Source organism: Xanthomonas rydalmerensis, assembly GCF_033170385.1.
GTDB lineage: Bacteria > Pseudomonadota > Gammaproteobacteria > Xanthomonadales > Xanthomonadaceae > Xanthomonas_A > Xanthomonas_A rydalmerensis.
On the sequence record NZ_CP126170.1, the window covers coordinates 3565297 to 3680639 of the forward strand.

Here is a 115343-nt window from a genome sequence, read left to right on the forward strand (position 1 = left end):
TATCGGTCTGTGCGTGGGCCAGGCCGATGCCGAAGACCGACACCAGCGCCAGGGAGAGAACGGAACGGGAAGGACGCATGACGATTTCCTTTGCATGACAGGTGCAGCCATGCTCTGCCGCCTCTCGTGAGCGCTTGGTTGAACGTGGGTGCAGACGATGCGAAATGCTGCAGCCGCAAAAGGGACCAATGCGCACCCAGCATCGCTTGCGGAGATTTATGTGATGCCCGCGACGATTGACGCCACCGCGATCCGTACCTCACACCCCCCAACGCGCCGCGGCCCAGGCTGGGGCTATCCCACTCCGGAGCACAGCACATGGCACAGCGACATCTTCCGCTCGCGCAACAGGTGATCGTGATCACCGGCGCCTCCAGCGGCATCGGCCTATGTACCGCACTACTGGCCGCCGAACGCGGTGCCCGCCTGGTGCTGGTGGCGCGCAGCCAGGGCGTTCTCGACGCGACCGTGCAGACCATCCGCGATGGCGGCGGCGACGCGATCGCCGTCGTCGCCGATGTCGCCGAGCGCACGCAGCTGGACGAAGCCGCGGCGGTGGCGATCCGGCACTTCGGGCGCGTCGACACCTGGGTGAACAACGCCGGCGTGGCGATCTACGGCAAGCTTGCCGATGTGGACGATGGCGACAGCAGGCGCCTGTTCGACGTGAACTTCTGGGGCGTGGTGCATGGATCGATGGCGGCGCTGCCGCATCTGCTCGCCTCGCGCGGCACCCTGATCAATCTGGGCAGTGAGGCCTCCGAGGCGGCCCTTCCGCTACAGGGCATGTATGCGGCATCCAAGCACGCGGTAAAGGGCTTCACCGATACCTTGCGGATCGAACTGGACCAGCTGGACGGCGCACCGATATCGGTGGTGCTGATCCAGCCGACCGCGGTGAACACGCCGTATCCGCAGCATGCGCGCAACTATCTGCGCGAGGAACCGACGCTGCCCAAACCGATGATCGCACCGCTGCGGGTCGCCGAGGCGATCCTGCATGCGGCCGAACACGGCGGTCGCGATGTCAAGGTCGGCATGCTGGCCAGCGCCAACGTGGCGATGACCCACTTGCTGCCGCGCCTGACCGACCGGCTCTCGGCGCTGCGCAGCGAACAGCAGCGGCAGGCGCAGCCGGCGCGCGACCCACAAGGCACGCTGTACCGCGCTGGCGAGAGCGGCCGCATCCACGGCGACTGACCACGAACGCGCCGCGGCGCCCGCGCTTACGGCAACCAGCGCAGCAGCAGCACGCTGAGGCTGGCCAGCGCCAGCAGCGATAGCGTGCCGGCGGCGAGCACGCGGCCGCCGGAGGCGAGCACGCTGCGCAGATTCACCGACAGGCCCAGTGCCGCCATCGCCACCAGGGTGAACAGCAGCGACAGCGTTTGCGCCGCCTCGATCACTGGGGCCGGCAGCACGCCCAGCGCGCGCAGGCCCATCATGCCGACGAAACCGAACACGAACCACGGCACCAGCGCATGCAGTGGGCGCCGCTGCGCCGGCGATCCGCCGCGGATCAAGCCCAGCAGCAGCATCACCGGCCCCAGCATCACCACCCGCATCAGCTTCACCAACGCGCCCACCTGCGCGCTGACCGCCCCCACCGGCACGGTTGCCGCCAGCACCTGCGGCACGGCGTAGACGGTCATGCCGGCGAGGATGCCGTAGTGGCGCTGGTCCAGCCCCAGCAACGGCACCGCCAGCGGCAGCAGCAGCACCACCAGCACGCCCAGGGCGGCGGTGAACGCGATCGAGGCGGCGACGTCGTCGGAGTCGGCATCGATCACCGGCGCGGCGGCGACGATCGCCGAATTGCCGCAGATCGCGTTGCCGCAGGCGACCAGCGTGGCCAGCCGCGACGGCAACCCCAGCGCGCGGCCGATGCCGTAGCCGAGCGCGATCGCCAGCAGCACCACCGCGGCGATGGCGCCCAGCAACAGACCGCCGGCGGCGCCGATGGCGCCGATGCCGACCGAGGCGCCGAGCAGCACGATCGCCAGTTCCAGCGGCAGCTTGGCGGCGAAGGCGATGCCGGCGTGGCTGGACGGCGGCAGCCGCCAGGCGGTGCGCAGCAGCGTGCCGAGCACGATCGCGAACACCAACGCGTCGATCCAGCGCCGACCCAGCCACTGCAGTTGCGCGCGCTCGGCCAGCCAGGCCAGCGCCGCCACCGCGATGGCCAGGGCCAGCCCGGGCAGCAAGGTCGAAGGTCTGTGCAAGTGCGTACGCATGGGAGCGGTCCGGATCGAAGTGGCGGCAGATTGCGCCCGTTGACCATTTCGATCCATCGCATAATGACGCACACTTCATTCGATCCATCCGAACGGTCCTCGCATGACCCTGGAACAACTCGCGCTGTTCGTGGCGGTGGCCGAGCGCCAGCACCTGACCCTGGGCGCACAGGCCGCGCATCGCACGCCCTCGGCCGCCAGCGCCGCGATCAAGGCGCTGGAGCATCGGTACGGGGTGGCGCTGTTCGACCGGGTCGGCCGCGGCCTGGTGCTGACCGCGGCCGGGGCGGCGTTCTGCGAGGACGCCAAGGCGATCCTGGCGCGCAGCCGCGCCGCCGAGCTGGCGCTGAGCGAATGGCGCGGCGTGCTGCGCGGCACGCTCGACCTGCACGCCAGCCAGACCGTGGCCAGCTACTGGTTGCCAACCCGGCTGATGGCGTTCCACGCGCGCTATCCGCAGATCGAGATCCGCCTGAGCGTGGGCAACACCGACAGCGTGGCGCGTGCGGTACGCGAGGGGCGCGCGGAACTGGGCTTCGTCGAGGGGCGCGTGCAGGCCGCGGAACTGCGGAGTTCGCCGCTGGACCACGACCGGCTGAGCGTGGTGGCCGCGCCGGACCACCCGCTGGCCGGGCGCCGCCGCCCCGGGCTGGCACGGCTGGTCGCGGACAGCACCTGGATCATGCGCGAGCCCGGCTCGGGCACCCGTTCGGCGTTCGAGGCGGCGCTGCGCACCGCCGGCATCGCCCCGGACCGCCTGCGCGTGGCGCTGTCCCTGCCCTCCAACGAAGCGGTGCTGTCGGCGGTGCAGGCCGGGCACAGCCTGGCGGCGATCTCGGAGCTGGCCGCGGCGCCTTGGCTGGAGAGCGGCCGCCTGCAGCGCCTCGCCGTGACGCTGAGCGAACGCACCTTCCATGCGCTGCACCACCGCGAACGCAGCCTGGGCGCGGCGGCGGCCGCCCTGCTCGGCTTGCAGACCCCATCCGCCACGGCCTGAGCACAGCGCAGACCGGGTGACGCGCCGCGGCGCGCGACATCCATTCCAAAACGAGATAGCCCTCGGCAAATGCTTCATTGGAATGGAATGCCTTGCGCTTCTATCCTCGCTCCCGGTCTCTCGCGCGCCAAGGCAGCGGAACGGGGATGTCCCCGGCGCCGCCGCAGGACATGCCACGCCCGCCCTGCCGCGCCGACAGACACGCCATCGAGGACAACGACCAGGACAGCCTGCAGTCACGCACGCCGTCCTGTCGATGCCCCCAGGACCGGACCCTTCCGGCCCATGCCAACTTGCTCGGTCACTTTTTGTCCTGGGAGGGAACAAAAATGCCTTTGGAACAGCTCCGTCGCCCGGTCGGCCGGCGCGCGCATCGCCCTGCCGCCCGCACCCTGCTGGGCGCGGCCATCATCTTGGCGCTGTCCGGCAACATCGCCGCGCACGCGCAGAGCGCCACCGCCGATCCGGCGGCCGCGGCCACGCCGCCCTCCACGCCCGACGCCAAGAACGGCCAGCAACCGGTCACCCTGGACAACGTGATGGTGGTCGGCCAGCGCGCCAGCCTGGAACAGGCGGTGCAGGCCAAGCAGCTCGACGACCACGTGGTCGAGGTGATCTCGGCCGACAACATGGGGCAGATGCCCAACGTCACCGTGGCCGAGGCGCTGGTGCGCCTGCCCGGCGTCAACGGCACCCGCGACCGCGGCAACGAAAGTCTGGCCACGGTGCGCGGCCTCGGCCCGCGCATGACCATGGGTACGGTCAACGGCCGCGAGATCGCCTCCTCCGAACCCAACCGCGCGGTGCGCTGGGAGGTATTCCCCACCGAGATCGTCTCCACCGTCAAGGTCTACAAGACCCCTTCGGCGGACCTGATCGCCGGCGGCATCGCCGCCACCGTGGACATCTCCACCATCAACCCGCTCGATCACACCGGCCCGACCTTCGTCGCCACCGCCGGCCCGGTCTACTACGACGAGGCCAAGGACGCACGCGACTACTCGCCGTGGGGCCAGCGCCTGGGCGCGAGCTGGATCCACCGCATCAACGACAACCTGGCGGTCGCGCTCGGCGCCACCTACCAGAAGCAGAAGAACGCCGGCGTCTCGATCGGCACCTGGGGTTACACCGACGCCAGCAGCGCGCGCGACGTCGATGGCGACGGCAAGGTCGACTACACGCCCTGGGGCGCGGCCGACCAGCTCAAGCTGACCGAGCAGACCCGCACCGGCGCGATGGGCACCGTGCAGTGGCGCTCGGGCAACCTGGAACTCAAGCTCGACGGGCTGTACTCGCGCATCCGCATCGACGAGGACCAGCGCCAGAACTGGTTCAACAACCTCGGCTACAGCATCTATTCGACCAGCAACCCGTACACCACGCCCGGCTCGTCCTACACCATCGTCGACGGCGACGTGGTCGCCGGCACCCTGGCCAATTCCAGGCTGCAGGTGGACCACGTCATCGCCAACTACAACGAGGTCAAGACGCTGGCGGCCGGCGGCCTCAACGCCAAGTGGCGCGGCGACGTGTGGACGCTGGGCAGCGACCTGTCGTTCTCGCAGGCCAAGCGCGACAACGACTGGCGCGCGGTGCGCTTCGGCAGCAACCCGGACACGGTATCGTTCGACTTCCGCCATGGCGTCACCCCCACCATCAGCACCAGCTCCGATGCGCCGGAATGGGGCATCAGCGGCCAGACCGAACCGCAGGCGCTGCGCGACCGCATCGCCGCGCTGGCACTGAGCGCCAGCCGCGCGATCGAGGATTCGCCGATCACCGCGCTGGAGTTCGGCGCGCGCGCCGCACGCCGCGAGAAGCAGAACCGCCATTTCACCAGCTTCCAGTCCGGCTACGACCAGCCGATCTCCGCCTACCAGAACCTGATCTACCCGGTAACGATGCCGGATCTGAACGTGCCGACGCTGACCGGCGGCGACCTGGACGCGATCGCCAAGCTCGGCTTCGGCGGCTTCGATCCCGGCCTGGCCGCCGAACAGCGCCTGGACCACTGGAACGTCGAGGAGAACGTGCGCGAGGCCTTCGCCAAGGCGGTGTTCAGTGCGCAGTGGTTCGGCGTGGACGTCACCGGCAATGCCGGCGTACGCGTGGTCCACACCGACACCGACAGCAACGGCTACGACACCGTCGGCGGCGTGGTGCAGCCGAGCAGCGCCGGCAAGACCTACACCGACGTGCTGCCCAGCGCCACGGTCAACTTCCTGATCGACCCCGAGCGCATCCTGCGCGTATCGGTGGCCAAGGTGATGGCGCGGCCGCCGCTGGACGAACTGCGTACCGGACGCGCGCTCGACGATCCCAACACCACCGTCGGCCAGCTCACCGGCAGCGGCGGCAACCCGCAGCTCAACCCGTTCCGCGCCACCCAGCTCGACCTGTCCTACGAGTGGTACTTCCACAAGGAAGCGCTGGCGGCGCTGGCGCTGTACCGCAAATGGGTGGATTCGAGCATCGGCTACAAGACCCAGCACGAGACCATCGACGGCCGCGACTACCTGATCAGCGGGCCGTTCAACGGTGGCGGCGGCTACATCAACGGCGCCGAGCTGACCTTCCAGACCCCGTTCTTCTTCATCCCGCACATGGAGAACTTCGGCATCTACTCGAACTACTCGTACGTGGAGTCCAACCTGCACGAGTTCTCGCCGGCGGACAATCCGCTGCCGCTCAGCGGCCTGGCGCGCAACACCGGCACGCTGGACTTCTGGTACAACAACGGCAGTTTCGAAGCGCGGATCGGCTACAAGTACCACAGCCCCTACACCGTGGTGTACGGCTGGAACGCGGCGCGGCTGGCGCGACTGGAGAGCGAAGGCACGGTGGACCTGAGCCTGGCCTGGCGCTACAGCGAGCACCTGGGCTTCAAGTTCCAGGTCGGCAACCTGACCAACGAACCACTGCGCGCCTACAGCGACAACAAGCGCAACCGGCTCGCCAACCAGGACGATGGCGGCTACCAGTTGTTCGGGCGCCGCTTCGCCCTGGAAGCGACCTACACGTTCTGAGCCGGTGGAGACCCGCATGCGATCCAAACGCACCTGGCTGCCGGCGCTCGCGCTGGCCATGGCCGCCGCCCTCGCCGCGCCCATGGCCGGCGCCGGCCCGCTGTACCTGGGCGCCGACCTGTCCTACGTCAACGAGATGGAGGATTGCGGCGTGCAGTACCGCGAGCAGGGTACGGTGCGCGACCCGTTCGAGCTGTTCCACGCGCACGGCGCCAACCTGGTGCGCGTGCGCCTGTGGAACGATGCGCGCTGGACCCGCTACAGCGACCTGAGCGACGTCAAGAAGACCATCCGTCGCGCGCGTGCGCAGGGCATGCAGGTGCTGCTGGACTTCCACTACTCCGACGACTGGGCAGACGGCGACAAGCAATTGATCCCCAAGGCCTGGGCCTCGATCACCGACCAGGACGAACTGGCGCGCACGCTGTACGGCTTCACCTATGACACGCTGAGCGCGCTGGACCGCGCAGGGCTGATGCCGGAACTGGTGCAGGTGGGCAACGAGAGCAATTCGGACCTGATGGACAGCCAGCCCTGGGACAAGCGCCGGCCGATCGACTGGACCCGCAACGCCAAGCTGTTCAACGCCGGCATCAAGGCAGTGCGCGACGCCGGCGCGCGCTCGACGATCAAACCGAAGGTGATGCTGCATATCGCCCAGCCGGAGAACGTGGAGCCGTGGTTCGCCGACGCGGCCAAGGCCGGCGTGCGCGACTTCGACTTCATCGGCATCAGCTACTACCGCAAGTGGTCGCGCGAGACCATGGACCAGCTCGGCGCCACCATCAAGCGCCTGCGCCAGCGCTATCCGGCCGAAGTGATGGTGGTGGAGACCGCCTATCCATGGACGCTGGAGAGCGGCGATCCCTCGCCCAACCTGCTCGGCGCGGACTCGCTGATTCCGGGCTACCCGGCCACGCCGCAGGGCCAGCTGAAGTACCTGGTCGACCTCACCCAACTGGTGGTCGACAACGGCGGCAGCGGCGTCGTGTACTGGGAGCCGGCGTGGACCAGCAACCAGTGCAAGACCCGCTGGGGCGTCGGCTCCTCGTGGGAGAACGCCAGTTTCTTCGATTTCCGCCACGGCAACGAACTGCTGCCCGGCATCGGCTTCATGCAGCACGCCTACCGGCCGGCTCCGGCCACGGCAGCGAGCAAGGCCGACGCGCCGGCGCAGGACGCGCGGCCATGATCGAACTGAGCCGCCGCGACCTCCTGCGCTCGCTGGTCGCCGGCGGCGTGCAGGTGGCAGTGCCCGGCGCGGCCGCGGCGCTGGCGCCGGCCGCGCTGGCCGCCACGCCCGCCAGCGGTAGCGCCGCGTCACCGCTGTGGCTGGACCTGGACGACGACGCGCCGCGCCGGCGCCTGCTGTGCGATACCGGCTGGCGTTTCCATCTCGGCCACGCCGACGATCCGGCGCGCGACTTCAACTTCGGCACCTTCCAGCGCACCTACGCCAAGGCCGGCAAGGACACCGCCGATGCCGCCCTGCTCGGCTTCGACGACAGCGACTGGGAGCGCATCGACCTGCCGCACGACTGGGCAGTCACGCTGCCGCCACGGAAGGACCCGACCTCCACCCTGGTCAATGGCGAAGACCCGGCCGCCGCGCATGGCTACAAGCCGCTGGGCCGCACCGATCCGCAGACCAGCATCGGCTGGTACCGGCGCGTGCTGGAGATTCCGACCGAGGACCTGGGCAAGCGCATCAGCCTGGAATTCGACGGCGTGTTCCGCGATTGCATCGTGTTCTGCAACGGCCACATCGTCGGCCGCAACGGCAGCGGCTACTGCGGCTTCGAGGTCGACCTCAGCGACGTGCTCGACTACGGCGCCAGGAACATCATCGCCGTACGCGTGGACGCCACCCTCGGCGAAGGCTGGTTCTACGAAGGCGCCGGCATCTACCGCCACGTCTGGCTGCGCACCACCGACGCGCTGCACGTGCCGATGGATGGCGTCTTCGTGCGCAGCGCCTGGGACGGCGGCGACGCACAAGCAATGGTGGAAACCGAACTCGGCAACAACGGCGCGACACCGCGCCAGTGCAGCGTGGTGTCGGTGATCCGCGCCCCCGACGGGCGCATCGTCGCCCAGGCCAGCTCGGCGCCGATTACGGTCGAACCGGGCGTGGTGCAGCGCGTGCAGCAGACCCTGGACCTGGGCACACCCGCGCCGTGGTCGCCGGAAACCCCGCAGCGCTACACCCTGTCCACGCGCCTGCTCGGCGATGGCCGCACCTGCGACGCCACCACCACGCATTTCGGCGTGCGCCGCCTGCAGTTCGATCCGCAGCGCGGCCTGCTGCTCAACGGCGCCGTCTACAAGCTGCACGGCACCAACAACCACCAGGACCATGCCGGCGTCGGCACCGCCATCCCCGACCGCCTGCACGAATGGCGCCTGCGCCAGCTCAAGTCGATGGGCTGCAATGCCTACCGCAGCGCACACAACCCGGCCTCGCCCGCGGTGCTGGAGCTGTGCGATCGGCTGGGCCTGCTGCTGATCGACGAGACCCGGCGCATGTCCTCCGACGAGGAGGCCATGACCGAACTGACCGCGATGGTGCGGCGCGGCCGCAACCATCCCTGCGTGATGCTGTGGTCGCTGGGCAACGAAGAACCGCAGATGGTCACCGCGCGCGGTGCGCGCATCGTCGCGCGCATGCAGCGCCTGGTGCGGCGCCTGGACCCGACCCGGCCCACCACCTTCGCCATGGACAAGGGCTTCGACGACTGCGTCGGCCAGGTCGTGGACGTGGTCGGCTTCAACTACCGCACCACGCAGATGGACGCCTTCCATGCGCGCCATCCGCAGATCCCGGTCTACGGCAGCGAAACCGGCAGCACCGTCGGCGTGCGCGGCAACTACCGCACCGACGACGTGCGCGGCTACGCCCGCGCCTACGACCTCGACTACCCCTGGTGGGCCAGCAGCGCCGAAGCCTGGTGGAGCTATGTCGCGCAGCGCCCGTACATCGCCGGCGGCTTCGTCTGGACCGGCTTCGACTACCGCGGCGAACCGACCCCGTACAACCGCTGGCCGAACGTGGCCTCGCAGTTCGGCATCCTCGACAGCTGCGGCTTTCCCAAGGACAACTACTGGTACTACCGCGCGCAGTGGACCGCCGAGCCGGTGCTGCACCTGTTCCCGCACTGGAACTGGGATGGCCTGCTGGACGAGCGCGACAACGGCATGGTCGACGTGTGGTGCCACAGCAACCTGGACGCGGTGGAACTGTTGGTCAACGGCGTCAGCCAGGGCCTGCAACAGGTGCCGGCCTACGGTCACGTCGAGTGGCGCGTGCGCTACGCCCCCGGTCGCATCGAAGCGCGCGGCTACCGCGGCGGCAAGCAGGTGCTGACGCAACTGCGCGAGACCGTCGGCGCTCCGGCCGCGGTGCGCCTGCGCTGCGAGCGCACCACCCTGCTGGCCGACGCCGAGGACGTGGCCGTGGTCGCGGTGGAAATCGTCGACGCGCAGGGCCGCGTCGTACCCACCGCCAGCGACGCCGTGCGCTTCGCCGTCCGCGGCCCCGGCCGCCTGATCGGCGTGGGCAACGGCGACCCGTCCAGCCACGAGAGCGACAAGGCCGACCATCGCCACGCCTTCAACGGCCTGTGCATGGCCTTGCTGCAGACCACGCGCACGGCGGGCACGCTGACAGTGGAAGCCACGGCGCCCGGGTTGGCATCGGCGCGGTTGGCGTTGCCTGTGGAACGCGCGCGATCGCGTCCGTTCGTGGCGTAAGCGCTGGGCGCCTTCGCTGCTGCGAGGGTGCGGCGATGGACACAGGGCAGCTGCACTTCGGCGGCGGCATCATTGCCGGTCTTCTGCGCCCCAACCTTGATCATTGCCAATCGAGGCACGTGCGGCTTCCGGCTGGATGGCGTCAATGCGCCCAGCATCACGCCCGCGCTTGTCCATGGCGCGATGGCCACCGCGCCGTCACCGCAATGCGTGGCATGCGCAGGCGCGTCCCGCGACATCTCACCGTCATACCTTCAGCATCGTCGCGTCACCAACTCTGAAACAACGCTGCGGGCGTCTCATCAAGTAGACACTTTGAGACAAGTGTCGCAGATCAATTGACGCACTTTGCGCCGACGCCTATATCTCGCATCACACGGCGGGCATGCGGGGGCATGCCGACACCACCGACTCGCATCGTAGCCACTTTTCGCGCGACACCGCTTCGCGCACCCAGCATCCGTACCGACTCAACGCCTCACCCGCACCACCACGTGGAACACGCAGGTGCAGTTGCTCGCGCCTGCTCATCACCCAGCCCAACGCCAGGCCCACCACGGAGAAGGTTTCATGAGCGCATCGCAAGCCCCTGCCGTCCGCGGCATCATCCCCAAGCAGCCCATTCAGATCACCGGACAGCCACTGAGCGAACTGGCCGCCGACACCGCAGCGCTGAAGGCTCTGGTGCAGGCCGCGGTCAACGTGGAGCTCTTCACCATCCCGCTGTACATGTGCACGATGAAGTCGATCCAGGGCACGCACGCGATCAACGCCAGCGGCATTTCCTACTACAAGGGCCGCGTCTGGCCGGGCATGGCGACCGGCGTCGTGGTGCCTGCCGACGACACCTCGCCCGCGACTGCACCACAGCGCGCCTACAACCTGCTGTTCTCGGTCTTCATCGACGAGATGCTGCACCTGCAGATGGCGGCCAACATCTGCAACGCCGTTGGCGGGCAGCCCAATTTCAACAGCCCGCTGCTGCAGGACGCCAACTACAACTGGATCTGCTACGGCCCCACGCAGACCGTCATTCCGCACGTGATCGATCTGCGCGACCTGAAAGATCCCTCGGTCGGCAGCAACCTGACCGTGCAGCTATCCGAACTGAGTGAAGACCAGGTCACGTTGTTCACCCTCATCGAGGAAGACCACGCGGCCGCACTCGCCAGGATCAAGTCCAACCCAGGTAATGCGTATTTCCCCCAGGTCCCGTTCGCGGACTGGACGGCACAAAGCAAGGAAACCGACCTGCCGCTGTTCGGGACGATCGGATGGATGTACTACAGCCTTTACCGGTACATGACCATCAAGTACGAGGACGGACAGCTGCTGTGGGAGAAACTGTTCGTCGGACCCGTCAGGCAGTGGGACCTGTTCAACAGCACGGCCAAGTCCGCGGAAAAGGAGTATCCGCTGATGCCGACGCAGATCACCGCCAAGGCCGCGGTGACCGCCGGCATGCAGGCGATCACCATGATGGCCGCCATCTGCGACCAGGGCGAAGGCGGCATCGACGCATCGACCACCCGCGAGTTCCTGAACATGCTGCACGCGCGTGCGCTGGAGATTGGCATGTCCCTGGCCGAGATCAACAGCGTGGTTCCGACGTTCCAGCCGGACAAGGAGGCGATGGCCAACAACCACCCCTCCTATACCGACACCGGCGCATCGGCCACCTCCACGGATGCCGACGCACGCGCGACCAATGGCGCCCTGGACCACCACCAGCGTTTCGAGAACCTGCTGGGACTGGTCGGACAGGTGCAGACCTGGAGCCAATGGCATGCGATTTCGAGCAACGTCTGGACGGGCGCGATGCTGACCACCTCCGATTTCGATCCCACCACCGCGCCAAGCAACATCCCCAAGCCCGACGACGTGGCCACCGCACTCAACAATCTGAAAAAGGTCGATCCCACCGCGCTGGACAACGTCGCGCAAGGCGCGCTCGCCGGCATCACCACGGTGTTGAGCACGTCGTGGGGCGCCACCGATGTCCAGTTCCCGTATCCGTCGATGGTCGGCTCCGGCGATCGCCTGGGCCTGTACTGGGCGATCTACGGCAGCGCGCCCACCTTGCAGAAGGTGACCAGCAGCACGCAGGCGACAAGCACACTGCTGCACGCCTGCCAGGGACTCGCCCTCGATGGATCCGGCGGCGACTGCGCGGCGCCGGCGATCTATCACAGCTGCAAGGGTTCCAACCACTGCGCCACCCAGGGCGGCTGCGGATTCGTGCAATCGGTGGACGGCGGCGGCAATTGCTCGCAGGCCATCGGCGGCGGTTGCGGTCAGCGCGTCGCGGCGGCGGCACAGGCGGCGGCCAAGGCCGCAGCGGGCGAACAGGTCGGCGGAACCTGCGGCGCGCCCACGCTGTACAGCGCGCCAGCCAACAACAAGTGCGGCGGCTTCGGCGGTTGTGCCGTGCCGATCTCGGCATCGCAACTCTATCCGGCTGCCGGCACCATGCAGGTCTTCGACTTCACCGCCCCGGACAACACCCCGACGCCCTTGACGACGCAGGCGTTCGCCGTCGGCGATGCGGTCTACGACATCGCGTGGGATGCATACAAGAAGGTGATGACCGAGCGCAAACTGCCGGTGGGCGACCAGCCAAAGCCCACCGACCTGCGCGTCGCCCTGCCGCCCTCGACCTGAGGAGGCAAGGCGATGGCGGACATGGCAGACCCGACGCGCGCGCGGCCGCAGCAGGCAGCGCCAAATGCCGCACCACCGCGTCTGGGCCTGCCGAACCTGGGCTTCGGCGTCGGCCTGCGCCCGCAGCATCTCCCGGCCATTCTGGCCGGGGGAGCGCGTGTGGACTGGTTCGAGATCATCTCCGAAAACTACATCGAGGACGCCGGCTACCAGCGCGCGATGTTGAACGCGCTCGCCAAGCAGACGCCCATCGTCATGCATGGGGTCTGTCTTTCGATCGGATCGGACGCACCGCTGGATCACGACTATCTCGGCAAGCTCAAGCGCCTGGCGCGCGACGTCGACGCGGCATGGATCTCGGACCATCTGTGCTGGACCGGACTCGGCTCGCACAATGCGCACGATCTGCTGCCGTTGCCGTTCAATGCGGAATCCTTCGCGCATGTGCGCGATCGCGTGCTGCAGGTCCAGGACATCCTGGGCAGGCCGCTGGTGCTGGAGAACCCCTCCAGCTACGTGCAGTTCCAGACCTCGACCATGCCCGAATGGGAGTTCCTCGGCGGCCTGGCCGATGCCACCGACTGCGGCATTCTGCTCGACGTCAACAACGTCTACGTGAGCGCGCACAACCATCGCTTCGATCCCGAGCGCTACCTGCGCGCCCTGCCCGCCGATCACGTGGTGCAACTGCACCTGGCCGGCCCCACCCGCCACGGCGATTGCCTGATCGACACCCACGACCAACCGGTGCCTGGCCGCGTCTGGGAACTGTATGCGCTCGCGCAGCAACTCACCGGCGGCGTGTCCACCCTGCTGGAATGGGACGCCAGGCTGCCGGACTACGACGGCCTGCTGGAAGAACTGGACAAGGCACGCGCCGTCATGGCCGGCACGATGCCGGCCATGGCCGATCCCGTCTGCGCCGAGCACGCCGTGTCCACGCCGTTGCACTACGCACCAAGGGAACCTGCCGATGCCTGACGCCGCCGTCATCGGAACGGCGCCGGCAGCGCTCGCCCACGTGCAGCGCTGGATGCTGAGCGCCACCACGCATCCTGGCGGACTCGCGGCTGGCCTCCGCTACGCCGGCGACCTGCACGGATTGGATGCCGCCAGGCTGCTGACGTTGCCGGAGGGGGTCGATCCGCAGGCGCGACTGGCGATCTACGCCAACGGCTATTGGCAACGCCTGATCGAGGCGCTGCGTGCCGAATTCCCGGCACTGTGCCGCCTGCTCGGCGACGACCTGTTCGGCTTCTTCGCCCGTGCCTACCTCAGCGCGCGCCCGCCGCGTGCGCCATCGCTGCATACGCTGGGTGCGGGATTTCCCGCCTTCCTGCGCGCTTCCCAGCGCCGCCAGGGCCAGGCGCGTGATCGCTTCCCCGTGCAACTGGCGTGGCTGGAGCGCACCCTGGCCGAGGCCAGCCGTGCCGAGGGCCTGGAAGCCGCAGCGCAGGCGCCAGCCGTCGACGCCTCTGCGCTCGCGCTCGGCTGGCCCTGCCGCATCGGCGTGCCAGCGACCACCCGCTTGGCCATGCTGTCCTATCCATGCGCCGCGTTTCGCGATTGGCTGTCCGGCACCGCGACCTCGGTGCCGGAACCCGCGCAACCCAGCTTCCTGTGCATTGGCCGCCATCGGTTCCGCACCACCATCGCAGCGCTGAGCGATTGGCAGTTCTTCGCGTTGCGCCATGCCGTGCGCGGACGACGTCCACTGCAGGCCTGCGCCCAGGCGGCCGCGCGGCGCACCGGCCGCGATACGGGCGAGGTGTTGGCCCTGCTCGCGCTGTGGCTGCCCGATGCGCAGGCATCGAGCCTGGTGACGCTGACACCGCTCAACACGCCCGCACCGCCGGCTTTGCACCTCCCCAGCGCTTTCATCCACCGCGACAAGGACACCGCACATGACTGACATGAACGAAAGTGCGCTCGACACGCACTACCGGAACAGCTTCGGCTGGCTCGCCGGCTACTTGCCGGAAGATCGCAGCGGCCTGCGGCACTGGCATGCCGCGTTTCGCGAACGCGCCCTGCGACACCGCGACGGCACGGCACCCGGTTATGCGCACGATGCCGTGCAACACCTGGCCGACCTGATCGCGACCGACCCGATCGTGCGGATGTACGCGACCGAGGCCATCGCCCAGATCGTCCAGCAACCGCCAAACATCACCTCCATCGACGACATGCTGGCGCAACTGGACCTGATCTGCACCACCGCGCCCGAGTACAACGCCAACCCGAACAAGCGCGTGCTGTTTCCCATGTCGGCGTTGTTCGTCGACATGATGGCGACCCCGGCCGGCAAGGCGCTGTTCCGTCTCGACGCCTTCAACGAAGGCCTCCGCGCCATCCTCGAGACCTGGGCCGCCTATCTCGACAGCCCGGCGAGTTGCTCGGTACTGAATCCGGACCCGGTGACCGGTTGGCTCGGCACGGCCGCCATCGCTGAATTCAAGCTCGCCGACTTCGTGATCGACTGGGACGCCGAGTACGGCGGCTTCGGCTCCTACAACGCGTTCTTCCATCGCGAGATCCAGTCCAAGGTTCGCCCCATCGCCGGCGTCGGCAACCCCGGCATCGTCACCTCGCCGAACGATGGGACGGTCTACCGCATCGCCACCGGCGTGCAGCAGACCGCGGTGTTCTGGATCAAGGAGAAGGCCTACTCCTTGCAGGACATGCTGGCCAACCCCGACCCGGCGACGCTGCAGCGCTTCGTCGGCGGCACCGTCGTGCAAATCTTCCTGAGCGGTGCCGACTACCACCGCTGGCACGCACCGGTCGACGGCGTAGTGGCGTATCGCAACGTGGACGGACTGCTGTTCAGCGAAAACGAGGACAGCACGTTCGATAAAGATGCCGGCGTGACCTCGCAGGTGTACGGCGCAGCCGTCAACAACCGCGGCATCGTCGCCATCACCGCCGACGACGCGCGGATCGGCACGGTGTTCGTCATGCCGATCGGCATCACCGAGATTTCCTCGCTGACCCAGACCGTGGCCGACGGCCAGCACGTCAGCAAGGGCGAGGAGCTCGGCTATTTCAGCTACGGCGGATCGACGCTGTGCGTGGTGTTCGAGAAGAAGGTGTCGCTGAACTTCGGCGCCCTCAAGCAGGGCGCGACCCTCCAGGTCAACGCGCAACTGGCGACGGTGAACCTCCCGGTCTGAGCTGTCGCCCGCGCTGCGAACGCGCCAGACGCCGCCGCGGACTTGCGGCTGCGTCCGGTCTCGCCTCCACGCGTCCGCCAGTCCATCGTGGCCACGATCACCAGCCATACCGGCGGCCAGTCGAGCGTCATGCGTCGCCACCTTTCTCTTGGTGGCGCACGGCCAAGAAGAGCGCCTACGACGACGAAGCGCACGCCGGCAAGCAGGTGCGGCCGCTGCCGGCGCTACGCAAGTGCTGCGCCTCAGGCCTCCTGCAAGCCGGGCTTGCCGTGGGCGATGGCGTAGCGCCGCCAGCTCTGCAGCGTTCCGTTCGGCAGCATCACCTGATCCAGCGTCTTCATGTCGCCGATCCACGCGTCGCGGCGCACGTCGCACAGCAGATAGCCGCGTTTGTCGGTACTGGCCTTCAGGTGCGGACTGTGTCGCAGCATGTTTTCGGCCACCGCATCCTCGCCGAGGCCATCGGAGCCGGAGGTGATCGAGGTGGCCAGCAGCTCACTGGAGACGATGCCGGAATCGGCGTCGTCCTGCACCAGGTCGCTGGCGAAATGGCGGTGCGCGTCGCCGCAGGTGGTGACCACGTTACCGAAGCCGACCCGCTGGATGTGGTCGAGCAGGCGCCGGCGGCTGGCCAGATAGCCCGACCATTGGTCGTCGGAATACACCACCTCGCCGTTCTTCTCGATCGCGTAGTTGCCCAGCGCGACCTGATGGGCAATGGTGTGCCAGCGCGGCGCCTTGTCGGCCAGGCCGTCGAACAGCCACTGCTCCTGCGCCTCGCCCATGATGCTGCGCGCCGGCGACTGCACCTGGTCGCGCTGCGTCATGTCGACCTGCTTGCTGCGGTACTGGCGGGTATCGAGCAGATGCAGGTCCATCAAGGTGCCGTAGCGGGCGCGCCGGTACAACTGCATGTGGCCGTCGCGTGGAAACGCGGTGCGGCGCAACGGCATGTTCTCGTAATACGCCTGGAACGCCTGCGCGCGCCGCAACAGGAACACCTCGCTGGGGGTGTCGTCCTGGTCTTCGGCGCCGGCCCAGTTGTTGTCCACTTCGTGGTCGTCGAAGGTCACGAACCACGGCGCGGCGGCATGCGCCGCCTGCAGGTCGGCATCGGACTTGTACTGCGCGTAGCGGCGTCGGTAGTCGTCCAACGTGTAGATCTCCGGACCGACATGATTGCGCAGGTTGGTGAACGGACGGCCGTTCATCGTGCGCGGGCCTGGCCGCGCTGCGCCTTCGTAGATGTAGTCGCCGTAGTGGAAGACGAAATCCAGCGGCTCCTCGGCAATGCACCGCCATGCGGTGTAGTGGCCTTCCTCGTAGTGCTGGCAGCCGGCAACGGCGAAACGCACCCGCTCCACCTTGGCGGTGGCCGCCGGCAGCGTGCAGGTGCGGCCGACCGGGCTGGCGTGATCGCCGATCCTGAAGCGATACCAGTACGGCCGGCCCGGCGACAGGCCGTCCAGTTCGACGTGCAGCGCATGGCCCAGTTCCGGATGCGCCAGCGACGATCCGCGTCGCACCAGCGTGGCGAATCCCTCGTCGGCCGCCACCTCCCAGTCGACCACCATCGGCCGCGTCGGCATCCCGCCGCCGTACACCAACGGCTCGGTCGCCAGCCGCGTCCACAGCACCACGCCCTCCGGCGAGGGGTCCCCGGAGGCCACGCCCAGGGTGAACGGCGTGGTCGCGAACCGCGGGGAGGCAAGCAGGTTGCGGGGGAGCAAGGTCTTGGCATCGGTCTGCGTGGCCAGCGCGGAGGCGGTCTGCATCCAGGCGCCGAACGCGGAAAGGCCGGACAGGGCGAGAAAACGCCTGCGATTGAAGGTACTCATGGCGATCGCCTCAGTTGTAGATCACATGGAAGTAGAAGAAACGGCCGTAGTCATCGATCTCGGTGCGGAAGCGCCCGTTCGGGCCGGTGCTGTAGGTCGGCTGCGTGTTGAACAGGTTCTTTGCCTCGTACTTGAGCGTCACGTGCTTGCCGATCCTGTGGCTGAAGGCCAGGTTGAAGGTCATGTACGGGTCGTAGTACGAATCCAGCCACTGCGTATCGCCGAAGTCGACCAGCATGCGGCTGCGGTAGGTGCCGGAAAAGCGCAGTTGCGCGCTTTGCCAGGGCATGCGCCAGATCAGCGAGCCGTTCAACGACCAGTCCGGCTGGTACAGCAGGCGGTCCAGGCGGCGCTGGCTTCCGTCAGTGATGGTGTAGTTGGTCCGCCCTTGCAGGCGGGTAGCATTGAAATACATGTCCAGGTGCTGATTGCCCCAGCGCAGGTTGCGGTTGGCGACGGACAACTCGATGCCGCGCAGGGTGGACTGGTCGGTATTCATCGGCTGGGTCACCCGATAGCGGACGTCGCCGATGGTCTCGTAGGTGGTCAGGGTATAGATGTCGTCCTGGATGACCTTGTCGAACAGCGCCACCGACACCAGGCCGTTGTTGCCGTTGAAGTACAGATCCCAGGCCAGGTCGAGGTTGGTGGCGCGGCGCGGCTTGAGGCCGGCGTTGCCCTGCTGGATGGTGCAGAAGTTGCCGCCCTGCCCATCGTCGCCGCAGTTGGTCTGGGTCGCCTGGGCGATGTTGCTCGGCGTCGGCCGGCCCAGCGTGCGGCTGGCCGACGCGCGCAGGCGCTGGTCGTCGCTGAGCTTGAAGGTGGCGTTCAGCGACGGCAGCACATTGGCGTAGCCGCCCGCGTTCTTGCGCAGGTCGGCGCTGTAGGTGGCGCCGCCATCGGCGCTGAAGGGGCTATACGCGTCGAAGCGCGTGTGGTCGTAGCGCAGGCCGCCGATCAGCAGCAGCCGCTCCCACGCATAATGCGCCGAGACGTAGGCATTGCCGATGTCCTCGACGTACCGGTAGTCGCTGGTGAGGTTGGCGTTCGGGTAGGCGGCGTTGTTGTTGCCCAGCGTCGGCAGCAGCTGCTCGGTCCACAGGCGGTTGTCGATCAGCGGAAAGCCCGGCACGCTGCCGACCAGGGTCGCGCCGGGATACAGATAGCGATTGAGCGTGGCGCCGGTCTTGTAGTAGGTGAAGTCGATGTTCTGCCAGATGTCCAGGCGGCGGTACTCGGCGCCGGTGGCCAGGCCGAAGCCACGCGCGTCGGCGTCGATGTTGTGGGTGAAATCCACGCGCACATCGTCGATGCTTTCCTGCGCGTTGCGCGGAGAGATGTAGGCCTGCGCCGGATTGAGCTTGAACGCCGAGGTGGTCAGCAGGCTCGGATCGGACACGCCGACCGCGTTCGGAAAACCGTTGCCGTCGTTGGCGTAGTCGACGAACAGCCTGCTCGGATATGCGCGCACGCCCCAGTACACCTGGGTGTTGTCGAACGTCTCTTCGGTATGACCGGCGCGCAGGCTGAGCCGCGAGCGCTCGCCCACGTCCCAGTCGAACACGGCGATGGCGCCGCGGTTGCTGCGATCCCAGCGGTCGTGCCGGTTCTTGATGTAGATGCTGTTGATCTGGGTGGTGCCGCCGTCCTCGCTGGCGTTGCGGATCGGGAACTTCGGATTGGAGTACAGATCGGTCTTGTTCATCGTCGAGTTCTCGTAGAACCGGTACGAGTACAGCAGCAACGAGGCGTAGAACGGATCCTGCGACGGCTTCCACTCCAGCTTGGCCGACCCACCGAAGTTGGTGATGTAATTGGTATAGGTGCCGGTACTGAAATTGCCCGGCGCGCGCAGGCCGTTCCAGCCGGCAGCCGCCTCCGGATCGGTGGTGCCGTCGGTCAGGTACTTGCCTGCGGCGTCGAAGTAATAGTTCGATTCCACCCAGCGCTTGATGCTGTTGCGCGAGCGTTGCTCGTAGCGCGCCACCGCCACGACCCCGAATTCCTGATCGGCCCCGAACTGGTTGGAGAACACCGCCTTGGCGCTCTTGCCGAGGTGCCCCAGCGTCTTGTGGTCGCCGCCGGCGCTGCGGCCGACGTCGGTTTCGGCGGTGGAGTAGATGCCGGCGAGATCGGCGAAGACGTAGCGGCCCGAGCGATCGAAGGCGCTGCGGCTGACGATGTCGATCACCCCGCCGATGGCATCCGGCGCCTGCTCTGCACTGAAGCTCTTGTAGATGTCGGTGCGGGTGCCGATGTCGCTGGGAATGAGTTGCAGGTTGTTCATGCGCTCGCCCGAGCCGCTGCCGCCCACGCTGGCGATCGCGATCCCGTCGATGGTGGTGTAGTTGAGGTTGGGCTGCACGCCGCGCACGGTCACGTAGCGCGGCTCGCCCGCGTCCTCCACCGCGCTCACCCCCGGCGCGGCCATCAGGCTCTCGGCCAGCGTCTCGTCGCCGTAGCTGTCCATCTCGTCGTAGATCACCGAGTCCTTGATGCCCGGAGATTGCTTCTTCTGCTCGATCACCTCGTGCGCGGCGATCACGTTCACCGCATCCAGCGTCGGTGCCGCACTTTCCTGCTCGGCGCCCGGCTGCGGCGCGGCCGTCTGCGGCACATCGCGTGGCGGCGGCGCGGAATCGATCGCGATGACGTTGCCGTCCACCACCGAATAGCGCAGGCCGGTGCCTGCCAGCAGTGCCTCCAGCGCCTGCTTGACCGTCGACCCCGCCGCCACCGCGCCGCCCGTGCGCGGGGAGCCGTTGGGCGAGTACAGGAACTGCACGCCTGACTCACGCGACAGCTGCTGCAGCGCGCGGCTCAACGGTTGCGCGGCGATCGGCGTGGTGATCTTCGCGGCCAGCGCATCCGGCGTCGCGGTCTGGGCCTGGCCGAGGAAGGCGTGGGAGAGGACGATGGCCAGGGCGATCGACAGGGAGAGCGGCTTCCGCATCACGGATCCTTGAGGGAGAGAGGATGTCGACGCCGCGTCGCGGAACGACAGCGGCTTCTCCTTAAGAAAGAGCGGGCAAGCGCCGGAATGGAGAACGCGGATTCGATGAATTTTTTCTGACAACGTCCGCGGCATGCTCAGCGGCTGGAGACGCGCACCGTGTCGCCATCGCGCTGCACCACCAAGCGCGGGTCGCGCTGCAGGAAGGCTTGCAGCGCCGAGACCCGGTGCGCGTCCAGGCTGCCGGACAGGCGCGCCGATGCAGCCGCCTGGTCCGCGATCACCACCTGTACCGTGTTGTGGCGATTGAACGCCTGCGCGACCTCGTCCAGGCGTTCGTCGAGAAAGGAGATCTTGCGCTGCTGCCAGTCCAGCAGCATCGAGGCCGGCATGCTCAGCGGCCGCACCACCAGGCTGCCGTGATCGACCGTGGCCACCCGACCGGCATCCAGCCGCGCCAGGCAACGCGCATTCTCGCCATTGCTGCAGACCTCCACTGCACCGGACACCACCCCGATCCGGGTGTCCTGCAACCGGCGCGCGACGTCGAACACGGTGCCGATGTCGCGGATGTGCAGCCCGCCGACCTGCACCTGGAAGGGGCGCCGGTCCGCTGCGATGTCGAAGCTGGCCTCCCCGCGCAGCAATTCGGCGCGCCGGGCCAGCCATCCCAGCCGCACGCGCACCACGCTGTCCGCGTTGAGCCGCACCCGGCTGCCATCGGCCAGGGTGAACGCGCGCAGCTGTCCGTGCCCGGCCTGCAACAGCAGTTCCGGCGATTGCAGATGCGCCAGCAGGACGCCCAGGGCGATCGCCACGCAGGCCGCCGCCGCAATCGCCACCTGCCAGCGTCGACGCGGACGCCGGGCGGCCGGTGCGGCATCACGCGGTCCCGTGCCGGAGAACAGCGGCACGACCTTGGCGCGGGACGGATGCGCGGCGACGGCGGCTTGGCCGGCCGCCGCATCCTGCCGCCGCCGCGGGCTCATGGCCTCGCCCACTTCGCGATGCAGGCGCGAGGCGCGCAGGTATTCGCGCACATGTTCGGGCGAACGCTGCATCCACTCCAGGAACGCCAGACGCTCGGGCTCGCCCAATGGCGCCTCGCGATGACGCAGGAACCAGGCCGCCGCCTGCTCGGCCACGGTGCCGTCCATGGTGGGTGGCGTTTGGTTCATGCCTCACCCCGGATGCGCAACCTCGCCCTGCACGCCTGCAGTCCCCTGCCGATGTGCTTGCGCACCATGTGCACGGACACGTCCATCCGCGCGCTGATCTGCTGGCACTCCAGTCCGTCGCGATAGTGCAGTTCCATCATCTGGCGGGTGGCCGGCGGCAGTTGCGCGATGGTGTTGCGGATGTCGCTCCAACGCTGCCGGCGTTCGAACTCGCCCTCCACGTCCTCTTCGCTTTCGAGCACTTCGGCCAGCAGCTCGACATCCTCCAGCGGCGGCAGCGCAGCGCGCGAGCGCGCATGTTCGCGCGCCAGGTTGGCCGCCACGGTATAGAGATAGGCTTCCGGGTTGGCGACGGCCTCGGCGTTCTCGCCGGTGCTGCGCAACAGGCGCAGATAGACCTCCTGCGCAAGATCCTCGACGTCCTCGGCATGCGAGCCGCGGCGCAGGAAGAAGCCACGCAGCAGGCGCCCCCGCAGCGCATAGCTCTTTTCCCATACCCTCGCGCCACTCACGACCGCTCCAACCGCGTCCAGAGATGGAAACAGGTGATCTTCCAGGGAGAAGATGACGCCACGATTTCATCGCCAGGCCGGGCCCCGTATGACCTGGAATCCGTATGCGATGCAAGCCTCTGCCATCGCTCGGGGTTCGACGAGGCGGCGTTCGCTGTTTGTCAGGGTCCGGCGGTAGCTGGGGTGCGGCAACTGGCGTTGAGTCGCGCAACGAGTTGCATACGCGCGTCGCCGACCGCGGCGCCCAGAATCCCCATTGCATCGGACGTGGATGAGTTCCAGTTGACTCTGGCCGACTGCCCGCGCACGACGAACGCCGAGGCGCCGTGGGGCCGAATCTCGAATGCCGCCACCCCGGTGACGGTTGCGGGCAAGGCGCTCAGATAGAGCTTCTGAATGCTGATCGTCACCGATGACGCATCCGCATCGCGCGACCAGCCTACCGATCCCAGCGCCTCACGGACGCTGGCAGCGATGTCAGGGAAGGCATACGTGCGCTTACCAAGCATTCCCACCTCCGTGGTCGATCGCGCATCGACGATCTGACCCAGCCGGTAGGGGCAGCGCAGACCGGAATCGACCGTCGTCGGCAGATGCAGCACCTCCGCGCGCTCCATGCGGGCTGCGCATGCGCATAGCGACAGCAGCAGGCTGAGCGAAGCGGCGATGCGGATCATCAGGGATGGGCCGCTTGGCCTTGAGGAATCGGTTGATCCTTCGGCCTGTATGTTTCCCAGAAGGTCTTGCGCTTGCCCGGCTCCGTGGATACGGACGTCTCTGCAGGCGCCTGCACTGGGTGGGCAGGTGTGTCGACGGCGGCAGACGCGCCCACGCTCGGAACCGGTTCGCTGTGCGACGCGGCGGCGACCTGCACGATGGACGTGTCAGCGCCCGACGGAGTCGGCGCGACTGCCTGGGATGCGGCTGCTTCGACAGCAACCGCCTGGTTCGGCACGGCCACCGGCAGCGTTGCCGGCTGATAGTCGGAACGCAACCACTGGTACCCGGTGATGGCCTGAAAGCGCGTGTTGCCAGCACGCACCCACACCACGTCCCCTTCGCGCCGCTCGATGCGGCCGGACACGCTACGTCCGGCAATGTCCGATTTCCCCTTGATCTTCTGGTCCCATTGCTGGCGACCTTCTGCGGAAAAGTCGTAGACCATCATGGCAATGGCCTGGTCGATCGATTGATCGATCAGCCCGCCCATCCGCGCTGCTCCCAGATCGAGCCAAGGCCTGCTTTCGCCTGGGGCGGGCAACTGGAAACTGGAGCGAACAGCATAAGGACGCGAGAACAGAAACCTGGTCTTGACCGTTCCGTTCTTTATCTGGCGATCTTCGATCGTCACATTGAGCAGAACATAGGCCGTGCCCATCGCATCGCCCATGGCGTACCGCGGCCTGATGACCAAGACATGCTTCGGCATGCCATCCAGGTCCTGCCGTGCCTCCCAAGGCGCATGAACGACCGTGATCACAGGGCGATCGGCGATTCCCGAGCCAGGCAGCCGGCGTTGCAGGGACCGCATCAACGGCGTTTCGAAATCGTAGCCGACCATCATGTTGCGCAACGGCAGCACGGTAGCTTCGGCAGTCTTGTTCTTCGCGTTCTGCACGGCAGTTCCGATCAGGGCACCGACCAGCCCGAACTGCATCCCCATCTCCATCGCGGTTGACGAGACATCGATCGCCAGTTCCTGCTGGGTGAGTTGCACCTCGACCGGCATGTCGGACGCCAATGGCAACGGCAACGCATTGTCGCGGGCCATCGAAGACGCACAGAAAACGCTCAGCCCTAAGGCCAAGCACAGTCGCTTGAACATCGTTATCCCCCTGAGTCGGCACCGGCCAGCCGGCGGCGTGCCCGCCAGCCTCCCCGATTCGGCAGTCTAGCCACGCCACCTGGGTTGAGTAAAGGCGAGCGATCGCGCACCTCGATGCCCAGCATCCCGTGACAGGCAATGGCGGCGACGGTCGGCGCATGGGTGCGATCAAGTCATGGGCGCTATCAAGAACAGGCGCGACGCGCCGACAACATACGAATGGGCCAACCGATGGCGCATTCCGCGCAACAACGTCGACATCGGCCTTGTAATGATCGCGACACCATTACTCTTTCAGCACTTTAGCAACGGGTCGCCGGCATGGCCGCGGTACGCTCAACCCCGGACGGAACGATGGGCATGCTGGGCCGGTATCTCTTCTATTTTTTCGCCTGCGCGCTGATCAACTATCTCGCGCTGCTGGAACAGAGCGCAGTTGGCCTGATCTTCTTCTGGCCCGGCAATGCCCTGGGCGCGCTGCTCGCGCTGCACTGGCGCAGCCGCGACCGCCGCGGGGCTCCCCTGCGGCATGGCGCATTCTTGCTGCTGTTCTTTGCCGGCCATTATGCGACCTCGCTGCTGGTGCCGCAGCCGATGACGCCGCAGCAGCAATTCTGGGCATGTCTGTTCGATACGCTGCATGTCGCCTCCTACGGTATTGCGATGCGGCTCGTGGTGCGGCACCGGCACTGGTTCGCGCCCTACCGTCGCACCGCCCTGCTGATCGCGCCGGTGCTTCTGTCGGTCCTTGCCTCGGGAGCGTGCGTCGGGCTGCTTCTCAACCGCCTGGTTCCCCTCGGCACGACCGGTTTCGTCGTCATCGACTGGATCAGCGAACAGTTCCTCACCTGCCTGGTGGTCACCCTGATCTTCCATGGCGGCGTGCGGAGCAACTGGAGCGCCGAACGGCGGCGCCACGACCGCCCCGCGATCCTGCTGATCGCCGCGCTGGTGCTGGCGCAACTCATGCTGACCTTCAGCCCCTGGCTGACGATCACCTCGATCGCCGCCATTCCTGCCCTCGTCGCACTGGCACGGTTCGACTTCAAGGGCACCGTGCTGGTGACCGGACTGTGCATGACCCTGCCAACGCTGTCGCGCGTGCACTTCTACGTGGTCACCAACAACTACCAGAAGAGCGCCAACTTCTACCAGGAGATCTTCGCGCACCGGATCGAATTCGCCATCGTGGCGATCCTGGTGGTGTTCATGGCGGAACTGCTGGGTCAGAAGCACCGCCTGCTGGTGAAGACCACCTACCAGGCCGAGACCGATCGCCTGACCCGCCTGTACAACCGCGCCTTCATGGTCAAGGCCATCGATCGACTGCCGCCGGGGAGCAGGCTCGGACTCGCGGTCCTGGATATCGACGATTTCAAGAAGATCAACGACACCTACGGCCATGCCGTCGGCGATCGCATCCTGCTGATGGTATCGGCGGTCCTGCAACGCAGCGCGCACGCCACCGGCATCGCGGCGCGATGGGGCGGCGAGGAGTTCCTGATCGCGCTACCCGACATCTCGATGGACGACTTCCTCGTCGCCTGCGACCGCCTGGTCGCCGATGTCCGCAGCCAGCCGGACGAGCGCAGCAGCGGCCTCCCGCAAGTGACCATCAGCCTCGGCGGTGTCCACATCGAGCGCTTCGAGCGCGCCGCCTTCGAACACGCGTTCTCCGCCGCCGATGCACAACTGTACCAGGCCAAGCGCGAGGGCAAGGACCGCGCCCGCTTGCTGCGCATGCAGCAGGTGCCTGCTCTCGGCGGCTGAACCGGCAGCACGCGCGGCACGACCCGTCGCCCGTCCTGCTCTACGCGCGGTCGCCGCGCATGCAGCGGCTCACATGGGCCGCCAATCGGCGCGACGGCTCCATCGCCCATGCCCACGGTGCCCCGATCGCACGGCACCGGCGCTCCGGCCTCGCGACCCACCCGACCAGCCGCAACCCCAATCCACTAAACTTGCCTCCCCCACGGGCGGCCCGCCGCCCCATGCCCTGTCGCACCGGCGGCGCGCGCCATGCGCCCGCCGCCCCGCACATCCGCACGAAGGCGCCATGACCTCCGAGAAAGTCCCCGAACACACCCCGCTCATGAAGCAGTTCTTCGCCGCCAAGTCCGAGTACCCGGACCTGCTGCTGTTTTTCCGCATGGGCGATTTCTACGAACTGTTCTACGACGACGCGCGCAAGGCCGCGCGGCTGCTGGACATCACCCTGACCCAGCGCGGCAGTTCCGGCGGCGCGCCGATTCCGATGGCCGGGGTGCCGGTGCATGCCTACGAGGGCTATCTGGCGCGGCTGGTGGCGCTGGGCGAGTCGGTGGCGATCTGCGAGCAGATCGGCGATCCGGCGCTGGCCAAGGGCCTGGTCGAGCGCAAGGTGGTGCGCATCGTCACCCCGGGCACGGTGACCGACGAGGCCTTGCTGGACGAGCGCCGCGACACTTTGCTGATGGCCATCGCGCGCACCAAGCAGGGTTACGGCCTGGCCTGGGCCGACCTGGCCGGCGGCCGTTTCCTGGTCAACGAGGTGGACAGCGAGGACGCGCTGGAAGCCGAACTGGCGCGACTGGAGCCGGCCGAGCTGCTGGTGCCCGACGAGGACCAATGGCCGGAATTCCTGCGCGAGCGCCGCGGCGTGCGACGCCGTCCGCCGTGGCTGTTCGACGCCGACAGCGGCCGCCGCCAGTTGCTGGCGTTCTTCCAGCTGCACGATCTGAGCGGCTTCGGCATCGACGACAAGCCGCGCGCCACCGCCGCCGCTGGCGCCCTGCTCGGCTACGTGGAGGAAACCCAGAAGCAACGTCTGCCGCACCTGACCGCGATCGCGATGGAGACCGCCAGCGAGGCGATCGCGATGAACGCGGCCACGCGTCGTCATCTTGAATTGGACACGCGGGTCGACGGCGACACCCGCAACACCCTGCTCGGCGTGCTCGACAGCACGGTCACGCCGATGGGCGGGCGCCTGCTGCGGCGCTGGCTGCACCGTCCGCTGCGCCTGCGCGAGGTGCTGGTGCAGCGTCACCACGCGGTCGGCACGTTGATCGACCGCGGCGCCGATGCCGACCTGCGCGAGGCGTTCCGCGCGCTCGGCGACGTCGAGCGCATCCTCACCCGCGTCGCCCTGCGCTCGGCGCGTCCGCGTGACTTCTCCACCCTGCGCGACGGCCTGGGCCTGCTGCCGAAGGTGCGCGCGATCCTGGCGCCGCTGGATTCGCCGCGGCTGGCGGCACTGGCGGCGGAGCTGGGCCAGCACGACGAGATCGCGCACCTGCTGGCGTCGGCGATCGCCGAACAGCCGCCGCTCAAGCTCAACGACGGCGGCGTCATCGCCGCCGACTACGACGCCGAGCTGGACGAACTGCGCCGGCTCAGCACCCACGCCGACCAGTTCCTGATCGATCTGGAAGCGCGCGAGCGCGCCAGCAGCGGCATCGCCACGCTGAAGGTCGGCTACAACCGCGTGCACGGCTACTACATCGAGATCAGCAAGGGCCAGGCCGACAAGGCGCCGGTGCACTACAGCCGGCGCCAGACGCTGACCAACGCCGAGCGCTACATCACCGAGGAGCTGAAGAACTTCGAGGACAAGGTGCTGTCGGCGCGCGAGCGTGCGCTGTCGCGCGAGAAGCTGCTCTACGAAGGCCTGCTCGACACGCTGGGCGAGCGTCTGGAGCCGCTCAAGCGTGCCGCCGCCGCGCTCAGCGAACTGGACGTGCTGGCCGGCTTCGCCGAACGCGCACAGGCACTGGACTGGACCCAGCCGGAGCTGGACAGCGGTGCCTGCCTGCGCATCGAACGCGGCCGCCACCCGGTGGTGGAAGCGGTGCGCGAGCAACCGTTCGAGCCGAACGATCTGGATCTTCATCCGGACCGACGCATGCTGGTGATCACCGGCCCGAACATGGGCGGTAAATCGACCTACATGCGCCAGAACGCGTTGATCGTGCTGCTCGCGCACATCGGCAGCTATGTGCCGGCGCGGCGTGCGGTGATCGGCCCGATCGACCGCATCCTCACCCGCATCGGCGCCGGCGACGACCTGGCCCGCGGCCAGTCCACCTTCATGGTCGAGATGGCCGAGACCAGCTACATCCTGCACCACGCCACCGCGCAATCGCTGGTGCTGATGGACGAGATCGGCCGCGGCACTTCCACCTACGACGGCCTGGCCCTGGCCGATGCGGTGGCGCGCCATCTCGCCCACCACAACCGCTGCTACACGCTGTTCGCCACGCACTATTTCGAGCTGACCGCATTGGCCGACGAATCGGTCGAAGGCGGCCCCAGCGGCATCGCCAACGTGCACCTGGACGCGGTCGAGCACGGCGACCGCCTGGTGTTCATGCACGCGGTCAAGGACGGTCCGGCCAACCGCAGCTTCGGCCTGCAGGTCGCGGCGCTGGCCGGCCTGCCCAAGACCACCGTGGCGCAGGCGCGGCGGCGCCTGGCGGAGCTGGAGCAACGCGGCGGCGAGAGCCATGCCTCGCAGATGGCGCCGCAGGCCCTGGACGCGCCGCAGCAGTTCGGCCTGTTCGCGGCCACGCCCTCCGCAGCACAGGAAGCGCTGGCCGCGCTGGATCCGGACGAACTCACGCCCAAGCAGGCGCTGGAAGCGCTGTACCGGCTCAAGTCGCTGCTGTAGGGCGGCGTGCGATAGCCCCTCTCACATCGGGAGAGGGGTTGGGGTGAGGGTACGGGGCGCGCAGCGCGTGCACTGATCTGGCAATGCGAGGCTGTGCCCGTACCCTCATCCGCCCCTGCGGGGCACCTTCCCCCGACGGGAGAAGGGAACAGCCGAGCCCCTCTCCCACCGGGAGAGGGGTTGGGGTGAGGGTACGGGGCGCGCAGCGCCTGCACTGATCTGGCAATGCGAGGCTGTGCCCGTACCCTCATCCGCCCCTGCGGGGCACCTTCTCCCGGAGGGAGAAGGGAAGCGCCGAGCCCCTCTCCCACCGGGAGAGGGGTTGCCGCACGGCACACCCAACCGCCAGTCCTCCACATCCCGCTAGGCGCTCGCCGGCACGGCGTTCGGGCGCGGCATGAACGGATTCGGATGCGCGGCCAGCAACGCATCGTCGATGGCCGCGGCACGCTGCGCCGCCGGCCGTGCCATGTGCCGCTGCACGAACGCGACGAACGCCGGCCGCGCCTGCAGCACGCCGATGCGCGTGTAGAAGCCAAGGAACGCGGCGGCATACAGGTCGACCGCACTGAAGCGGTCGCCGGCCAGGTGCTCGCGACCGGCGACGCCCTGCTCCAGCATGTCCAGCAGATCCTCGCCGTGGCCGTAGCCCGCACTGTGCGCCGGCGCCAGGGTGCCGTGCTGCCTGGCGGTGAGAAACGCCTCGGCCGGCCCGGCCAGCAGGAACAGCCAGCGGTAGTACTCGCCCCGCGCCGGCGATCCCAGCGGCGGCGCCAGTTGCCGCTCCGGCACCAGGTCGGCCAGGTAGGCGCAGATCGCCGCGTTCTCGGTGACGGTGGTGGTGCCGTGGACCAGCGCCGGCACCTTGCCCATCGGGTTGATCGCCAGATAGTCGGGCGACTTCATGCCGGTGCCGTAGTCGAGGATCTGCGCGCGGTACGCCAGGCCGGTTTCTTCGAGCATCCAGCGCGCGATGCGACCGCGCGACATGGGGTGGGTGTAGAGCACAAGATCGTGGGACATGGTCGGACTCCGTGGTGGACGCCACGCAGTCTGCGCGCGCCCTGCTGACACCTGCTGTCAGGAGCCGACGCCGTGTCCGGTGGCGGCGCGCCAGCGCCGGATCAGCAGATGCCGCCGCGTCGGATAGCGTTCGCCGTCGTCGTGCAGCGCCAGCACCCGGTCGGCGCGGAAATGACGGAAGTCGCCGCGCAGTTCGCACCACGCCGCAATCATGCCGAAGCCGCCCAGGAAGGCCATCGCGAACGGCCAGATGCGCCGTTGCGAGGCGACGCCGCCGGCATCGGCGTAGTCCATGTGCAACACATGCTCCAGGCGGATGCCACGACGCAGGACCGGCAACCACGGCGCCGCCGGCTGCGCGGGCGGGGCCGCGGGCACCAGCAACCCGCTGGTCTCCAGCGCCAGCCGCAACGGCGCCGGCAGCGACGCCCCGATCCGGGTGATGGCGCGCTGCGCCGCCTGCGCCAGTTCCGGATCGGCCTGGCTCGCCACCCAGCGCGCGCCCAGGGTCAGCGCCTCCAGCTCGTCCTCGCTGAAGTTCAGCTCCGGCAGCAGGAAGCCCGGGCGCAACACGTAGCCCACGCCCGGGTCGCCGAGGATGTCGGCGCCCTGCCCGCGCAGGCTGGCGATGTCGCGATACAGCGTGCGCAGGCTCACCCCCAGGTCGGCGGCGAGCTGCGCCCCGGCCACGGGCCGGCGGCGCCCGCGCAGGGCGTCGAGCAGGCGCAACAGACGGGTGGCGCGTTGGGTCATCGCGACAGGATAGTGGGCAGGCGCCGCCAACGGGAGGCACTGTTGCGTCAGGCATCGCCCGCCTGTCGCTGCATTCCGATCGGTGTCGCACGGCGCAGCGACGCTGTCGCCTGGAGGAAACAGGGACTTCTATACTCGACGGCGAACGCGCCGCCCCGCTCCGTCGCAAACGGAGCCGCGGACACCAGCACACGCCGCACGCGTCCGCGACGGCTACATCCAACGAGGGAACGCATGCAGCCACGCTCGCGAACGTCGTCACGCCCCCCGGTCCGCTGCGCCACCGCAGGTGCCATGCAGGCGCCGCATCCGCGCAGCGGCCGTCGCGGCACCCAGGCCTGAGGCGACGATGATGGAATTCGCCCTTTTTGCCATCGGCGTGGTCGTCGGCGCGGTGCTGTTGCATCTGGCTCGCCCTCTCGGGCGCAGCGCCTCCGCGCAACGGCCTGCACCGGCCACCGACGCTGACGACCACTACCACGCCGCGCCCGAGGTAACGCAGGAGACCCCGGCGCAGCATCTGCAGCGGCTGCGGCAGCAGGTGGAAGCACAGGACGAGCAGATCCACAGCCCGGCCGATCTGGCACAGATTCCGCAGTTCCAGCAAGGCGTGGCGCTGCTGGCGGGCGCGGAGTTCTCCCATGAGGAGCTGGTCGAGGCGCTGGGCAGCCCAGGCTACGTGCTGCCGTGCATGGCAGCGCAGGCCTTGGCGCAACGCCGCCACACGGATGCGGACGCGGTCCTGGACGTGCTCCCGCACCTAGGCTCGTATCCACTGAGCTTCCTGTTCGACTACCTGCAGCGCCTGCCGGATGCCGACCATCTGCACGCGCTGCTGCGCCACGCACGCGACTGGTGGTGGAACGTCGTCCCGTTCCGGCAACGCCTGCGCGCGTATCTGCAGTGGGCCGCGAGCAAAGCCCCGGCGGACCGCCCGGTGGATTTCGACGAACTCGATGATGCAGCGCTGACCGCACTTGGCGACACCCTCGCGCAGTTCAAGGAACCGGTGCTGGAGCCGTTCCTGCAGCGCCTGCACGACGCACGCAAGCAGCGTCGCGAGCAGCGCGTGCTCGGCGCCTTCGGCCGTGTCGTCGCCGCGGTGCCGGCGCGCCTGCGCCTGCGCCACCCGGGGCTGGACGCGGCCTTGCAGCGTGCCTACGAGCACGTGGTGACCACGCCCCCGCAGCCGGTCCTGCTGGTCGGCGAACACGGCGTGGGCAAGAGCGTGCTGATCGACCTGCTCAGCGAACGCCTGCTCGGCGAAGGCTGGCGTGTGTTCGAGGCCTCCGCCGCGGAGATCCTGGCGGGGCAGAGCTACATCGGCGAACTGGAGGGGCGCATCCGCGAGATGCTGGCGGTCCTGCATCGCGAGCGCGCCCTGTGGCGCGCGCCGGACTTCTACGACCTGCTGCACAAGGGCGCGCATTCGCGCGATCCGCGCGGCATCCTCGATCTGGTGCTGCCGGCGCTGGAGCGCGGTGAGCTGCGCCTGATCGGCGAGATCACGCCGCGGCAACTGGCGCAATTGCAGGTGGCGCGGCCGACCACGCGCTCGCGCTTCGAAGTGGTGACGCTGGAACCGGCCGCGTCCACCGCGCTGGCGCAGATCGGCGCACAGTGGGCGCAGGCCCAGGCGCAGGCGCTGCAGACCGAGGTGATCGACGCACGGGCCCTGGCCGAAGCCGAACGCCTGGCCGCGCAGTACTTCCCCGATCAGCACGAACCCGGCCGCCTGCTGCAACTGCTCGACGAGACCCTGCAGTCCGCGAAGGACGGCGACGACGCTCGCCTGCCGCTGGACGACGATGCCCTGCTGCAGGCGGTGGCCAGGCGCAGCGGGCTGCCGCTGGAGGTGATCGATGATCGCCAACGGCTGGAACTGGAGACGCTGCGCCGTTTCTTCCGCAAGCGCGTGCTGGGCCAGGACGAGGCGGTGGAGACCCTGCTCGACCGCATCGCCATGCTCAAGGCCGGGCTGATCGACAGCCGCCGCCCGATCGGCGTGTTCCTGTTCGCCGGTCCGACCGGCACCGGCAAGACCGAATTGGCCAAGGCACTGGGCGAACTGCTGTTCGGCACTCCCGAGCGCCTGCTGCGCCTGGACATGAGCGAGTTCCAGGGCGAGGACGCGCTGTATCGGCTCACCGGCGACGACAGCGCCGGGCAGCGCACGCTGATCGCTCGCATCCGCGAGCAGCCGTTCTCGGTGGTGCTGCTGGACGAGTTCGAAAAGGCCCACCCCAAGGTCTGGGACCTGTTCCTGCAGGTGTTCGACGACGCCCGCCTGAGCGACCGCAACGGCAACACCGCCGACTTCCGCCACAGCATCATCATTCTCACCAGCAACGTCGGCGCCACGCTGGCCCGCGGCGCCGGCCCCGGCTTCGCCACCGTCGCCGGCGGCTACTCGCGCAACGCGGTGGAAAAGGCGGTGTACGAGACGTTCCGCCGCGAGTTCGTCAACCGGCTCGACAAAGTGGTGCTGTTCAACCCGCTGGATCGGGCGCTGATGCGCGAGATCCTGCACAAGGAACTGGATCGCACGCTGACCCGGCGCGGTCTGCGCAATCGCGCCTGGGCGGTGGAATGGGAGCCGTCGGCGATCGAGTTCCTGCTCGACCGCGGCTTCACCCCGGACCTGGGCGCTCGGCCGCTGCGCCGCGCGATCGAACAGCATCTGCTCGCGCCCCTGGCACGGAGCATCGTCGAGCAACGCGCACCCGAGGGCGACCAGTTCCTGTTCGTGCGCGGCGCCAGCGACCGCCTCGACGTGCGCTTCATCGCACCGGACGCGCCGCCGACGCCGGAGCCCCTGCCCGCCGCGGTCGACCCCGCCGCGCCGACGGATCTGCGCGACCTGGTGTATGCGCCCAACGCGGACAACGCGGTCCTGCCGCGCCTGGATGCGGCCTTGCATCGTCTGCAGGAATCGCATGCCACGCCGGCCTGGCGGCAGGCGCGCGAGGCCGACTTCGCCGCCATGGGCGAGCGCGATTTCTGGTCGCAATCCGGCCGCTTCCAGGTGCTGGACCGGATCGAGCGCCGCGACCGCATCGAAAGCGCGCTGGCCACCGCCGTGCGCCTGCGCGCGCGGCTGGACGGCGGCGCCCAACGCGACGGCGAGTTCGTGGCGCGGCTGACGCAGTTGCTGTGGCTGCTGCACCTGGCCAGCACCGCGCTGCAGGAGCAACGCCCGCAGGATGCGCTGCTGGACCTGCGCATCGGTGCCAGCGAGCTGCACCGGCATCCGGCCGAAGCGCGGCAGTGGTGGCAACGTCTGCTGCAGATGTATCTGGCCTGGGCCGAGCAGCGCAACATGCGGGTGGACGTGCTGGCACAGGATCCGCAGCAAGGTCGCGCCTGGCTGGCCATCGCCGGCTTCGGGGCACTGGCGTTGCTGGACGCGGAAGCCGGCCTGCACGTGCAGGAACAGGAGGTCGACGAACCTACCCTGCGCCGGCTCGCGGTGCAGGTGCGGGTCGCCCCGGACCTGCCCGGGCAGGCACGGCGCGCACCCATCGGCGAGGACGAACTGCGGGTGTGCCGACGCTATCGGATCGCGCCTTCGCCGCTGGTGCGCGACAGCGTCCGCGGCTGGCGCAGCGGACGCCTGGAACGGGTGCTGGGCGGCGATTTCGACGTGATGCCGGTGGACTGAGTCCTGTCAGGGACGGGCACAGCATGCGGGCCACTGCAGGGACCGCCGGCCGGCGCGCGACGCGCGCGACCACACCGCGCATCGCCATCGATGCGATAGCCAGCCCCTATCGATTGATTAGAATAATTCGAATTCTATATATCGCCGCTTACGCCTATCGTGTCTCCAGTTTCACCGTATCGCCGCCGTATGATCGCGGCGCCGAGCCACCCCATATCGTCCCTCGAGATCAAGGCAGCCTCCCATGACCAGCGAATCGAAATGCCCGTTCCACCAGGCTGCCAGCGGCAGCGGCACCAGCAATCACGACTGGTGGCCCAAGCAGTTGCGCGTGGACCTGCTCAACCAGCATTCGGCCCGCTCCAACCCGCTGGACCCGCAGTTCGATTACGCCAAGGCGTTCCAGCAACTCGATCTGGAAGCGCTCAAGCGCGACCTGCACGCGCTGATGACCGACTCGCAGGACTGGTGGCCGGCCGACTTCGGCCACTACGGCCCGCTGTTCGTGCGCATGGCCTGGCATAGCGCCGGCACCTACCGCACCGGCGACGGCCGCGGCGGCGGCGGCCGCGGGCAGCAGCGCTTCGCCCCGCTCAACAGCTGGCCGGACAACGTCAGCCTGGACAAGGCGCGGCGCCTGCTGTGGCCGATCAAGCAGAAGTACGGCCAGGCCATCTCCTGGGCCGACCTGCTGATCCTCACCGGCAACGTCGCGCTGGAATCGATGGGCTTCAAGACCTTCGGCTTCGCCGGCGGCCGCGCCGACACCTGGGAGCCGGATCAGGACGTGTACTGGGGCCGCGAGACCAAGTGGCTCGGCGGCGACGACCGCTATGCGCACGGCTCGCCGGGCGTGGACGAAGCGCACGGCGTACTGGTGAAGGACGACGACAGCGAAGTGCGCCACACCCGCGACCTGGAGAACCCGCTGGCCGCAGTGCAGATGGGCCTGATCTACGTCAATCCGGAAGGCCCGGACGGCAATCCCGACCCGCTGCTGGCAGCCAAGGACATTCGCGACACCTTCGGCCGCATGGCCATGAACGACGAAGAGACCGTGGCGCTGATCGCCGGCGGCCACACCTTCGGCAAGACCCACGGCGCCGGCCCGGCCGACCACGTCGGTGCCGAGCCGGAAGCGGCCGACCTGGAAAGCCAGGGCCTGGGCTGGTCCAACAGCTTTGGCAGCGGCAAGGGCGGCGACACCATCACCAGCGGCCTGGAAGTCACCTGGACCACCAAGCCGGCGCAGTGGACCAACGAATTCTTCGAGCACCTGTTCAAGTTCGAGTGGGAACTGAGCAAGAGCCCGGCCGGCGCGCACCAGTGGGTGGCCAAGAACGCCGAGGCGGTGATTCCGGACGCGCACGATCCGTCGAAGAAGCACCTGCCGACCATGCTCACCACCGACCTGGCGCTGCGCTTCGACCCGGCCTACGAGAAGATCTCGCGCCGCTTCCTGGAGAACCCGCAGCAGTTCGCCGACGCCTTCGCCCGCGCCTGGTTCAAGCTGACCCATCGCGACATGGGCCCGCGCGCGCGCTATCTCGGCCCGGACGTGCCGGCCGAAGAACTGCTGTGGCAGGATCCGATCCCGGCCGTGGACCATCCGCTGGTCGACGCGCAGGACATCGCCGCGCTCAAGAAGACCCTGCTCGATTCCGGACTGAGCGTGGCGCAACTGGTGTCCACCGCCTGGGCGTCGGCGTCCACCTTCCGCGGTTCGGACATGCGCGGCGGCGCCAATGGCGCGCGTATCCGCCTGGCCCCGCAGAAGGATTGGGAGGTCAACCAGCCGACGCAACTGGCACAGGTGCTGGCCACGCTGGAGCGCATCCAGGCGCAGTTCAACGGCGCGCAGAGCGGCGGCAAGAAGATCTCGCTGGCCGACCTGATAGTGCTCGGCGGCGCCGCCGCGGTGGAACAGGCGGCCAAGCTGGCCGGGCAGACCGTCGAGGTGCCGTTCGTGCCGGGTCGCATGGATGCCTCGCAGGAACAGACCGACGTGGAATCGTTCGCGGTGCTGGAACCGATCGCCGACGGCTTCCGCAACTATGCCAAGCGCCGTTACGCGCTGTCGGCCGAAGCGCTGCTGATCGACAAGGCACAGTTGCTGACCCTGACCGCGCCGGAGATGGCCGTGCTGGTCGGCGGCCTGCGCGTGCTCGGCGCCACCAGTGGTCAGTCCGCGCATGGCGTGTTCACCGATCGCCCGGGCGTGCTCAGCAACGACTTCTTCGCCAACCTGCTGGACATGGGCACCGAGTGGAAGGCGACCTCGGAGATGAAGGACGTCTACGAAGGCCGCGACCGCAAGAACGGCGCCGTGAAGTGGACCGGCACCCGCGCCGATCTGGTGTTCGGTTCCAACTCGGTGCTGCGCGCAGTGGCCGAGGTCTACGCCAGTGCCGACGCGCAGAAAAAGTTCGTGCGCGACTTCGTGGCCGCCTGGACGAAGGTGATGCAGCTGGACCGCTTCGACCTGGCTGCCTGAAGACCGTAGCGCACGCCACGACAACGCCCCGCTCGCCGGGGCGTTGTCGTGCGTGTGGATGGCAACCGCCATGCGCCGAACGTGTGGCAGAGACGACAGGATGGTCGCGCGACGTCTCAGCGCGACGCGGCTGAAGCCGCTCCGACAGCCAAGCCGACCAGGCCGAGCGCAACCGCTCGGTGTGGCAGGGACTTCGGTCCCGACTGCTGGACGGGCCAGGCAATCTCCCGCCTTCGGTCGTCGCCACTGAAGTCGCTCGCACAGGACGCGCCGACCGCCGTAGGAGCGGCGTCAGCCGCGACTGCAGCACCGAACGCGCGGCCGCATCCATCGAGGCGAGCGGCCTGCAGTCCACAGCCCGTCCGCTGGCCGCGATCGATACCGCGCCGTCGTGCCAATCGCGCGACGACGCACCGCGCTCGGCTACAGCGCGTCCAGATCCCCCAGCGCGCGGATCAGCCGCCGCGCACGCTTGTCCGGCTTGCCCTCCGGCGCCTGGTAGCCGTTGCGCTCGGCGCTGCGTTGCGCGCGCAACTGCGCACGGCGTTCGCGCGAGGCCTCGCTCTCCTGGTACAGCGTCTGCGCCACGCTGGCCGGGCCGCGCGTATCGCTCAGCCCCAGCACCTGGATCTCGAACACCTCGTCGCCGCGCTGCACGCGCACCTGCTCGCCCACGCGCACCGCGCGCGAAGATTTCGGCCGCTGCCCGGCCACGTCCACCTTGCCGGTTTCCACCGCCTGCTTGGCAAGGCTGCGGGTCTTGAAGAAGCGCGCGGCCCACAGCCAGACATCCAGGCGCACCGCGGCAGCTTGCACGACAGATTCATTCATTGCGTTGCTCGACATCCACTTGCGTTGGAGGTTGCAGGCAGCCAGAGGCAATGCCGGAACGGAACACCGCGCCTGCCGGAGACATGGGCCGGCGCACATGTCTCCCCGCACAGATGGCGATGCCGTCGCTTCAATACAAGCACGGCGCCCGTCAGGACCCACCCCTCCAGGATGAATGGGTTGGCAGGGAAGAATGGGGCGATGGGTAGCAACCGGCCACGATGCGGACGCGCCCGGGCGCGGCTTGCCCAGGTCGTTCGTCACGGGCCGCCGGTACACGCCTCGATCCACGCCCGCGCCAAGGCGCGCATGACGCGATCTGTGCCGAACGCGCGCCCATCCTTGCCGGAAGCACACGACCGCACGACTCGGGTAAGACTGACCGCCGCACGCGACGGCACAGGCCGCACGCCGCGCGGCAGCGCAGGCCCGCACCATGCACGACTACCACGCGAACGCTCCAGACCACGACCCCCAACCGCTCATCGCCCCACCGCCATCCGTCGGTGCTAGTGTGGCCGGCTCACGCTCGATCCCGACCCGCGATGCCCAAGCCCGCCGTGCTCACCGAAGGCCCGATCGGCCGCCAGTTGCTGCTGTTCTCGCTGCCGATCATGGCCGGCAACATCGCGCAATCGCTCAACGGCTCGGTCAATGCCGTGTGGATCGGCCGCTATCTCGGCGAAGCCGCGCTCACCGCCGCGGCCAACGCCAACAGCATCATGTTCTTCCTGATCGGCTCGGTGTTCGGCATCGGCATGGCCTCCACCATCCTGATCGGCCAGGCGATGGGCCGCAGCGACGTGGCCCAGGCGCGGCGGGTGATGGGTACCAGCGCCACCTTCTTCATCGGCATCTCGGTGCTGATCGCCGCCAGCGGCTGGTGGCTGGCGCGGCACCTGCTGGCGGCGATGGGCACGCCGGCGGCGTCGCTGCCGCTGGCCGAGGCCTACCTGCGGGTGATCTTCCTGGCGATGCCGCTGCTGTACACGTTCGCGTTCCTGTCGGCGGCGCTACGCGGCACCGGCGATTCGCGCACACCGTTTCGCTTCCTGCTGCTGTCGGTGGTGCTGGACATCGGTTTCAATCCGCTGCTGCTGTTCGGGCTGGGGCCGTTCCCAAAGTTGGGCATCGCCGGTGCGGCCTGGGCCACGCTGATCGCGCAGGCGGTGGCGCTGACCGGCTTGCTGCTGTACCTGCGCCACAAGCGCCACGTGCTATGGCTGGGTCGCCGCGACGCGCGGCTGTTCCGGCTCGACCTGCCGATCCTGCGTGCGCTGATCGTCAAGGGCGTGCCGATGGGCCTGCAGATGGTGCTGATCTCGCTGGCGATGATCGTGATGATCGCGCTGGTCAACGGCTACGGCACCGCCACTTCCGCGGCCTACGGCGCGGCGCTGCAGCTGTGGGCCTACCTGCAGATGCCGGCGATGGCGATCGGCGCGGCCTGCTCGTCGATGGCCGCGCAGAACGTCGGCGCGCAGCGTTGGGACCGGGTCGCGGCGACCGCGCGCAAGGGCGTGCTGTTCAACTTCCTGCTGACCGGCGCGCTGATCGCGCCGCTGATCCTGTTCGATCGCTGGACCCTGGCGCTGTTCCTGCCGCCGCACAGCGCAGCGCTGGAGATCGCGCGCCATCTCAACCACATCGCGGTGTGGTCGTTCCTGTTCTTCGGCGTCACTTTCGTGATTTCCGGCGTGGTCCGCGCCACCGGCGCGGTGATCCCGCCGTTGCTGATCCTGGCGCTGTCGCTGTGGGGCATCCGCGTGCCGTTCGCGCAGTTGCTGCAGCCGCAACTGGGCGTGGATGCGGTGTGGTGGAGTTTCCCGACCAGCGCCACCTGCGCGATGCTGCTGTCGCTGGCGTATTACCGCTGGGGCAACTGGCGCAAGGCGCGCATGCTGGCGCCCTCGCCGCCGGAGACGGTGGCGCATCCGGCGGAAGTGCCGGCGCAGCCGCCGGCACCGGTCGCCGACGTGGCGGTCGCCCAGGACCCGGCGCGCTGAGTGCCTGGCGGCGGCAATGCCTTGCGGCCGAATCCTCCGCCACTTGTAGGAGCGGCTTCAGCCGCGACCAGCCCGCCGACCATCATCGAGACGCAGGCAGGCGCTCGGCGGCGAGCGATTCTGGGAATGCCCGGTCGCGGCTGAAGCCGCTCCTACGAGGGCGTCCCGCGCGTGCGTCGGTTAAACAACAGCGTCGCGAATCATCGCACCGCAGGCCACGGCGCACACCCAGCCCATTCCACAAACGCAAACGGCCGCCCGAAGGCGGCCGTTGCGGCAGCGACCAAAGGTCGCCGGGAGATTACTCGGCCTTGGCGGCAGCAGCAGCGGCCTGGCGCGCGACCTTGGCCTGCGCAGCGGCGGCCAGATCTTCCTTGATGCGGGCAGCCTTGCCTTCCAGGCCACGCAGGTAGTACAGCTTGCCGGCGCGGACCTTACCGCGGCGCTTCACTTCGACCGAGTCGATGGTGGCGCTGTGGGTCTGGAACACGCGCTCGACTCCGTATCCGTGCGAGATCTTGCGCACGGTGAACGAGGAGTTCAGGCCGGCGTTCTTGGTGCCGATCACCACGCCTTCGTAGGCCTGCACGCGCTCGCGGTTGCCTTCCTTCACCTTGACGTTGACGACGACGGTGTCGCCCTGGTTGAACTCCGGCAGCTTGCGCTGGATCTGGGCGGCTTCGAAGTCGGCCAGGATGGTCTTGTTGAGCTTGCTCATGGTGGGCACCGCTTGTGTCTGGTGAGGTGGTCCGGCAGTCGCCGCACGGCGATTGCACGATATCGGATGGGCCAAGCACGGAACGCACTGGCCGGAAAGCCGGGCATTTTAACCCAGCCCGGCGGCCATGGCTAGGGCCTGGGTGGATTTTCCTGTTCGGCGGCCGCGGCCGCTTCCCGTTCCTGGCGAAATTCCTGCAGCAGCCGCCGGTCGGCCACGCTCAGCGCCGCCTCGTCCAGCAGCTCAGGGCGCCGCAGCCAGGTGCGCCCCAACGCCTGCATGCGCCGCCAACGGGCGATCGCGGCGTGGTTGCCGGAACGCAGCACCGCCGGCACCTCGCCCAGGGCGTGCTCGCGCGGGTGCGTGTAGTGCGGGCAGTCGAGCAGACCGTCCGGGCCTTCGAAACTGTCCTGGGCCGCGGATTCGGCGTCGTTCAGCGCGCCCTCCTGCAGCCGGGTCACCGCATCCACCAGCACCGCCGCGGCCAGTTCGCCGCCGGACAGCACGTAGTCGCCGATCGAGATTTCCTCGTCCACCGCGGCGGCGACGAAGCGCTCGTCCACGCCCTCGTAGCGCCCGCACAGCAGCAGCAGCCGCGGCAGCGCGGCCAGTTCGCGAGCCTTGGCCTGGGTCAGCGGCCGCCCCTGCGGGCTCAGGTAGATCAGCGGCGCCGGCTGCGGATCGGCCGCGCGCACCGCCTCAAGGCAGGCCTGCAGCGGCTCGATCATCATCACCATGCCCGGGCCGCCGCCGAACGGACGGTCGTCGACCTTGCGGTAGCCGCCCGTGGCGTAGTCGCGCGGGTTCCAACCATGCAGGTCCAGCAGCGCGCGCTCCTGCGCGCGCCCGACCACGCCGAACCCGGCGCACTGGGCGACGAACTCGGGGAACAGGCTGATGACGTCGATGCGCATGGGGCGGGGATTGGGGAGTCGGGATTGGGGATTCGGCAAAGCGACAGCGGGGCCGGCGTGCGCGCGGGCATCGCTCAGAACTCGGGGTCCCAGTCGACCACGACCAGGTTGGCCTCGAAATCCACCGACTTGACGTAGTCCGGTTGCACGAACGGCACCAGCCGTTCGCGGTCGCCACGCACCACCATCACGTCATTGGCACCGGTGGAAAACAGATGCGATACCTGCCCCAGCGCCACGCCGTCGACGGTGCGCACGTCCAGGCCTTCCAGGTCCACCCAGTAGTACTCGTCCGGGCGCGGCGGCGGTAGGCTGCTGCGCGCCACGTAGATCTCGGTCCCGCGCAGCGCCTCGACCGCGTCACGGTCGGTGACCTCGGGCAGTGTGGCGATCAGGGACTTGCCGGACTCGCGGCCGCGCACGCCGTTGAGGCTGCTTTCGCTGCCGTCGGGCTTGCGCACGATCCAGGGCTGATAACGGAAAATGGCGAGGCGCGGCTCGGTCCAGGACTCGAGCTTCGCCTCGCCACGAATGCCGAACGCGCCGAGGACCCGACCAAGCAGGATGCGGCGCTGGCTGTCTTTCATCGGAGCAAACGCAAGGGCCGCGCGCGGGGCGCGGCCCGCAGGATCAGGCCGCGACGGCCTGGGCCTTGGTGGCTTCCTTGTACAGGTTGCGCACCTTGTCGGTCAGCTGCGCGCCATTGGACACCCAATGGTCGACGCGGGCCAGGTCCAGCACCACGCGCGGCTCGGCGCCCTGGGCAACCGGGTTGTAGTAACCCAGGCGCTCGATGTTGCGGCCGTCGCGCGCGCTGCGCACGTCGGACACGATGATGTGATAGAAGGGGCGCTTCTTGGCGCCGCCACGGGTAAGGCGGATCTTGACCATGGTGAGTTTCCGGTGTTGCCCAGTCGCCAGGATGGCGCGGTGAACCGACGATTATAGCGGCCGGCCCCGCCGCTGCCAAGTCGTTGCCGCTGATGCGGCAAGGGGATTGGGGATTCGCTAGAAGCGGCGCCAATGGTGGCGGGAGGTCCCCAGGTTACTCAGATCGCCTGCCAGGGCTGGGTGTGCAGCGCGGCCTCCAGCATGGCCAATAGATCCGCGGCCGGGCGCAGCGTGCACCCGTCCACCGCCGCGACCGCCTGTTGCCCGCGGGCATTGCAAGTGAAGGCGGCCACGTCCGCGCCGAGTTCGTGGAGCGACAGCGGCCGCACGGCCTGCGCCACGCCCAGCGCGGCGAGCCCGGCCTGCAGCAACCGCTCCTGGGTGCCGCGCAGCGCCGACGCCTGCGGCCAGTACAGGCAGGCCCCATCCCACAGTCCCAGGTTCCAGGTCGGCCCCTCGGCCACCTGCCCCTGCGAGTCCACGAAAAGCGCATCGTCGCTGCCCGCCTGCAGCGCCAGGCGGCGCTGGTGGAATGCGCCGAAGGTGCCGACATGCTTGAACTGCGGCGCCTCGCGCGCGAACACGGTGCTGCGCAGGCGCAGCGGCGCCAGGTCGGCCTGCGCCGGCTCCGCCAGCGATACCAGCAGTTCCACCGCGCAGTCGGCATCGGCCCGGCGCAGCGAGAAACCCGGCGCGAACACGGTGACGCGCAGCGAGGCGTCGCCACTGCCGAACGCGGCCAGCGCCGCGCGCAGCGCGTCGCGCACGCGCGCAGCCGGCAAGTCGCTGCCGAACAGCGCCGCGTTGGCCTGCTGCAGCCGCTGCAGATGCAGATCGAACCCGCGCACCGCGCCATCGCGGACCTGCATGGTGCTGAAATGCCCGTAGTTCACCAGCGCGGCCGCGGCCAGCAGTTCTGCGCCCGCAGGCTGCCCGTGGTGGAAGACCTGCGTGCTCACGGCAGGTCCTGCGCCTGCGCCCACCAGCGTGCCAGCAGGTCAGCGGCAGGCTCGGCCGGCGCCATCCATGCCGACTGCCCCGCCCAGGCCTGCATCGTCGCCAGGTGGTCGTCGCGCTGCGCGGCCTGGCGCATCGGCGCGGTCAGCCCGCGCTGCACCGGGTACGGCCGCGGCGGCGGCGCCTCCGGCGCGGCGGCCGCGCGCACGTAGTCGGTGACCAGCGCCCGGCCGAGGCGGCCCGAGAAGGCGCGGGTCAGCGCGGTCTGCTCGGGTTCGGCCTGGGCCAGCGCGGCCGCCCAGGCCGGCGCCAGTGCTGCCTCGGGGCTGCGCAGCAAGGCGGTGCCGATCTGTACCGCACTCGCACCCAGGGCCAGCGCGGCGGCGATGCCGCGCCCGTCGCCGATGCCGCCTGCGGCGATCACCGGGATCTGCAGATGATCGACCAGCCGCGGCAGCAGGGCGAACAGCCCGGTCGCCTGCCGCTCGGCGCTGCCGGCCTCGAACGCACCGCGATGGCCGCCAGCCTCGGCGCCCTGCGCGACCACCGCATCGGCGCCGGCGGCCTGCGCGGCCAGCGCCTCGTCCAGGGTCGTGGCGCAGGCGAACCAGGCGATTCCGGCCTGCTGCAGGCGCTGCACCTGGTCCGGCCGGAACAGGCCCATGATCGACGAGGCCACCGCCGGCCGCGCCGCGAGCAGGGCCTCGAACTGGGCATCGAAATCGGCCGGCGCCGCATCGCCGGCGGCCGCATCGACCGACGGGCCCCAGGCGCCGAGAAAAGCACGCACCTCGGCCTCGGCGGCGGCATCGCGCGCGGGCGGCGGATCCGGTACCCACAGGTTGATCTGCGCCGGCCCGCCGCCAGCGGCGCGGAATGCGTCCATCCACGTCACGATGTCCTGCGGCGCGGACAGCACCGCGCCCATCGCGCCCATGCCCCCGGCCGCGGCGACCGCGGCCGACAGCGGCACCGGGCAGGCACCGGCCATCGGGCTGAGCAGGATCGGCAGGCGCAGGCCGAAGCGGGCGCAGAAGGTGGTGGCGCGAGTCTGAAGCGAAGGATGCATTGCCCTCTCACCGTGCACGGAAGGCGTCAGTATGCGGGACGCACCCCGCCCTCTGCCGGTCGGGAGCATCAGCAGCAAAGAGCTTCCTATCGTGGTGGGCGGCGCATCCAGCGCGATGTCGTGGGCTGCCGTGCGCGCCACGGCATGTCTTGCCGGGATTTCGAGCGCCCCTCTCGCACATCCGATGACGTCACGAGCGCAACGAAGTAGAAGCGGGTCCGTGCATCACGGACCCGCCAAGCGCAGTCAGGCGCCGAAGTGGATGCTGCCACGCAAGGGAGCGGGATTGGCATCGCAGTACTGCTCGAAGTCCGCATAGAACCGGACCACATTGCCCTGCGCATCCTGTTCAATCTTGCGCACGTTCAAGGTGCCACGGGTCGCGTTGCACCCGCGCCCGTTGCCATAGAAATCGAAACCGGCGTTGACGCTATCGGCGAACCGGCTGATGGAATAACGCCCCGGTGCCAAGGTCTTGCCAGCGGGCGCCGCAATGGTCGCAGTCCAATCGTCGCGCAGGCCCGAGGCGGCATAGCGAAGCCGTGACGGCGTCCCGTCCAACGCAAACACGCTCGTGTCGTTGTAGTACGTCTTGTCCACGCCACCCCCGACATAGTCGCCATCGCCGCTGTTCAATTTCAGAAACAGCGGCGCCGCGTTATAGCTGACCACGCCCGCAAGCGCCGGCGCCTTGTTGGTCTCGCATTGCTGAACGAACGACGCTTCCAGCTGATCCACGTTCCCGGCAGAGTCGAACGAGACCTGCCGGATCGACACCTTCCCCCAGATCCGGTTGCAGCCCCGTCCGGTGCTTGAGACGTCGAGCCCGGGCGAGCGGCCGGTCTTGAACGACGAGCGCTCTGCATTGGCATAAACACCGGGAGCGAGCCCAGTCCCGACGGGAGGCGCGATCGTGATCGACCAGTACTCGCCCGTCGTACTGGTGATGGATAGCGCGACCCGATCCTTGTTGCCACGCACGCCGAAGGTCGCGTTCGCGTCGGTCAGGACGGCCTTCTTGCCCTGGCCGATGTAGTCGCCCGCGTTGCTGGAGTAAGAAAATATCGAGGCTGCGTCACACGCGAACGCCAATCCGGCACCCGCCAACACCGCCGCGAACCTGCACACGTGTCCATTGAGTCCTTGCATACATCCTCCGATGATTAGGGTTGCCCGGTCCGGAGCAAGCCGCGTCCGTCCGCGGACGCGTCATCCTAAACATCGGCAGTGTCATGGGCTGCGACAGGCGTCGCCGCCGCGGACTCAGCGGAACGGCAGGCCGCCGCGGCCTCCCATGCCACCCATCATGCCCTTCATGCCGCGCATCAGGCCCTTCATGCCGCCGCCTGCCATCTTGCTCATCATCTTTTCCATCTGCTGATACTGCTTCATCAGCTTGTTGACGTCGGCCGGCTGGGTGCCGGAGCCGCGGGCGATGCGCGCGCGGCGCGAGCCGTTGAGCAGGCCCGGGTTGCGCCGCTCCTTCTTGGTCATCGAGCCGATGATGGCGATCATCCGCGGCACGTCCTTGTTGCCGGCGACCTGCTGCTTGAGGTGCTCGGGGATCTGGCCCATGCCCGGCAGCTTGTCCATCAGTCCGGACAGGCCGCCCATGTTCTGCATCTGCTCGAGCTGGTCGCGCATGTCGTTGAGGTCGAACTTCTTGCCCTTGGCGACCTTCTCGGCCAGCTTCTGCGCCTTGTCCTTGTCGACCTGGTGCTCGACCTGCTCGACCAGCGACAGCACGTCGCCCATGTCGAGGATGCGGCTGGCCAGGCGGTCGGGGTGGAACACATCCAGGCCGTCGGGCTTCTCGCCGACGCCGATGAACTTGATCGGCTTGCCGGTGATGTAGCGCACGCTCAGCGCCGCACCGCCGCGGGCGTCGCCGTCGGTCTTGGTCAGCACCACGCCGGTCAGCGGCAGCGCCTCGCTGAACGCCTTGGCGGTATTGGCCGCGTCCTGGCCGGTCATCGCGTCGACCACGAACAGCGTCTCGGCCGGGTTGATCGCCGCGTGCAGCGCCTTGATCTCCTCCATCATCGCCGCGTCGATGGCCAGGCGGCCGGCGGTATCCACCAGCAGCACGTCGACGAAGGACTTGCGCGCGTCGGCGATGGCGGCGCGGACGATGTCCACCGGCTTCTGCGAGGCCTCGGACGGGAAGAACAGCACCCCGACCTGCTCGGCCAGGGTCTGGAGCTGCTCGATCGCGGCCGGGCGGTAGACGTCGGCCGACACCACCATCACCTTCTTCTTGCGCTTTTCCTTCAGGTGCTTGGCCAGCTTGCCGACCGTGGTGGTCTTGCCCGCGCCCTGCAGGCCGGCCATCAGCACGATCGCTGGCGCCGGCACGTTGAGGTTGAGGTCGCTGGCGGCCGAGCCCATCACCGCGGTCAGCTCGTCGCGCACGACCTTGATCAGCGCCTGGCCCGGGGTCAGGCTCTTGAGCACTTCCTGGCCGACCGCGCGCACCTTGATGCGCTCGATCAGCGCCTGCACCACCGGCAGGGCGACGTCGGCCTCGAGCAGCGCGATGCGCACTTCGCGGGTGGCTTCGCGGATGTTCTCCTCGGTCAGGCGACCGCGGCCGCGCAGGCGCTGCATGGTGCCGGAGAGGCGTTGGGTGAGGGATTCGAACATGCGGGCAGGTCGCGGACGGGAAACGGCCGTCGATTATAGCCGGGCGCGCCGGCGATCCCCCGGCGGCGCCGTCACGGCCGCCGGCGCGATATGCGAAACTGACCCGATGCTCATCACCGTCCTCGCCACCCTGCTGTACCTGGCCGCCAGCGGCCTGCTGATCGCCGCGGTGGTGCGCGACCGGGTGGACCGCAGTCGGGCCTGGCTGTGGCCGGCGCTGCCGGCGGTGGCCCTGCATGCGGGCTATCACGTGCAGGTCGCCCTGCACACCGCCGGCGGCCCGGACATGCACTTCTTCGCCGCGCTGTCGCTGGTCAGCCTGGGCATGGCGCTAATGACCGCGCTGGTCGGCGCCAGCGGGCGCATGGCCGCGCTGGGCGTGGTGGTGTTCCCGCTGTCGGCGGCGCTGCTGCTGGCCTACCACGGCTACGGCCACGAGCCGGCGCCGGTGCTGGACTGGCGGCTGCAGTTGCATGCCTGGCTGGCGCTGCTGGCCTACGCCACGCTGGGCATCGCCGCCCTGCTGGCGGTGATGCTGTGGCTGCAGGAGCGCGCACTGCGGCGCCGCGACTTCCATCCCTGGCTGCGCGCGCTGCCGCCGCTGACTGCGCTGGAGACGCTGCTGTTCCGCACTATCGTGGTCGGCTTCATCCTGCTGACCCTGACCCTGTTGACCGGCGTGCTGTTCGTGCAGGATTTCCTGGCGCAGCGGCTGGTGCACAAGACCGTGCTCAGCGTGCTGTCGTGGATCGTGTTCGGCGCGTTGCTGTTCGGCCGCTGGCGCTACGGCTGGCGCGGGGTCAAGGCGGTGCACTGGACCCTGGCGGCGATGCTGTTGCTGCTGCTGTCGTTCTTCGGCAGCAAGTTCGTGATCGAGCTGGTGCTGGGGCACGCGCAGTAGCCCGCACAACCTGACGCGGCGCGTGTTTTGTAGGAGCGGCTTTAGCCGCGACCGGGCGTTTCCGGGAACGCCTGGTCGCGGCTAAAACCGCTCCTACGATGTCCCCCGCATCAACCGCCGCCCTGCCCCACCAGCGCCGCCTCCACCGCCGTCCAGTCGGCGCCGCGGCCGACCTCGGCGACGTGGTAGGCGATGCGATGCCGATAGACCTGGCCCGGACGCAGGATGCTGTCGGGGAAACCAGGCTGGTTCGGGGCGTCCGGGTAGCCCTGCGGCTCCAGGCAGATACCGCGGCCCAGCGCCGGATGCTGCCGGTCCAGGCCCTGGCCTTCATAGAGTTGCACGGCCGGCATCGGGCTGACGATGCGCATGGCCACGCCGCTGTGCGGCGAATACAGCATGGCGGTGCAGTCGTGGCCGTCGGCCAGCACCAGGCAGTGGTCGTAGCCGGCGCTGATCGACAGTTGCGGATCGGCGGCGATGTCCTTGTCGGCGATGGCGCGCGCGTGGCGGAAATCGAACGGCGTACCGGCCACGGTGGCGACCTCGCCGCGCGGCAGCAGCGCCGCGTCGCCGACTGGCAGGTAACGATCGGCCGGCACGCGCAGCCACTGCGCGGCGGCAGGCACCGCGGCATCGCCGGCCAGGTTGAAATAAGGATGATGGGTGAGATTGAGCGGGGTCGGCGCATCGGTCTGGGCGACGAACTCCACGCTCAGGCAGCGGCCTTCGACGCGGTAGGTCGCCTCCACCGAGACGTTGCCCGGGTAGCCCTCCTCGCCGGCCGGCGAGTCGTAGCGCAACTGCAGCATGCGCTCGGTCTGTGCCAGCACCGTCCACACCCGGCGACCGAAGCCCAGCGCCCCGCCATGCAGATGATTGGCGCCCTCGTTGGCGGTGACCGCGTAATGCCGGCCATCGAGGGTGAAGGCCGAGCCGGCGATGCGGTTGCCGAAGCGCCCGACCAGCACGCCCAGGTAGGCCGGATCCTGCAGGTAGTCCTGCAGCGTCGGCAGCCCCAGCACCAGCTCGGTCTCGCCGTGCGCACCACGCAGGCGCAGGCTGCGCAACAGGCCGCCGTAGGTCAGCAGTTCGGCGCGCAGGCCGTCGCCGCTGTCCAGGACCATGCACTGGATGGCGGTACCGTCGGGAAGATGACCGAAGAGCGAGGACATGCAGGAGCCTGGGCGGTGCGCGCATGCGCGGGGTCCGCAGCATAACCAGCGATGGCGCGACGCGGCCATCGCTGCACGGGCATCGGCGTTGCGCTGTGCGATACCGCGCACGTTCTGGGCGCGGACAAGGTGGGATGCCGTACGCGCATTGCAATTCCGGTATAGCGGCGTCGCATTTGCGCATTGGTCCACTCTGCGCGTGTCTTCTATGCTCGGACCAGGGGACGGATAGCAATTACCGGGGGCAGCGCACCGAGGCGGCGCCGACGCGATCGCGTCGAGGTTGCCTCCCAGCAGGCGACATCCCCTTGGCGCCACGCCAACGCGACGCGCCGGCCGTGACTCACACGCAGCGCTGGCGACGGCGCCGCCCTACACGACAAGGAGCTCCCGATGCGTTCGCCCCGTTTCCTGAAGCAGCGTGCGGTGTGTTGGCGGCGGTTGCCGCTGATCGCCGCGACGATCGGCCTGGCACTGACCGCCACGCTGGCGCAGGCCGCCGACGTCAAGGTACGTGGCACCCTGCATGCCGACCGTCCAGGCGCCGCGGTGTCGCGCCACCTGTTCGGGCAGTTCGCCGAGCACCTGGGCAACGGCATCTACGGCGGGGTCTGGGTCGGCCCGGACTCGAAGATCCCCAATACCCGCGGCTACCGCAACGACGTGGTCGCCGCGCTGAAGGCACTGGACGTGCCCGACATCCGTTGGCCCGGCGGCTGCTTCGCCGACGAGTACCACTGGCGCGACGGCGTCGGTCCGCGCAACCAGCGTCCGACCAGCGTCAACACCCACTGGGGCGGCGTGGAGGAACCCAACAGCTTCGGCACCCACGAGTTCATGGACTTCACCGAACTGCTCGGCACGCAGGCCTATGTGGCCGGCAATGTCGGCGATGCCGCACCGGACGAGATGGCGCAGTGGGTGGAGTACATGACCGCGCCCACGCGCTCGACCCTGGCCGAGCAGCGCCGCCGCAACGGCCGCCAGGACCCGTGGAAGGTGCCGTTCTTCGGCGTCGGCAACGAGCTGTGGGGCTGCGGCGGCAACATGCGCGCAGAGTACGCCGCCGACGTGTTCCGCCGTTACCAGACCTTCGTCAAGGCGCCGGCCGACCAGAAGATCATGAAGATCGCCCCCGGCCCCAGCGATGCCGACTACCACTGGACCGAGGTGATGATGCGCGAGGCCGCCAAGTTCATGGACGGCCTCAGCCTGCACTACTACACCATCCCCGGCGGCTGGCCGCCGCGCGCCTCGTCCACCACGTTCGACGAGGCGGCCTGGATCGAGACGCTGTCGCGCACACTGCTGATGGACGAGCTGATCACCAAGCACAGCGCGATCATGGACAAGTACGACCCGGACAAGAAGGTCGCGCTGGTGGTCGACGAATGGGGCACCTGGTACAAGGGCCTGCCCGACGTGAACCCGGGGTTCCTGCGCCAGCAGAACACCTTGCGCGACGCACTGGTGGCCTCGCTCAACCTGGACATCTTCGTCCAGCACGCCGACCGCGTGCGCATGGCCAACATCGCGCAGATGGTCAACGTGCTGCAGGCGATGATCCTCACCGACGGCGACAAGATGCTGCTCACGCCGACCTATCACGTCTTCATGCTGTACAAGCCCTACCAGGACGCGACCGCGCTGCCGCTGCAGATCAGCACGCCGGACTACCGGCATGCCGGCTATACGGTGCCGGCGGTGCACGGCTCGGCGGTCCGGGCCAAGGACGGGCACGTGTATGTGGCGCTGACCAATCTGGACCCCAACCGCAGCGCCGACGTCGCGGTCCAGGTCGACGGCGTGCAGGCGCGCGGCGTGGGCGGGCAGATCCTGACCGCGCCGACCATCGACGCGCTCAACACCTTCGCGCAGCCGCAGGCGGTGCGCCCGGCCGCGTTCCAGGGCGCGCGCCTGCAGGGCGGCACGCTGCAGGTGACGTTGCCGGCCAAGGCGATCGTGATGCTGAAGCTGCAGTAGTCACAGGCCACTGCCGCGCTGCTAGCCCCTCTCCCGCCGGGAGAGGGGTTGGGGTGAGGGTCTGTGCGCGCAGCACATCCATTCATCCCCAATCGCCGGCCGCCGATCGATAGCGTATGCGCGGAGCAGACCCAACTGCCAGCGCATCCATCGTCTCCCGCCCAGTGAGGGCGGCATGCGGCAATGCGCACGGCGCACCAGCCCTCTCGCAGCAGAAGGATCTGGATTCCTGGGCGACATGCCGCGCTGCGCGCCTAGCCCTCCGGATCGGTCAGCAGCGCGAACAGCGACTGCCCATCCGGCGCGATCAGGTCGCTGACCGCCCAGCAACCGTTGCCGCGACGCTGCAGTTCGATCTTGACCGAGCGCGCCCGCGCGGCGCGGCCGCCGAGCGCGAGCCGGTAGTCCATCCGCACCTCCACCACGGTGGCCTGCGACCCGCCCGAGACCAGGGTGAAGCTCGGCGCGCCCTGAATGTCGCCGTCCTGCGCGCTGGTCCACGGATCGAAGTCCAGGCGGCACACGCCCTCGCGCGCGGCGCAGCGCTGATCGGCCTGCAGCGCGTGCGCGAAGGACGGCGTCAGCAAGCCGTCCAGGTTCTGCGGCTGCCAGTAGAAATCGCGCGCCTTGTACAGGCGCTCGGCCATCTGCAGCGGCGTCGCGCATGCCGGCGGCTGCGCCGCGGCGAGTGCCGGCGACAGGGCAAGCAGGGTCAGGAGGGCAAGACGGCGATGCATGGGCGGCTCCGGCGATCGGGGCCGGCTATGAAGCCCGGTTCGCGGCGTCGACGCAAGCGGTGCGCATCAGCATGGCGAACAAAATGTCGCGTGCCGTTGCCAGGATTGCGAGCGCCATCCACGCCCGCTTGGCGGCTGCATCACGGCGTTGCTTGCCGCAAAAAAAGAGGAGCCGGCGAACCGGCTCCTCGTCCTCCTGCCGCATTGCCAGATGGCAATCCGGCTCACGCGGCCTTGACCGGTGCATAGCCGTCGAAGGTCATGCTCGCCGAGGCGCGTCCCTGGGTCAGCGAGCGCAACGCGGTGGCATAGGCCTGCAGTTGCGCCAGCGGCGCCTGCGCGACGACCTCGGCATGGGCTCCGCGCTCTTCGATCGCCACGACGCGTCCCTCGCGCCGCTGCAGATCGCCGAGCACGTCGCCGACGCTGTGCGCCGGCGTCTCGATCGCCAAGGCCATCACCGGCTCCAGCAGCAGCGTCCCGGCCTGCGCCAGCGCCACCTTCACCGCTTCCGAGGCCGCGCGCTGGAACGCCAGGTCCGACGAATCCACCGCATGCGCCTGGCCATCGACCAGTACCACCTCCACGCCGACCACCGGGTAGCCACGCGGACCTTGCGCCAGCGCCGCGCGCACGCCCTTCTCGGTCGCGGCGACGAAGGCCTTCGGCACCACGCCGCCACGGCTGCGGTCGACGAAGGTCACCGCACCGTCCGCACGCGGCAGCACATCCAGCACCACCTGCGCGAACTGGCCCTGGCCGCCGTTCTGCTTGGACAGCCGCGCCGCCACGCCCAGCGTGGCCGCACGCGGCGTTTCCTGGTAGGCCACGCGCGGCGCACCGGTGCGCACGTCCACGTGCCACTCGCTGCGCAGGCGCTCGACCATCACCTCCAGGTGCAGCTCGCCCATGCCCCAGATCACCGCTTCGCCGGTCTCCGGATCGCTGTCGACGCGGAACGAGGGATCCTCCTGCGCCAGCCGCGCCAGGCCCTGTCCCAGCCGCACCAGCTCGGCCGCGTTGGCCGCGCCGAGCCGCCACGCCAGCACCGGCGGTTGCGTGCGGATGCGCTCCAGCACCCATCGCGCCTGCACGCCGCTGAGCGTCTCGCCGCTGACCGCGTCCTTCCAGCCGAGCACGGCGACGATCTCGCCGGCCTGGGCCTGGTCCACGTCGTGGGTCCGCTGCGCCTGCACCACCGCCAGCCGACCGACCCGGCGTGGCCGCCGCGCATGCGACGTCCACACCGTGTCGCCGACGCGCAAGGTGCCCGAATACACGCGCACGAAGGCCAACGGCCCCTGCGCGGTATGCGCGAACTTGAACACCAGCGCCGCCAGCGGACCGGATGGATCCGGCGCCAGCAACGTGTCGTGTCCATCCTCGGCGTCGGCGTCGGGGCTGGCGGCGACCGGCGGGCGGTCCAACGGCGACGGCAACCAGTCGACGATCGCGTCCAGCAACGGCTCGATGCCTTTGCGCTTGAACGCCGATCCGGCCAGCACCGGCACACCGGCGCCGGCCAGGGTGGCCCGGCGCAAGGCGGCGCGCAGCAGCTCGGCGTCGATCGTGCGTTCCTCGAGATAGGCCTGCGCCAGCGCCTCGTCGTGTTCGGCCACGGCGGCGATCAACTGCTCGCGCGCGTCCGCGAACGCGGCTGCCTCGGCGGCATGCCAGGCGCGCGTGTGCAATTTTCCCTCGTCGTCCCAGGTCAGCAGGCGGCCGCCGACCAGGTCGCTCCAGCCGTCGAAACCGGAGTCGCCCGGCACCGGCACGCCGACCGCCCAGACCGTCGCGTCGAGCTTGCTGCGCAACTGCGCCAGTACGCCGTCGAACGAGGCGCCGGCACGGTCCATCTTGTTGACGAACGCGAGCATCGGCACGCCGTGGCGACGCGCCTGCCGCCACACGGTTTCCGACTGCGGCTGCACGCCGTCGACCGCGGAGAACACCGCGACCGCGCCGTCGAGCACGCGCAGCGAGCGTTCCACCTCGATCGCGAAATCGATGTGTCCGGGCGTGTCGATCAGGGTCAGGCGATGCGCCGGCTGCCCGGCCGGCGCCCAGTGCACCTGCACGGCGGACGCGCCGATGCTGATGCCGCGCGCGCGCTCGATGTCCGAGAAGTCGGTGGTGGCGGCACCGTCATGGACTTCGCCGAGACGATGGATCGCACCGGCGGCCCACAGCAGGCGTTCGGTGAGGGTGGTCTTGCCGGCGTCGATGTGGGCGATGATGCCGAGATTGCGCCAGCGGGAAAGGGTATTCGTGTTCATGAGAGAGGTTCCGCATTGCCAACGCTGGGGAAGCCGCATGCCCCGGTTGGCGAGGCGGGCATGCGGCTAGGTTTCGGGTTCGGCGGCGTAGTGCATGGCACGTTCTCCTTGTCGTGTCGGAACAGTGGAACAGCGAAAAACAGGCAATAAAAAAGCACCCATCGGGTGCTTGTCTGCGTCGGATCGGCGATGGCCGGCGTTAGCGCACGGCGTCGACCACTCCTTCAGGCAGGCGCACCCGGCCTGCGCTGACGCGCAGGGCGTTGGGCAATATCAGCAGCGGTGCGTGGGCCATGGCGGCGTGGGCGTTCGAGGAAATGTGGCCGCAAGTCTGGACCTGTGCGAGGACCCGGTCAATGCGGGCGGCGCGTTGCCGCTGGAACGGTGAACGCCGCTGTTTGCAACGCACCACCTACCGTGGCGTCACGCCAGGCCAATTGCGCACTGCACAGCGTCACACGCTCCAGATCTCGCCAAAGACCCGCTCGAAGTTCAGGCCCAGCACCTTTTCGGCGACGCGGGCGCCGTAGCCCTGGCGCAGCAACGCGTCGGCGACGCGTTCGAGTTTGCGCGGAGTGTTGGCATCGGGCAGGTAGGGCAGACGGTTCTCGCCCGGGGCGCCGATGCCATCGCGGCGCCGCTGCACCAGGTCCGCGGCGAAGGCGCGCCGGTCCTCGTCGGTAATCGGGAAAAACAGCGAGTCGGTGCCGATACCGACATGGTCCTCGCCGCAGACGTCGAGAGCGTGCTGCAGGTGACGCATGTAGTCGGCCAGCTGCGGCTGGCGGCGGTCCTCGGTCAGGAACGGCAGCATGTAGACGCCCATCACCCCGCCCTTGTCGGCCAGCGCGCGCAGCTCGGCGTCCTGCTTGTTGCGCGGATGCGCGAACACCGCGGCGCATCCGGCATGGGTGATGACCGGCGGGCGCTGCGACAGGGCGATGCCATCGCGCGTGGTCTGCAGGTTGCAATGGCTGAGATCCAGCGCCACCCCGAGCCGGTTCATGCGCGCGACCGCGTCGCGGCCGAGCGCGGTGACGCCGCCCGCGTCGCCGTCCAGGCAGCCCACGCCGAACGGCGTGGTGCGGTTGTAGGTCAGTTGCATGACCCGCACCCCGAGCTGGCGGAACAGGTCGATGCGCGCGGGCTTGTCCTCCAGCATCGCCGCCGACTCGAAGGAGAAGATCAACGCGACGCGCCCCTCGCGCTTGGCGCGACGCAGGTCGGCTGGCTGCAGCACCTTGAGGAAGTGCTGCGGCTCGCGTTCGACCAGCGCCTGCGCGGCGGCGATGTCCTGCACGGCGGTCTCGAAGTCGCCCGCCGCACCGCCCAGCGTTGTCTTCAGCACCGATACGCCGGAGTCGCGCAGTTGCTGCAGCAGTTGCGGCGCATCCGCGCCAGCGAACACCTCCCCGATCGACGCCAAGGCATTGGCATCCAGCACCAATGTGCGCCGGTACAGCGCATCGGCGCCGCTCGCATCGGCAGTGGCGGCGCCCGCGATGGCGGCCCCGGGCCGCAGGCCGGCCACGGCGCCTGCGGCCACGGCGCCCAGGCATTGCCGCCGCGTCCATCCCTTGCTCATCGCTTCGTTCCCCGGTGCGTCCTGCGGTGTCGGCGCGCGTGCGTGCCGTCATGCGCGATGCGGCGCGCGCGAGGCACCATACCGCAAACGCGCCCCGCTCCACCACGTGGCGCGGCAGCCGCATGGATTTCGCGGCGCCGGCCTCCTATCATCCGCCGACACTTCCAGGACGGCCGCCCATGACTACCCCGCAGATGTCGGTGTATTTCTTTCTGCAGGCAGCGGCGATCCTGCTGGCGTGCCGCCTGGTCGGCCTGCTGGCCAAGCGCCTGGGACAGCCGCAGGTGGTCGGCGAGATGATCGCCGGCGTCGCGCTGGGGCCGTCGCTGTTCGGCGCGCTGCTGCCGGACCTGCAGCAGGCGCTGTTTCCCAAGCCGACCCTGGACATGCTGTACGTGGCGGCGCAGTTCGGCGTCGGCCTGTACATGTTCCTGGTCGGTACCGATTTCCGTGGCGAGCACTTCCGCACGCGCTACCGCAGCGCGATGGGCGTGTCGCTGGCCGGCATCGCGGTGCCGTTCGTGCTGGCCTTCGTGCTGGCGCCGTGGCTGCTGCACGTGCCGGGGCTGTTCTCGGCCAAGGCCAAGCTGCTGGAGGCCTCGCTGTTCCTGGGCGCGGCCATCGCCATCACCGCGTTCCCGATGCTGGCGCGGATCATCCACGAGCGCGGCCTCACCGGCAGCCCGCTGGGCACGCTGGCGCTGACCGCCGGCGCGGTCGACGACGCCGCGGCCTGGTGCATCCTCGCGGTGGTGTTGGCCAGCTTCGGCGGCAGTTGGGGCAGCGCCTATCTGGCGATCGGCGGCGGCGTGGGCTACGCGCTGTTCATGATGCTGGTCGGCCGCCATTGGCTGCGCCGCCTGGCCGACCACGTGCGCCCCGACCAGCCGTTGAGCGCAGGCGTGCTCGCGGTGGTGCTGATGCTGTTCTGCGTCAGCGCCTGGGCGATGGACGCCATTGGCATCCACGCGGTGTTCGGCGGTTTCCTGCTCGGTGCCTGCCTGCCCAAGGGCGCGCTGACCGAGAAGCTGCGCGAGCAGTTGCAGCCGTTCGTGGTGGTGTTCCTGCTGCCGATGTTCTTCACCTTCTCCGGGCTCAAGACCGAGCTGAGCGTGCTGCTGGACCCGCAGATCCTGCTGGCCGCCGGCGTGGTGCTGCTGGCCTCGTTCCTGGGCAAGGGCATCGCCTGCTGGGCCGCGGCGCGGATCAGCGGCGAGAACAACCACAATGCGATGGCGATCGGCGCACTGATGAACGCGCGCGGCCTGATGGAGCTGATCATCATCAACATCGGCCTGCAGGCCGGAGTGATCGAACAGGGCCTGTTCTCGATCCTGGTGCTGATGGCCATCACCTCCACGCTGATGGCCACCCCGCTGTTCAACTGGGTGATGCGCCGCGCAGCTGGCGACGCGGTGCCGGCGGTGGCCGGCGGGAGACCCTGAGGCGCACAGGCGCCGACGAAGGCATCGTCGCAACGCCGCATCCGGAGCAGACCAGGCTCACTGCAGCCGCCGGTCGCGGCGAGCAACTCATCAGGCCCTGCTCGCCACACACGGATCTCAGAAGAAACGCGCCGTCAGAGCGGTGTCAGCCGCCACAACCCGTAGGGATTGGCGAACAGGTCGCCCGGCTGGAACTGGCTGCTGGCCTCGGCCTGGATCCGGTAGCGCGGCGCATCCGCCGCGACCGAGAACGTATGGCCCTCACGCACGTCGGGCGCTTCGTTGAACAGGTAGGAGGTGAAGGTGTGCAGCAGGCCGACCGGGTCGGTCGCCGCCTGCGCCGCGACGATCGCGTCCTTCATGCCGAACTGGTGCATGCCGCAGGAATGGACCTGCTCGCCGGTGATGTTCAGCACGTAGGCACGGTGGGCGCTGCCAAGCGCCAGGTCCGCGCACAGTTGGCGCCAGTCGGCCGGGCTGTGGGCGACGCCGCTGCTTTCGACCTTCACCCCCAGGCCGCCGGCGTCCAGCAACGCAGCGGCCGCACGCATCATCGTCTCGGCGCGTACCCGCGAGCCGCCGGCGCCGATCAGGTACACGACCGACGCATGGGTGCCGATGCGTGCCATGTCCGTGGAGCCACGCCAGTGCGGTCCGGCGGCGGCGAACGCGTCGGCCATGCGTGCATCGTGCGGCTCGTGCTGCAATTCGCACGCCGCGCCGCTGTCCATGTGCATCAGCACGTGCCCGGCGAACAGGTAACCGCCACTGTCCTGGACGATGCGCGCCAGCAGGTCGGCGCGATCCGGCCATGACCCGGGAATGCAGAGAACGATCTTGGGAGGTTCGATCATCGGTCGCGGCTCCTTGCCGTCAGTGGGATCGCAAATGCGCGCACGTCACAGGCATGTAGCCGCGACGACGCGCCGGCCGTGCACGATGCCGCTCAGGTCAGCGCCGTCATCACGCCCTTGCGGTAGGCCGGGCGCTGCTGCAGGCGTTGGTACCAGGCGTGCAGGTGCGGCAGCGCCGGGCGTTCGATCGGCATCTCGAACCAGGCGTAGGCGAAGCTGCCCAGCGGGATGTCGCCCATCGCGAAGTGCTCGCCCGACAGCCACGGCTGCTGCGCCAGCGCGGCATCGGCGGTGTGCAACAGCTCGGCCGATTGTTCCAGCGCGGCGGCGATCCTGGCGGCGTCGCGCTGTTCCGGCGCCGTGCGCAGTACGCCCCAGAACAGGTCGCGGAAGGCGCCGGCGAAGCGCGAGGTGGTCCAGTCCATCCACTTGTCGCCCTGCGCCCGCAACACCGGATCCTGCGGGTACAGCGTGCCCGGGGCGTAGCGCGCGGCCAGGTAGCGCACGATGGCGTTGGATTCCCACAACGCCAGGCCGTCGTCCTCGATCGCCGGCACCAGGCCGTTCGGATTGAGCGCGCGATAGGCCGGTGCGTCGTTGCCTCCGAACGCGCCACCAACCTCGATCGATCGGTACGCCACGCCGGCTTCCTCGGCGCACCACAGCACCTTGCGCACGTTGCTCGAGTTGTGGCGACCCCAGATGGTCAGCATGTCGGCGCTCCGGTTGCGGTTGCCGGATTCTACGCTGCAGCGCCGTGCAAGCGCGCACCGCCCGCCGCCGTCGGGAAGGCGGCCACAGCAGGAAGCACTGCAGCAGACTGCCGATCAGGATGCGCGTCCACCACGCAACCACCCGCGACAGCGCGATCCGTCGCGGGCGGCGACACCTCATCCCGATTCGGATATCGCAGCGCCGATTTACGCGATTGTTCGATGGTGGCTGGCGGCCCTATCCTGCCGCCAAGACCCGGCGGGCGATGGTTTCGCCACGCGCCGGCCGCATCGTGCCATTGCCGACATCCCGCCCATGCTCGCATCTGTTCGTTTCCCCGTCCCGCGGCTGCTGGCCCTCTGCCTCGCCACCTGGGCCGGCACCGCGACCGCGGCCGATCGCCTCACCGTCGACCTGGCGCAGGACACCGGCCCGTTCCATGGCGGCGCCTCCGGCAGTCTCTACGGTCTGTACGACGCGCGCCTGCCGTCACCCAACCTGGTCGAGGGCATGGGCCTGCGCAGCGTGGCGACCAAGGCACAGGACGGGCTGCAACATCCCGGCGCCGATGCGCTCGAGGTGATTCGCTCGATCGCCACCGGCTCCGGCGGCGATACCTACATCTACATGACCGACATCCACCGCGGCTTCCCGTACGGTTGGACCCAGGGCGACTGCGCGCAGTCCGTAGCGCACTACCTGGACGAGATCGCGCGCCAGGTCGAGCAGGTCAAGGCGCTGCCCGCGCAATACCGCCGGCACGTGGTGTTCGTGCCGTTCAACGAGCCCGAAGGCAACATGTTCGCCAAGGCCGCCGCGCCGGGACAGGCGGGTCCGGACAGTTGCAACGGCGTGGATTGGCGCAGCGACCCGAGCGCCTATTTCGACGCCTGGGACCGCGCATGGCGGCGCATCCGCGCCATCCTGCCGGACGCGCGCATCGCCGGCCCCAACACCAGCATTCTGTTCGACCAGGACAAGGGCTTCCTGCAGCATGCGCTGCGCGCGGGCACCCTGCCCGACGTGGTCACCTGGCACGAACTGAGCAATCCCGCGTCGTTGTCGCGCAGCGTGGCCCGCTTCCGCCGCTGGGAACAGGAACTCTTCGCCGGCACCGCGCTGGCCGGCCGGCACCTGCGGATCAACATCGACGAGTACGCGTTCAACTACCACACCTCGGTGCCGGGGCAGATCGTGCAGTGGGCGGCGGCGATCGAAGCGGCCAAGGTCGATGCCGACCTGGCGTACTGGAACATCGACGGCAACCTGAGCGACTCGGCGGTCCAGGCCAATCGCGGCAACGGCCAGTGGTGGCTACTGAACGCCTATGCGGCGATGCGTGGCATGCGCACCGTGGCGGTAACGCCACCGCATCCCGGGCAGGACGACAGCCTGCAGGCGGTGGCCGCCCTCGACCCGCGACAGACGCAGGCGCGCGTCCTGTTCGGCGGCAGTAGCGGGCCCGCCACGCTGGCGTTGACCCACATTCCGAGCGCCTCGTTCGGCGAGCGGGTGCGCGTGGTCGTGCGCGAAATCCCCTGGACCGGACAGCTCGGCGACGCCGCCGCACCGCGCCTGCTCGCGGACGTGCAGGTGCCGGTGGTCGCGGACCGCATCGATCTGCAGTTCGGCCACGGCGCATTGCCGGCGCTGAGCGCCGAATCGGCCTACAGCCTGGTGGTCATGCCCGGCATGCACGGCGGCCCTGCACAACCGCCGGCACTGCGCTGGCAGCAGCGGTACGAAGCAGAGGACGCCGCGCATCACGGCAGCGGCTACGAACGGCGCGGCCCGGAAGGCTCGCCGCAGGCGCTCGATCGTTTCTTCACCTCCGGCCGCTACGCCGTGGGCGGATTCGCCAGCGACCGCGATGTGCGCCTGGACTTCGCCGTCGCGGTGCCGCAGGACGGCCTCTACGATCTGCGCATCCTCGCCAACAGTTTCAACCAGGATCCGCTGATCGCTGCGCTGGGGCCGACCAATGTCTTCGTGCGCATCGACGGAGATCCGGCCAGCGAACGCGAGGTAATGCTCCCGCTCGGCTACAAGCCGGTGGTGTGGGACCACGCCGACCTGCGCCTCCGCCTGAGCGCGGGCCGCCACGTGCTCGGCATCGCCAGCGCAAGCGCGGATGGGCGGCGGCACACACGCGGCAATGCGCTGATCGACCGCATCACCCTGTCGTTGCCCGATCCCGCCAGCGAGACGCAGGTCTACGAGGCCGAACTCGCCACGCTGGCGGGCGGCGCGCAGGCGCGCTACGACCGCGACGACGTCTCCGGCGCCGGCGCGGTGGCGCTGCCGGCCGGCGCCACCGCCACCTTCTGGGTGTATGCGCCGCAGGAAGGAGTGACGCCGCTGTCGATGGACCTGGCCACGCCCGGCGCGCTGTCGCTCGCCGTCAACGGCCGCCCGCTGCAGACGCCCACGCAAGCGGTGTTCCTGCTGGGCGGGATCAACAAGATCGTGGTCGGCGGCAGCGCCGAGCGCCCCATGCTGGATCGCCTGCGGGTGGGTCCCGGCGCCATGCTCGGCCCGCACTACGAAGCCGAACAGGCGACCATCGCCGGCAGCGCGCATCGCACCCAGGCCACCCTCGCCAGCGGCGGCGCAGCGGTGACCGGCATCGGCGGCGAACCCGGCAACGGCAATACGCTCACCTTCGCCTCGGTCATGGTCGAGCGCGCCGGCCCGTACATGCTGACCCTGCGTTACGCCAACGACGAACAGTCGAAGGCAAGCCATTACAACCCGGATCCGCTGGCCCGCGTCGGGCGCATCCGCGTCAACGGGGCGCCGCCGATACTGGCGACCTTCCCGCACAGCTTCCACCGCAACAACTGGTGGGAACTGAGCGTGCCGGTCGAACTGCGCGCCGGGCGCAATCGCATCCAGCTTTCCGGCGAAGAAGTCCCCGACGCCGACGGCGTCCACTACATCTCGCAGCGTGCTCCCGACATCCTGCTGCGCTCGCGGTACGCACCGGACATCGACTGGATCGCGGTCACGCCGCTGCAGGACGACGCGGCGATGTCGGCGCCCCGCTAGCGGGTGCACCCGGCACGGTGCTCGCCACCGCGCGTTGCCCTTCGTCAGGCAACGGCATCCCCAGCCGGCAGGCGCCGGGTCAGCAGCCGTTGCAACAGGCAGAACAGCAGCAGCAAACCGCCGATCACGATGCGCGTCCACCACGAGCTGAGCGTGCCGTCGAACACGATCAAGGTCTGGATCGCGCCCAGGATCAGCACGCCGAACAGGGTGCCGATCACGTAGCCGCTGCCGCCGGCGAGCAGGGTGCCGCCGATCACCACCGCGGCGATGGCGTCCAGCTCCAGGCCCTGCGCATGCAGGCTGTAGCCGGACAACATGTAGAACGTGCACACCACCCCGGCCAGCGCCGAGCAGAAGCCGCTGAAGGCGTAGACGCGCACCTGCGTCGCCTCCACCGGCAGGCCCATCAGCCGCGCCGAGGCCTCGCTGCCGCCGAGCGCGTACACGCAGCGGCCGAAGCGGGTGCACTGGGTCAGCCACATGCCCAGCGCCACCATCGCCAGCGCGATCAGCGCGCCGACCGACAGCGACGCGCCGCCGCCCAGCGGCAGTCGCGCCTGCGCGATCGCGGTGTACAGCGGGTCGGTGATCGGGATCGAGTCGACGCTGATCAGATAGCTGGCGCCACGCGCCAGGAACATGCCGGCCAGGGTGACCACGAACGGCTGCAGGCGGTAGCGCTGGATCAGCAGGCCCATGGCGGCGCCGAAGACGCTGCCGAGCAGCAGCACCAGCGGGATCGCCGCCAGCGGCGACCAGCCGTGGCGCTCGACCAGGGACGCCGACAGCACCGTGCTGAAGGCCAGCACCGCACCGACCGACAGGTCGATGCCGCCGCTGAGGATCACCAGGCTCATGCCCACCGCGGCGATGCAGAGGAAGGCGTTGTCGATCAGCAGATTGGCCAGCACCTGCGGTGCCAGGAAACCGTCGTAGAGCACGCCGCCGGCCGCGAGCATGGCCACGAACAGCGCCACGGTGATCGCCAGCGGCAGGCGCGCGCCCTGCAGCGTGCCCGCCGCCTTGCGCAGGCCGGACACGGTCGCGCGCGGCGCCGCCGCGCTCATGGCCGCACCTGCGGCGGCGAACGCCTGATCCAGCTGCGCAGGTTGGCGCGGAACACCGGCGATTGCAGCAGCATCACCGCGAACACCAGCAGCGCCTTGATCAGCATGGTGACCTGCGCCGGCACGCCGAAGGCATAGATGGTCGCGGTCAGGGTCTGGATGATCAGCGCACCGATCACGCTGCCGGCCAGGCTGAAGCGGCCGCCATCGAGCAGCGTGCCGCCGAGGGTGACCGCCAGGATCGCGTCCAACTCCATCAGCTGCCCGGCGTTGTTGGCGTCGGCGCTCTTGACGTTGGAGCTGATCAGCAATCCCGCAAGGCCGGCGCTGAATGCGCAGAACACGTACAGCAGCACCGCGATCGACCGCGCACGCACGCCCGCCACCCGCGCCGCCCGCGGGTTGTGGCCGATGGCGCGCACGAACAGCCCCAACGCGGTGCGCCCCAGCAGCAGCTGCAACACCACGAACACCGCGGCGACCACGAACAAGGCGAACGGCAGGCCGAGCAGGAAGCCGTTGCCGAGATAGAAGTACGGCGGGTAGTAGATGGTCAGGATCTGTCCGTCACCGAGCAGTTGCGCGATACCGCGCCCGGCCACCATCAGGATCAGCGTGGCGATGATCGGCTGCATGCCGACCTTGACCACCAGCAGTCCGTTCCACAGCCCGCACAGCGCCGCCACCAGCAGCGGCGCCAGCAGCACCGCCCACAGCGGGAAGCGGCTGTGTTCGCCGCCACCGATCATCCAGGCCGCCACCGTCGCGGCGATCGCCACCACCGCGCCGACCGAGATGTCCAGGCCGCGCACCGCGATCACCAGGGTCATGCCCATCGCCACCAGCGCCAGCGGCGCGGCGCGGTTGCCGATGTCGACCAGGCTGCCGTACAGATGGCCGTCGCGCCATTGCAGGCTCAGGAAGCCGGGGTCGAACACGCCGTTGCCGAGCAGCAGCACGGCCAGCGTCGCCAGCGGCCAGAACAGCGGGTGCGCGCGCAGCCGCGTAGGCCAGCGCGCGGCAGTCGTATCGGGCGTGGCGGCGGCGCTCATGCCGCGCTCCCGGCGATCAGGTCGAAGATCGCACGCTCGCCGCAGCCGCCGGGCAGTTCGCCGACCAGACGGCGTTCGCGCAGCACCGCGATGCGGTCGGCGATGCGCGCGATCTCGGCGACTTCGGCGGAAATGAACAGCACCGCCATGCCCTCGCGGGCCAAGGCCAGGATCCGGGTCATGATGTCCTGCTTGGCGGCGATGTCGATGCCGCGGGTGGGTTCGTCGAGGATCAGCAGCCGCGGCCGCGTCGCCAGCCAGCGCGCCAGCACCACCTTCTGCTGGTTGCCGCCGGACAACAGCCCCACCGGCGTGTCCAGGCTGGCGGTCTTGATGCCCAGCACGTCCACATAGCCCTGCGCGATGCGCACCTGCTCGGCCGGCGCCAGGAACCGGCGCAGGCCCATGCGCGCCTGCAAGGCCAGCACGATGTTCTCGCGCACCGACAGCTCGGCGACGATGCCATCGGTCTTGCGTTCTTCCGGGCACAGCGCCAGGCCGTGGGCGATCGCGTCGGGCGGGCCGCGCAGGGCCACGTCGCGGCCGTCGATCGACACGCGGCCGCGATCGGCGCGGTCCAGCCCGAACAGCAGCCGCGCCAGTTCGGTGCGGCCAGCGCCGAGCAGGCCGGCCAGGCCCAGCACCTCGCCGCGGCGCAGTTGCAGATCGGTCGGGTGCAGCTGGCCGCGCCGGCCGAGGCCCTGCGCCTGCAGCAGCGGCGCCGCGTCCTCGGGCGCGGCGGCGCGCACCGCGGCGGCTGCGGCGCTGGCCGGGTCGAGCGCGCGCCCGACCATCGCCGCGACCAGTTGCGGTGCGGGTAGCGCGTCGGGCGTGTCCTCGCCGACCAGGCGGCCGTTGCGCAGCACGCTGATGCGGTCGGCCACCGCATACACCTGGTCCAGGAAATGGGTGACGAACAGGATCGCCATGCCGGCCTCGCGCAGCGCGCGCATCACCCGGAACAGCTCGGCCACCTCGCCCTCGTCGAGGCTGGAAGTCGGTTCGTCGAGGATCAGCACTCGCGCCGAGACGCTAACCGCACGCGCGATCGCCACCATCTGCTGCACCGCCACCGGATAGGTGCCCAGCGCGCGACGCACGTCGATGGCGATGCCCAGCCGCTGAAGTGCGGCCTCGGCGTCGCGCTCGACCCGGCGCCAGTCGATGCGCCGCGGCCAGCCGCGCAGCGGATAGCGACCGGCGAACAGGTTCTCGGCCACCGACAGGTTCGGGCACAGGTTCACTTCCTGGTACACGGTGCTGATGCCGAGCCGTTGCGCCTGCTGCGGCGACGCCGGCGCGACAACGGCGCCGTCCAGCACGATGCGCCCGGCGTCGGCGGCCGTCACCCCTGTCAGCAACTTGATCAGGGTCGACTTGCCGGCGCCGTTCTGGCCCATCAGCGCGTGGATCTCGCCGCCGCGCAGGCGCAGCGCCACGTCCTCAAGCGCGGCCACGCCGGCGTAAGCCTTGCTCAGTCCCTGCGCCTCCAGCACCAGCGGATGCATGCGCGCGCCCTCAGTACTTGCGCTTGGGCAGTTCGGCCGCGGCCTGGTCCTGGGTGTACACCGACTCCTCCACCACGATGCGCTTGGGCAGGGTCTTGCCGGCCTTGAGGTCGCGGATGGCCTGCACCAGTTGCGGGCCGAGCAGCGGATTGCATTCGACGGTGACGTTGAGCTTGCCCGCCTGCATCGCCTCGAACGCGCCCTTCACCCCGTCCACCGAGATCACCAGGATGTCCTTGCCCGGCTTCAGCCCGGCCTCCTCGATCGCCTGGATCGCGCCGATCGCCATGTCGTCGTTGTGCGCATAGAGCACGTCGATGTTGCGCCCCTCCGCCTTCAGGAACGCCTCCATCACTTCCTTGCCCTTGGCGCGGGTGAAGTCGCCGCTCTGCGAGCGCACGATCTGGAAGCGCGGATGCGCCGCCAGGATTTCCTTGAAGCCCTTCATGCGATCGATCGCCGGCGCCGAGCCGACGGTGCCTTGCAGCTCGACGATGCGCACCGGCTTGTCGCCGTCCTTCAGCGGCGAGCGCTCGACCAGCCAGCGCGCCGCCTTGCGCCCTTCCTCGACGAAATCCGAGCCGATCAGGGTGACGTACAGGCTGTCGTCGGACACCTTTACCGCGCGGTCGGTGAGCACCACCGGGATCTTCGCGGCCTTGGCCTCGCGCAGCACCGTCTCCCAGCCCGATTCCACCACCGGCGAAAACGCGATCACGTCCACGCGCTGGGCGATGAACGAACGCAGCGCCTTGATCTGGTTCTCCTGCTTCTGCTGCGCGTCGGAGAACTTCAGCTTCATGCCGGCATCGGCGACGGCCTGCTTGATCGAAGCGGTGTTGGCGGTACGCCACTCGCTCTCGGCGCCGACCTGGCTGAAACCGACGGTCAGTTGTCCGGGCGCCTTGCCCGCGTCCTTGCCGCCGCCGGAACAGGCGGCCAGCGCCATGCCCAGCAGCGCCACGATGCCCAGCGCACGCATTCCCGACTTGTGCTTCTGCATAGCCCCTCCTCGTTGATGGCACGCTGGCGGCGGACGGGCCCTGAGGCCGCGACGCGCCGCCCACCCTCCCAGGCCGGCGTGCGCTGGTTCGATCAGTTCATGGTGCGGATGTATAGGCGGTCTTGACCGTGGTGTAGAACTCCACCGCATACCGGCCCTGCTCGCGCGGGCCGTAGCTGGACGCCTTGCGCCCGCCGAACGGCACGTGCGGGTCGACGCCGGCGGTGGGCAGGTTGACCATCACCATGCCCGCCTGCGCGTGCCGCTTGAAATGCGTGGCGTGCTTCAGCGAGCGCGTGGCGATGCCGGCGCACAGGCCGAACTCGGTGTCGTTGGCCAGGGCCAGCGCGTGCTCGTAGTCGTCGGCCACCAGCACCGCCGCGACCGGGCCGAACACTTCCTCGCGGGCGATGCGGTGCTGCGGCTGCGCGGCGACCAGTGCCGGGCGCAGGTAGTAGCCGCGGTGCGCGCATTCCAGCGCTTCGCCGCCGTAGAGCAGTTCGGCGCCTTCCTCGCGGGCGATGCGCAGGTACTCGCGGTCCTGTTCGAACTGGCTGGCGCTGGCGACCGGGCCGATGTCCACGCCCGGCTCCAGCGCATGGCCGATCTTCAGCGCGGCCAGGCGCGTGCGCACACGCGCGAGGAATTCATCGTGCACCGCGCGTTCGACGATCAACCGGCTCGAGGCGGTGCAGCGCTGGCCGGTGGAGAAGTACGCACCGTTGACCGCGATCTCCACCGCCAGGTCCAGGTCGGCATCGGCCAGCACCACCAGCGGATTCTTGCCGCCCATCTCCAACTGGATCTTCAGCCCGCGCTCGGCGGCCTGGCGCAGCAGCCGGTTGCCGGTGGGCACCGAGCCGGTGAAGCTCAGCGCATCGATGCCGCGCTCGGCGACCAGCGCCTGGCCGACCGTGCTGCCGCTGCCGAGCACCAGGTTGAACGCGCCGTTGGGCAGGCCGGCGCGGCTGAGGATCTCGGCCAGCGCCCAGGCGCAGCCGGGCACGATCTCCGCCGGCTTGAACACCACGGTGTTGCCGTAGGCCAGCGCCGGCGCGATCTTCCACGCCGGGATCGCCAGCGGAAAATTCCACGGCGCGATGATGCCGACCGTACCGACCGGCTCGCGGGTGATTTCGACGTTGACCCCGGGCCGGGTGGAGGCCAGCGTTTCGCCGGGAATGCGCAAGGCCTCGCCGGCGAAGAACTTGAAGATCTGGCCGGCGCGCGCCGCCTCGCCGATGCTCTCCGGCAGGGTCTTGCCCTCTTCCGATGCCAGCAGCGCGCCCAATTCCTGCTTGCGCGCCAGGATCTCGCTGCCGACCGCGTCCAGCGCGTCGGCGCGCTGTTGCGGGGTGCTCGCGGCCCAGGCCGACTGCGCTGCGTTGGCCGCGGCGATCGCCTCGCGCACGGTGGCCGCATCGACACCGCCGGCCTCGCCGACCGGTGCCGACAGGTCGGACGGATTCTCGTCGGGGGCGATCGCATCGCCGGCCACCCAGCGGCCGTCGATGTAGCTCTGGAAACGTCGGGTCATGTCTACCTCCGTGCGGTTCTACAGCGCGCGCACGCCGCCCAGGGCGAATCCGCTCTCGACGCGCTGCAAGGGATTGACCAGCGCCGCGCCGAACTCGGGCAGTTCGATCTCGAAGCGGTCGCCAGGCTGCGCCTGCACGCCGTCGGCGAAGCTCAGCGTGGCGGTGCCGAAGAAATGCAGGTGCACGTCGCCGGGCACGCGGTGCGCGGCGTACTTGAAATGGTGGTACTCGAGATTGGCCAGCGAGTGGCACATGTTGGCCTCGCCGGTGACGAAGGGCTTTTCCCAGATCACCGCATCGCCGCGGCGGATGCGGCTGTGGCCGCGCAGGTCGCGCGGCAGGTCGCCGATGCGCAGCTCCGGGCCGACCGCGCAGGCGCGCAGCTTGGAATGGGCCAGGTACAGGTAGTTCTGGCGCTCGGTGACGTGGTCGGAGAATTCGTTGCCCAGCGCAAAGCCGAGCCGGTACGGCACGCCGTCGGCGCCGATCACGTACAGCCCGACCAACTCCGGTTCCTCGCCGCCGTCCAGGGCGAAGTCCGGGGACGGCAGCGGCGCGCCCGGCGCGACCAGATTGCTGCCGTCGCCCTTGTAGAACCATTCCGGCTGCGCGCCGGGCTGGCCGTCGCGCGGGATGCCACCTTCCACGCCAAGCTGGAAGATCTTCATCGAATCGGTGAGCGTGCCCTGCTCGGCCTGCTGCTGCAGGTTCTGGTGCATGGCATCGCGGGTCGCGGCGCTGCCCAGGTGGGTCAGGCCGGTGCCGGTGACGCGGCAATGCGCCGGGTCCGGATGGGTCAGCGGCGGCAACACCCGGCCGGCGGCCAGCAGCGCGGCATAGTCGAGCACACGCTCGCCGCGCAGGAGCTGCGCCTGCGCGTCCAGGCGGTTGCCGGCGGCCAGCGCCGCGTTGGCCAGCGCGTAGGTCGAATCCACCTCGCGCAACAGCCGCACCTGGCGGCCGTCGTCCTCCACCACGCCGACGCCGGGGGTCCCTGCGTCATCGAGCAACTGGATCAATCGCATGAATCGGTCGCCTGTCGGAATGCGGGCGCGCAGCGCGCGGCGCGGGACACGCGCGACGCGATGCACCGGTCCTATTCTGGCCGGACGACCTATATGCAACAAATATCGGTTTTGGCTTAACGTATACGAACATTCGTATCTTTGTGAGCGCCATGCCCGCCGCCCCGCCCTGGTTCGTCCGCGCCCGCCTGAAGACCCGGCAATTGATGCTGCTGCTGGCGATCGAGGAGGAAGGCAACATCCACCGCGCCGCCGAGACCTTGAACATGTCGCAGCCGGCCGCCTCCAAGCTGCTCAAGGACCTGGAGGACATGCTGGCGGTGCCGCTGTTCGAGCGCCTGCCGCGCGGCATGCGTGCGACCTGGTACGGCGAGGCGATGATCCGCCACGCGCGCATCGCCCTGGCCAGCCTCGGCGAGGCCGGCGCCGAGATCGAGGCGCTGAAGGCCGGCTATGCCGGCAGCGTCGCCGTCGGCGCGATCGCCGGCCCGGCGATGAGCCTGCTGCCGTCGGCCCTGGCCCAGGTCGGCGCGCAGCATCCGCTGCTGCGGGTGAGCCTGCGCGTGGACGGCAGCGACGTGCTGCTGGAGCAACTGGCGCAAAACAAGCTCGACATCGTGGTGGCGCGGCTGTTCGCGCGGCACGACAAGCGCCACCTGCACTACCAGGCGCTGGCCGAGGAAAAGGTCTGCGCCATCGCCCGCCCCGGCCATCCGCTGCTGGCGGCGCCGGCGCCGACACTGACCGTGCTGGCCGAGGCACCGTGGATCGTGCCGCCGGACGGCAGCGTGCTGCGCCACCGCTTCGAACTGATGTTCCAGAACGCCGGGCTGGAGGCGCCCAAGCGGGTGATCGAGACCTCGGCGCTGGTGGTGCTGCCGCAGCTGCTGCGGCATGGCGACGCGCTCGCAGTGGTCCCGGAGGACGTGGCCCGGCATTTCGCCGACCACGGCAGCGTGGCGATCGTGCCGGTGGCGCTGTCCTGCCGCATGGACGCCTTCGGCCTGATCACCCGCCGCGACTGGCTGCTGTCGCCCGGCGCGCGGATCGTGCTGCAGGCGCTGCAGGAGGCGGCCGCCACGGTCTACGGCGTCGCCGTGGCAGCGACCGCGCCGTCGCTGACTGCGGACAGCTGATCGCGTCGGGACTGAAGTCCCTCCCACAACGCGCCTCCCAGCAGCAGCGCCAGGCTGTTTGTGGGAGGGGCTTCAGCCCCGACGCGCGAAGCGGGACACCTCCTCCGCTATGGCCCTGTCCGAGCCGACGCCACCCCGCAGGGCATCCCTACACCGCCCGCCGCCGGACCTGGCTCAGGTCCAGCCGCCATCCACCACGAACTCCTGCGCGGTGATCGCGCGCGCCTCGTCCGAGGCCAGGAACAGCGCCATGCGCGCGATGTCGTCGGGCATCACCTTGTCCGGCAGGCACTGGTTGCGCGCCAGTTCGCGCTCGCCGGCCTCGTCCAGCCACAGGGTGACCTGGCGCTCGGTCATCACCCAGCCCGGGGTCAGCACGTTGATGCGGATCCGCGCCGCGCCCAGGTCGCGGGCCAGGCCGCGGGTCAGGCCGTTCACCGAGGACTTGGCGGTGGCATAGACCGGATAGCCGCCGGTCTTGCTCTGCCAGCCGGTGGAGCCCAGGTTGACGATGGAACCGCCCCCCAGCCGCTGCATGCCCGGCACCACCGCCTGGATCGCGAAGAACGCCGCACGCTGGTTGATCGACACGCAGCGCTCCCAGTACTCCGGCGTCACCGCCTCCAGCGCATGGCGGTCGTCGCTGCCGACGTTGTTGAGCAGCACGTGGAAGTCGCCCAGCTCGGCCGCCGCCGCGCCGATCGCCGCCTGCAGCGCGGCCACGTCGGTGACGTCGCAGCGGCGCCACCAGGGCGCGGTCAGGCCGCCCGCGGCTAGCCGCTCGGCCAGCGCGGCGCTGGCCTCGGCCGCGACATCGACGAAGGCCACCTGCGCGCCCTGCGCAGCGAAGGCCTCCACCAGCGCGGCGCCGATGCCGGAGCCGCCGCCGGTGATGAAGACGCGGCGGCCGCGCAGGCTGCCGTAGGTTGCGTTGTCGAGGGAGGAAGGCGCCGCGCTTGCCGAGTTGTCCATGCCGTTTCGCTCTAGGTGGATAGGATTTCGATATATGAAAACAAATATCCATTCGAAGATATTTGCTATTTTTCACGTATCAATATGCCCGCTAGCATCGCCGACGTAAAGCATCCGGGGGTGGCTTGCGCGCAGGCGGATCCCGGCGTCCTGGACTCGAGGAATCCGCCGACATGGGCTCACCCAGCAAACCGCCGCGCCGCAGCCAGGCGTGGTTCGGGCGCGAAGGCAAGCAGGGCTTCTACTACCGCAGCTGGCTCAAGAGCGCCGGCCATCCGCACGACATGTTCGATGGCCGCCCGGTGATCGGCATCTGCAACACCTGGTCGGAACTGACCCCGTGCAACGGCCACCTGCGCGAACTGGCCGAACACGTCAAAAAAGGCGTGTACGAGGCCGGCGGATTCCCGCTGGAATTCCCGGTGATGTCGCTGGGCGAAACGCAGATGCGCCCCACCGCGATGCTGTTCCGCAACCTCGCCAGCATGGACGTGGAGGAATCGATCCGCGCCAATCCGCTGGATGGCGTGGTGCTGCTGATGGGCTGCGACAAGACCACCCCGTCCTTGTTGATGGGCGCGGCCAGCGTGGACCTGCCGACCATCGGCGTGTCCGGCGGGCCGTCGCTGTCGGGCAACTGGCGCGGGCAACCGCTGGGCTCGGGCACCGGCGTGATCGAGATGTCGGAGATGGTCCGCGCCGGCACCCTGAGCCAGGACGACTTCGTCGAGGCCGAGGCCTGCATGCAGCGCTCCAAGGGCAGTTGCATGACCATGGGTACCGCGTCGACCATGGCCAGCATGGTCGAGGCGCTGGGCATGTCGCTGCCGGAGAACGCGGCGATCCCGGCCGTGGACGCGCGCCGCGCGCGGCTGGCCCGGCTCAGCGGGCGGCGCATCGTGCAGATGGTGGAAGAGGACCTGCGCATGTCGCAGGTGCTGACCGCCGATGCGTTCGCCAACGCGATCAAGGTCAATGCGGCGATCGGCGGCTCCACCAATGCGGTACTGCACCTGCTCGCCCTGGCCGGCCGCGTGGGCGTGCCGCTGCAGCTGGACGACTGGGACCGGCTCGGCTCGCGGCTGCCGTGCCTGGTGAACCTCAAACCGTCCGGCCAGTACCTGATGGAAGACTTCTACTATGCCGGCGGACTGCCGGCGGTGATGCGCGAGCTCGGCAGCGAACTGGCGCTGGACGCACGCACCGTCAACGGCCGCACCGTGGGCGAGAACGTGGCGCAGGCGCCGTGCTGGAACCGCGAGGTGATCCATCCGCTGGACGCACCGGTCCGCGCAGAGGCCGGCATCGCCGTGCTGCGCGGCAACCTGGCGCCTGACGGCGCGGTGATCAAGCCCTCGGCCGCGTCCCCGCACCTGCTGCGGCACCGCGGGCGCGCGGTGGTGTTCGAGAGCATCGAGGATTTCAAGGCGCGCATCGACGACGAGGCGCTGGACATCGACGCCGACTGCATCATGGTGCTGAAGCACTGCGGCCCGCGCGGCTACCCCGGCATGGCCGAGGTCGGCAACATGCCGCTGCCGCCGAAGCTGCTGCGTGCCGGCATCACCGACATGGTGCGCATCTCCGACGCGCGCATGAGCGGCACCGCCTACGGCACCGTGGTGCTGCACGCCTCGCCCGAGGCCGCCGCCGGCGGCACCCTGGCACTGGTGCGCGACGGCGACATCATCGAGCTCGACGTCCCTGGCCGCGCGCTGCACCTGGAAGTCAGCGACGAGGAACTGCTGCGCCGGCGCAGCGAATGGACGCCGCCGCCGGCACCGACGCGCGGCTGGAGCAAGCTCTACGTCGAGCACGTGCAGCAGGCGCACCTGGGCGCGGACCTGGACTTCCTGGTCGGCAGCAGCGGCGATGCGGTGGCGCGCGATTCGCATTAGCGCCCGCAGCGAGATGCTTCCACGACTTTCGTAGGAGCGGCTTCAGCCGCGACAGGCGTTCCCGATAGCCCACGTCGCGACTGCAGGCCACTTCCAACCGCCGCATTCGCCACGCATCACCGTGATGTCGTAGGAGCGGCTTCAGCCGCGACAGGCGCCACCGGTAACGCGTGGTCGCGGCTGAAGCCGCTCCTACAGATGCCGCTTTTCTGAAGATTGGAAGCCGCGCGACGTCACCCGCACGCGTCGCGAAGCAGGCCGCCTTCTTCCACGCGCATCGCCCCCCACGTCACCGAACCGTCATCTGCAGCTTCTAGCCTGCGCCGCACCCAAGGAACAAGGCAGGCTCGGTGGCGGCTCACCCCAAACGCGCATGGGCGCGCATGTTCGCCGAACACGGCCCGGTGCTGCGCGGCTTCTTCGTGCGCCGTGGCGCGCGCGAAGACGCCGAGGACATGGTGCAGGAGACCTATCTGCGGCTGCTGCGCGCGCATCGGCAGCAGGGCGAGGCCATCGCCAATCCCGAAGCCTATCTGTACACCGTCGCGCAGAACCTGGCGCGCGAACAGGCCGCGCGCCGCCGCCAGGCGCCGCTGCGCATCGACGAGATGGAGCAGTTCTCGCAATTGCTGGCAGCGGGAGACGACGTGGAAGACAGCGCACATCAGCGGCAGCGCCAGCAGCACCTGCAGGCCCTGCTCGCCGACCTGCCCGCGCGCACCCGTGCGGTGCTGGTGATGCAGTACCGCGACGGGCTGAGCTACAAGCAGATCGCCGAACGCATGGGCGTGTCGCCGCACATGGTCAAGAAGCACGTGGTGCGCGGCCTGTCGGCCTGCCGCCGCGCGCTGGCCGACAGCGGGGACCGCTGGTGAACGACAGCGCCTTCTCGTCGCGCAGCGCCATCGCCGAGGCCGCGCACTGGCATGCGGTGCAGCGCATGCAGCCGCTGGATGCGAAACAGGAACAGCAGTTGCTGGACTGGTTGACCGCCTCGCCGCAGCACCTGCGCGAGTATCTGGCGATGCAGCGTGTGGCCGGCGAACTCGGCGAGGCGCTGCGCGGCATGGACCTGGACGTGGACGCCTTGCTCGCCAGCGACGACGCCGCCGCCGCAACCGGCAACGTGATCGCCCTGCCCGTGCCGCGGCGCGTGACAGCGACAGCGACACCAGCGCGCGACGCGCGCACCCGTGCCGCGCCGCGCTGGCGCCTGGCCGCAGCCGCCGCGGTGTGCGCGGTCGCGGTGCTGGTCGGCTGGAACTGGCCGACCAGTCAGACCTACCGCACCGCGCTCGGCGAACAACGCAGCGTGCAACTGGCCGACGGCAGCACGGTGCGGCTCAACGCGCAGACCCAGGTGCGCGCCACGCTGACGCCGTGGAGCCGGACGCTGCAGTTGCTGCAGGGCCAGGCCAGTTTCGTGGTCGCCGCCGACCGGCGCCCGCTGCAGGTGCAGGCCGGCGGCCTGCGCGTGGAAGACATCGGCACCACCTTCGACATCGCCCTGCACCAGGATCAGGCGCGCATCGAGGTCTCGGCCGGCCGCGTGCACGTGTGGCGGCAGGACCAGCCGCAGCAGCCGATGCTGGCCGACCTCGGCGCCGGCCAGAGCGCGCGCATCGACACCGCCGATGGCCGGGTCGAACTGGGCAACGAGGACGTCGCGGCCATGCATGCCTGGTGGCAACGCCGCATCGTGTTCCGCGACGAACCGCTGGCCAACGTCGCCGAGGACTTCAACCGACTCAACCGCACCCGCCTGCTGATCGACGACACCGATGCCGGGGCGATGCGGCTGACCGGCAATCTGCGTGGCGACGACGTCGCCGCATTGCGCGCGTTCCTGGATGCGCAGCCGACCTTGCAGGTACGCACCAGCGCCAACGGTATCCACGTGCGCAGCCGTACCCAAACGCAAGCACGCCTGGAGTAGCGCGGCAGGTGCGTGGCGCGCACTGCGCAGCGCACGCATCGTCCAGACCAGACGGCCGGCGCGCAGTCGCGTGCCATCAACGCGTCACACGCAGCGTGCACGCACGCATTCGTGCGCGCACGCGACGCCAGCACTCCCCGCACGTGTCACAGAAAATTCATCGAAAAACGGTGCCCGATCTTCGCCGTCGTACCTCGTAGTCCAGGGACAGCGCAGGCAACCGCCCACTGGCGATGCCGCGCGCACCACTCCCCCCGCTCTCACAGGACCCGACGATGCGCCGCACCCTGTTCCTTTCCATCGCCCTCGCCCTGCATGCCGGTGCCGCTGGCGCGCAGACCGCACCCGTCGCGGTCGATGCGATTCCCGCGCAACCGCTGGCGCGTGCGCTCAATGCCCTGTCGCGGCAGACCGGCCTGCAGTTCGTCTATGCCGCCGGCAGCACCGGCAACCCGCAGACGCATGGCAGCAGCGCCGGCGTGGCGCCGGAGCAGGCGCTGCAGCAACTGCTCGACGGCACCGGCCTGCGCTACCGCTTCCTGACGCCGACCACGGTGACGATCGAGGCAGCGAGCGCGCCGGCCGAAACCGCCGCTACCGTACCGGCGACGATGACCGCCGTCCCAGCGCCGGCACCGACAACGCCTGCGGATGCACCGGTCAAGCAACTGGACGGCATCCAGGTGCTCGGCAGCTACGCCGGCAGCCTCAGCGCCGCGCTGCGCGAGAAGCGCTACGCCGACAGCGTGGTCGACGTGATCGCCGCCGAGGACATCGGCAAGCTGCCGGCGCAGAACGTGGCCGAAGCGCTGCAGCGCGTGCCCGGCGTGTCGATCGTGCGCGACCGCGGCGAAGGCGTGTACGTGCGCGTGCGCGGCCTCGGCCCCAACTTCCAGGTGACCACGCTCAACGGCCAGACCATGGCGGTCAACGAAAACGTGCGCACCTCCGGCCAGACCGGACGCCAGTTCCGCTACGACACCCTGCCGGCGGAACTGGTCGCCGGCCTGGAGGTGATCAAGAGCCCCACCGCCGACCTGGACGAAGGCGCGATCGGCGGCATCGTCAACGTGCGCACTTTTCGCCCGCTGGAACTGGGCAAACCCCTGACCAACGTGTCGCTGGAATCGAGTCAGGCGCAGCGCACCCACGCCAACGATCCGCGCGTATCCGGACTGTTCAACTGGGTCAATGCCGACGGCACCTTCGGCCTGCTGCTTTCCGGCGCCTACGCGCAGCGCAGCCTGCGCCAGGACCGGGTCAACGAAGTGAGCTGGGACTACTACCGCGACGGCGTGCCGGGCGTGCCCGGCGCCAACTATGTGGCCACCGGCCTGCGTCCGACGCTGGAACTGGAGCAGCGCGAGCGCACCGGCATCGCCGCCTCGCTGCAATGGAAGCCGAGCGCGGCCTGGGAAACCAACCTGGACCTGCTCTACGCCAAGCAGACCGTGCACTACGACGAATACAGCCTGGGAGTGGGCTTCGACAGCTTGGCCAAGCTCAGCAACCTGCGCGTGGCGCACGGCGGCGTCGCCGGCTTCGACTACCGCAACGGCCAGGTGCAGATCTCGCGCGAGACCTCCGGCATCACCGACGACAACCGCAGCGCGCGCCTGTCCAGCACCTGGAGCGGCGATGCGTGGACGCTGGGTGCGGTGGCGTTCCACTCGCAAGCGCATAGTTACGACTCCGATCCGATCCGGCGCACGCGCCTGCGCAGCGGCACCAACCTGTCGATGCGCGTGGACATGCCGCAGGCCGATGGTGATGACGTACCCGATTGGCGCTTCACCAACGGCTTCGATCCGACCAACCCGGCCAGCGTGGCCGGCCGACGCCTGGAATGGCGCGAGATCGACGCGCGCGACAAGGAGGACGCGCTGCAGTTCGACGCCAAGCGCGCGCTCGGCGACGGTTTCTTCCGCGAGCTCAAGGTCGGCGCCAAGTACCGGCAGCGCTCGCGCACCTACGATCGCGCCGACCTGCTGCTGACCAGCATCGCCGGCGTGCGCTTCCCGGCCGGCAACTTCACCGCGCTGCCGGTGGACGACATGCTCGCCGACGCCAACGGCAACCTGCCGCGGCACTGGCTGGCGCCGATCGAATCGACCTTCTTCGGCACCTGGCCGACCGCCGCGGATCTGGTCAACACGCCCAACAGCGCCGACCTGCAAAACTCCTACGAGGTGAAGGAAAAGATCGGCTCGGCCTACGCGATGGCCGACTTCGGCAGCCAACTGGCCGGACGCGAACTGCGCGGCAACCTCGGCGTGCGCCTGGTGCGCACCGAGCAGACCACCGACGGCCACGCCGACGTCGACGGCAGCGCGCAACCGGTGCACTTCGCGCGCAGCTACAGCAACGCGCTGCCCTCGTTCAATGCCGCCTGGGACGTGCGCGACGACATGGTGCTGCGCAGCTCCGCGGCCAAGGTCATCACCCGCCCGGACCTCACCGACCTGTCGTCCAAGCTCACCTTCAACTCCAGCGGCGAAATCCTCACCGCCAGCGGCGGCAATCCGTCGTTGCGCCCGTTCGAGGCCTGGCAGTACGACCTGACCTTCGAGTGGTACATCGACGGCACCTCGGCGCTGACCGGCGGCGTGTTCTACAAGGACATCTCGCGCTTCATCCAGACCCAGCTGTCGAACCTGCAGTACCAGGGCCAGACCTACCTGCTCTCGTCCAAGACCAACGGCAGTCAGGCCAGCGTCAAGGGCGTGGAAGTGGCCTACCAGCAGGTCTTCGCCGGCCTGCCGACGCCGCTGGACGGGCTGGGCATGCAGCTCAACTACACCTGGACCGACAGCGAGGCCACCTATCGCGACGGCAGCCGCAGCTTCACCGACAGCCTCGAAGGCGTGGCCAAGAACACCTACAACGCGGTGCTGTTCTACGAGAAGGGGCCGCTGATGGCGCGGGTGAGCTACGGCTGGAGCGACGACATCGTCAACGCGGTCGGCACCGCCAACGTCGCCACGCTCAACAGCGACAGGTTCGGCAGCCTCGATGCGAACGTGGCCTGGAAGGTCAACGACACCCTCTCGGTGTTCGTCAACGCGATCAATCTCACCGGCGCCGTGCAGCGCCAGTACGTCGGCGACCGCCTGTTCGGCGGCTACACCGATTACGGCCGCACCTGGTCGGTCGGCCTGCGCGCACGTTTCTGATCCGTCGCGCTGCCGCCCGCGCGCGGCAGCCAGCCGGCGCCCGCTGCCTGCATGGCCGCGGGCGCGGCCACCGCCGCGCACCGCCGCGCGACGCACCGCCTCTGCCTGGAGCTTGCCGATGCCATCGCTGTCGCACCTCGCCGCCCTCGCCCTGTTCTTGCTCGCGCCGCTGGCCTGCGCCGCGGCACCCGCGCAACCGACCGCGACAGAGACGCTGGAAAAAGTCGTCATCCTCAAGCGCCACGGCGTGCGCGCGGCGATGTCCAGCGCGGAACAACTGGAGCGCTACTCGGCGCGCCCGTGGCCGCGCTTCGACGTCCCCGCCGGGCATCTCACCGCGAACGGCGCGGCACTGGAACGGCTGTTCGGCACCTACTACCGCGCGCATTACGCATCGCTGAGGCTGTTCGCCGGCGACGGCTGCGTGGCCGCGTACTACTGGGCCAACCGCACCCAGCGCACCCTCGCCTCGGCGCAGGCGCTGGCCAGCACGCTGACCCCGGGCTGCGCCAACCCGGTGCACAGCGTCGCCGACGGCGCCTCCGATCCGCTGTTCGATGGCGCGCCCGCCCTGCGCGATCCCGCCGCGGTGGCGCAGATGCGCGCGGCCATCGCCGGCCGCATCGGCGGCGATGCGCAGGCCTGGAACGCGGCCCAGGCCGACGCCATCGACAGCCTGCAGCAACTGCTGCTGCAGTGCGCGCAACGGCCCTGCCCGGCCGACGCCGGCAACGGCAAGCAGCGCCTGGATGCGGTACCGGCGCGGCTGGCCGACGCCGGCGAATCCATCCCCGGCATCGAAGGCCCGGCCGCGGCCGCCTCCGGCCTCAGCGAAAGCCTGCTAATGGCCTGGGCGGACGGCCAGGACTTCGCCGCGCTGGGCTGGCGCGGTATCGACGAAGCCAGCCTGTTGCGCGCCTTCGCCCCGCACCAGGCAGAGTTCGCGCTGCGCCTGCGTGCGCCCGCCGTCGCGCGGATGGCCGCCTCGCCGCTGGCGGCGCGGCTGCTGGCGACGCTGCTGGAAGGCAGCGGCCAGGCCACGCACGCCGCGCCGATCGGCGGCGCGGCGCGGCTGGTAGTGCTGTCCGGCCACGACGGCACCCTGACCCTGCTGGCCGGCATGCTCGACCTGCACTGGCAACTGCCCGGCTACCAGCCCGACCAGACCGTGCCCGGCGGCGCGCTGGTGTTCGAGCGCTGGCGCCGCGCCGACGGCGAACGCGTGATCCGCCTGCGCTACACCGCGCAGAGCCTGGCGCAACTGCGCGAACGCCGCGCGCTGACCGTGCAGGCGCCGCCGTTGGCATCGGCGGTGTTCATCCCGCAGTGCAGCCGCGCCAATGCCACGTACGACTGCCCGCTGCCGGCCTTCGCCGCCGCGGTCGAAGCCGCGCTCGATCCGCAGTTCCTGACCCCATGACGCCACGTGCGCCGGCCCCGGCCGGTCGCGCGGCGGCATCGGTGCTTTCCGGCACCGCCCCCTGGCGCTCGCGCCACCCGCTGTTCCTCCCAACCCGCAAGAGGCGATTCATGATCCAGCATCTACGCACCCTCGTGAGCTACGGCATCGGATTGAGCCTGGCCTGCGCCGGCGTGGTCCACGCGCAATCGGACGTCGGCGTGCTCGACGTGCTCACCTACAACGTCGCCGGCCTGCCGCAGGGCATCTCCAGCAGCAACCCGGCCGCCAACACCGCGCAGATCGCACCGAAGCTGGCACCCTACGGCCTGATCAACGTGCAGGAAGATTTCAACTATCACGCCACGTTGTACGCGGGCGACAAGCACCCCTACCGCACCCCCACCAGCGGCGGCGCGGCGATCGGCGACGGCCTCAACACGCTGAGCAACTATCCCTTCGACGACTTCACCCGCGTCAAGTGGGACAAGTGCAACGGCACCGACTGCCTCACCCCCAAGGGCTTCAGCTACATGCGCGTGCGCCTGGACGACGGCGTGCTGCTGGACGTGTACAACGCCCATCCCAACGCCGGCACCGAGAGCGCCGACCTGGCCGCGCGGCGCGCAAACATCAGCCAGCTCTCGCAGTTCATCCAGACCTGGTCGGCCGGCAACGCGGTGCTGGTGATGATGGACTCCAACACCCGCTACACCCGTGCCGACGACAACATCCGCACGCTGATCGCCGGCAACGGCCTGACCGATACGTGGGTGGAACTGGTCAAGGGCAGCGCGCCGGCCGCCGGCGCCGCGCCGCTGCTGTGCGGCACTCCGCCGACCAATGACTGCGAAGTGGTGGACAAGATCCTGTACCGCGACGCGCCGCAGCTGACCCTGGTCGCCAACCGCTACAAGCTCGACGACGGCCACTTCTACGATAGCGAAGGCAAGCCACTGTCCGACCACTATCCGCTGGCCGCGCAGTTCGGCTGGGCGGTCGGTGCCACCGTGCGCACCAGCGACCAGTACGGCGGCCCGCACGGCACCCCGTTCAACGACATCGCCAAGGGCGCCGAGCAACGCACCATCGCCAGCGTGACTCTGCGTGGCGCCTCGCGCCTGGACGGCATCGCGCTGGGCCTGGACAACGGCAGCACCCTGGCCCACGGCGGCAGCGGCGGCGATCCGGTCACGCTGCGCCTGGCTGCCAACGAGCGGCTGACCTCGGCCACGTTGAGCGTGGGCCAGTACAACGGCCACACCCGGCTGTTCTCGCTGAGCCTGCGCACCAACCAGGGCCGCAGCCTGAGCGCCGGCACGCCGACCAGCGAGACCTACACGCTCACCGCGCCCAGCGGCTGGCACATCGCCGGCTTCACCGGCCGCGACGGCGACGAGATCGACAAGCTCGGCGTGGTGTACCGGAAGGACTGACGCATCATGCCGGACGCTCGCGCCTGCGTTCGCGCATAAACGAGAACGGCGCTCGCAAAAGCGAGCGCCGTTTTCAGCGACGCGGAGTGTCGGTGCGCTCGACCTGCGGCAAGCATGCCGGCGAACGCCGCTGCGTCGTCGCGCACATCCTCCAATCGCGATTCCCCGGATCGGCGTGCCGCGGTTTCAACGCCGAGGCGACCCTCGCCGCACGGCGCTGCACGCCACGACATCGGCAGCAGCCGCGTCGCGGACCCGACGCGGCGGATCCAACCGCAGATCAGGCCTGCTTCGGATCAGGACCGTAGGCGTTGGCGCCCTTGACCCCTTCCAGGAACATGAAGACCAGGATCACGAAGCCGCCCACCCAGGGAATCAGACCCAGCAGCACGTACCAGCCGGACTTGCCCTGATCGTGGAACCGGCGCACCTGCACCGCGATCGACGGCACCACCACGGCCAGCGAGTACAGGCCCAGCAGCACCACCGCCACCAGCGACAGCATGCTGGTGCCATTCTGGCCGCCGACGCCGCCACCGATTCCCATCAACACCATCAGCACCGTGATCACGACGATGTTCAACAGCGTGAACATCCAGTATTCCTTGCGCCGCGAACGCCCGGAAAAATCCGCGTAACGCTTGAGCGGCATCAACATCCATTCCATTGTGTTTTCCTTTTTTTCGAACCGCTGCCTCACTGCAGCGGGCGGCATGGTGGCATAAACGCCGCCAAGGGGAAACGCTGGCAACTACTCGCTCGCCGCCTCCAACGCTTGCGCCAGGCGCTCCACCGCGATCACCTCCATGCCCTTGACCGTGCCGGTCTTGGGCGCATTGGCCTTGGGCACGATGGCGCGCTTGAAGCCGTGCGTGGCCGCCTCGCGCAGCCGGTCCTCGCCGTTGGGCACCGGGCGGATCTCACCGGACAGGCCGACCTCGCCGAAGGCGATGGTCTTCTCCGCCAGCGGCCGGTCGCGCAGCGACGACAGCACCGCCAGCAGCACCGGCAGGTCGGCCGCGGTCTCCTGCACACGGATGCCGCCGACCACGTTGACGAACACGTCCTGGTCGCCGACCACGATGCCGCCGTGGCGGTGCAGCACCGCCAGCAGCATCGCCAGCCGGTTCTGCTCCAGTCCCACCGCCACGCGCCGCGGATTGGACAGCGGCGAGGCATCGACCAGCGCCTGCACCTCCACCATCAGCGGCCGCGTGCCCTCGCGGGTGACCATCACGCAACTGCCGGGCTGGTGCGCGCTGCCGCCGGAGAGGAAGATCGCCGACGGGTTGGAGACTTCCTTCAGCCCCTTCTCGCCCATCGCGAACACGCCCAGTTCGTTGACCGCGCCGAAGCGGTTCTTGAACGCGCGCAACAGGCGGAAGCGGCTGCCGCTCTCGCCCTCGAAGTACAGCACCGCATCGACCATGTGCTCGAGTACGCGCGGGCCGGCGATGCCGCCTTCCTTGGTGACGTGGCCGACCAGGAACACCGCGGTGCCGGTCTCCTTGGCATAGCGCACCAGCCGTGCCGCGCTCTCGCGCACCTGGCTGACCGAACCGGGCGCGGCGGTCAGCGCCTCGGTCCACAGGGTCTGCACCGAGTCGGCGACGATCAGCTTGGGCCGCGCCGCGCTGGCATGCTGCAGGATGTGCTCGATGCCGGTCTCGGCCAGCGCGTTGAGGCCGTCCAGCGGCAGGTCCAGGCGCACCGCGCGCCCGGCGACCTGGCCCAGCGATTCCTCGCCGGTCACGTACAGCACCGGCAAGGTGCCGGCCATCTTCGCCAGCGCCTGCAGCAGCAGGGTCGACTTGCCGATGCCCGGATCGCCACCGATCAGGACCACCGCGCCCTCGACCAGGCCGCCACCGAGCACCCGGTCGAACTCGCCGATGCCGGTGGACACGCGCGCCTGGTCGCGATGCTCCACGTCCTTGAGCGCGGTGATCTTCGGCGCCTCGGCCTTGCCGGCCCAGCCGCTGCGCCGCGCCGCGGCCGGCGCCTTGGCCGTGGCCGCGCTCTCCAGCACGATCTCGCTCAGCGTGTTCCAGGCGCCGCATTCGACGCACTGGCCCTGCCACTTGCTGTACTCGGCGCCGCACTCGCCGCAGACATAGGCCGTTTTCGCTTTCGCCATCTGGTGTTGGTCCGCTCAGACAATGCATCAGCATAGTGGCTGGCGGTCTCAAGGTCCGCGACGCGGTGCCTGCGGCGCATCGCACTCGCTCCCCTACCGGGTGAAGCGGTGCCGGGAAAGCATCGCGCACTCGCCAGCGGCGGCGATGCGCGGCGGCGCGCTGCTGCGTTTCGCCCCGACTGGTGGCCCAAGCCGCCGCGCACGGCCGCCGGGAGCCGGGAGCCGGGAGCCGGAGGCATCGTGTGGGAGGGAAGTCAGGTCCGACGGATGCCGCCCAGGAAGATGTCCTCTTTGCTTGTCGCGACGGGGATGGTCGTCAGCGCGCCTTCAAGGCAACAAGGAGGTGTTGCACCTGATCACGTCGCGTAATGCGCACAAAGCGAATATGCGCGTACTGCGGGTTGTCCAGATCGGCCTCGTAGCGCGCGCGGTTGCTGCGCCAGGTCTTGAGCATCCAGACGATGATAGACTCCCGACTAAGGAATGTGCGGCGAAAACTCTCGCGATTTCCCGTCCCTGGCCACAATTCCTGTTTGTGCCAGGCCCGTTTGAACGCTCTGGCGACAGCCTGGCATAGCGTGCGGGCAAACCCATAGTCCACCCACACCACCAGGTCCACATCGCGCCATTTCACGGGCCGCGTCCGGTCGTAGTTGCCATCCAGCACCCAGTCCGCAGAAGCAGCTAATGCACGCTCCAGTTTTTCCAGGAATGCATCGTCCGGTGTCCCCTGCCAGTCCGCGCGCCAGTAGAGCCTGTCCATTTCGACATAGGGAATCGCAAGCTCCTTGGCGATCCGCCTGGCGAGCGTGCTTTTCCCGCTTGCGCTGGTGCCGACGACATTGATTTTCACCGCCTAAACCTCGTCCTCGCGGAAGAAGATCAGCCACCTCGGCCGCTCCCGCACCGCGCTGTGCTCGCTGTAGGAACGGCTTCGCGTGGCCTGCGCCATCGGTGGAAACCAAGCAGCGAACACAAACCACCCGGCGTCTCAATCGCCCTCCAGCGACGCGCGCCAGCGCGATGACGCCATCGCCGCGCACCGGCACCGCCCGGCGCACCGAAGCACGGGCGGGCGATCGTGCTCGCCGCTCTCAACGCGCCTTGTACAACTCGCTCAGGCGATCCGGCGTGCCGGCGATACGCTCCAGGTGCGGATACTGCAGGCCACCGTAGTAGGCGATGCGCAAGGTGTCGTAGCGGTCGCCGCGCTTGACCAGCAGCTCGAGCGGAGTGCTGCCGCCCTTGGCCGCGGTGACCGCGTCCTTGAGCGCCTCGGCGCTGTACTCGCGGCCGCCGACCGCGACCACGCGGTTGCCGGCGATAAGGCCGGCATTGAACGCCGGGCTGTCCCACAGCACGGCCTGCACCTGGCCCTGTTGGTCCAGGCTCAGGCCCAGCGAATAGCTCAGGTCCAGGCTCTTGCTACGCGACTCGGACGTCTTGCTGGCCGCGTTCGGCTGATCGGTATAGACCAGCCTCCAGCCGCTGGCCTCGATCCCGCCGACCAGCGAACCATGCGCGTCGAGGCGGCTGCGCAGCAGGGTCGCCCAGTCGTACTTGGCGATCCCATTGAGCGTGGCGACGATGTCGTCGAAGGTGTAGGGGTTCACGTCCCAGGCGCCGTCGTGCATGCCGAAGAACGCCTTGGCGAAATCGTCCAGCGAGCGCTTGCCGCCGCTGAGCTCGCGCAGCTTGGCGTTGACCTCCAGCCACAGCATCTGCCCGCCGGAGTAGTAGTCCTCGCTCAGTTGGTAGCTGCGGTAGGCGCGCGGCCGGCGCATCGACATGGTCGGGTCGTTGGTGGTGTCCTGCAGCGCGCGCCAGGCCAGGCCGGGACGGCCGCGCTGGTAGACCGCGGCGACGTTGGCCAGCATGTCGCGGGCCTGATCCTGCGTCCACAGCCCCGCGCGCGCGGCGATCACCTCGCCCCAGAACTGGGTCTGACCCTCATACAGCCACAGCAGGCTGTCGCCCATCGGCACGTTGAAGTTGGGCGTGGCCAGGTCGGCGCCGCGGCGGTACTTGCCGTTCCAGGAGTGGTTGAACTCGTGCGCGAGCAGGTCGCGCATCTCCCAGCTCTTGTCCCACTCGGTGAAGTAGTCGAGCGGCCCGCTGTTCTCGCTGGAGCGGTGGTGCTCCAGGCCGATGCCGCCGAGCTTGTCGGTCAGCGCCAGCAGGAACTCGTAGTGGTCGAAGTGGCGCGCGCCGTACAGCTTGTCCATCTGCTGCACCAGGGCCACGTGCGCCTTCACCTGCTCGGGCTTGGCCTCCAGCGACTTGGGCTTGTCGGCGAACACGTTCAGCGCCACCGGCGCCTTGTCCTTGCTGTCCAGCACGATGCGCTTGTAGTACTTGCCGGCGAACATCGGCGAATCGACCAGGTCGTCGAAATCGATCGGCTTGAACGTCACCGTGTCGCCGGTCCGCCCGGCGGTCTCCAGCGCGGTGGCGTAGCTCCAGCCGGCCGGCAGGGTCACGCTGGCCTGCGCCTTGATGTTGCGCGCGTACACCCCGGCCGGATACAGCGCGGTGGTGTTCCACTGCAGGTTGAGCATCTCCGGGGTCATCATCACCCGGCCCTGGCCGTCGCCCTGCGAGGACAGGAACTGGTACTCGGCGACGATCTCGCTGACGCCGGCGGGCACGTCGATCTTGAACGCATAGACGTCGTACTGGTCGCGCGTCCACGGCAGCACCTTGCCGTTGGCCTTGATCACCAGCCCGGCCACCTTGTCGATCGGGCCGGTCGGGGAATGGTTGCCGGGGATCCACTGCGGATACAGCAGGGTCATCGGCCCCGGCGTGGCCGGAATGGTGCTGCGCACGCGGAAAATGCGGTGCGCCAGATCGGTGGCGTCGACATCGATCTTCAACGTGCCGGCGAACGGCACGTCGCGCGGCGGTGCGGTCTGCGCCGAGGCCTGGAACGCGACAGTGGCGGCCAGCAGCAACGGCGCCATCCAGGCGGTGGACTTGTTCATGGGATCTCCAGGCAGGAACGGCGGCGAACAGGCAAACCCCCATGCTATGCCTGCGGCGCCGCGACGTGCCATGCCATAGGTCATGCCCGCGGCACAGCGCGACGCACGGAAGCTGCGTGCGCGAGGCAGGCCTGAAGGCCTGGTCGCAACGGCGCATGCCACGCCTCAATACGTGCGCACCGGAAAACGCCCGGAAAAACCGTCGAACAAGGCGCGGTCGACGGCCAGACGCTGCCGAAGCTCCGCCGAGTCGGTCATCCCGAAGCCGAGTTCATCGGCCTGCCCTGCCTCGAGCCCGGCGAAGATCGCGTCGCAGAACACCTCCAGGTCCGCGCCATGCGCCACGCCCGTGCCCGCCAGGCCGGTGCGGACGGCGGGCGGGATGATTTCCACGACGCGAACCGGCGTCGCCGACAGCGCGAACCTGAGGTTGGCGGTGTAGCTACGGATCGCGGCCTTGCAGGCGCTGTAGACCGGTGCGAATGGTTGCGGGATCAAGGCGCCGCCGGACGATACATTGGCGATAAGGCATGGCTCTCCCTGCTTGAGCAACAGCGGGATCAGCAGATGATTCAGATGCACGACGGCAGAAAACAGGATCTCTATTTCGCGCTGGCGCTCCACCCAAGGCGCCTGGTCGTCGGCGAGCGACACCCGTCGTTGGATACCTGCGTTGTTGACCACCACGCGCAACCCCGGGCACTGCGCCTGCAGATACTGCGCGAGTCGCTCGCGCTCCTCGGCCACCCCGATGTCGTTGACCAGCGTGTGCAGGCCGGGCGCCGCCGACGCGGCACGTTCGAGCTTGCCTGAGTCGCGACCGGTGACCAGCACCCGGCTGCCTGCCGCCAGGAAGCGCCGGGCAAGGCCGAAGCCGATGCCATCGCTTCCACCAGTGATCACCACATCCACGCCTTCGAACGTCGTTGCTGTCATCGCGGTCGCCTTCGGAAGATCGGGACTGAGTCGCGGGCTCGTACAGCGCCGCAACCGTCAGATCCTGGTTGTCATGTCAACCAAAAGTACGCCCGCGTGGTTGCTACGTCAACCGCATCCACCTAAGGTGCCGCGATGAACCAAGCACGCCTTTCCACCCGCGAACTAGCGATCTGGCACGCCTTCAAGCAGATGAGCCAGGCGGTGATGGCGGCGGTCGAAAAGGAGCTGACCGACCACACAGGCCTGACCGGCAGCGACTTCGGCGTGCTGTCGCGACTGATGGATCTGGGCAAGGGCGAACTGCGCCAACAGGCGCTCGCCGATTCCATGGGATGGCACAAGAGTCGGCTATCGCACCAGCTCACGCGCATGCAGGCACGCGGCCTCGTTCGCCGCAGCGACGCCGAACCGCGCGTGGTGACCGTCGCCATCACCGCCTTGGGCCAGGAGAAGATCGCCGCGGCGCGGCCGATCCATGCGGCCGCGGTCAGAACCTGGCTGCTGGATCGCCTCAGCGCCGAGGAGGCGAACGTGCTGCTGCAGCTTTCCGGCAGGCTCGGCCGGAGCTGACAACGGTCACGCGCCGCAGTGCGCTTCCGCGAGTCGCACTGCGAGCGGCGTTGGAGCGCACGCGTGGTGCGCCGATCAGGGTGCGGCAAGACGCTGGGACGAGCGCGCCGCTTTCGCGTCCACCGGCCGCCTGCCCATCCAGAAAGGCCGCACCCGCCTATGCCCCGCAACGCAAAAGGCCGCCCGGAGGCGGCCTTCGCGACGCAACTGCGGTGCGCGCTCAGTGCATCATGTTGACGTTGAGGTTGTGCATGACCCACAGCGAGCCGACCACCACGATGCCGATGATCAGCAGCGAGAACAGGCCCACGTGCACGTTGGAGCGCTGTTCGGCCGAACGGTCCATGTGCAGGAAGTAGATCAGGTGCACCAGCATCTGCACCGCGGCCAGCACCGCGATGACGATGACGGTGACGCCGCGCGGGAACGCCCCGCTCATCACCATGCCGAACGGGATCACGGTCAGGATCACCGCCAGCACGAAGCCGACCAGGTAGGACTTCAGGCCGCCGCCATGGCCGTGCTCGGCGTGCGCGTCGGAGGAAGAGTGGTGGTTGGCCATTACAGCGCTCCCAGCAGGTAGACGATGGTGAACACGCCGATCCAGATCACGTCCAGGAAGTGCCAGAACAGGCTCAGGCACGCCAGGCGGGTCATATTGCGCGGGGTCAGGCCGTTCCTGGCGATCTGGATCACCAGCACGGCCATCCACAGCAGGCCCGAGGTCACGTGCAGACCGTGGGTGCCGACCAGAGTGAAGAACGCCGACAGGAACGCGCTACGGCCGGGGCCGGCGCCCTCCTGGATCAGGTGGTGGAACTCGTACAACTCCATGCCCAGGAAGCCCAGGCCCAGCGCCGCGGTGACCGCCAGCCAGCCGTACAGGCCGCCCATGCTGCGCTTGTTCGCCGAGATCATCGCGAAGCCGAAACTCAGGCTGCTGAACAACAGCAGGAAGGTTTCCACCAGCACGAACTTCAGGTCGAACAGTTCCTTGGCGGTCGGGCCGTCCACCGTCGCGCCGGCCAGCACCGCGTAGGTGGCGAACAGGCCGGCGAAGATGAGGCAGTCGCTCATCAGGTAGACCCAGAACCCGAAGACGGTGTTGCCGCCCGCGTCGTGATGTTCGTGGTCGTGGTCGTGGCCGCCCGCGTGGGCGGCGTGGGGATCGAGCGTCGTGGAAGCCATGGTTCAGACCGCCTTTGCGGCGTTGGCCGCGTGTTGCTGTTCCAGCAGGGCGAAACGCGCGTTCTCGATGCGTTCCACTTCCTCCGCCGGGACCCAGTAATCGATGTCGTCATCGAAGGTGCGCGCGATGAAGCTGCCGATCATGCCGACCAGGCCGATCACCGCCATCCACCAGATGTGCCAAGTCAGACCGAAGCCCAGGACGATGCTGAAGGCGCCGATCCAGAAGCCCGCCGCGGTGTTGCGCGGCATGTGGATCGGTTCGTACTTGGCCGGACGCGTCCAGCCCTTGCCCTTGAGCTTGTCTTCCCAGAACTGGTCGCGGTCGTCGATGTGCGGCAGCACCGCGAAGTTGTAGAACGGCGGCGGCGAGGAGGTCGCCCACTCCAGGGTCCGGCCGTCCCACGGGTCGCCGGTCAGGTCCAGGTTCTCCTTGCGCTTCCAGATGCTGTAGCCGATCTGCACCAGGTTCAGGAAGATGCCGATGCCGATGATCGCCGCACCCGCCGCGGCCACCATCAGCCACGGCGCCCACTCCGGGTGATTGTAGCTGTTCATGCGCCGGGTCATGCCCATGAAGCCGAGCACGTACAGCGGCATGAAGGCGACGAAGAAGCCGATGATCCAGCACCAGAACGAAGCCTTGCCTAGCTTTTCGTTGAGCTTGAAGCCGAACGCCTTCGGGAACCAGTAGGTCAGGCCCGCCAGGTAGCCGAACACCACGCCGCCGATGATCACGTTATGGAAGTGCGCGATCAGGAACAGGCTGTTGTGCAGCACGAAGTCCACCGCCGGGATCGCCAGCATCACGCCGGTCATGCCGCCGATGGTGAAGGTGATCATGAAGCCGATGGTCCACAGCACCGGCGCGGTCATGTGCACGCGGCCGCGGAACATGGTGAACAGCCAGTTGAAGATCTTCACGCCGGTGGGGATCGAGATGATCATCGTCGTGATGCCGAAGAAGGCATTGACGTTGGCGCCCGAGCCCATGGTGAAGAAGTGGTGCAGCCACACGATGAACGACAGCACGCCGATGCACGAGGTCGCGTACACCATCGAGGTGTAGCCGAACAGGCGCTTGCGGCTGAAGGTGGCGATCAGCTCGGAGAAGATGCCGAACGCCGGCAGGATCAGGATGTAGACCTCCGGGTGGCCCCAGATCCAGATCAGGTTGACGTACATCATGGCGTTGCCGCCACCGTCGTTGGTGAAGAAGTGCGTGCCCAGGTAGCGGTCCGCACCCAGCAGCGCCAGCGCCACGGTCAGGATCGGGAACGCGGCGATGATCAGGATGTTGGTGATCAGCGCGGTCCAGGTGAAGATCGGCATGCGCATCAGGGTCATGCCCGGCGCGCGCATGCGCATGATCGTCACGAAGAAGTTGATGCCGGTGAGCAATGTGCCCAGGCCCGAGATCTGCAACGCCCAGATGTAGTAGTCGACACCGACGCCTGGACTGTATTCCAGCCCGGACAGCGGCGGGTAGGCCAGCCAGCCGGTCTGCGCGAACTCGCCCACGCCCAGGGAGATGTTGACCAGCGCCGCGCCGGCCACGAACAGCCAGAAGCTCAGCGAGTTCAGGAACGGGAACGCCACGTCGCGCGCGCCGATCTGCAGCGGCACGATCAGGTTCAACAGGCCGGTCATGAACGGCATGGCCATGAAGAAGATCATGATCACGCCGTGCGCGGTGAAGATCTGATCGTAGTGGTGCGGCGGGAAGATGCCCTCGTTACCGCCGTGCGCGATCGCCTGCTGGGTGCGCATCATCGCCGCGTCGGCGAAGCCGCGCAGCAGCATGACCAACGCCACCACGATGTACATGACGCCGATGCGCTTGTGGTCGACCGAGGTGAACCACTCCTTCCAGAGATAGCCCCACAGCTTGTACTTGGTGACGGCCGCCACCACCAGCAGGCCGAGCAGGCCGGCGCCGCCGAGCGCCGCCATGATGATCGGCTCGTGGTACGGAACCGCCTCGAGCGTGAGTTTGCCTAGCATCACTTGTCTCCAGAAGTGCACATGGCGACCGGCTCAGCAGCCGATGCCGGATGAGCGTCGTGGCCTTCCATCTTGTGGCCCTTGCCCATCATGTATTTGTCGATCAACGACTTGAACAAACCGTCCTGCACCGAGGCGTAGTAGGTCACCGGGTAGGCGGCCTTGTCGTTGCGGTTGGCCGCCAGCACCTGGAACTCGGCCTGGTCCAGGGTCTTCTGCGACGCCTTGACCTTGGCCACCCACGCGTCGAAGCCGGCGCGGTCGGTGGCATGCGCGGCGAAGCCCATCTTCGAGAAGCCGTGGCCGCTGTAGTTCGCCGACAGGCCGAACATCTCGCCCGGCTCGTTGGCGATCAGGTGCAGCTTGGTCTCCATGCCGGCCATCGCGTAGATCTGCGTGCCCAGGTGCGGGATGAAGAACGAGTTCATCACCGTGTCGGAGGTGATCTTGAAGTTCAGCGGCGTATCGACCGGGAACGCGATCTCGTTGACCGTGGCGATGCCCTGCTCCGGGTAGATGAACATCCACTTCCAGTCCAGCGCCACCGCCTCGATGGTGATCGGCTTGACCTTGGAATCCAGCGGCTTGTACGGATCCAGCGCATGCGAGGAGCGCCAGGTCAGCACCGCCAGGACCAGGATGATCATGCACGGGATCGACCACACCACCACCTCGATCGCGGTGGAGTGCGACCAGTTCGGCTCGTAGCGGGCCTTGGTGTTGGACGCGCGGTAGCGCCAGGCGAAGGCCAGGGTCATCACGATGACCGGGATCACCACCAGCAGCATCAGCACCACCGAGGTGATCAGCAGCGTCTTCTCGTCGTGGCCGATCTGACCCTTGGGGTTGAGGATGGCCGAGTTGCAGCCGGCCAGCAGCAGCGCGGCCAGCAGCAACAGACCGGAGCGCAGCGAGCGCCGGAGTTGTTTCAACGGAATCATCGAACGATCCAATTGCGTAGGGGATGCGAACCGCGCGGGAGCGGGAAACGGGGCGCCGTAGAAGGGGCTGTCCCGCATCCGCCGCGGCATCCAGGCCGGCATGCGCGATCAACGACGCATTTTATGCTGCCGTGCCGCAACTCCGGAAGTCATTGACAAGCCCAGGCGGGCGCCAGGCCGCGTTTTTATGTGCGACACATTGCCGCACCCGGCTGCGACACGACGTCGCAGGCGGTCGCGCGCACGGACCTACGTCGCAGAAACAGCCATCGCAGAAACCAGGAAGGCAGCCTCGCGGCTGCCTTCTGGGTGCAACTGGTGCCGGAAACAGGAGTCGAACCTGCGACCTACGCATTACGAATGCGCCGCTCTACCGACTGAGCTATTCCGGCGGAACTGGCAATTCTAGGCGCCGGCCCGGGCCGGGGTCAATCGCTGCCCGGGCCTTCGCGCGAGCGCAGCGACCGATGGGTTACCCTCCCGCCCCCGTCGTACGCATCCACCACTCATCGTGAAGTTGTTCGCCTGGTTCTGGCTCGCATTTCTGCTGTTCTTCGCCATCCCCTTCCCCTGCATCCTCTACTTCGCCAGCGACTGGCCACGCGTGCTGGCCCAGCCCAGTTCGCCCGCGTGGGCGCTGACCCTGCTGGCGCTGTCGCTGGGCCTGTGGCTGCACCTGCTCTACGCCTATCTGGACACGCTGCTGCTACTGCCCGGACGTGCACTGCAACGCGTGCGCCACATCCTCACCCACGGCGTGCGCCGCGAGGCGCTGATCGAACGCGCCGCACCGACGGGCGTCGAGGTCAAGGGATGGCCGCAGCTGTCGCTGACCCTGGCCTTCGACAACCTGTCCGGCACCCCCATCCAAGACACCCAGGTGATCGTGGACCGCAAGCCGGCACAACGCCGCTTCGAGACCGGGCGGACGGTGCCGCTGCGGCTGAGCACGACGCCGGGCGCCACTCCGAACCTCGTACTGGAGGACGCCGAGCCGGCCCTGGACCGCGCCAGCCTGTGGCGACGCGCGGCCGGTGCCGTGCTGCTGGTGGCCCTGGTCGGCGCGGCCTACGTCGTGGCCTGGCGCCTGCAGAGCCGCGGGCTGGGCTGGACCTTCCTGTCCTTCAACCATCCGCTGCTGATGAGTGCGCTGGTGCTCAACGGCTACGTGCTGGCGCTGCGCGTGATCCTGCGCGTGATCCGCAGCAACGCCACCGACGAGACCCTGAAGTACCGCGGCCTGCGCGCCCGTGCGCGGGTGCTGGACGTGCGCCAGACCGGCACCACCCTCAACGAGCAGCCACAGGTGGAGTTCCGCGTGGCGTTCGAGGACGCGTCGGGCAACAAGCACGAGGCGACGCTGCGGCGGTTCGTGTCGCTGATCGACATCGGACAGCTGCCGCGCAACACCGTGTCGGTGCTGTACGACCCGCAACACCCCGCCCGCGCCGACCTGGAGCTGCCATGAAGACGCCGTCCACCCCAGTGGTCCTCGCCGGCGTGGTGCTGCTGCTCGGCGGCATTGCCTTCGCCGGCGGCGCCTGGGACACCATCCGCGCCACCCTGCGGGCGGGACCGCGCCTGCAGGCGACCGCCATGCAGACCGCCTCGAAGCCACAGTCGCTCGCGGTAACCCCGGCCGCCCCTGCCGATACGCCCCCCGAACCGGAGCCGCCGCCGGCACCGCGCGGCAACCTGCTGTTCGATCCGGAGCGGCTACGCGCGGCGCGGCAGGCGCTGGCGGACCTGCCCGAGCTGCAGGGCCACGACCTGCGCGTGTTCCATGCGGTGCATTTCTACGACAACCGCATCGGGCTCGAGCTGCTAGACCCCACGCAGCCGAGCCACGTGGACGAATACAGCTTCGACAACGAGCGCTGGCACAAGGAAGAACCGGTCAATCCCGGCATGTTCGGACCGTTCCTCAAGCCGGCCACCGACAACGCCGCCCTGCAGGACATCGATTTCGAGGGTGCGTATCGGGTGGCCACCGCCCTGAAGGAACAGGGCGAGGCGCTGCAGGCCGAGCCGGAGAAAGTGGATCACGTCTACGTGCTGATCGGCCGGCGCGGGCGCCTGCGCTGGATGCCGGATGGCGTGCAAGGCGATCGCGTCACCATGGGCATCCTCTTCGATGCGCAGGGGCGGCCGCACGGCATGCAGCGCCAGTGAGCCGCGGCACCTGCGGCGCAGCCAAGCGCTGGGCGCAGCATGTGCGATGCCGGCATCGCCGCCAGGACGCCTTGGGCTCACGTGTCGAGGCGGCTTCAGGGCACCCCACCACGCTGCGGTTGCTGCGCATTGCACTGTCGTAAGAGCGGCTTCAGCCGCGACAGGCTTTACCGGAAATGCCCGTCGCGGCTGAAGCCGCTTTTACGATCGCAACGAAAAGTCCAGCAAATCATTGCAAGAACGCGTAACTAGACGCGCCCGCTAGTCGACCAAACGCAGCCGCAGTTCCTTGGGCAGGGCGAATACCATCGATTCCGGTTCGCCGGCCAGTTCGGACACGCCGTCGGCGCCGAGTTCGCGCAGCCGCGCGATCACCCCGTCCACCAGCACCTGCGGCGCCGAGGCGCCGGCGGTCAGGCCGACGCGGCGCTTGCCGGCGATCCAGGCCGGATCGATCTCGTCGGCACCGTCGATCAGGTAGGACTCCACCCCGTCGCGCCGCGCCAGCTCGCTGAGCCGGTTGGAATTGGAGCTGTTCGGCGAGCCGACCACCAGCACCAGGTCGCACTCCTTGGCCAGGTCGCGCACCGCGTCCTGGCGGTTCTGGGTGGCGTAGCAGATGTCGTCGTTCTTCGGCCCCTGCATCGCCGGGTAGCGCGCGCGCAGCGCCTCGATGATGCCGCGGGTGTCGTCCACCGACAGCGTGGTCTGGGTGGTGTAGGCCAGGTTCTCCGGCTGCTGCACGTCCAGCGTGGCGACCTGCTCGATGTCCTCGACCAGATAGATGCGGCCGGTGCCGCATTCGCGGTCCCACTGCCCCATCGTGCCTTCCACCTCCGGATGGCCAGCATGGCCGATCAGCACCACGTCGCGGCCGGCGCGGCAGTGCCGTGCCACCTCGAAATGCACCTTGGTGACCAGCGGGCAGGTCGCGTCGAACACCTTCAACCCGCGCCGCTCGGCTTCCTGGCGCACCGCCTGGGCCACGCCGTGAGCGCTGAAGATCACCGTGTTGCCGTCGGGCACCTCGTCCAGTTCCTCGACGAAGATCGCGCCGCGCTGCTTGAGGTCGTCGACCACGAAGCGGTTGTGCACCACCTCGTGGCGCACGTAGATCGGCGCGCCCAGGGTTTCGATGGCCCGCTTGACGATCTCGATCGCGCGATCGACGCCGGCGCAGAAGCCGCGGGGGTTGGCGAGCAGGACATCCATAGCTAGATCCGCCGGCCGCAGGGGGCCAGGCGCTTCGACAGGGAGAGTGGCACCGATTATCCCGCTTTTCGCTTCGCCTTGCCGTCGAACACGCCGAACAGGGCGATACCGATGGCGCCGGCGACGATCGCCGAGTCGGCGATGTTGAACGAGGGCCAGTAGTGCTCGCCCACGTACCACTGGATGAAATCGACCACGTGGCCGTGCATCAGCCGGTCGATCACGTTGCCGATCGCGCCACCGATCACCAGCGCGTACGGCAGCGCGCTGCGCCACTCGCCGCGCGGGGTGCGCGCCAACCACCAGGCCAGCAGGGCGCTGATGCCCACCGCCAGCGCGGTGAAGAACCACAGCTGCCAGCCGCCGGCCTGGCTCAGGAAACTGAACGCCGCACCGGTGTTGTAGGTCCGATACCAGTTCCAGAAGCCGGGAATCACCGGCACCGCGGTGAACTCGGGCAGGCTGGACAGCACCCAGGCCTTGCTCCACTGGTCCAGGCCGATCACCACGGCCGACAGCAGCAGCCAGATCAGGGCGGAGGGGTTGGGTCGTGCGGTCATGCGGCAAGTCCGCCTTGGGCGAATGAGGAAAGGAAGGACGGCCGGCGCCGCAACGGCGCCGCCGCTGACCCCGGCAGCGCGCAAGACGCGTGGCCGGGGACGGGACTCAGAACCAGTGGCGCTCCTCGCCCGGCCCTTCGATGTTGCTGACGCAGCGGCCGCACAGTTCCGGGTGCGCCGGGTCGGCGCCGACGTCGGCGCGGTAGTGCCAGCAGCGCACGCACTTGGGCTTCTCGGTGGCCTGGGCGCTGACGAAGATCTCGTCGGTCGTGGCCTCGCGCACCACCACGTCGCCGCTGATGAACAGGAAGCGCAGTTCGTCCTGCAGCGGCTGCAGCTTCGCCGCGGTGGCGGCGTCAGCGGCGACGGTGATCTCCGCCTCCAGCGCCGCGCCGATCACGCCGTTGCCGCGCATCGGCTCCAGCACCTTGGCCACCTGCTCGCGCAGCGCCAGCAGCTGCTCGAAGTCGGCCGCGCTCAGCGCCGCGTCCTCCGGCAACGGCGCCAGGCCTTCGTACCAGGTCGCGAACAGCACGTTGCCCAGGTGCGCGCCCGGCAGGTAGCCCCACAGCTCGTCGGCGGTGAAGCTCAGGATCGGCGCGATCCAGCGCACGAAGGCCTCGGCCACATGGAACATCGCGGTCTGCGCCGAACGCCGGCCGAGCGAGTCCTCGGCCATCGTGTACAGCCGGTCCTTGGTCACGTCCAGGTACAGCGAGCCCAGGTCCACGCTGCAGAAGTTCAGCAGCGCCTGCACGATGGCGGCGAAGTCGTAGCGCGCGTAGGCCGCCTTGATCTGCTCCTGCACCTCGTTGGCGCGGTGCACGATCCAGCGGTCCAGCGCCACCAGCTCCGGCAGCGGCCGCAGGTGCACGGCGGGATTGAAGCCATGCAGGTTGCCGAGCAGGAAGCGCGCGGTGTTGCGCAGGCGCCGGTAGGCGTCGGCATTGCGCTTGAGGATCTCCTGCGACAGCGACATCTCGTTGCTGTAGTCGGCCGAGGCGATCCACAGGCGCAGGATGTCCGCGCCCAGGGTCTTCATGATGTCCTGCGGCTCGATGCCGTTGCCCAGCGACTTGGACATCTTGCGGCCATGCTCGTCCACGGTGAAGCCGTGGGTCAGGCACTGCCGGTACGGCGCCGCGTGGTCCAGCGCCACGCCGGTCAGCAGCGAGGACTGGAACCAGCCGCGGTGCTGGTCGGAACCTTCCAGGTACAGGTCGGCCGGCTTGGGCAGGCCGCGCTCGGTCAGCACCGCCTCGTGGGTGACGCCGGAGTCGAACCAGACGTCGAGGATGTCGGTGATCTTGTCGTAGTCGGCGGCCTCCTCGCCCAGCAGGTCGGCGGCGTCGAGCGTGTACCACACGTCCACCCCGCCCTCCTCGACCCGGTCGGCGACCTGGCGCATCAGTTCGGTGCTGCGCGGATGCGGCTCGCCGGTCTCGCGATGCACGAACAGCGCGATCGGCACGCCCCAGGTGCGCTGGCGCGAGATCGTCCAGTCCGGGCGCCCGGCGACCATGCCGGCGATGCGCGCCTGGCCCCAGGTCGGGTACCAGTGCACGCCCTCGATCGCCTTGAGCGCGTCGGCGCGCAGGTTGGCCTGCTCCATCGAGATGAACCACTGCGGCGTGGCGCGGAACGCGATCGGGGTCTTGTGCCGCCAGCAATGCGGATAGCTGTGGACCATGCTGGCGCGCGCCAGCAGCAGCCCGCGCGCGGCCAGCAGGTCGGCGATGACGTCGCTGGCCTTCCAGATGTGCAGCCCGGCCAGTTCCGTGCCATCGGCCGCGGGGGTCGACGGGAGGTACACGCCGCGTGCGTCCACCGGGTTGATCTGCGCGGCGCCGTAGCGCTCCAGCAGCCCGTACGGCTTGACCGCCGCGTAGTCCTCCTGGCCGTGGCCGGGCGCGGTGTGCACCGCACCGGTGCCGTCGGTGTCGGACACGTGGGTACCGAGGATCACCGGGACGTCGCGCTCGTCATAGAACGGATGCGCCAGCACCTGGTGTTCCAGCGCCGCGCCGGCGACGCGGCCGTGCACCACCACCTCATCCACCCCGTAGCGCTGCAGCGCGCGCTCGGCCAGCGCATCGGCCAGCACCAGCCAGCGGCGGCGACCGTCGCGGGCCGGGCCTTCGACCAGCGCATAGACCAGCTCCGGCCCCAGCGACACGGCCAGCGAGGCCGGCAGCGTCCACGGCGTGGTGGTCCAGATCGGCACCGCGACCTCGGCGCCTTCCGGCAGGGTCGCGCCGAACGCGGCGGCCAGCGCCGCGCCGTCGCGGGCAGGATAGGCCACGTCCACCGTCGGCGACTGCTTGTCGGCGTACTCGATCTCGGCCTCGGCCAGCGCCGAGCCGCAGTCGAAGCACCAGTGCACCGGCTTCACGCCGCGGGTCAGGTGGCCGTTCTCGACGATCCGGGCCAGCGCGCGGATCTCGTTGGCCTCGAAATGGAAGTCCAGCGTGCGGTAGGGGTTGTCCCAGTCGCCGATCACGCCCAGGCGCTTGAAGTCGCGGCGCTGCAGGTCGATCTGCTCGTTGGCGTATTCGCGGCACTTCTGCCGGAACTCCACCGCATCCAGCTTGACCCCGACCTTGCCGAACTTCTTCTCGATCGCGATCTCGATCGGCAGGCCGTGGCAGTCCCAGCCCGGGATGTACGGCGCATCGAAGCCGGACAGGTACTTGGACTTGACGATGATGTCCTTGAGGATCTTGTTGACCGCATGCCCGAGGTGGATCGCGCCGTTGGCGTACGGCGGGCCGTCGTGCAGCACGAACAGCGGCCGGCCCTGGGCGTTGTCGCGCAGCCGCGTGTACAGGCCCTCGCTCTCCCAGCGCGCCAGGATGTCCGGCTCGCGCTTGGGCAGGTCGCCGCGCATCGGGAACTCGGTCGCCGGCAGGTGGAGGGTGGCTTTGTAGTCCTGGGTCACGGGCAGTTACCGGTCGGTGGTCTTCAGGGGGAGGTCCGCGCGCGGGGCGGCGGACACGGGAGGCAGGCCCGTGGCGGCCGGCGCGGCGAGCAGTTGCCGCGCCAGCGCGGCGTCGCGGTGCATCTGCGCGGTCAGCGCCGGCAGATCGGCGAAGGTTTCCTCGTCGCGCAGCTTGGCGACGAACTCCACCTCGATGTGGCGACCGTACAGGTCGCCCTGGAAATCGAACAGGTGCGCTTCCAGCAGCGGCTCCACGCCCTGCACGGTCGGGCGGGTGCCGAAGCTGGACACCGACGGCCACGGCTGTGCCGCCACCCCGTGCACCCAGGTGGCGTAGATGCCGGACAGCGCCGGGGTGCGGGCGAAGCGCAGGTTGGCGGTGGGATAGCCGAGCGTGCGCCCGAGCTGCTTGCCGCGCACCACGCGGCCGCCGATCGCATACGGGCGACCGAGCAGCTCGGCGGCATGGGCGAACTCGCCGGCCACCAGCAACTCGCGGATGCGGGTGCTGGAGATGCGCTCCTCGCGCAGGTGCACCGGCGCGATCTCGTCGGCGGCGAAGCCGTGCTGGGCGCCCAGCGCGCGCAGCAGCGCGATGTCGCCGCCGCGCTTGTGGCCGAAGCGGAACGCCGGGCCGATCCAGACCTCGCGCGCGCGCAGGCGCTCGACCAGCACGCGCTGCACGAAGTCCTCGGCGCTCATCGACGCCATGCGCCGGTCGAAGCGCAGCAGGCCGACGCTGTCGATGCCGAGCCGGTGCAGGCCCTGCACCTTGGCCCGGGCCAGGGTCAGCCGCGGCGGCGGCGCGGCCGGGGCGAAGAACTCCCGCGGCAGCGGCTCGAAGCTCAGCGCCACCGCCGGCACGTCCGCCGCGCGCGCGCGCGCGATCGCCTGCCGCACCAGCGCGCGGTGGCCCAGGTGCAGGCCATCGAAGGCGCCGATGCAGACCACGCTTCCCTGCGGGAACAGGGTCCCGCCCTCGACGTCTCTAAACAGCCTGCTCATTCCTCGGTCCGAAGCGCCGGCGCAGGAGGCGCCGGTCGATGATGCGTAACCGTCGAGTATAGCGGGTGGGGGCATGACCGGGCGCGGCCTCCCGTCGTAGGAGCGGCTTCAGCCGCGACCGGGAATTTCACCGGTATGCCACCCCCGGTCGCGGCTGAAGCCGCTCCTGCGAATCCCCAATCCCGAATCCCCACTCCCAGCCCCACTACTGCTCCCGCAAATCCCGCGGCCGGAACCCCAGCGCCAACAAGGCAACCAGATACACCGCGCCACCGCCGCCCACCAGCAGCAGCAGGCTGCCGATGCGGTGCCACTTGTCCATGGTGGTGAACGCCGGCAGCCAGTGCAGGCCGAACACCAGCACCGCGACCATCGCTGCGCAGGCCACGCCCAGCCGCAGCAGATAGCCGCTCCAGCCCGGCTTGGGCTGGTAGACCTGGTCGCGACGCAGCCAGCGCCACAGCAGCGACAGGTTGAGGTAGCTGGCAACCGCACTGGCCAGGCCCAGTGCCAGGTGCAGGCCCGGCACTGCCTCCAGCGCTGCGCGCACGCCCTGCGCGCGCAGCTCCGCCGGCACCCACAGCTGGTACAGGATCGCCAGGAAAAACAGGTTCAGCACCATGTTGGCGACCAGCGCGGCGACGCCGGCGCGCACCGGCGTGCGCGTGTCCTGGCGCGAATAGAACGCCGGCAGCAGCACCTTGAGCAGGGCGAAGGCCGGCAGGCCGAAGCTCAGGCCGAACACCGACATCGCCGCCATGCGCGTGTCGAAGGCGGTGAACTTGCCGTACTGGAACAGGGTCGCCACCAGCGGCTGGCTCAGCAGCATCAGCCCCAGCATCGCCGGCACCGCGATCAGCAAGGTGGTGCGCAAGCCCCAGTCCAGCGCGCTGGAGAACCCGGCGCGGTCGGTCTTGACGTGATGCCGCGACAGCGCCGGCAGGATCACCGTGCCCAGGGCCACGCCGAACACGCCGAGCGGCAGCTCCAGGAAGCGGTCGGCCTGCGACAGCCAGCTCTGCGAGCCGGCGTACAGGAACGAGGCGATCACCGTGTCCAGCAGCAGGTTGATCTGCGCGATCGAGGAGCCGAACAGGGTCGGCACCATCAAGGTCAGCACCCGGCGCACGTCCGGGTGCTGCCAGCCCCAGCGCGGCAGGGTCAGCAGGTCGATGCCGCGCAGGGCCGGCAACTGGAACAGCAACTGCAGCACGCCGGCCACCAGCACCGCCCAGCCCATCGCCAGGATCGGCACCTGCAGCCGCGGCGCCAGCCATAGCGCGCCGGCGATCATGCACAGATTGAGGATCACCGGGGTCAGCGCCGGCAGGCCGAAGCGATGGAAGCTGTTGAGCGCACCGCCGGCCAGCGCGGTCAGCGACACGAACAGCAGGAACGGAAAGGTCAGCCGCAGCAGGTCGACGATCAGCCCGAACTTGGCCGGGTCGTCGCTGGCGCCGGGATTGAACAGCATCGCCACCTGCGGGGTGAAGATCAGCCCCAGCGCGGTGACCAGCAGCAACACGCCGCCCAGGGTGCCGGACACCCGCGACATCAGCGCGCGCAGGTCGGCGTGCGGGCGAGTTTCCTTCACTTCGGTGAACACCGGCACGAAGGCCGTGGCGAACGAGCCTTCGGCGAACAGCCGGCGCAGGAAGTTGGGAATGCGGAACGCCACCCAGAACGCGTCGGTGGTGGCGTTGGCGCCGAAGGAAATGGTGATGGCCTGGTCGCGCACCAGCCCCAGCACGCGCGAGACCATGGTCATGCTGCTGAAGGAGAGCAGCCCGCGAAACATGCGCGGCGTGCTCATGCGGCGGCCCTCTTGACAATTGACTTGACGCGAATATTCGGACGCTTCATACTCTCCCGCTTGTTTTTATCCACCACACAGCTTTCCAGGAAACCACCACCGTGGCCAATATCAAGTCCGCCAAGAAGCGCGCCAAGCAGACCGTCGTGCGCAACGCGCGCAACACGGCTCAGCGTTCGATGCTGCGCACCGCCGTCAAGAAGGTCATCAAGGCCCTGGACGCCAACGACGCAGCCGGCGCCGAAGCCGCTTTCGCCATCGCCCAACCGATCCTCGACCGTTTCAGCTCGCGTGGCCTGATCCACAAGAACAAGGCTGCCCGCCACAAGAGCCGCCTGAGCGCCCGCATCAAGGCGATCAAGACCGCCGCCTGATCGGCTGCAGTCGACGCCGGAAGCGCCCGCGCTTCCGGCAGCACCACGAAAAAGCCCGGCCTTGGCCGGGTTTTTCGTGTGAGCGCCACCCCGCTCTGTGCGCCGCCGCACGGTGCGGCGCTCAGGAGGCATTGGCGGCCGCCTCCAGCGCCTCCTCGCGCTGGCGGTCGAAGAACGCCATCACGTCCTTCATGATCGGCCAGGTGCCTTCGCGACCCAACGCCGACACCAGGTACCAGGGCTGGGTCCAGCCCAGTTCGGCAACGACCTGTTCAGCCAGCGCACGCGCCTCGTCCTCGAACATCAGGTCGGCCTTGTTCAGCACCAGCCAGCGCGGCTTGGCCAGCAGTTCCGGATCGTGCTTCTGCAGCTCGCGCTCGATCGCCCGCACCTGCTCGGTCGGCGACACGCCGTCCACGCCGCCCTCCATGGGCGCCAGATCCACCAGGTGCAGCAGCAGGCGGGTGCGCTGCAGGTGGCGCAGGAACTGCGCGCCGAGGCCGGCGCCATCGGCGGCACCCTCGATCAGCCCGGGAATGTCGGCGATCACGAAGCTGCGGTAGGCCTCGACGCTGACCACGCCCAGGTTCGGGTACAGCGTGGTGAACGGATAGTCGGCGACCTTCGGCGTGGCCGCGGAGACCGCACGGATGAAGGTGCTCTTGCCGGCATTGGGGAAGCCCAGCAGACCGACGTCGGCCAGCAGCTTCAGCTCCAGCTTGAGCGTACGCTCCTCGCCCTCCTCGCCCGGCGTGGCCTTGCGCGGCGCGCGGGTCACCGAGCTCTTGAAGTGCATGTTGCCCAGGCCGCCCTTGCCGCCCTGCGCGACCAGCAAGCGGTCGCCGTGCGCGACCAGGTCGCCGATGACCTCGTCGGTCTCGACGTTGATCACCACGGTACCGACCGGCACGGTGATGGTCAGGTCTTCGCCAGCCTTGCCGTACATCTGCCGGCCCATGCCGTTCTCGCCGCGCTGCGCACGGAACGCGCGCTGGTGGCGGAAGTCGACCAGGGTGTTGAGGTTCTCGTCGGCGACCAGCCACACACTGCCGCCGTTGCCGCCATCGCCGCCGTCAGGCCCACCCAGCGGGATGAACTTCTCGCGGCGAAAGCCGATGCAGCCATTGCCGCCATTGCCGGCCGTGACCTGGATTTCCGCTTCGTCTACCAACTTCATGGGATTCGGGATTCGCGATTCGGGATTGGAAAAACCACCGGACGCCGCAGTTTAGCGGCCCCGGCAAAGGAACGGAGCAAGGGATCGAAGGAGCCAATGGAATCCGCCGTTGCGAATCCCCAATCCCCAATCCCGACATCCCCGCCACCAACGAAAAACCCCGCCGAAGCGGGGCTTTCGTCAGCAAGCCTGCGCCATGGCGCAGGCCCTGGACACCGGCGACTTACGCCTCGGTGACCACGCTCACGGTGCGGCGCTTCTTGGCGCCCTTCACCGAGAACTCGACCTTGCCGTCGACCAGCGCGAACAGGGTGTGGTCGCGACCCAGGCCGACGCCGGCGCCCGGGTGGAACTGGGTGCCGCGCTGACGCACGATGATGTTGCCGGCTTCGATGGCCTGGCCGCCGAACATCTTCACGCCCAGGTACTTCGGGTTGGAGTCGCGGCCGTTGCGCGAGGAACCTACGCCTTTTTTGTGTGCCATGACTGCTGCTCCTTACTTCTTGTCGCCACCGGCGATGCCGGTGATCTCGATTTCGGTGTAGTGCTGCCGATGACCCTGACGCTTCATGTGGTGCTTGCGGCGGCGGAACTTGATGATGCGCACCTTGTCGGCGCGGCCGTGGGCCACGACCTTGGCGGTGACGGCGGCGCCCTTCAGCGCGTCGCCGATCTTGATGCCGTCGCTGTCGCCCAGCATCAGGATGTTGTCGAACGTGATCTCGTTGCCGGCTTCGACTTCGAGCTTTTCCACGCGGAGCGTTTCGCCCTGCGCGACGCGGTATTGCTTACCGCCGGTGACCAGTACTGCGTACATGACCAGACTTCCTCTGTAGTTATTGTGGTCGTTCCCGTCGTGCCGTTTCGGGCAGACAGGAGCGGAATTGTAATCCGCCGCGCGCGACAGGGTCAAGCCCACCCAGGCCCGGACTGTCAAGCCCCGCGGGCCGGCACGGCTGCCTGAACCAGCCAGCCGCCGGCGCCCGGCAGTGCTGGGATCTGCGGCAATTGCCCCCACCTGACAAGCTGGGTACGCTGATCGATTGCCGTCCCCTTTCCGCCCCCACACTGGCCAGTGGCACCGCCGCGGCCGGCACACTCCGGAATCTCTTCATGGCGATGGATTACATCCGCATCCGCGGCGCGCGGACGCACAACCTCAAGAATCTCGACCTCGACCTGCCGCGCGACAAGCTGATCGTGATCACCGGCCTGTCCGGGTCCGGCAAGTCCTCGTTGGCGTTCGACACCATCTACGCCGAAGGCCAGCGCCGCTACGTGGAGTCGCTGTCGGCGTACGCCCGGCAGTTCCTCAGCGTGATGGAGAAGCCCGACATCGATCACATCGAGGGCCTGTCGCCGGCGATCGCAATCGAGCAGAAGTCGACCTCGCACAACCCGCGCTCCACCGTCGGCACCATCACCGAGATCTACGACTACCTGCGCCTGCTGTACGCACGCGTCGGCCAGCCGCGCTGCCCCGACCATGGCTATCCGCTGGAAGCACAGACGGTCAGCCAGATGGTCGACCATGTGCTGACCCTGGACCCGGAACAGCGCTACATGCTGCTGGCGCCGGTGATCCGCGAGCGCAAGGGCGAGCATGCGCAGGTGTTCGAGCAGTTGCGCGCGCAGGGCTTCGTGCGCGTGCGCGTGGACGGCGAGCTGTACGAGATCGACGCGGTGCCGGCGCTGGCGCTGCGCCAGAAGCACACCATCGAGGCGGTGATCGACCGCTTCCGTCCGCGCGAGGACATCAAGCAGCGTCTGGCCGAGAGCTTCGAGACCGCGCTGAAGCTGGCCGACGGCATGGTCTCGGTGCAGTCGCTGGACGACACCGCGGCTGCGCCGCACCTATTCTCCTCCAAGTACAGCTGCCCGGTCTGCGACTACTCGCTGCCGGAGCTGGAACCGCGCCTGTTCTCGTTCAACGCGCCGATGGGCGCCTGCCCGAGCTGCGATGGCCTGGGCGTGGCCGAGTTCTTCGATCCCGATCGGGTGGTGGTGCATCCGGAGCTGTCGCTGTCGGCCGGCGCGGTGCGCGGCTGGGACCGGCGCAACGCGTACTACTTCCAGCTGATCGCCTCGCTGGCCAAGCACTACAAGTTCGACGTCGACGCGCCCTGGCAGTCGCTGCCGGCGAGCGTGCGCCAGGCCGTGCTGTACGGCGGCGGCGATGAGACCATCACCTTCACCTACTTCACCGACGCCGGCGGCCGCACCCAGCGCAAGCATCGCTTCGAAGGCATCATCCCCAACCTGGAACGCCGCTACCGCGAGACCGAATCGCCGGCGGTGCGCGAGGAACTGGCCAAGTACATCAGCGAGCGACCGTGCCCGGACTGCAAGGGCGCGCGCCTGAACAAGGCCGCGCGCAACGTGTTCGTCGCCGACCGTCCGCTGCCGGACCTGGTGGTGCTGCCGATCGACGACGCGCTGACCTTCTTCCGCCAGCTCGACCTGCCCGGCTGGCGCGGCGAGATCGCCAGCAAGATCGTCAAGGAAATCGCCGAGCGGCTCGGCTTCCTGGTCGACGTCGGCCTGGATTACCTCACCCTCGAACGCAAGGCCGACACCCTGTCCGGCGGCGAGGCGCAGCGCATCCGCCTGGCCAGCCAGATCGGCGCCGGCCTGGTCGGCGTGATGTACGTGCTCGACGAACCGTCGATCGGCCTGCACCAGCGCGACAACGAACGCCTGCTCGGCACCCTCACCCGCCTGCGCGACCTCGGCAACACGGTGATCGTGGTCGAGCACGACGAGGACGCGATCCGCCTGGCCGACTACGTGCTGGACATCGGCCCCGGCGCCGGCGTGCACGGCGGCGAGGTGGTCGGCCACGGCAGCGTGCAGGACCTGCTCAAGGCGCCACGCTCGCTGACCGGGCAATACCTGTCGGGCAAGCGCCGCATCGAGATCCCGGCCAAGCGCCACAAGGCCAATCCGAAGATGACCCTGCACCTGCGCGGGGCCACCGGCAACAACCTCAAGAACGTCGACCTGGATATCCCGGCCGGCCTGCTGACCTGCATCACCGGCGTGTCCGGCTCGGGCAAGTCGACGCTGATCAACGACACCCTGTTCACCCTGGCGGCGAACGAGATCAACGGCGCCTCGCACAGCGTGGCGCCGTACCGCGAGATCGAGCACCTGGACCTGTTCGACAAGGTCGTGGACATCGACCAGTCGCCGATCGGGCGCACCCCGCGCTCCAACCCGGCGACCTACACCGGCCTGTTCACGCCGCTGCGCGAACTGTTCGCGCAGGTGCCGGAAGCGCGCTCGCGCGGCTACTCGCCGGGCCGCTTCAGCTTCAACGTGCGCGGCGGCCGCTGCGAGGCCTGCCAGGGCGACGGCCTGATCAAGGTGGAGATGCACTTCCTGCCGGACGTGTACGTACCCTGCGACGTCTGCCACGGCAAGCGCTACAACCGAGAGACGCTGGAGATCCTGTACAAGGGCTTCAACATCAACGACGTGCTGGAAATGACCGTCGAGGATGCGCTGAAGCTGTTCGAGCCGGTGCCGTCGATCGCGCGCAAGCTGGAGACCCTGGTCGACGTGGGCCTGAGCTACATCAAGCTCGGACAGAGCGCGACCACCCTGTCCGGCGGCGAGGCGCAGCGCGTGAAGCTGTCCAAGGAACTGTCGCGGCGCGACACCGGCCGCACCCTGTACATCCTCGACGAGCCGACCACCGGCCTGCACTTCCACGACATCGAGGCGCTGCTGGGCGTGCTGCACAAGCTGCGCGACGAAGGCAACACCGTAGTGGTGATCGAACACAACCTGGACGTGATCAAGACCGCGGACTGGATCGTCGACCTCGGCCCGGAAGGCGGCCACCGCGGCGGCACCATCCTGGTCACCGGCACGCCGGAAGACGTCGCGGCCTGCCCGCAGTCGTACACCGGCCAGTTCCTGGCGCGGATGCTGCCGTCCACCAGCGCGCGCCCGGAGCAGCCGGCGGCGATGGCCAACAAGCCCGATGCGCGCCCGCCGCGCAAGGTCAAGCCGGAAAAGCCGGCGAAGAAGGCCGTGGCCGCCAAGAGCGACAAGGCCAGCAAGAGCACCACCAGTACCGGTACCAAGAAGAAGAAGGACGTTTGATGAGCAGCGAACACAAGATCCTGGCGCGCATTCCGATCAGCGTGCGCTGGCGCGACATGGACAGCATGGGCCACGTCAACAACGCCAAGTACATCTCCTACCTGGAAGAAGCGCGCGTGCGCTGGATGCTGGGCGTGGAAGGCGTGTCCATGAGCGACCGCATCGCCCCGGTGGTGGCGGCGACCAACGTCAACTACCGCGCGCCGATCGTGTGGCCCAACGACATCCTGGTCGAGTTGTTCGTCGAACGCCTGGGCACCAGCAGCGTGACCATCGGCCACCGGATCGTCGACCAGCAGGACGAGAGCCGGCTGTACTCCGACGGCAACGTGGTAGTGGTGTGGATGGACACCCAGACCGGCAAGAGCGCACCACTCCCGGACGCCGTACGCAAGGCGACGAGCTGACGCCTGCGCTTGCGCCGGGCACGGCCCGGCGCAAGGCAAACCATCGCAATACCGGCGGCGTTCGCGTTTGAATTCGCCGGCGCAGCGCGCGACCGCCCGGCGGCACGTACCTAGTCAAGCACCTGCGCGCGATGCACGCACGCATTACAGGCAACTCCAATCGCCCGCTTTTTACAGCGCTCCAGCTCTTGTAGGAGCGGCTTCAGCCGCGACACGCGTTGCAGTGAATGCCTGTCGCGGCTGAAGCCGCTCCTACGAAGTACCAAGGAAACTCGTTCTTACATCGCCTGCTTGCGCACCGTCAGCGTCGCATCGGCCTTGCCGCCATCTTCCAGTTGCAACTGCAGCGGCACGGCCTGGCCTTCGCTCAGCGCGCCCTTGCCCTGCATCAGCATCAGGTGCATGCCGCCGGGCTTGAGTTCGACGCGCGCGCCGGGCGCCAGCGGCACCCGCTCGACCGCGCGCATCCGGCTGACGCCGGCGACGACCGTGGTCTCGTGCAGCGACACATCGCCGAAGCTCGAACTGCTGGCGCCGGTGACCGTGACCGGCTTGCCGCAGCCGTTGTGGAGCACGCCGTAGCCGGCGGTCATCGGCATCGCCGGATTCGGCGGCAACCGCACCCAGCCCTGCTCCAGGGTGAGGCAGGCCGGTTCCGCGGCCGACGCCGAGGCGGCGGCCACGCACAGCACGAACAATACGCCAGCGAATGGTTTGGTTATCATCGCCGAGGTTCCTTCTTCGAAAGCAGACCGCAGCATGACGACGCTCATCGACGTGATCAACCACGGCCCCATCCGCGAACTGCGCCTGGCGCGGCCGCCGGTCAATGCGCTGGACACCGAGCTGTGCCGGCACCTGATCCAGGCGATCGAGCAGGCCGGTGCCGACGGCGCGCACGGCATCGTGCTGTCGGGCAACGAACGCCTGTTCTCCGCCGGCATGGACGTGCCGCACCTGCTCAGCCACGGCGACGACCGCGCCAAGCTGCTCGGCAGCTGGCAGCAGTTCTTCGGCGCAGCGCGTGCCTTGGCCGCCAGCCCGATCCCGGTGGTGGCGGCGCTGACCGGCCACGCCCCGGCCGGCGGCTGCGTGCTGGCGCTGTGCTGCGACTACCGGGTGATGGCGCGCAGCCCCGATGCGGCGCATCCGCTGCAGATCGGCCTGAACGAGACTCAGGTCGGCCTGGTCGCCCCCGAAGGCATCCAGCGCCTGCTGCGGCGGGTGGTCGGCGCGCATCGCGCCGAGCGCCTGATTGTGGGCGGCGACCTGGTCAGTGCCGAGCGCGCGCTGGAGATCGGCCTGGTCGACGAACTGGTCGACGCCGACCTGGTGGTGGCACGTGCGCTGGCCTGGCTGCTGGAATTGCTGAAGCGGCCGCGCCAGCCGATGCTGCAGACCCGCGCCATCGCCCGCGCCGACCTGCGCGTGGCGTTGGCCGACGAGCACATCGGGCTGGAGCGACTGATCGACGACTGGCAGGCGCCGGACACCCAGGCCGCGCTGCGCGCGCTGGCGGCGCGGCTGGGCAAGGGCTGAGCGGCGCCGGCGCGCGGGCGGGCGCGGACGGCCCGCTATAATCGGCGCACGTCCGTCGCCAGGCACCGCCTCTTGTCCGCCAAGCCCGCCCCCGTCGTCTCCGAACTGATCGAGCTGCTGTCGCTGGAGCGGCTGGAGGACAACCTGTTCCGTGGCCAGAGCCGCGACATCGGCACCAAGTACGTGTTCGGCGGCCAGGTGCTGGGCCAGGCGCTGTCGGCGGCGCAGGCCACGGTGGAGAACGCGCGCCGCGTGCATTCGCTGCACGCCTACTTCCTGCGCGCCGGCGACATCGAGCACCCCATCGTCTACGACGTGGACCGCACCCGCGACGGCGGCAGCTTCTCGGTGCGCCGGGTCACCGCGATCCAGCACGGCAAGGTGATCTTCTTCTGCGCGGCCTCGTTCCAGGAACAGGAGGACGGCGCCACGCACCAGTTGAAGATGCCGGAAGTGCCGCAGCCGGAAGACATCGAACCGACCCCGGCGGCACGCCCGGAAGTGCTGGCGACGCTGCCGACCAAGGTGCAGCGCTGGCTCTCGCGCGGCGGCCCGTTCGAGTTCCGCCACGTGTATCCGCGCGACGAACTGAATCCGCCCAAGCGTCCGCCGTTCCAGCAGATGTGGCTGCGCCTGAGCGAGCCGGTCGGCGATGCGCCGGAGCTGCACCAGGCGCTGCTCGCCTACGCCTCCGACTTCCACCTGCTCGGCACCGCCACGTTCCCGCACGGCATCAGCTACTACACGCCGAACGTGCAGATGGCCTCGCTCGACCACGCGCTGTGGTTCCACCGCCCGTTCCGCGCCGACGACTGGCTGCTGTATTCGCTGGACAGCCCCAGCGCGCAGGGTGCGCGCGGCCTGGCGCGCGGGCAGTTCTTCACCCGCGACGGCATCCTGGTGGCCAGCACCGCGCAGGAAGGCCTGATCCGCGTGGTCCCCGACGCCGACGCCGCGGCGCAAGTGCCGGCAAAGCGCTGAGGACACGAACATGCGTCAGATCTTCAGCAGCCAACGCGTGGAAACCGCAGAAGGCGTCGCCGCCCTGCTGCGCGATGCCGGCATCGACGTGCGCCTGAGCAACGGCCGCTCCTACCGGACTCGCCGCAGCGGCCAGTTCAGCTATCTGGATCCGGTGGCGGCGCAGGCCCAGCCCACGGTATGGGTGGTGCATGCCGACGACCAGCCGCGCGCACGCGAACTGCTGCGCGACGCCGGCCTGCTCGACAGTACCCGCCGCGACCCGGAACAGGGCCGTGCGCCCTATCTGAGCGAGTTCCGCTCGCAGGTGGACGCGGATACCGGCAAGCGCTGGGCCTGGCGTATCCGCATCGCCCTGCTGCTGGCGATCGGTGCAGTGGCCCTGATCACGGTGCTGCGCCATCGCGACAACCGCGCGCCGACCGCCGCGCCGGCGCAGGCCCCCGCGACGCAGCCGGCCACGCCCCCGGCACAGGACATCGGCAGCGACGAAGTACGCGTGCGCGTGCAGCCGGCGCCGCGCGGCAACTGAGCCTGGCGGAGCGAGCGGCCGCGCATGCGGTGGACATCGTCCGCAGCGATGACGTCCTGCCGACCATCGTCCTTGCGCGACGGTGCGGCACCAGGCGCGGCGACGGCAATCCGATCGGCACCGTGCCCATCGGTACCGCGATCGCAGCCTGCACGCGGTGCTCGCCGTAGCGGATGCCGGACATCGCAACCGGCCGCGACCATATCGACGAACGCCGCACGACCACGCACGTCCCGCGCTGTACCTGCCGCCGCACCGCCCAGCACACCACAGCAGGTTTCGTCCTCATAGAAAACAAAAACGCCCCTGCGCGAAAGGCGCAGGGGCGCTGTCGATCGGCGCCTTGGTGCAATGACGCCGCGGCCACGGCCGCGGCGGATGACTCAGTTGCTGTCCGGCGTCGGCATCGGCGCCGGCGCGTCGCCACCGCGCTGCCCACCCGGGCGATGCGCCCAGCGCTTGGCCTGCGCCGCGTCGAACTCGGCGCGGCTGAGCATGCCGTCCTTGTTGGTATCGGCCGCGGTGAACCAGGCATCGCGATGCTGCTTGGCGCGCAGCTCGAAGTCGGCCCGGTCGATGTAGCCGTCCTTGTTCACGTCCATCTTGTCGAAACGCGCGGCGAGCTTCGGATCGGCTTGCGCCTCGGCGCGGCTGATGCGGCCGTCCTTGTTGGTGTCCAGCTTGGCCATCATCGCGCCGGGCACGCCGCGTCCACCCGGGCCGCCATGGCGGCCGTGCCGCGGCCACTCGTCGCGGCTGAGCTTGCCGTCGTGGTTCTTGTCCATCGCGTCGAAATGTTCGGCCAGGCGCGGATCGGCGGCGGCCTCGCTGCGGTCGATGACGCCGTCGCCGTTCTTGTCGAGCGCGGCGATGCCGCCGGCATCGGCGGGCGCAGCAGGATCGGCCGGCGGCGGCGGAACGGCGTAGGCGGCACCGGACAGGACGGCCAGCACGGCCAGGGCGAGCAGCGGGTTGCGAGACTTCATGGGTCACTCCCTGAGGATGATGAGGCACCTGCCGGGGCGGCAGGCGTCCGGCGCCGCAAGCGGCCCGCAGCACGGGCCGGCACCGCGGTGCCTTCCCTGCTGACAACGCCCCGTCGCCGCCGCGGTTGACCCGCCGCCGGGCGTATTCATGGACGGGACAGTCGCGGCCCCTGCGATGGCGAAGCGCTATGCTCGACGCATGGCCATCCATTCCGACGCCAGCGACGACCTGCGGCTGTTCCAGACCGGCCAGCACGCGTGCGGTTACTGGCCCGAGCGGCAGGCCCGCGACCTGGTGCTGGATCCGCACGATCCGCGTCTGGGCGCGCTGTATCCGCTGGCGTTGAGCTGGGGCTTCCGCCGCTCCGGCGATCTGGTCTATCGCCCACACTGCGATCACTGCCGCGCTTGCGTGGCGGTGCGCATCCCGATCCAGGACTTCGTGCCCGATCGCAGCCAGCGCCGCTGCCTGGCGCGCAATGCCGATGTCGAGGTGCGCATCGTCGCCGCCGAGCGCAGCGAGGAACAGCTGGCGCTGTATCAACGCTACCTGCGCCATCGCCATCCCGGCGGCGGCATGGACGATCACGGCGCGCACGAGTTCGACCAGTTCCTGATCGGCCACTGGTCGCATGGGCGCTTCCTGGAGCTGCGGCAGAAGATGCCCGATGGACGGCGCGGGCCGCTGCTGGCGGTGGCGGTCACCGACATCGCCGCGCAGGCGCTGTCGGCGGTCTACACCTTCTACGACCCGGACGCCGGCGCGCGCGGCCTGGGCACGCTGGCGATCCTGCAGCAGATCGCCTGGGCGCGACGCGAAGGCCTGGGCCATCTGTACCTGGGCTACTGGATCCGCGGCCACCAGAAGATGGACTACAAGCGCCGCTTCCGGCCGCTGCAGGCTTACGACGGTCGCCACTGGCGCGACTTCGACGACTACCTGCGCCAGCTCGGCGGCTGACCGGAGCGACTGGCATCGCGTTGCCGAACCGTGCCGCCGCGCGTCGTCGCGCCATCGTGCGGACATGCAGCGCATGCGAAACTTGGCGCATGACATCACGCCTCCTCCTGCTCGCCCTGATCCTGCTGTGCGGCGCCTGCGCGCACACCGCCCCCACTTCCACCCCGATGACCGACGCCGCCGCGCCTGCCGCCAAAACGCTGCGGTTGGCCACCTACAACACCTCGCTCAATGCCGACGAAGCCGGCGGGCTGATCGCCGCACTGCAGGGCGACAGCGCGCAGGCACGCAAGATCGCCGCGGTGCTGCAGCAGGTACGCCCGGACGTGGTGCTGCTCAACGAGTTCGACTACGACGACGCGCATCGCGCCGCCGACCTGTTCGAGCAGCGCTACCTGGCGGTGCCGCAGCCGCACGGCGGCGCGGCGCTGCGCTATCCCTACCGCTACCTGGCGCCGGTCAATACCGGCGTGCCCAGCGGCCTGGACCTGGACAACGACGGCCACGTCGGCGGCCAAGGGCGTGCGTTCGGCAACGATGCCTGGGGCTACGGCCTGCATCCCGGCCAGTACGGCATGCTGCTGCTGTCCCGATACCCGATCGACAGCAAGGCGGTGCGCAGCTTCCGCCTGCTGAAGTGGAGCGCGATGCCCGACGCGCTGCGCCCGGTCGATCCGGCCACCGGCCGCTTCTTCCATAGCGACGCGGTGTGGGCGCAGCTGCGGCTGTCGTCGAAGTCGCATTGGGACGTGCCGGTGCGCACCCCGCTGGGCGTGCTGCATGCGCTGGTGTCGCATCCGACCCCGCCGGTGTTCGACGGCGCCGAGAAGCGCAACGCCGCACGCAACCACGACGAACTGCGGCTGTGGCGCGAGTACCTGGACGATGCCGGCAGCGGCAAGGCGCGCTGGCTGTGCGACGACGCCGGCCGCTGCGGCGGACTGGCCGCCGACGCGCAGTTCGTGATGCTCGGCGACCTCAACAACGACGTAATCGACGGCGACGGCCGCCACGACGCGATCCGCGCCCTGGTGACGCATCCGCGCGTGCTGCAGTATCCCACCCCGCACAGCGCCGGCGGCGAAGAGACCACGCGCGCGTATGCGGCCACCGGCATCGCCCATCGCGGTCCGCCGCAGCAGGTCACCGGCGATTTCGGCCCCAAGGCCGGCACCATGCGCCTGGATTACGTGCTGCCGTCGCGCAACTTCCGCTACCTGGACAGCGGCGTGTTCTGGCCGGCATCCAATGATCCCTCCGCGGCCATCGCCGACGGCAGCGACCACCATCTGGTCTGGGTCGACGTCGCCGCAGGACCGTAAGCGCGGACGAAGAACACAGCGCAGGTCGCGACGCGGCCCGTGCAGCACACCACCGGCGGCTCCATGGGCCGCCGCGTTTTTCTGGCAGACCATTGCCCGCGTTGCGCGTGGATCGCCGGCCGCGCAGCACGCGACAGTCGTCGCAGCGGCCAGCACCGTTGTGGGAGGGGCTTCAGCCCGCCACGCGTGCCTCCACCACCTTCGGCAGCGACGCCTTTCCACGGCCAGCCCGCGTCGTTCGCCCGACTGCCGCGCCGAGCACCACCATCGGCCTTGATCCAGATCAAGGGCAACACCGCGCCGACGCGGTCCAATGCCTCCCGCACCCGGTCGGGATGCGCAAGCGGAAGGCGAGCATGCGAACGCAACAGTTGCAACAGGCGCTGGAGGGGCTCAACGGCGCCACCGCCGATATCGAGGCTTCGGCGCTGATCTCCCTGGACGGGCTGATGATCGCCTCGGCGATGCCGCAGGGCATGGACGAGGACCGCGTCGGCGCGATGTCCGCGGCGCTGCTCGCGCTGGGCGAGCGCAGCGCGCGCGAACTGGCGCGCGGCGCGCTGGAGCGGGTGCTGATCCAGGGCGAGTCGGGCTACGTGATCATGAGTGCGGCCGGCCGCGAGGCGGTGCTCACCGTGCTGGCCAAGCCCAGTGCCAGGCTGGGCCTGGTATTCCTGGACATCAAGCGCGCCGCACAGGCGCTGCAGCAGATCCTGTAGGGGGCCGCCATGCCGCTGCCGCCGATGCAAGCGCCGCACGAACCGCACCGCAGCGCCGAGCTGCGCTACCACGATGGCAGCCGCCGCACGGTGTACTGGAGCGAACACGAGGTGGCCTATCCGGACGGGCGCTTGATCGTCTCGCGCACCGACCTGGACGGCGTCATCACTCACGCCAACGATGCCTTCGTCGAACTCAGCGGCTGGCCGCGCGAGGTGCTGATCGGTGCGCCGCACTGCATCCTGCGCCACCCGGAGATGCCGCGTCGCGCGTTCCGCGCGTTGTGGGACACCGTGCTGGCCGGCGAGAAGTGGCACGGCTACGTCAAGAACCTGCGCCGCGACGGCGCCTGCTACTGGGTCTACGCCACCGCATTGCCGAACGTGCGCGACGGTCGCGTGGTCGGCTTCACTTCGGTACGGCGCAAGCCTTCGCGGCGGCGCATCGACGCACTGCAACCGCTGTACGCGCAATGGCTGCAGGACGAACGCGCGCAGGCGCCGGCATGAGCTGCACGTTCCTGGTCGCGCCGGACTTCGCCCCCGAATACTTCGGTGGCTGGTACCTGCTCAGCACGGTACTGCAACGCCGCGCCGGCATCGGCCTGCGCCTGCTGATGCCGGCCGATGCCGCCGAACAGCGGCAGTTGCTGGACGACAGCGTCGTCGACCTGGTGTACGCCAGCCCCTTCGACGCCAGCGCCTTGATCCGCGAACGCGGCTACCTGCCGCTGGCGCGGCCGCGCGGCCACGCCGACGAGGTGGTGATCGCGACCGCGGCCGAAGCGCCCGCGCGGTGCGTGGAAGACCTGCCCTACGGCTGCCGTATCGCGCTGACCGCCAACCAGGACGTGCGCCTGATCGGCCTGCGCCTGCTGGAACCGGCCGACCTGGAGCCGGAGCGCATCGCCTGGCGCCCGGCCAGCAGCTATGCCGCGGTGGCGCGACTGCTGCTGGAGGGCGAAGCCGATGCCGGCCTGTTCCTGGCCACCGCCTACCACGGCCTGTCGCGGCTGACCCGCGCGCGGCTGCGTCCGCTGGTGGAAAGCGCGCTGTGCGACATCGGCCACGTGCTGCTGGCGCATCCGCGCCTGGGCCAGCAACTACCGGTGCTGCGCGATGCCCTGCTTGCGCTGGGCGATGCCGCGCACCG

At 69.1% G+C, this 115343-nt stretch carries 91 protein-coding genes and 1 tRNA gene (2 of these 92 only partly in view); 39 read left to right on the plus strand and 53 right to left on the minus strand.

The annotated features are described in order from the left end of the window. On the minus strand, positions 1–79 hold the beginning of the coding sequence (locus tag QN245_RS14945) for a DUF4142 domain-containing protein (RefSeq protein WP_317843544.1). Its footprint begins 560 nt before the window's first position; the window shows 79 of its 639 coding nt (coding positions 1–79); its start codon is at positions 77–79; its stop codon lies beyond the left edge, outside the window. Positions 80–318: 239 nt separating this feature from the next. Here QN245_RS14945 and QN245_RS14950 point away from each other — a divergent pair, with 239 nt between their 5' ends. After that, positions 319–1200, plus strand: coding sequence for an SDR family oxidoreductase (locus QN245_RS14950; RefSeq protein ID WP_317843545.1), 882 nt, complete (start codon positions 319–321; stop codon positions 1198–1200). 26 nt (positions 1201–1226) lie between these two features. Here the strand turns inward: QN245_RS14950 and QN245_RS14955 are convergent, their stop codons facing one another. Then, on the minus strand, positions 1227–2234 hold the full coding sequence (locus QN245_RS14955; RefSeq protein WP_317843546.1) for a YeiH family protein: 1008 nt from the start codon (positions 2232–2234) through the stop codon (positions 1227–1229). Positions 2235–2337: 103 nt separating this feature from the next. Between QN245_RS14955 and QN245_RS14960 the strand changes: the two genes are divergently transcribed. From QN245_RS14960 to QN245_RS14995, 8 genes are all read left to right on the plus strand, one after another. After that, positions 2338–3231 carry a LysR family transcriptional regulator gene (locus QN245_RS14960; RefSeq protein ID WP_167087393.1) on the plus strand — a complete coding sequence of 298 codons (894 nt, stop codon included), beginning with the start codon at positions 2338–2340 and terminating at the stop codon, positions 3229–3231. A gap of 329 nt (positions 3232–3560) precedes the next feature. Next, positions 3561–6257, plus strand: a complete 2697-nt coding sequence (locus QN245_RS14965) for a TonB-dependent receptor (RefSeq protein WP_317843547.1) — start codon at positions 3561–3563, stop codon at positions 6255–6257. Positions 6258–6273: 16 nt separating this feature from the next. Beyond that, positions 6274–7449, plus strand: a complete 1176-nt coding sequence (locus QN245_RS14970; RefSeq protein ID WP_184449100.1) for a glycoside hydrolase family 53 protein — start codon at positions 6274–6276, stop codon at positions 7447–7449. Next, complete coding sequence (gene galA / locus QN245_RS14975; RefSeq protein WP_317843548.1) at positions 7446–10007, plus strand: beta-galactosidase GalA; 2562 nt, start codon at positions 7446–7448, stop codon at positions 10005–10007. The genes QN245_RS14970 and galA overlap by 4 nt, the downstream gene beginning before the upstream one ends. 570 nt (positions 10008–10577) lie before the next feature. After that, positions 10578–12668 (plus strand): ferritin-like domain-containing protein, encoded by a 2091-nt coding sequence (locus QN245_RS14980; RefSeq protein WP_317843549.1) that lies wholly within the window; start codon positions 10578–10580, stop codon positions 12666–12668. A gap of 21 nt (positions 12669–12689) precedes the next feature. After that, a complete protein-coding gene (bufB, locus tag QN245_RS14985; protein ID WP_317843550.1) occupies positions 12690–13649 on the plus strand; it encodes an MNIO family bufferin maturase in 960 nt (319 codons plus the stop codon). Beyond that, positions 13642–14580, plus strand: a complete 939-nt coding sequence (locus QN245_RS14990; RefSeq protein ID WP_317843551.1) for an HvfC/BufC family peptide modification chaperone — start codon at positions 13642–13644, stop codon at positions 14578–14580. The genes bufB and QN245_RS14990 overlap by 8 nt, the downstream gene beginning before the upstream one ends. Further along, on the plus strand, positions 14573–15841 hold the full coding sequence (locus QN245_RS14995; protein ID WP_317843552.1) for a phosphatidylserine decarboxylase family protein: 1269 nt from the start codon (positions 14573–14575) through the stop codon (positions 15839–15841). The genes QN245_RS14990 and QN245_RS14995 overlap by 8 nt, the downstream gene beginning before the upstream one ends. Positions 15842–16083: 242 nt before the next feature. Here QN245_RS14995 and QN245_RS15000 read toward each other — a convergent pair whose 3' ends face one another. The 6 genes from QN245_RS15000 to QN245_RS15025 all read right to left on the minus strand — a co-directional run bounded on the left by QN245_RS15000 (position 16084) and on the right by QN245_RS15025 (position 24147). After that, positions 16084–17679 carry an alkaline phosphatase D family protein gene (locus QN245_RS15000; protein WP_317843553.1) on the minus strand — a complete coding sequence of 532 codons (1596 nt, stop codon included), beginning with the start codon at positions 17677–17679 and terminating at the stop codon, positions 16084–16086. Positions 17680–17689: 10 nt separating this feature from the next. Further along, a complete protein-coding gene (locus QN245_RS15005; RefSeq protein WP_317843554.1) occupies positions 17690–20632 on the minus strand; it encodes a TonB-dependent receptor in 2943 nt (980 codons plus the stop codon). 137 nt (positions 20633–20769) lie between these two features. Continuing rightward, entirely contained in the window at positions 20770–21810 is a 1041-nt protein-coding gene (locus QN245_RS15010) for a FecR family protein (RefSeq protein WP_317843555.1), read from the minus strand. Then, complete coding sequence (locus QN245_RS15015; RefSeq protein WP_167087375.1) at positions 21807–22322, minus strand: RNA polymerase sigma factor; 516 nt, start codon at positions 22320–22322, stop codon at positions 21807–21809. The genes QN245_RS15010 and QN245_RS15015 overlap by 4 nt, the downstream gene beginning before the upstream one ends. 161 nt (positions 22323–22483) lie before the next feature. Next, positions 22484–22999: a hypothetical protein gene (locus QN245_RS15020; protein ID WP_167087373.1), complete on the minus strand. Its 516-nt coding sequence runs from the start codon at positions 22997–22999 to the stop codon at positions 22484–22486. Continuing rightward, a complete protein-coding gene (locus QN245_RS15025) occupies positions 22999–24147 on the minus strand; it encodes a hypothetical protein (RefSeq protein ID WP_317843556.1) in 1149 nt (382 codons plus the stop codon). The genes QN245_RS15020 and QN245_RS15025 overlap by 1 nt, the downstream gene beginning before the upstream one ends. Before the next feature lie 354 nt (positions 24148–24501). Here QN245_RS15025 and QN245_RS15030 point away from each other — a divergent pair, with 354 nt between their 5' ends. Together QN245_RS15030 and mutS are read left to right on the plus strand one after the other, a co-directional pair. Then, positions 24502–25917 carry a GGDEF domain-containing protein gene (locus tag QN245_RS15030; RefSeq protein WP_317843557.1) on the plus strand — a complete coding sequence of 472 codons (1416 nt, stop codon included), beginning with the start codon at positions 24502–24504 and terminating at the stop codon, positions 25915–25917. A gap of 286 nt (positions 25918–26203) precedes the next feature. Continuing rightward, entirely contained in the window at positions 26204–28795 is a 2592-nt protein-coding gene (mutS, locus tag QN245_RS15035) for a DNA mismatch repair protein MutS (protein ID WP_184449076.1), read from the plus strand. Positions 28796–29158: 363 nt separating this feature from the next. Here mutS and QN245_RS15040 read toward each other — a convergent pair whose 3' ends face one another. Together QN245_RS15040 and QN245_RS15045 are read right to left on the minus strand one after the other, a co-directional pair. After that, a complete protein-coding gene (locus QN245_RS15040) occupies positions 29159–29818 on the minus strand; it encodes a glutathione S-transferase family protein (protein ID WP_317843558.1) in 660 nt (219 codons plus the stop codon). 57 nt (positions 29819–29875) lie between these two features. Continuing rightward, on the minus strand, positions 29876–30571 hold the full coding sequence (locus QN245_RS15045) for a helix-turn-helix transcriptional regulator (protein WP_167087363.1): 696 nt from the start codon (positions 30569–30571) through the stop codon (positions 29876–29878). A gap of 352 nt (positions 30572–30923) precedes the next feature. On the opposite strand from QN245_RS15045, the gene QN245_RS15050 reads away from it, so the two are divergent. Further along, entirely contained in the window at positions 30924–34232 is a 3309-nt protein-coding gene (locus QN245_RS15050) for an AAA family ATPase (RefSeq protein WP_317843559.1), read from the plus strand. A 244-nt stretch (positions 34233–34476) separates the two neighbouring features. Continuing rightward, a complete protein-coding gene (katG, locus tag QN245_RS15055) occupies positions 34477–36726 on the plus strand; it encodes a catalase/peroxidase HPI (RefSeq protein ID WP_317843560.1) in 2250 nt (749 codons plus the stop codon). 423 nt (positions 36727–37149) lie between these two features. Here the strand turns inward: katG and QN245_RS15060 are convergent, their stop codons facing one another. Next, a complete protein-coding gene (locus QN245_RS15060; RefSeq protein ID WP_043091529.1) occupies positions 37150–37557 on the minus strand; it encodes an RNA-binding S4 domain-containing protein in 408 nt (135 codons plus the stop codon). A 545-nt stretch (positions 37558–38102) separates the two neighbouring features. On the opposite strand from QN245_RS15060, the gene QN245_RS15065 reads away from it, so the two are divergent. After that, entirely contained in the window at positions 38103–39563 is a 1461-nt protein-coding gene (locus QN245_RS15065; RefSeq protein ID WP_167087358.1) for an MATE family efflux transporter, read from the plus strand. Positions 39564–39864: 301 nt separating this feature from the next. On the opposite strand, the gene rplS is transcribed toward QN245_RS15065, so the two are convergent. The 8 genes from rplS to ffh all read right to left on the minus strand — a co-directional run bounded on the left by rplS (position 39865) and on the right by ffh (position 46755). Beyond that, positions 39865–40281, minus strand: coding sequence for a 50S ribosomal protein L19 (gene rplS / locus QN245_RS15070; protein ID WP_010342237.1), 417 nt, complete (start codon positions 40279–40281; stop codon positions 39865–39867). A gap of 131 nt (positions 40282–40412) precedes the next feature. Further along, a complete protein-coding gene (gene trmD, locus QN245_RS15075) occupies positions 40413–41195 on the minus strand; it encodes a tRNA (guanosine(37)-N1)-methyltransferase TrmD (RefSeq protein ID WP_317843561.1) in 783 nt (260 codons plus the stop codon). 74 nt (positions 41196–41269) lie between these two features. Beyond that, a complete protein-coding gene (gene rimM / locus QN245_RS15080; protein WP_317843562.1) occupies positions 41270–41782 on the minus strand; it encodes a ribosome maturation factor RimM in 513 nt (170 codons plus the stop codon). 43 nt (positions 41783–41825) lie between these two features. Next, complete coding sequence (rpsP, locus tag QN245_RS15085) at positions 41826–42086, minus strand: 30S ribosomal protein S16 (RefSeq protein ID WP_160964414.1); 261 nt, start codon at positions 42084–42086, stop codon at positions 41826–41828. A 158-nt stretch (positions 42087–42244) separates the two neighbouring features. After that, positions 42245–43045 (minus strand): aminotransferase class IV, encoded by an 801-nt coding sequence (locus QN245_RS15090; RefSeq protein ID WP_317843563.1) that lies wholly within the window; start codon positions 43043–43045, stop codon positions 42245–42247. Continuing rightward, complete coding sequence (locus QN245_RS15095) at positions 43042–44112, minus strand: NAD(P)H-dependent flavin oxidoreductase (protein WP_317843564.1); 1071 nt, start codon at positions 44110–44112, stop codon at positions 43042–43044. The genes QN245_RS15090 and QN245_RS15095 overlap by 4 nt, the downstream gene beginning before the upstream one ends. A 246-nt stretch (positions 44113–44358) precedes the next feature. Next, positions 44359–45261, minus strand: coding sequence for a hypothetical protein (locus QN245_RS15100; protein WP_255421734.1), 903 nt, complete (start codon positions 45259–45261; stop codon positions 44359–44361). A 114-nt stretch (positions 45262–45375) separates the two neighbouring features. Then, the gene (gene ffh, locus QN245_RS15105) at positions 45376–46755 is read right to left on the minus strand and encodes a signal recognition particle protein (protein ID WP_317843565.1); all 1380 of its coding nucleotides are present in this window, start codon (positions 46753–46755) and stop codon (positions 45376–45378) included. 106 nt (positions 46756–46861) lie between these two features. On the opposite strand from ffh, the gene QN245_RS15110 reads away from it, so the two are divergent. Then, positions 46862–47656: a cytochrome C assembly family protein gene (locus QN245_RS15110; RefSeq protein ID WP_184449058.1), complete on the plus strand. Its 795-nt coding sequence runs from the start codon at positions 46862–46864 to the stop codon at positions 47654–47656. Between the two features lie 110 nt (positions 47657–47766). Here the strand turns inward: QN245_RS15110 and QN245_RS15115 are convergent, their stop codons facing one another. After that, a complete protein-coding gene (locus QN245_RS15115) occupies positions 47767–48831 on the minus strand; it encodes an aldose epimerase family protein (protein WP_317843566.1) in 1065 nt (354 codons plus the stop codon). 393 nt (positions 48832–49224) lie between these two features. Here QN245_RS15115 and QN245_RS15120 point away from each other — a divergent pair, with 393 nt between their 5' ends. Next, the gene (locus tag QN245_RS15120; RefSeq protein WP_425612873.1) at positions 49225–50814 is read left to right on the plus strand and encodes an alpha-N-arabinofuranosidase; all 1590 of its coding nucleotides are present in this window, start codon (positions 49225–49227) and stop codon (positions 50812–50814) included. Between the two features lie 254 nt (positions 50815–51068). On the opposite strand, the gene QN245_RS15125 is transcribed toward QN245_RS15120, so the two are convergent. From QN245_RS15125 to QN245_RS15140, 4 genes are all read right to left on the minus strand, one after another. Continuing rightward, positions 51069–51551 carry a hypothetical protein gene (locus QN245_RS15125; protein WP_317843567.1) on the minus strand — a complete coding sequence of 161 codons (483 nt, stop codon included), beginning with the start codon at positions 51549–51551 and terminating at the stop codon, positions 51069–51071. A 25-nt stretch (positions 51552–51576) separates the two neighbouring features. Continuing rightward, entirely contained in the window at positions 51577–51756 is a 180-nt protein-coding gene (locus QN245_RS15130; protein WP_160964408.1) for a hypothetical protein, read from the minus strand. A gap of 19 nt (positions 51757–51775) precedes the next feature. After that, positions 51776–53827, minus strand: coding sequence for an elongation factor G (gene fusA / locus QN245_RS15135; protein WP_317843568.1), 2052 nt, complete (start codon positions 53825–53827; stop codon positions 51776–51778). Positions 53828–54281: 454 nt separating this feature from the next. Then, a complete protein-coding gene (locus QN245_RS15140) occupies positions 54282–55412 on the minus strand; it encodes a dipeptidase (RefSeq protein WP_317843569.1) in 1131 nt (376 codons plus the stop codon). A 179-nt stretch (positions 55413–55591) separates the two neighbouring features. Here QN245_RS15140 and QN245_RS15145 point away from each other — a divergent pair, with 179 nt between their 5' ends. Beyond that, a complete protein-coding gene (locus tag QN245_RS15145) occupies positions 55592–56857 on the plus strand; it encodes a cation:proton antiporter (RefSeq protein ID WP_184643924.1) in 1266 nt (421 codons plus the stop codon). A 134-nt stretch (positions 56858–56991) separates the two neighbouring features. On the opposite strand, the gene QN245_RS15150 is transcribed toward QN245_RS15145, so the two are convergent. Both QN245_RS15150 and QN245_RS15155 read right to left on the minus strand, forming a co-directional pair. Beyond that, positions 56992–57711: a hypothetical protein gene (locus QN245_RS15150; RefSeq protein ID WP_317843570.1), complete on the minus strand. Its 720-nt coding sequence runs from the start codon at positions 57709–57711 to the stop codon at positions 56992–56994. Positions 57712–57803: 92 nt separating this feature from the next. Then, positions 57804–58424: a glutathione S-transferase family protein gene (locus tag QN245_RS15155; RefSeq protein ID WP_184449041.1), complete on the minus strand. Its 621-nt coding sequence runs from the start codon at positions 58422–58424 to the stop codon at positions 57804–57806. A gap of 316 nt (positions 58425–58740) precedes the next feature. Between QN245_RS15155 and QN245_RS15160 the strand changes: the two genes are divergently transcribed. Beyond that, the gene (locus QN245_RS15160) at positions 58741–61473 is read left to right on the plus strand and encodes a cellulosome protein (protein WP_317843571.1); all 2733 of its coding nucleotides are present in this window, start codon (positions 58741–58743) and stop codon (positions 61471–61473) included. A gap of 44 nt (positions 61474–61517) precedes the next feature. Here QN245_RS15160 and yjfF read toward each other — a convergent pair whose 3' ends face one another. The 6 genes from yjfF to araD1 form a co-directional block, all read right to left on the minus strand. Beyond that, positions 61518–62543 (minus strand): galactofuranose ABC transporter, permease protein YjfF, encoded by a 1026-nt coding sequence (yjfF, locus tag QN245_RS15165; RefSeq protein ID WP_317843572.1) that lies wholly within the window; start codon positions 62541–62543, stop codon positions 61518–61520. Then, positions 62540–63595 carry an ABC transporter permease gene (locus QN245_RS15170; RefSeq protein WP_184643933.1) on the minus strand — a complete coding sequence of 352 codons (1056 nt, stop codon included), beginning with the start codon at positions 63593–63595 and terminating at the stop codon, positions 62540–62542. The genes yjfF and QN245_RS15170 overlap by 4 nt, the downstream gene beginning before the upstream one ends. Then, on the minus strand, positions 63592–65103 hold the full coding sequence (locus tag QN245_RS15175) for a sugar ABC transporter ATP-binding protein (protein ID WP_317843573.1): 1512 nt from the start codon (positions 65101–65103) through the stop codon (positions 63592–63594). Before QN245_RS15175 ends, QN245_RS15170 begins: the two co-directional genes overlap by 4 nt. 10 nt (positions 65104–65113) lie before the next feature. Next, the gene (locus tag QN245_RS15180; RefSeq protein ID WP_317843574.1) at positions 65114–66106 is read right to left on the minus strand and encodes an ABC transporter substrate-binding protein; all 993 of its coding nucleotides are present in this window, start codon (positions 66104–66106) and stop codon (positions 65114–65116) included. A gap of 97 nt (positions 66107–66203) precedes the next feature. Next, a complete protein-coding gene (locus QN245_RS15185; RefSeq protein ID WP_317843575.1) occupies positions 66204–67643 on the minus strand; it encodes an aldehyde dehydrogenase family protein in 1440 nt (479 codons plus the stop codon). A gap of 18 nt (positions 67644–67661) precedes the next feature. Continuing rightward, the gene (gene araD1, locus QN245_RS15190) at positions 67662–68669 is read right to left on the minus strand and encodes an AraD1 family protein (RefSeq protein ID WP_317843576.1); all 1008 of its coding nucleotides are present in this window, start codon (positions 68667–68669) and stop codon (positions 67662–67664) included. A 152-nt stretch (positions 68670–68821) separates the two neighbouring features. Here araD1 and QN245_RS15195 point away from each other — a divergent pair, with 152 nt between their 5' ends. Next, positions 68822–69805, plus strand: a complete 984-nt coding sequence (locus tag QN245_RS15195; RefSeq protein ID WP_317843577.1) for a LysR substrate-binding domain-containing protein — start codon at positions 68822–68824, stop codon at positions 69803–69805. Positions 69806–69979: 174 nt separating this feature from the next. On the opposite strand, the gene QN245_RS15200 is transcribed toward QN245_RS15195, so the two are convergent. Next, the gene (locus tag QN245_RS15200; RefSeq protein ID WP_317843578.1) at positions 69980–70777 is read right to left on the minus strand and encodes an SDR family NAD(P)-dependent oxidoreductase; all 798 of its coding nucleotides are present in this window, start codon (positions 70775–70777) and stop codon (positions 69980–69982) included. A 173-nt stretch (positions 70778–70950) separates the two neighbouring features. Here QN245_RS15200 and QN245_RS15205 point away from each other — a divergent pair, with 173 nt between their 5' ends. The 6 genes from QN245_RS15205 to QN245_RS15230 all read left to right on the plus strand — a co-directional run bounded on the left by QN245_RS15205 (position 70951) and on the right by QN245_RS15230 (position 80619). Next, complete coding sequence (locus QN245_RS15205) at positions 70951–72675, plus strand: IlvD/Edd family dehydratase (protein ID WP_160964394.1); 1725 nt, start codon at positions 70951–70953, stop codon at positions 72673–72675. Between the two features lie 350 nt (positions 72676–73025). Then, positions 73026–73550 (plus strand): RNA polymerase sigma factor, encoded by a 525-nt coding sequence (locus tag QN245_RS15210; protein WP_167087356.1) that lies wholly within the window; start codon positions 73026–73028, stop codon positions 73548–73550. Further along, on the plus strand, positions 73547–74611 hold the full coding sequence (locus QN245_RS15215) for a FecR family protein (RefSeq protein WP_425612874.1): 1065 nt from the start codon (positions 73547–73549) through the stop codon (positions 74609–74611). Before QN245_RS15210 ends, QN245_RS15215 begins: the two co-directional genes overlap by 4 nt. A 275-nt stretch (positions 74612–74886) precedes the next feature. Then, on the plus strand, positions 74887–77784 hold the full coding sequence (locus QN245_RS15220) for a TonB-dependent receptor (RefSeq protein ID WP_317843579.1): 2898 nt from the start codon (positions 74887–74889) through the stop codon (positions 77782–77784). 118 nt (positions 77785–77902) lie between these two features. Beyond that, on the plus strand, positions 77903–79204 hold the full coding sequence (locus tag QN245_RS15225) for a histidine-type phosphatase (protein ID WP_317843580.1): 1302 nt from the start codon (positions 77903–77905) through the stop codon (positions 79202–79204). A 110-nt stretch (positions 79205–79314) separates the two neighbouring features. Further along, on the plus strand, positions 79315–80619 hold the full coding sequence (locus QN245_RS15230) for a jacalin-like lectin (protein WP_317843581.1): 1305 nt from the start codon (positions 79315–79317) through the stop codon (positions 80617–80619). A 280-nt stretch (positions 80620–80899) separates the two neighbouring features. On the opposite strand, the gene QN245_RS15235 is transcribed toward QN245_RS15230, so the two are convergent. From QN245_RS15235 to QN245_RS15255, 5 genes are all read right to left on the minus strand, one after another. Continuing rightward, a complete protein-coding gene (locus tag QN245_RS15235) occupies positions 80900–81286 on the minus strand; it encodes a DUF805 domain-containing protein (protein WP_160964390.1) in 387 nt (128 codons plus the stop codon). Between the two features lie 84 nt (positions 81287–81370). Next, the gene (radA, locus tag QN245_RS15240; protein ID WP_160964389.1) at positions 81371–82756 is read right to left on the minus strand and encodes a DNA repair protein RadA; all 1386 of its coding nucleotides are present in this window, start codon (positions 82754–82756) and stop codon (positions 81371–81373) included. 316 nt (positions 82757–83072) lie between these two features. Next, complete coding sequence (locus tag QN245_RS15245) at positions 83073–83609, minus strand: P-loop NTPase family protein (protein WP_160964388.1); 537 nt, start codon at positions 83607–83609, stop codon at positions 83073–83075. A 241-nt stretch (positions 83610–83850) separates the two neighbouring features. Then, positions 83851–85740, minus strand: coding sequence for a M61 family metallopeptidase (locus QN245_RS15250; RefSeq protein ID WP_160964387.1), 1890 nt, complete (start codon positions 85738–85740; stop codon positions 83851–83853). 165 nt (positions 85741–85905) lie between these two features. Then, positions 85906–86676, minus strand: a complete 771-nt coding sequence (locus QN245_RS15255) for an SDR family NAD(P)-dependent oxidoreductase (protein WP_317843582.1) — start codon at positions 86674–86676, stop codon at positions 85906–85908. 135 nt (positions 86677–86811) lie between these two features. Between QN245_RS15255 and QN245_RS15260 the strand changes: the two genes are divergently transcribed. Continuing rightward, a complete protein-coding gene (locus QN245_RS15260) occupies positions 86812–87249 on the plus strand; it encodes a MarR family winged helix-turn-helix transcriptional regulator (RefSeq protein WP_317843583.1) in 438 nt (145 codons plus the stop codon). Positions 87250–87469: 220 nt separating this feature from the next. On the opposite strand, the gene cyoD is transcribed toward QN245_RS15260, so the two are convergent. From cyoD to QN245_RS15285, 5 genes are all read right to left on the minus strand, one after another. Continuing rightward, complete coding sequence (gene cyoD / locus QN245_RS15265; RefSeq protein ID WP_019796085.1) at positions 87470–87811, minus strand: cytochrome o ubiquinol oxidase subunit IV; 342 nt, start codon at positions 87809–87811, stop codon at positions 87470–87472. Further along, entirely contained in the window at positions 87811–88437 is a 627-nt protein-coding gene (gene cyoC / locus QN245_RS15270; protein WP_317843584.1) for a cytochrome o ubiquinol oxidase subunit III, read from the minus strand. Before cyoC ends, cyoD begins: the two co-directional genes overlap by 1 nt. Before the next feature lie 3 nt (positions 88438–88440). Beyond that, a complete protein-coding gene (gene cyoB / locus QN245_RS15275; protein ID WP_184448147.1) occupies positions 88441–90441 on the minus strand; it encodes a cytochrome o ubiquinol oxidase subunit I in 2001 nt (666 codons plus the stop codon). Further along, positions 90441–91382, minus strand: coding sequence for a ubiquinol oxidase subunit II (gene cyoA / locus QN245_RS15280; protein WP_010341159.1), 942 nt, complete (start codon positions 91380–91382; stop codon positions 90441–90443). The genes cyoB and cyoA overlap by 1 nt, the downstream gene beginning before the upstream one ends. A 316-nt stretch (positions 91383–91698) precedes the next feature. Further along, positions 91699–91774, minus strand: a tRNA-Thr gene (locus QN245_RS15285). Between the two features lie 119 nt (positions 91775–91893). Here QN245_RS15285 and QN245_RS15290 point away from each other — a divergent pair. Together QN245_RS15290 and QN245_RS15295 are read left to right on the plus strand one after the other, a co-directional pair. Then, positions 91894–92850 (plus strand): hypothetical protein, encoded by a 957-nt coding sequence (locus QN245_RS15290; RefSeq protein ID WP_317843585.1) that lies wholly within the window; start codon positions 91894–91896, stop codon positions 92848–92850. Then, positions 92847–93554: a hypothetical protein gene (locus QN245_RS15295; RefSeq protein ID WP_317843586.1), complete on the plus strand. Its 708-nt coding sequence runs from the start codon at positions 92847–92849 to the stop codon at positions 93552–93554. The genes QN245_RS15290 and QN245_RS15295 overlap by 4 nt, the downstream gene beginning before the upstream one ends. A 261-nt stretch (positions 93555–93815) precedes the next feature. On the opposite strand, the gene ispH is transcribed toward QN245_RS15295, so the two are convergent. The 5 genes from ispH to murJ all read right to left on the minus strand — a co-directional run bounded on the left by ispH (position 93816) and on the right by murJ (position 101067). Next, positions 93816–94766 (minus strand): 4-hydroxy-3-methylbut-2-enyl diphosphate reductase, encoded by a 951-nt coding sequence (ispH, locus tag QN245_RS15300; RefSeq protein ID WP_152243398.1) that lies wholly within the window; start codon positions 94764–94766, stop codon positions 93816–93818. Positions 94767–94822: 56 nt separating this feature from the next. Beyond that, the gene (lspA, locus tag QN245_RS15305) at positions 94823–95326 is read right to left on the minus strand and encodes a signal peptidase II (RefSeq protein ID WP_160964381.1); all 504 of its coding nucleotides are present in this window, start codon (positions 95324–95326) and stop codon (positions 94823–94825) included. Between the two features lie 106 nt (positions 95327–95432). Beyond that, complete coding sequence (gene ileS / locus QN245_RS15310) at positions 95433–98264, minus strand: isoleucine--tRNA ligase (RefSeq protein WP_317843587.1); 2832 nt, start codon at positions 98262–98264, stop codon at positions 95433–95435. A 6-nt stretch (positions 98265–98270) separates the two neighbouring features. Beyond that, a complete protein-coding gene (locus tag QN245_RS15315) occupies positions 98271–99269 on the minus strand; it encodes a bifunctional riboflavin kinase/FAD synthetase (protein ID WP_160964379.1) in 999 nt (332 codons plus the stop codon). Between the two features lie 205 nt (positions 99270–99474). Further along, positions 99475–101067: a murein biosynthesis integral membrane protein MurJ gene (murJ, locus tag QN245_RS15320; RefSeq protein ID WP_317845379.1), complete on the minus strand. Its 1593-nt coding sequence runs from the start codon at positions 101065–101067 to the stop codon at positions 99475–99477. Positions 101068–101183: 116 nt separating this feature from the next. On the opposite strand from murJ, the gene rpsT reads away from it, so the two are divergent. After that, positions 101184–101456, plus strand: a complete 273-nt coding sequence (gene rpsT / locus QN245_RS15325; RefSeq protein ID WP_010341167.1) for a 30S ribosomal protein S20 — start codon at positions 101184–101186, stop codon at positions 101454–101456. 121 nt (positions 101457–101577) lie between these two features. Here rpsT and cgtA read toward each other — a convergent pair whose 3' ends face one another. The 3 genes from cgtA to rplU all read right to left on the minus strand — a co-directional run bounded on the left by cgtA (position 101578) and on the right by rplU (position 103450). Further along, a complete protein-coding gene (gene cgtA / locus QN245_RS15330) occupies positions 101578–102633 on the minus strand; it encodes an Obg family GTPase CgtA (RefSeq protein WP_152180459.1) in 1056 nt (351 codons plus the stop codon). 223 nt (positions 102634–102856) lie between these two features. Then, the gene (gene rpmA, locus QN245_RS15335) at positions 102857–103117 is read right to left on the minus strand and encodes a 50S ribosomal protein L27 (RefSeq protein WP_010341169.1); all 261 of its coding nucleotides are present in this window, start codon (positions 103115–103117) and stop codon (positions 102857–102859) included. 12 nt (positions 103118–103129) lie between these two features. After that, on the minus strand, positions 103130–103450 hold the full coding sequence (rplU, locus tag QN245_RS15340; RefSeq protein ID WP_010341170.1) for a 50S ribosomal protein L21: 321 nt from the start codon (positions 103448–103450) through the stop codon (positions 103130–103132). Between the two features lie 296 nt (positions 103451–103746). Between rplU and uvrA the strand changes: the two genes are divergently transcribed. Together uvrA and QN245_RS15350 are read left to right on the plus strand one after the other, a co-directional pair. After that, a complete protein-coding gene (gene uvrA, locus QN245_RS15345; RefSeq protein ID WP_317843588.1) occupies positions 103747–106743 on the plus strand; it encodes an excinuclease ABC subunit UvrA in 2997 nt (998 codons plus the stop codon). Beyond that, positions 106743–107150 carry an acyl-CoA thioesterase gene (locus QN245_RS15350; protein ID WP_160947640.1) on the plus strand — a complete coding sequence of 136 codons (408 nt, stop codon included), beginning with the start codon at positions 106743–106745 and terminating at the stop codon, positions 107148–107150. The genes uvrA and QN245_RS15350 overlap by 1 nt, the downstream gene beginning before the upstream one ends. Before the next feature lie 278 nt (positions 107151–107428). Here the strand turns inward: QN245_RS15350 and QN245_RS15355 are convergent, their stop codons facing one another. Beyond that, complete coding sequence (locus QN245_RS15355; protein ID WP_167087352.1) at positions 107429–107875, minus strand: copper chaperone PCu(A)C; 447 nt, start codon at positions 107873–107875, stop codon at positions 107429–107431. 34 nt (positions 107876–107909) lie between these two features. Between QN245_RS15355 and QN245_RS15360 the strand changes: the two genes are divergently transcribed. The 3 genes from QN245_RS15360 (at position 107910) to QN245_RS15370 (ending at position 110202) form a co-directional block, all read left to right on the plus strand. Next, entirely contained in the window at positions 107910–108689 is a 780-nt protein-coding gene (locus QN245_RS15360) for an enoyl-CoA hydratase/isomerase family protein (RefSeq protein ID WP_167087350.1), read from the plus strand. Between the two features lie 72 nt (positions 108690–108761). Beyond that, positions 108762–109670, plus strand: coding sequence for an acyl-CoA thioesterase II (gene tesB, locus QN245_RS15365; RefSeq protein WP_167087348.1), 909 nt, complete (start codon positions 108762–108764; stop codon positions 109668–109670). Between the two features lie 10 nt (positions 109671–109680). Next, on the plus strand, positions 109681–110202 hold the full coding sequence (locus QN245_RS15370; RefSeq protein ID WP_184448155.1) for a putative signal transducing protein: 522 nt from the start codon (positions 109681–109683) through the stop codon (positions 110200–110202). 383 nt (positions 110203–110585) lie between these two features. Here QN245_RS15370 and QN245_RS15375 read toward each other — a convergent pair whose 3' ends face one another. Further along, positions 110586–111188 carry an EF-hand domain-containing protein gene (locus QN245_RS15375; protein WP_317843589.1) on the minus strand — a complete coding sequence of 201 codons (603 nt, stop codon included), beginning with the start codon at positions 111186–111188 and terminating at the stop codon, positions 110586–110588. A 199-nt stretch (positions 111189–111387) separates the two neighbouring features. Here QN245_RS15375 and QN245_RS15380 point away from each other — a divergent pair, with 199 nt between their 5' ends. The 5 genes from QN245_RS15380 to QN245_RS15400 all read left to right on the plus strand — a co-directional run. Beyond that, positions 111388–112149: an arginyltransferase gene (locus tag QN245_RS15380; protein WP_184448156.1), complete on the plus strand. Its 762-nt coding sequence runs from the start codon at positions 111388–111390 to the stop codon at positions 112147–112149. A gap of 89 nt (positions 112150–112238) precedes the next feature. Next, positions 112239–113471 carry an endonuclease/exonuclease/phosphatase family protein gene (locus tag QN245_RS15385; protein ID WP_317843590.1) on the plus strand — a complete coding sequence of 411 codons (1233 nt, stop codon included), beginning with the start codon at positions 112239–112241 and terminating at the stop codon, positions 113469–113471. A gap of 356 nt (positions 113472–113827) precedes the next feature. Continuing rightward, positions 113828–114190, plus strand: a complete 363-nt coding sequence (locus QN245_RS15390) for a roadblock/LC7 domain-containing protein (protein WP_048491514.1) — start codon at positions 113828–113830, stop codon at positions 114188–114190. Between the two features lie 9 nt (positions 114191–114199). Further along, positions 114200–114700, plus strand: coding sequence for a PAS domain-containing protein (locus QN245_RS15395; protein ID WP_317843591.1), 501 nt, complete (start codon positions 114200–114202; stop codon positions 114698–114700). Continuing rightward, on the plus strand, positions 114697–115343 hold the 5' portion of the coding sequence (locus QN245_RS15400) for a PhnD/SsuA/transferrin family substrate-binding protein (RefSeq protein ID WP_317843592.1). Its footprint extends 109 nt past the window's final position; the window shows 647 of its 756 coding nt (coding positions 1–647); it begins with the start codon at positions 114697–114699; its stop codon lies beyond the right edge, outside the window. The genes QN245_RS15395 and QN245_RS15400 overlap by 4 nt, the downstream gene beginning before the upstream one ends.

Bases quoted from the DNA above. Each gene is read 5' to 3' on its own strand.
- QN245_RS14950 (WP_317843545.1), top strand. From the start codon at position 319: ATGGCACAGCGACATCTTCCGCTCGCGCAACAGGTGATCGTGATCACC.
- QN245_RS14955 (WP_317843546.1), bottom strand. From the start codon at position 2,234: ATGCGTACGCACTTGCACAGACCTTCGACCTTGCTGCCCGGGCTGGCC.
- QN245_RS14960 (WP_167087393.1), top strand. From the start codon at position 2,338: ATGACCCTGGAACAACTCGCGCTGTTCGTGGCGGTGGCCGAGCGCCAG.
- QN245_RS14965 (WP_317843547.1), top strand. From the start codon at position 3,561: ATGCCTTTGGAACAGCTCCGTCGCCCGGTCGGCCGGCGCGCGCATCGC.
- QN245_RS14970 (WP_184449100.1), top strand. From the start codon at position 6,274: ATGCGATCCAAACGCACCTGGCTGCCGGCGCTCGCGCTGGCCATGGCC.
- galA (WP_317843548.1), top strand. From the start codon at position 7,446: ATGATCGAACTGAGCCGCCGCGACCTCCTGCGCTCGCTGGTCGCCGGC.
- QN245_RS14980 (WP_317843549.1), top strand. From the start codon at position 10,578: ATGAGCGCATCGCAAGCCCCTGCCGTCCGCGGCATCATCCCCAAGCAG.
- bufB (WP_317843550.1), top strand. From the start codon at position 12,690: ATGGCAGACCCGACGCGCGCGCGGCCGCAGCAGGCAGCGCCAAATGCC.
- QN245_RS14990 (WP_317843551.1), top strand. From the start codon at position 13,642: ATGCCTGACGCCGCCGTCATCGGAACGGCGCCGGCAGCGCTCGCCCAC.
- QN245_RS14995 (WP_317843552.1), top strand. From the start codon at position 14,573: ATGACTGACATGAACGAAAGTGCGCTCGACACGCACTACCGGAACAGC.
- QN245_RS15000 (WP_317843553.1), bottom strand. From the start codon at position 17,679: ATGAGTACCTTCAATCGCAGGCGTTTTCTCGCCCTGTCCGGCCTTTCC.
- QN245_RS15005 (WP_317843554.1), bottom strand. From the start codon at position 20,632: ATGCGGAAGCCGCTCTCCCTGTCGATCGCCCTGGCCATCGTCCTCTCC.
- QN245_RS15010 (WP_317843555.1), bottom strand. From the start codon at position 21,810: ATGAACCAAACGCCACCCACCATGGACGGCACCGTGGCCGAGCAGGCG.
- QN245_RS15020 (WP_167087373.1), bottom strand. From the start codon at position 22,999: ATGATCCGCATCGCCGCTTCGCTCAGCCTGCTGCTGTCGCTATGCGCA.
- QN245_RS15025 (WP_317843556.1), bottom strand. From the start codon at position 24,147: ATGTTCAAGCGACTGTGCTTGGCCTTAGGGCTGAGCGTTTTCTGTGCG.
- QN245_RS15030 (WP_317843557.1), top strand. From the start codon at position 24,502: ATGGGCATGCTGGGCCGGTATCTCTTCTATTTTTTCGCCTGCGCGCTG.
- mutS (WP_184449076.1), top strand. From the start codon at position 26,204: ATGACCTCCGAGAAAGTCCCCGAACACACCCCGCTCATGAAGCAGTTC.
- QN245_RS15040 (WP_317843558.1), bottom strand. From the start codon at position 29,818: ATGTCCCACGATCTTGTGCTCTACACCCACCCCATGTCGCGCGGTCGC.
- QN245_RS15045 (WP_167087363.1), bottom strand. From the start codon at position 30,571: ATGACCCAACGCGCCACCCGTCTGTTGCGCCTGCTCGACGCCCTGCGC.
- QN245_RS15050 (WP_317843559.1), top strand. From the start codon at position 30,924: ATGGAATTCGCCCTTTTTGCCATCGGCGTGGTCGTCGGCGCGGTGCTG.
- katG (WP_317843560.1), top strand. From the start codon at position 34,477: ATGACCAGCGAATCGAAATGCCCGTTCCACCAGGCTGCCAGCGGCAGC.
- QN245_RS15060 (WP_043091529.1), bottom strand. From the start codon at position 37,557: ATGAATGAATCTGTCGTGCAAGCTGCCGCGGTGCGCCTGGATGTCTGG.
- QN245_RS15065 (WP_167087358.1), top strand. From the start codon at position 38,103: ATGCCCAAGCCCGCCGTGCTCACCGAAGGCCCGATCGGCCGCCAGTTG.
- rplS (WP_010342237.1), bottom strand. From the start codon at position 40,281: ATGAGCAAGCTCAACAAGACCATCCTGGCCGACTTCGAAGCCGCCCAG.
- trmD (WP_317843561.1), bottom strand. From the start codon at position 41,195: ATGCGCATCGACGTCATCAGCCTGTTCCCCGAGTTCGTCGCCCAGTGC.
- rimM (WP_317843562.1), bottom strand. From the start codon at position 41,782: ATGAAAGACAGCCAGCGCCGCATCCTGCTTGGTCGGGTCCTCGGCGCG.
- rpsP (WP_160964414.1), bottom strand. From the start codon at position 42,086: ATGGTCAAGATCCGCCTTACCCGTGGCGGCGCCAAGAAGCGCCCCTTC.
- QN245_RS15095 (WP_317843564.1), bottom strand. From the start codon at position 44,112: ATGCATCCTTCGCTTCAGACTCGCGCCACCACCTTCTGCGCCCGCTTC.
- QN245_RS15100 (WP_255421734.1), bottom strand. From the start codon at position 45,261: ATGCAAGGACTCAATGGACACGTGTGCAGGTTCGCGGCGGTGTTGGCG.
- ffh (WP_317843565.1), bottom strand. From the start codon at position 46,755: ATGTTCGAATCCCTCACCCAACGCCTCTCCGGCACCATGCAGCGCCTG.
- QN245_RS15110 (WP_184449058.1), top strand. From the start codon at position 46,862: ATGCTCATCACCGTCCTCGCCACCCTGCTGTACCTGGCCGCCAGCGGC.
- QN245_RS15115 (WP_317843566.1), bottom strand. From the start codon at position 48,831: ATGTCCTCGCTCTTCGGTCATCTTCCCGACGGTACCGCCATCCAGTGC.
- QN245_RS15120 (WP_425612873.1), top strand. From the start codon at position 49,225: ATGCGTTCGCCCCGTTTCCTGAAGCAGCGTGCGGTGTGTTGGCGGCGG.
- QN245_RS15125 (WP_317843567.1), bottom strand. From the start codon at position 51,551: ATGCATCGCCGTCTTGCCCTCCTGACCCTGCTTGCCCTGTCGCCGGCA.
- QN245_RS15130 (WP_160964408.1), bottom strand. From the start codon at position 51,756: ATGCGGCAGGAGGACGAGGAGCCGGTTCGCCGGCTCCTCTTTTTTTGC.
- fusA (WP_317843568.1), bottom strand. From the start codon at position 53,827: ATGAACACGAATACCCTTTCCCGCTGGCGCAATCTCGGCATCATCGCC.
- QN245_RS15140 (WP_317843569.1), bottom strand. From the start codon at position 55,412: ATGAGCAAGGGATGGACGCGGCGGCAATGCCTGGGCGCCGTGGCCGCA.
- QN245_RS15145 (WP_184643924.1), top strand. From the start codon at position 55,592: ATGACTACCCCGCAGATGTCGGTGTATTTCTTTCTGCAGGCAGCGGCG.
- QN245_RS15150 (WP_317843570.1), bottom strand. From the start codon at position 57,711: ATGATCGAACCTCCCAAGATCGTTCTCTGCATTCCCGGGTCATGGCCG.
- QN245_RS15155 (WP_184449041.1), bottom strand. From the start codon at position 58,424: ATGCTGACCATCTGGGGTCGCCACAACTCGAGCAACGTGCGCAAGGTG.
- QN245_RS15160 (WP_317843571.1), top strand. From the start codon at position 58,741: ATGCTCGCATCTGTTCGTTTCCCCGTCCCGCGGCTGCTGGCCCTCTGC.
- yjfF (WP_317843572.1), bottom strand. From the start codon at position 62,543: ATGAGCGCGGCGGCGCCGCGCGCGACCGTGTCCGGCCTGCGCAAGGCG.
- QN245_RS15170 (WP_184643933.1), bottom strand. From the start codon at position 63,595: ATGAGCGCCGCCGCCACGCCCGATACGACTGCCGCGCGCTGGCCTACG.
- QN245_RS15175 (WP_317843573.1), bottom strand. From the start codon at position 65,103: ATGCATCCGCTGGTGCTGGAGGCGCAGGGACTGAGCAAGGCTTACGCC.
- QN245_RS15180 (WP_317843574.1), bottom strand. From the start codon at position 66,106: ATGCAGAAGCACAAGTCGGGAATGCGTGCGCTGGGCATCGTGGCGCTG.
- QN245_RS15185 (WP_317843575.1), bottom strand. From the start codon at position 67,643: ATGACCCGACGTTTCCAGAGCTACATCGACGGCCGCTGGGTGGCCGGC.
- araD1 (WP_317843576.1), bottom strand. From the start codon at position 68,669: ATGCGATTGATCCAGTTGCTCGATGACGCAGGGACCCCCGGCGTCGGC.
- QN245_RS15195 (WP_317843577.1), top strand. From the start codon at position 68,822: ATGCCCGCCGCCCCGCCCTGGTTCGTCCGCGCCCGCCTGAAGACCCGG.
- QN245_RS15200 (WP_317843578.1), bottom strand. From the start codon at position 70,777: ATGGACAACTCGGCAAGCGCGGCGCCTTCCTCCCTCGACAACGCAACC.
- QN245_RS15205 (WP_160964394.1), top strand. From the start codon at position 70,951: ATGGGCTCACCCAGCAAACCGCCGCGCCGCAGCCAGGCGTGGTTCGGG.
- QN245_RS15220 (WP_317843579.1), top strand. From the start codon at position 74,887: ATGCGCCGCACCCTGTTCCTTTCCATCGCCCTCGCCCTGCATGCCGGT.
- QN245_RS15225 (WP_317843580.1), top strand. From the start codon at position 77,903: ATGCCATCGCTGTCGCACCTCGCCGCCCTCGCCCTGTTCTTGCTCGCG.
- QN245_RS15230 (WP_317843581.1), top strand. From the start codon at position 79,315: ATGATCCAGCATCTACGCACCCTCGTGAGCTACGGCATCGGATTGAGC.
- QN245_RS15235 (WP_160964390.1), bottom strand. From the start codon at position 81,286: ATGGAATGGATGTTGATGCCGCTCAAGCGTTACGCGGATTTTTCCGGG.
- radA (WP_160964389.1), bottom strand. From the start codon at position 82,756: ATGGCGAAAGCGAAAACGGCCTATGTCTGCGGCGAGTGCGGCGCCGAG.
- QN245_RS15250 (WP_160964387.1), bottom strand. From the start codon at position 85,740: ATGAACAAGTCCACCGCCTGGATGGCGCCGTTGCTGCTGGCCGCCACT.
- QN245_RS15255 (WP_317843582.1), bottom strand. From the start codon at position 86,676: ATGACAGCAACGACGTTCGAAGGCGTGGATGTGGTGATCACTGGTGGA.
- QN245_RS15260 (WP_317843583.1), top strand. From the start codon at position 86,812: ATGAACCAAGCACGCCTTTCCACCCGCGAACTAGCGATCTGGCACGCC.
- cyoD (WP_019796085.1), bottom strand. From the start codon at position 87,811: ATGGCCAACCACCACTCTTCCTCCGACGCGCACGCCGAGCACGGCCAT.
- cyoC (WP_317843584.1), bottom strand. From the start codon at position 88,437: ATGGCTTCCACGACGCTCGATCCCCACGCCGCCCACGCGGGCGGCCAC.
- cyoB (WP_184448147.1), bottom strand. From the start codon at position 90,441: ATGCTAGGCAAACTCACGCTCGAGGCGGTTCCGTACCACGAGCCGATC.
- cyoA (WP_010341159.1), bottom strand. From the start codon at position 91,382: ATGATTCCGTTGAAACAACTCCGGCGCTCGCTGCGCTCCGGTCTGTTG.
- QN245_RS15295 (WP_317843586.1), top strand. From the start codon at position 92,847: ATGAAGACGCCGTCCACCCCAGTGGTCCTCGCCGGCGTGGTGCTGCTG.
- ispH (WP_152243398.1), bottom strand. From the start codon at position 94,766: ATGGATGTCCTGCTCGCCAACCCCCGCGGCTTCTGCGCCGGCGTCGAT.
- lspA (WP_160964381.1), bottom strand. From the start codon at position 95,326: ATGACCGCACGACCCAACCCCTCCGCCCTGATCTGGCTGCTGCTGTCG.
- QN245_RS15315 (WP_160964379.1), bottom strand. From the start codon at position 99,269: ATGAGCAGGCTGTTTAGAGACGTCGAGGGCGGGACCCTGTTCCCGCAG.
- murJ (WP_317845379.1), bottom strand. From the start codon at position 101,067: ATGTTTCGCGGGCTGCTCTCCTTCAGCAGCATGACCATGGTCTCGCGC.
- cgtA (WP_152180459.1), bottom strand. From the start codon at position 102,633: ATGAAGTTGGTAGACGAAGCGGAAATCCAGGTCACGGCCGGCAATGGC.
- rpmA (WP_010341169.1), bottom strand. From the start codon at position 103,117: ATGGCACACAAAAAAGGCGTAGGTTCCTCGCGCAACGGCCGCGACTCC.
- rplU (WP_010341170.1), bottom strand. From the start codon at position 103,450: ATGTACGCAGTACTGGTCACCGGCGGTAAGCAATACCGCGTCGCGCAG.
- uvrA (WP_317843588.1), top strand. From the start codon at position 103,747: ATGGCGATGGATTACATCCGCATCCGCGGCGCGCGGACGCACAACCTC.
- QN245_RS15350 (WP_160947640.1), top strand. From the start codon at position 106,743: ATGAGCAGCGAACACAAGATCCTGGCGCGCATTCCGATCAGCGTGCGC.
- QN245_RS15355 (WP_167087352.1), bottom strand. From the start codon at position 107,875: ATGATAACCAAACCATTCGCTGGCGTATTGTTCGTGCTGTGCGTGGCC.
- QN245_RS15360 (WP_167087350.1), top strand. From the start codon at position 107,910: ATGACGACGCTCATCGACGTGATCAACCACGGCCCCATCCGCGAACTG.
- QN245_RS15370 (WP_184448155.1), top strand. From the start codon at position 109,681: ATGCGTCAGATCTTCAGCAGCCAACGCGTGGAAACCGCAGAAGGCGTC.
- QN245_RS15375 (WP_317843589.1), bottom strand. From the start codon at position 111,188: ATGAAGTCTCGCAACCCGCTGCTCGCCCTGGCCGTGCTGGCCGTCCTG.
- QN245_RS15380 (WP_184448156.1), top strand. From the start codon at position 111,388: ATGGCCATCCATTCCGACGCCAGCGACGACCTGCGGCTGTTCCAGACC.
- QN245_RS15385 (WP_317843590.1), top strand. From the start codon at position 112,239: ATGACATCACGCCTCCTCCTGCTCGCCCTGATCCTGCTGTGCGGCGCC.
- QN245_RS15390 (WP_048491514.1), top strand. From the start codon at position 113,828: ATGCGAACGCAACAGTTGCAACAGGCGCTGGAGGGGCTCAACGGCGCC.
- QN245_RS15395 (WP_317843591.1), top strand. From the start codon at position 114,200: ATGCCGCTGCCGCCGATGCAAGCGCCGCACGAACCGCACCGCAGCGCC.